Origin of the sequence: Ruminococcus sp. (genome assembly GCF_024691275.1) — a bacterium.
Lineage (GTDB): Bacteria > Bacillota > Clostridia > Oscillospirales > Ruminococcaceae > Ruminococcus.
The window spans coordinates 1-107,891 of sequence record NZ_JAILNU010000030.1 but is presented as its reverse complement, the minus strand read 5'-3'; the positions used below and the strand labels follow the sequence as shown (position 1 = coordinate 107,891).

At 46.5% G+C, this 107,891-nt stretch carries 93 protein-coding genes and 1 other RNA gene; 59 read left to right on the top strand and 35 right to left on the bottom strand.

Features of this window, described 5'->3' with window-relative positions:
• From K6G33_RS03860 to K6G33_RS03820, 9 genes are all read left to right on the top strand, one after another.
• On the top strand, positions 1-199 hold a 199-nt coding region (locus K6G33_RS03860; RefSeq protein ID WP_296776480.1), incomplete at its 5' end, for a DUF4368 domain-containing protein.
• Between the two features lie 355 nt (positions 200-554).
• Positions 555-689 (top strand): hypothetical protein, encoded by a 135-nt coding sequence (locus K6G33_RS03855; RefSeq protein WP_296776477.1) that lies wholly within the window; start codon positions 555-557, stop codon positions 687-689.
• Positions 670-891, top strand: coding sequence for a hypothetical protein (locus K6G33_RS03850; RefSeq protein ID WP_296776474.1), 222 nt, complete (start codon positions 670-672; stop codon positions 889-891). Before K6G33_RS03855 ends, K6G33_RS03850 begins: the two co-directional genes overlap by 20 nt.
• A 335-nt stretch (positions 892-1,226) precedes the next feature.
• Positions 1,227-1,769, top strand: coding sequence for a flavodoxin family protein (locus K6G33_RS03845; RefSeq protein WP_296776472.1), 543 nt, complete (start codon positions 1,227-1,229; stop codon positions 1,767-1,769).
• Positions 1,770-1,781: 12 nt separating this feature from the next.
• A complete protein-coding gene (locus tag K6G33_RS03840) occupies positions 1,782-2,345 on the top strand; it encodes a hypothetical protein (protein WP_296776471.1) in 564 nt (187 codons plus the stop codon).
• Positions 2,342-3,001 carry an alpha/beta hydrolase-fold protein gene (locus tag K6G33_RS03835; RefSeq protein WP_296776469.1) on the top strand — a complete coding sequence of 220 codons (660 nt, stop codon included), beginning with the start codon at positions 2,342-2,344 and terminating at the stop codon, positions 2,999-3,001. Before K6G33_RS03840 ends, K6G33_RS03835 begins: the two co-directional genes overlap by 4 nt.
• 10 nt (positions 3,002-3,011) lie before the next feature.
• Entirely contained in the window at positions 3,012-3,599 is a 588-nt protein-coding gene (locus K6G33_RS03830) for a hypothetical protein (RefSeq protein ID WP_296776466.1), read from the top strand.
• A gap of 7 nt (positions 3,600-3,606) precedes the next feature.
• On the top strand, positions 3,607-4,308 hold the full coding sequence (locus tag K6G33_RS03825) for an SDR family oxidoreductase (protein ID WP_296776485.1): 702 nt from the start codon (positions 3,607-3,609) through the stop codon (positions 4,306-4,308).
• Positions 4,309-4,435: 127 nt separating this feature from the next.
• Complete coding sequence (locus tag K6G33_RS03820) at positions 4,436-5,440, top strand: serine hydrolase (protein WP_296776465.1); 1,005 nt, start codon at positions 4,436-4,438, stop codon at positions 5,438-5,440.
• A 58-nt stretch (positions 5,441-5,498) separates the two neighbouring features.
• On the opposite strand, the gene K6G33_RS03815 is transcribed toward K6G33_RS03820, so the two are convergent.
• Entirely contained in the window at positions 5,499-5,669 is a 171-nt protein-coding gene (locus tag K6G33_RS03815; protein WP_296776463.1) for a hypothetical protein, read from the bottom strand.
• A 651-nt stretch (positions 5,670-6,320) separates the two neighbouring features.
• Between K6G33_RS03815 and K6G33_RS03810 the strand changes: the two genes are divergently transcribed.
• On the top strand, positions 6,321-7,619 hold the full coding sequence (locus tag K6G33_RS03810; RefSeq protein ID WP_296776461.1) for a dockerin type I repeat-containing protein: 1,299 nt from the start codon (positions 6,321-6,323) through the stop codon (positions 7,617-7,619).
• A gap of 146 nt (positions 7,620-7,765) precedes the next feature.
• Positions 7,766-8,011 carry a hypothetical protein gene (locus K6G33_RS03805; protein ID WP_296776459.1) on the top strand — a complete coding sequence of 82 codons (246 nt, stop codon included), beginning with the start codon at positions 7,766-7,768 and terminating at the stop codon, positions 8,009-8,011.
• 64 nt (positions 8,012-8,075) lie between these two features.
• Here K6G33_RS03805 and K6G33_RS03800 read toward each other — a convergent pair whose 3' ends face one another.
• On the bottom strand, positions 8,076-8,528 hold the full coding sequence (locus K6G33_RS03800) for a helix-turn-helix domain-containing protein (RefSeq protein ID WP_367270461.1): 453 nt from the start codon (positions 8,526-8,528) through the stop codon (positions 8,076-8,078).
• A 251-nt stretch (positions 8,529-8,779) separates the two neighbouring features.
• Positions 8,780-12,226, bottom strand: a complete 3,447-nt coding sequence (locus tag K6G33_RS03795) for a glycoside hydrolase N-terminal domain-containing protein (RefSeq protein ID WP_296776457.1) — start codon at positions 12,224-12,226, stop codon at positions 8,780-8,782.
• Positions 12,227-12,494: 268 nt separating this feature from the next.
• Between K6G33_RS03795 and K6G33_RS03790 the strand changes: the two genes are divergently transcribed.
• On the top strand, positions 12,495-15,518 hold the full coding sequence (locus tag K6G33_RS03790; protein ID WP_296776455.1) for a dockerin type I repeat-containing protein: 3,024 nt from the start codon (positions 12,495-12,497) through the stop codon (positions 15,516-15,518).
• Between the two features lie 204 nt (positions 15,519-15,722).
• On the opposite strand, the gene K6G33_RS03785 is transcribed toward K6G33_RS03790, so the two are convergent.
• The 5 genes from K6G33_RS03785 to K6G33_RS03765 form a co-directional block, all read right to left on the bottom strand.
• Positions 15,723-16,547 (bottom strand): hypothetical protein, encoded by an 825-nt coding sequence (locus K6G33_RS03785; protein ID WP_296776453.1) that lies wholly within the window; start codon positions 16,545-16,547, stop codon positions 15,723-15,725.
• A gap of 260 nt (positions 16,548-16,807) precedes the next feature.
• Positions 16,808-17,440, bottom strand: a complete 633-nt coding sequence (locus K6G33_RS03780) for a sortase (RefSeq protein ID WP_296776451.1) — start codon at positions 17,438-17,440, stop codon at positions 16,808-16,810.
• Between the two features lie 56 nt (positions 17,441-17,496).
• A complete protein-coding gene (locus tag K6G33_RS03775; protein ID WP_296776449.1) occupies positions 17,497-18,156 on the bottom strand; it encodes a hypothetical protein in 660 nt (219 codons plus the stop codon).
• Positions 18,157-18,243: 87 nt separating this feature from the next.
• Entirely contained in the window at positions 18,244-20,292 is a 2,049-nt protein-coding gene (locus K6G33_RS03770; protein ID WP_296776448.1) for a CotH kinase family protein, read from the bottom strand.
• 110 nt (positions 20,293-20,402) lie between these two features.
• A complete protein-coding gene (locus tag K6G33_RS03765) occupies positions 20,403-22,193 on the bottom strand; it encodes an ABC-F family ATP-binding cassette domain-containing protein (protein ID WP_296776446.1) in 1,791 nt (596 codons plus the stop codon).
• Positions 22,194-22,526: 333 nt separating this feature from the next.
• Here K6G33_RS03765 and K6G33_RS03760 point away from each other — a divergent pair, with 333 nt between their 5' ends.
• Positions 22,527-23,663, top strand: coding sequence for a sugar-binding protein (locus tag K6G33_RS03760; protein ID WP_296776445.1), 1,137 nt, complete (start codon positions 22,527-22,529; stop codon positions 23,661-23,663).
• Between the two features lie 81 nt (positions 23,664-23,744).
• On the opposite strand, the gene K6G33_RS03755 is transcribed toward K6G33_RS03760, so the two are convergent.
• Positions 23,745-24,665 carry a LysR family transcriptional regulator gene (locus K6G33_RS03755; RefSeq protein WP_296776443.1) on the bottom strand — a complete coding sequence of 307 codons (921 nt, stop codon included), beginning with the start codon at positions 24,663-24,665 and terminating at the stop codon, positions 23,745-23,747.
• A gap of 379 nt (positions 24,666-25,044) precedes the next feature.
• The gene (locus K6G33_RS03750) at positions 25,045-25,803 is read right to left on the bottom strand and encodes a tRNA threonylcarbamoyladenosine dehydratase (RefSeq protein WP_296776442.1); all 759 of its coding nucleotides are present in this window, start codon (positions 25,801-25,803) and stop codon (positions 25,045-25,047) included.
• Positions 25,804-26,110: 307 nt separating this feature from the next.
• Between K6G33_RS03750 and K6G33_RS03745 the strand changes: the two genes are divergently transcribed.
• Together K6G33_RS03745 and K6G33_RS03740 are read left to right on the top strand one after the other, a co-directional pair.
• Positions 26,111-26,356, top strand: coding sequence for an ACT domain-containing protein (locus K6G33_RS03745; RefSeq protein ID WP_173449540.1), 246 nt, complete (start codon positions 26,111-26,113; stop codon positions 26,354-26,356).
• Between the two features lie 42 nt (positions 26,357-26,398).
• Complete coding sequence (locus K6G33_RS03740) at positions 26,399-26,629, top strand: hypothetical protein (RefSeq protein ID WP_296776440.1); 231 nt, start codon at positions 26,399-26,401, stop codon at positions 26,627-26,629.
• Between the two features lie 508 nt (positions 26,630-27,137).
• Here the strand turns inward: K6G33_RS03740 and K6G33_RS03735 are convergent.
• The 5 genes from K6G33_RS03735 to K6G33_RS03715 all read right to left on the bottom strand — a co-directional run bounded on the left by K6G33_RS03735 (position 27,138) and on the right by K6G33_RS03715 (position 32,584).
• Positions 27,138-27,359 (bottom strand): DUF1858 domain-containing protein, encoded by a 222-nt coding sequence (locus K6G33_RS03735; protein WP_296776438.1) that lies wholly within the window; start codon positions 27,357-27,359, stop codon positions 27,138-27,140.
• Between the two features lie 8 nt (positions 27,360-27,367).
• On the bottom strand, positions 27,368-28,222 hold the full coding sequence (nifH, locus tag K6G33_RS03730; RefSeq protein ID WP_296776437.1) for a nitrogenase iron protein: 855 nt from the start codon (positions 28,220-28,222) through the stop codon (positions 27,368-27,370).
• 168 nt (positions 28,223-28,390) lie between these two features.
• Positions 28,391-29,266, bottom strand: coding sequence for a radical SAM protein (locus tag K6G33_RS03725; protein WP_296776435.1), 876 nt, complete (start codon positions 29,264-29,266; stop codon positions 28,391-28,393).
• Complete coding sequence (locus K6G33_RS03720) at positions 29,242-29,613, bottom strand: NifB/NifX family molybdenum-iron cluster-binding protein (protein ID WP_296776434.1); 372 nt, start codon at positions 29,611-29,613, stop codon at positions 29,242-29,244. Before K6G33_RS03720 ends, K6G33_RS03725 begins: the two co-directional genes overlap by 25 nt.
• A 169-nt stretch (positions 29,614-29,782) precedes the next feature.
• A complete protein-coding gene (locus K6G33_RS03715; protein ID WP_296776432.1) occupies positions 29,783-32,584 on the bottom strand; it encodes a leucine-rich repeat protein in 2,802 nt (933 codons plus the stop codon).
• 226 nt (positions 32,585-32,810) lie between these two features.
• Here K6G33_RS03715 and K6G33_RS03710 point away from each other — a divergent pair, with 226 nt between their 5' ends.
• The 7 genes from K6G33_RS03710 to K6G33_RS03680 all read left to right on the top strand — a co-directional run bounded on the left by K6G33_RS03710 (position 32,811) and on the right by K6G33_RS03680 (position 40,376).
• Positions 32,811-33,395, top strand: coding sequence for an accessory gene regulator ArgB-like protein (locus tag K6G33_RS03710; protein ID WP_296776430.1), 585 nt, complete (start codon positions 32,811-32,813; stop codon positions 33,393-33,395).
• Entirely contained in the window at positions 33,392-34,117 is a 726-nt protein-coding gene (locus K6G33_RS03705) for a LytTR family DNA-binding domain-containing protein (RefSeq protein WP_296776429.1), read from the top strand. Before K6G33_RS03710 ends, K6G33_RS03705 begins: the two co-directional genes overlap by 4 nt.
• A gap of 3 nt (positions 34,118-34,120) precedes the next feature.
• Positions 34,121-35,431, top strand: a complete 1,311-nt coding sequence (locus K6G33_RS03700; protein WP_296776427.1) for a sensor histidine kinase — start codon at positions 34,121-34,123, stop codon at positions 35,429-35,431.
• Between the two features lie 251 nt (positions 35,432-35,682).
• The gene (locus tag K6G33_RS03695; RefSeq protein ID WP_296776426.1) at positions 35,683-35,838 is read left to right on the top strand and encodes a cyclic lactone autoinducer peptide; all 156 of its coding nucleotides are present in this window, start codon (positions 35,683-35,685) and stop codon (positions 35,836-35,838) included.
• An 833-nt stretch (positions 35,839-36,671) separates the two neighbouring features.
• Positions 36,672-39,311: a cation-translocating P-type ATPase gene (locus K6G33_RS03690; RefSeq protein ID WP_296776424.1), complete on the top strand. Its 2,640-nt coding sequence runs from the start codon at positions 36,672-36,674 to the stop codon at positions 39,309-39,311.
• Between the two features lie 75 nt (positions 39,312-39,386).
• Positions 39,387-39,746 carry a hypothetical protein gene (locus K6G33_RS03685; protein ID WP_296776422.1) on the top strand — a complete coding sequence of 120 codons (360 nt, stop codon included), beginning with the start codon at positions 39,387-39,389 and terminating at the stop codon, positions 39,744-39,746.
• A 129-nt stretch (positions 39,747-39,875) separates the two neighbouring features.
• Positions 39,876-40,376 (top strand): GNAT family protein, encoded by a 501-nt coding sequence (locus K6G33_RS03680; protein WP_296776420.1) that lies wholly within the window; start codon positions 39,876-39,878, stop codon positions 40,374-40,376.
• 110 nt (positions 40,377-40,486) lie between these two features.
• Here the strand turns inward: K6G33_RS03680 and K6G33_RS03675 are convergent, their stop codons facing one another.
• Both K6G33_RS03675 and K6G33_RS03670 read right to left on the bottom strand, forming a co-directional pair.
• Positions 40,487-43,204: a hypothetical protein gene (locus tag K6G33_RS03675; protein WP_296776419.1), complete on the bottom strand. Its 2,718-nt coding sequence runs from the start codon at positions 43,202-43,204 to the stop codon at positions 40,487-40,489.
• 36 nt (positions 43,205-43,240) lie between these two features.
• Positions 43,241-45,349: an MMPL family transporter gene (locus tag K6G33_RS03670; protein WP_296776417.1), complete on the bottom strand. Its 2,109-nt coding sequence runs from the start codon at positions 45,347-45,349 to the stop codon at positions 43,241-43,243.
• 356 nt (positions 45,350-45,705) lie between these two features.
• On the opposite strand from K6G33_RS03670, the gene K6G33_RS03665 reads away from it, so the two are divergent.
• On the top strand, positions 45,706-46,320 hold the full coding sequence (locus K6G33_RS03665; protein ID WP_296776415.1) for a TetR/AcrR family transcriptional regulator: 615 nt from the start codon (positions 45,706-45,708) through the stop codon (positions 46,318-46,320).
• 49 nt (positions 46,321-46,369) lie between these two features.
• Here the strand turns inward: K6G33_RS03665 and K6G33_RS03660 are convergent, their stop codons facing one another.
• From K6G33_RS03660 to K6G33_RS03645, 4 genes are all read right to left on the bottom strand, one after another.
• The gene (locus K6G33_RS03660; RefSeq protein ID WP_296776413.1) at positions 46,370-47,713 is read right to left on the bottom strand and encodes an MATE family efflux transporter; all 1,344 of its coding nucleotides are present in this window, start codon (positions 47,711-47,713) and stop codon (positions 46,370-46,372) included.
• A 286-nt stretch (positions 47,714-47,999) separates the two neighbouring features.
• On the bottom strand, positions 48,000-49,304 hold the full coding sequence (locus K6G33_RS03655) for a UDP-N-acetylglucosamine 1-carboxyvinyltransferase (protein ID WP_296776411.1): 1,305 nt from the start codon (positions 49,302-49,304) through the stop codon (positions 48,000-48,002).
• Positions 49,305-49,418: 114 nt separating this feature from the next.
• Positions 49,419-50,912 carry a peptidylprolyl isomerase gene (locus K6G33_RS03650; protein ID WP_296776409.1) on the bottom strand — a complete coding sequence of 498 codons (1,494 nt, stop codon included), beginning with the start codon at positions 50,910-50,912 and terminating at the stop codon, positions 49,419-49,421.
• Positions 50,913-51,096: 184 nt separating this feature from the next.
• Entirely contained in the window at positions 51,097-51,912 is an 816-nt protein-coding gene (locus tag K6G33_RS03645; RefSeq protein WP_296776407.1) for a peptidylprolyl isomerase, read from the bottom strand.
• A gap of 262 nt (positions 51,913-52,174) precedes the next feature.
• On the opposite strand from K6G33_RS03645, the gene K6G33_RS03640 reads away from it, so the two are divergent.
• The 7 genes from K6G33_RS03640 (at position 52,175) to K6G33_RS03610 (ending at position 57,727) form a co-directional block, all read left to right on the top strand.
• Complete coding sequence (locus K6G33_RS03640; RefSeq protein WP_296776406.1) at positions 52,175-52,969, top strand: hypothetical protein; 795 nt, start codon at positions 52,175-52,177, stop codon at positions 52,967-52,969.
• A 253-nt stretch (positions 52,970-53,222) separates the two neighbouring features.
• Positions 53,223-53,321: signal recognition particle sRNA small type (gene ffs, locus K6G33_RS03635), an RNA gene on the top strand.
• A 37-nt stretch (positions 53,322-53,358) separates the two neighbouring features.
• Positions 53,359-54,246, top strand: coding sequence for a lipopolysaccharide assembly protein LapB (locus tag K6G33_RS03630; protein ID WP_296776404.1), 888 nt, complete (start codon positions 53,359-53,361; stop codon positions 54,244-54,246).
• 17 nt (positions 54,247-54,263) lie between these two features.
• Entirely contained in the window at positions 54,264-55,871 is a 1,608-nt protein-coding gene (dnaX, locus tag K6G33_RS03625) for a DNA polymerase III subunit gamma/tau (protein ID WP_296776401.1), read from the top strand.
• 206 nt (positions 55,872-56,077) lie between these two features.
• Positions 56,078-56,428 (top strand): YbaB/EbfC family nucleoid-associated protein, encoded by a 351-nt coding sequence (locus K6G33_RS03620; protein WP_173450657.1) that lies wholly within the window; start codon positions 56,078-56,080, stop codon positions 56,426-56,428.
• A gap of 6 nt (positions 56,429-56,434) precedes the next feature.
• Positions 56,435-57,037 (top strand): recombination mediator RecR, encoded by a 603-nt coding sequence (gene recR / locus K6G33_RS03615; protein WP_296776398.1) that lies wholly within the window; start codon positions 56,435-56,437, stop codon positions 57,035-57,037.
• Between the two features lie 204 nt (positions 57,038-57,241).
• Entirely contained in the window at positions 57,242-57,727 is a 486-nt protein-coding gene (locus K6G33_RS03610) for a hypothetical protein (RefSeq protein WP_296776396.1), read from the top strand.
• A 77-nt stretch (positions 57,728-57,804) separates the two neighbouring features.
• On the opposite strand, the gene K6G33_RS03605 is transcribed toward K6G33_RS03610, so the two are convergent.
• Positions 57,805-58,695, bottom strand: a complete 891-nt coding sequence (locus tag K6G33_RS03605) for a YitT family protein (protein WP_296776393.1) — start codon at positions 58,693-58,695, stop codon at positions 57,805-57,807.
• Positions 58,696-58,758: 63 nt separating this feature from the next.
• A complete protein-coding gene (locus K6G33_RS03600; RefSeq protein ID WP_296776392.1) occupies positions 58,759-58,953 on the bottom strand; it encodes a hypothetical protein in 195 nt (64 codons plus the stop codon).
• 226 nt (positions 58,954-59,179) lie between these two features.
• On the opposite strand from K6G33_RS03600, the gene K6G33_RS03595 reads away from it, so the two are divergent.
• From K6G33_RS03595 to K6G33_RS03585, 3 genes are all read left to right on the top strand, one after another.
• Positions 59,180-60,169 carry a helix-turn-helix transcriptional regulator gene (locus K6G33_RS03595; protein ID WP_296776389.1) on the top strand — a complete coding sequence of 330 codons (990 nt, stop codon included), beginning with the start codon at positions 59,180-59,182 and terminating at the stop codon, positions 60,167-60,169.
• A gap of 46 nt (positions 60,170-60,215) precedes the next feature.
• On the top strand, positions 60,216-60,830 hold the full coding sequence (locus K6G33_RS03590; RefSeq protein WP_296776387.1) for a hypothetical protein: 615 nt from the start codon (positions 60,216-60,218) through the stop codon (positions 60,828-60,830).
• 62 nt (positions 60,831-60,892) lie between these two features.
• A complete protein-coding gene (locus K6G33_RS03585; RefSeq protein WP_296776383.1) occupies positions 60,893-61,672 on the top strand; it encodes a hypothetical protein in 780 nt (259 codons plus the stop codon).
• Between the two features lie 44 nt (positions 61,673-61,716).
• Here the strand turns inward: K6G33_RS03585 and K6G33_RS03580 are convergent, their stop codons facing one another.
• Positions 61,717-62,931 carry a hypothetical protein gene (locus tag K6G33_RS03580; protein ID WP_296776379.1) on the bottom strand — a complete coding sequence of 405 codons (1,215 nt, stop codon included), beginning with the start codon at positions 62,929-62,931 and terminating at the stop codon, positions 61,717-61,719.
• A 471-nt stretch (positions 62,932-63,402) separates the two neighbouring features.
• Between K6G33_RS03580 and K6G33_RS03575 the strand changes: the two genes are divergently transcribed.
• From K6G33_RS03575 to K6G33_RS03565, 3 genes are all read left to right on the top strand, one after another.
• Positions 63,403-65,811, top strand: coding sequence for a glycogen/starch/alpha-glucan phosphorylase (locus tag K6G33_RS03575; RefSeq protein ID WP_296776376.1), 2,409 nt, complete (start codon positions 63,403-63,405; stop codon positions 65,809-65,811).
• A 97-nt stretch (positions 65,812-65,908) separates the two neighbouring features.
• Complete coding sequence (locus tag K6G33_RS03570; RefSeq protein WP_296776374.1) at positions 65,909-67,795, top strand: glycoside hydrolase family 13 protein; 1,887 nt, start codon at positions 65,909-65,911, stop codon at positions 67,793-67,795.
• A 209-nt stretch (positions 67,796-68,004) separates the two neighbouring features.
• Positions 68,005-69,282 carry an MFS transporter gene (locus K6G33_RS03565; RefSeq protein WP_296776372.1) on the top strand — a complete coding sequence of 426 codons (1,278 nt, stop codon included), beginning with the start codon at positions 68,005-68,007 and terminating at the stop codon, positions 69,280-69,282.
• A 47-nt stretch (positions 69,283-69,329) separates the two neighbouring features.
• Here the strand turns inward: K6G33_RS03565 and K6G33_RS03560 are convergent, their stop codons facing one another.
• The gene (locus tag K6G33_RS03560; protein ID WP_296776369.1) at positions 69,330-69,740 is read right to left on the bottom strand and encodes a hypothetical protein; all 411 of its coding nucleotides are present in this window, start codon (positions 69,738-69,740) and stop codon (positions 69,330-69,332) included.
• 332 nt (positions 69,741-70,072) lie between these two features.
• Here K6G33_RS03560 and K6G33_RS03555 point away from each other — a divergent pair, with 332 nt between their 5' ends.
• The 4 genes from K6G33_RS03555 (at position 70,073) to K6G33_RS03540 (ending at position 74,433) form a co-directional block, all read left to right on the top strand.
• Positions 70,073-71,410 (top strand): aspartate kinase, encoded by a 1,338-nt coding sequence (locus K6G33_RS03555; protein ID WP_296776366.1) that lies wholly within the window; start codon positions 70,073-70,075, stop codon positions 71,408-71,410.
• Positions 71,411-71,602: 192 nt separating this feature from the next.
• Entirely contained in the window at positions 71,603-72,580 is a 978-nt protein-coding gene (locus K6G33_RS03550; RefSeq protein WP_296776364.1) for a glycosyltransferase family 2 protein, read from the top strand.
• A 17-nt stretch (positions 72,581-72,597) separates the two neighbouring features.
• A complete protein-coding gene (locus K6G33_RS03545; RefSeq protein ID WP_296776363.1) occupies positions 72,598-72,780 on the top strand; it encodes a hypothetical protein in 183 nt (60 codons plus the stop codon).
• Between the two features lie 246 nt (positions 72,781-73,026).
• Entirely contained in the window at positions 73,027-74,433 is a 1,407-nt protein-coding gene (locus K6G33_RS03540; protein WP_296776361.1) for a glycine--tRNA ligase, read from the top strand.
• 471 nt (positions 74,434-74,904) lie between these two features.
• Here the strand turns inward: K6G33_RS03540 and K6G33_RS03535 are convergent, their stop codons facing one another.
• The 4 genes from K6G33_RS03535 to K6G33_RS03520 all read right to left on the bottom strand — a co-directional run bounded on the left by K6G33_RS03535 (position 74,905) and on the right by K6G33_RS03520 (position 79,933).
• Entirely contained in the window at positions 74,905-75,549 is a 645-nt protein-coding gene (locus tag K6G33_RS03535) for a CDP-alcohol phosphatidyltransferase family protein (RefSeq protein ID WP_296776359.1), read from the bottom strand.
• A gap of 116 nt (positions 75,550-75,665) precedes the next feature.
• Positions 75,666-77,864 (bottom strand): polyphosphate kinase 1, encoded by a 2,199-nt coding sequence (gene ppk1, locus K6G33_RS03530; protein WP_296776358.1) that lies wholly within the window; start codon positions 77,862-77,864, stop codon positions 75,666-75,668.
• 35 nt (positions 77,865-77,899) lie between these two features.
• Positions 77,900-78,820 (bottom strand): adenylyl-sulfate kinase, encoded by a 921-nt coding sequence (locus K6G33_RS03525; protein ID WP_296776356.1) that lies wholly within the window; start codon positions 78,818-78,820, stop codon positions 77,900-77,902.
• A gap of 15 nt (positions 78,821-78,835) precedes the next feature.
• Positions 78,836-79,933 carry a radical SAM protein gene (locus K6G33_RS03520; protein ID WP_296776354.1) on the bottom strand — a complete coding sequence of 366 codons (1,098 nt, stop codon included), beginning with the start codon at positions 79,931-79,933 and terminating at the stop codon, positions 78,836-78,838.
• Positions 79,934-80,378: 445 nt separating this feature from the next.
• Between K6G33_RS03520 and K6G33_RS03515 the strand changes: the two genes are divergently transcribed.
• The 12 genes from K6G33_RS03515 (at position 80,379) to K6G33_RS03465 (ending at position 91,382) form a co-directional block, all read left to right on the top strand.
• Positions 80,379-80,690 carry a hypothetical protein gene (locus tag K6G33_RS03515; protein ID WP_296776352.1) on the top strand — a complete coding sequence of 104 codons (312 nt, stop codon included), beginning with the start codon at positions 80,379-80,381 and terminating at the stop codon, positions 80,688-80,690.
• A gap of 35 nt (positions 80,691-80,725) precedes the next feature.
• Entirely contained in the window at positions 80,726-81,106 is a 381-nt protein-coding gene (locus K6G33_RS03510) for a hypothetical protein (RefSeq protein ID WP_296776351.1), read from the top strand.
• Positions 81,106-81,630: a transposase gene (locus K6G33_RS15235; RefSeq protein ID WP_367270459.1), complete on the top strand. Its 525-nt coding sequence runs from the start codon at positions 81,106-81,108 to the stop codon at positions 81,628-81,630. Before K6G33_RS03510 ends, K6G33_RS15235 begins: the two co-directional genes overlap by 1 nt.
• 77 nt (positions 81,631-81,707) lie before the next feature.
• Positions 81,708-83,654, top strand: coding sequence for a threonine--tRNA ligase (thrS, locus tag K6G33_RS03505; RefSeq protein WP_296776349.1), 1,947 nt, complete (start codon positions 81,708-81,710; stop codon positions 83,652-83,654).
• Positions 83,655-83,887: 233 nt separating this feature from the next.
• The gene (locus K6G33_RS03500; RefSeq protein WP_296776348.1) at positions 83,888-84,328 is read left to right on the top strand and encodes a hypothetical protein; all 441 of its coding nucleotides are present in this window, start codon (positions 83,888-83,890) and stop codon (positions 84,326-84,328) included.
• 15 nt (positions 84,329-84,343) lie between these two features.
• Positions 84,344-84,826 (top strand): hypothetical protein, encoded by a 483-nt coding sequence (locus K6G33_RS03495; protein ID WP_296776347.1) that lies wholly within the window; start codon positions 84,344-84,346, stop codon positions 84,824-84,826.
• Between the two features lie 13 nt (positions 84,827-84,839).
• Positions 84,840-85,763 carry a hypothetical protein gene (locus K6G33_RS03490; protein ID WP_296776346.1) on the top strand — a complete coding sequence of 308 codons (924 nt, stop codon included), beginning with the start codon at positions 84,840-84,842 and terminating at the stop codon, positions 85,761-85,763.
• A gap of 259 nt (positions 85,764-86,022) precedes the next feature.
• Positions 86,023-87,840, top strand: a complete 1,818-nt coding sequence (gene iorA, locus K6G33_RS03485; RefSeq protein WP_296776337.1) for an indolepyruvate ferredoxin oxidoreductase subunit alpha — start codon at positions 86,023-86,025, stop codon at positions 87,838-87,840.
• Positions 87,830-88,402, top strand: coding sequence for an indolepyruvate oxidoreductase subunit beta (locus K6G33_RS03480; RefSeq protein WP_296776334.1), 573 nt, complete (start codon positions 87,830-87,832; stop codon positions 88,400-88,402). Before iorA ends, K6G33_RS03480 begins: the two co-directional genes overlap by 11 nt.
• A gap of 115 nt (positions 88,403-88,517) precedes the next feature.
• A complete protein-coding gene (locus K6G33_RS03475) occupies positions 88,518-89,753 on the top strand; it encodes a phenylacetate--CoA ligase family protein (protein ID WP_296776333.1) in 1,236 nt (411 codons plus the stop codon).
• Complete coding sequence (locus K6G33_RS03470; RefSeq protein ID WP_296776330.1) at positions 89,753-90,880, top strand: DUF5050 domain-containing protein; 1,128 nt, start codon at positions 89,753-89,755, stop codon at positions 90,878-90,880. The genes K6G33_RS03475 and K6G33_RS03470 overlap by 1 nt, the downstream gene beginning before the upstream one ends.
• Positions 90,881-90,908: 28 nt before the next feature.
• Positions 90,909-91,382, top strand: coding sequence for a DUF2726 domain-containing protein (locus tag K6G33_RS03465; RefSeq protein ID WP_296776328.1), 474 nt, complete (start codon positions 90,909-90,911; stop codon positions 91,380-91,382).
• Between the two features lie 100 nt (positions 91,383-91,482).
• On the opposite strand, the gene K6G33_RS03460 is transcribed toward K6G33_RS03465, so the two are convergent.
• Together K6G33_RS03460 and K6G33_RS03455 are read right to left on the bottom strand one after the other, a co-directional pair.
• Positions 91,483-92,871: a hypothetical protein gene (locus tag K6G33_RS03460; RefSeq protein ID WP_296776326.1), complete on the bottom strand. Its 1,389-nt coding sequence runs from the start codon at positions 92,869-92,871 to the stop codon at positions 91,483-91,485.
• 1 nt (position 92,872) lies between these two features.
• On the bottom strand, positions 92,873-94,339 hold the full coding sequence (locus K6G33_RS03455; RefSeq protein WP_296776324.1) for a hypothetical protein: 1,467 nt from the start codon (positions 94,337-94,339) through the stop codon (positions 92,873-92,875).
• 412 nt (positions 94,340-94,751) lie between these two features.
• Here K6G33_RS03455 and K6G33_RS03450 point away from each other — a divergent pair, with 412 nt between their 5' ends.
• The 5 genes from K6G33_RS03450 (at position 94,752) to K6G33_RS03430 (ending at position 101,632) form a co-directional block, all read left to right on the top strand.
• Positions 94,752-97,070, top strand: coding sequence for a glycoside hydrolase family 95 protein (locus K6G33_RS03450; RefSeq protein ID WP_296776321.1), 2,319 nt, complete (start codon positions 94,752-94,754; stop codon positions 97,068-97,070).
• 28 nt (positions 97,071-97,098) lie between these two features.
• Positions 97,099-98,778, top strand: a complete 1,680-nt coding sequence (locus tag K6G33_RS03445; RefSeq protein ID WP_296776319.1) for a glycosyl hydrolase — start codon at positions 97,099-97,101, stop codon at positions 98,776-98,778.
• Between the two features lie 18 nt (positions 98,779-98,796).
• Positions 98,797-100,107 carry a hypothetical protein gene (locus tag K6G33_RS03440; RefSeq protein WP_296776317.1) on the top strand — a complete coding sequence of 437 codons (1,311 nt, stop codon included), beginning with the start codon at positions 98,797-98,799 and terminating at the stop codon, positions 100,105-100,107.
• 187 nt (positions 100,108-100,294) lie between these two features.
• Positions 100,295-101,050, top strand: coding sequence for a sporulation transcription factor Spo0A (gene spo0A, locus K6G33_RS03435; RefSeq protein WP_296776315.1), 756 nt, complete (start codon positions 100,295-100,297; stop codon positions 101,048-101,050).
• Between the two features lie 72 nt (positions 101,051-101,122).
• Positions 101,123-101,632 carry a flavin reductase gene (locus K6G33_RS03430; RefSeq protein WP_296776312.1) on the top strand — a complete coding sequence of 170 codons (510 nt, stop codon included), beginning with the start codon at positions 101,123-101,125 and terminating at the stop codon, positions 101,630-101,632.
• 489 nt (positions 101,633-102,121) lie between these two features.
• On the opposite strand, the gene rpsT is transcribed toward K6G33_RS03430, so the two are convergent.
• Complete coding sequence (rpsT, locus tag K6G33_RS03425) at positions 102,122-102,382, bottom strand: 30S ribosomal protein S20 (RefSeq protein ID WP_173449332.1); 261 nt, start codon at positions 102,380-102,382, stop codon at positions 102,122-102,124.
• 226 nt (positions 102,383-102,608) lie between these two features.
• On the opposite strand from rpsT, the gene gpr reads away from it, so the two are divergent.
• Entirely contained in the window at positions 102,609-103,457 is an 849-nt protein-coding gene (gene gpr, locus K6G33_RS03420) for a GPR endopeptidase (RefSeq protein WP_296776309.1), read from the top strand.
• Between the two features lie 187 nt (positions 103,458-103,644).
• Here gpr and K6G33_RS03415 read toward each other — a convergent pair whose 3' ends face one another.
• A complete protein-coding gene (locus K6G33_RS03415) occupies positions 103,645-104,397 on the bottom strand; it encodes a DUF2461 family protein (protein ID WP_296776307.1) in 753 nt (250 codons plus the stop codon).
• Between the two features lie 366 nt (positions 104,398-104,763).
• Between K6G33_RS03415 and K6G33_RS03410 the strand changes: the two genes are divergently transcribed.
• A complete protein-coding gene (locus tag K6G33_RS03410; protein ID WP_296776305.1) occupies positions 104,764-105,111 on the top strand; it encodes a hypothetical protein in 348 nt (115 codons plus the stop codon).
• Between the two features lie 132 nt (positions 105,112-105,243).
• On the opposite strand, the gene K6G33_RS03405 is transcribed toward K6G33_RS03410, so the two are convergent.
• Together K6G33_RS03405 and K6G33_RS03400 are read right to left on the bottom strand one after the other, a co-directional pair.
• Positions 105,244-106,539 carry a Sapep family Mn(2+)-dependent dipeptidase gene (locus K6G33_RS03405; RefSeq protein WP_296776302.1) on the bottom strand — a complete coding sequence of 432 codons (1,296 nt, stop codon included), beginning with the start codon at positions 106,537-106,539 and terminating at the stop codon, positions 105,244-105,246.
• Between the two features lie 295 nt (positions 106,540-106,834).
• Positions 106,835-107,891, bottom strand: a 1,057-nt coding sequence (locus K6G33_RS03400; RefSeq protein ID WP_296776299.1) for an ABC transporter ATP-binding protein, incomplete at its 5' end; no start/stop codon positions are given.

Genomic DNA, 107,891 nt, shown 5'->3' with positions numbered 1-107,891 from the left:
CGATGCCGCCGATAAATTTACAAAAGTAATTGACAGTTATACGGATATAAAGGAACTCAATGCTGATATACTCAATGAGCTTATCGACAAAATAGTTGTCCACCACAAGGAAAAGCTCTATGGAAAGACATATCAGCAGGTAGAGATATATTACAGATTCGTAGGCGAACTGAAGGAAACTGTGGCAAAAGCAGCGTAACAATCAAAACTAGAAATTATGTTCGCTTTAAAAACAGTCCTCGGTCGCAGGTTCGAGTCCCGTCACAAGCTCCAATAAAACAGCGATAAATTGGCGTTTCTTCTAAGTGAGGGAACGCTTATTTATTTGACTAAATAGTAAAGTGTCATATTTCTGTCATAGTCGGAATTTGCCTTCATGGAATATCTTTTTTATTATTCACTATGACTTTATCAAGCTGAAACGAACATATCCCGAAAACAGTACCGAATTATAAATTGCTGTAAGCAACGTAAAACAGCCAAATTGGAGAAGGCTTTTTGTAGCTATATATCGTTAATACAGCTACAAAGTTCTATTTATAGGCATCTTGCCGATGCAAAGAAAACATTTAATTAAGAACTCTATCACTATTGACTGCACAAATGGGGAGCTTGATCCTATGACAAAAGCCTTCCTGCAAATGGCTGGTGTATTCGGTGAACTTGAACATGATATGCAGCCGCGTTAAATCTGGCGTTGCAAATGCAAAGGCAAAAGGCAAACAGATCGGAAGAAAACCTGTAACGCTCGCTCAGATTCCGCAAAAGGTAATTGACAAGTACAATCTTTACAAGGGCGGCGAAATTACAAAATGTGAGTATGCGGCAATGTGTGGAATAAGCCGCCCGACATTGGACAAATATATCAATCTTATAACAGAGACATTATAAAACAACAAAGGACAGTCACCAATTGCGGCGGCTGTCCTCTTTTTTTGCAAAGGCATACGGGGGTACATTACATTTACGGCGGCGGTTCTCATGACTGGCAATTGAAAAGGTTATGGAAATATTTCATCGTAAATTTTTGAGAACTCTTGATTATGCGATAATGCAATTATAATAACTGCAAGGAGAAAGAAGCCTAAACGAATAATAATACAATCCCCCCCGAAGCGATTGGCAAATCGTCTCGGGGTAATCATTTATGCAGTTGTCTGTTCACAAATCGACCTTGAAAAACTGCATTTTTTCAGTTATAATAATTAAAAAGAGAGGTGTTGGAGTTGAGCAATATAGTAATTCTTGTTGGCAGTGTGAGAAAAAACGGCAATACTGCGCGGCTGGCGCAGAGCTTTGCAGAAGGCGCTGCAAAGAATAATAACGTGAAGATAGTATCTGTTGCCGATTATAATGTGAATCCCTGCATTGGCTGCAACAGCTGTTTTACACGCGAAGGAAATCAATGCTTTCAGGACGATGACATGGTTCAGATATATGAAAAGCTGAGGAATGCGGACATTGTTGTTATTGCCTCACCTGTATATTTCTACGGTATCAGTGCACAGCTGAAAGCAATCGTGGACAGGCTTCACACGCCTATGAGAAACACATTTCACATTAAAAAACTCGGACTACTTCTTGTGGGAGCAGCAGAGCTTCCGAATCTGTTTGAGCCCATAATCATGCAGTATCAAATGGTGCCGGACTTCTTCAAGCTTGAAAGTATCGGTACGATACTGGTGCGCGGAGTCAAGGACATAGGCGACATAGATAAAAGCCCCACGTTAAAAGAGGCGTATGAGCTCGGAATATCCATAGGTACGTAAAGGAGGTCAAAAATGAACGAAATTGAAAAACTAAAACGTGCAAAGCTGTATATGGACAAGCTTGCTGTTGGGGTGGATCCTAATTCGGGTTTACGAGTTAATGAAGGTGACATTGTACGCGACAGGCGTGTTATAGCCTGTTTTGAATATATTTCGCGCATACTTGAATGGGAGATAGAAGTGTTTGAGAATAAAAGAACCGTTCCTCGCAAAAATAAAAAGGTACAGACTTTCATAACTGATGAACAATTTGCAGAACTGAAACTTAATCTTTTTGATTGCAGAGTAAGTGATATTGCCAACGAAATTAATAGAGTAATTGAACCGAATGGTTCAAAAAAAATACAGGCAGCATGGATAAATGACTGGCTTGAAAGCATTGGTTTGATATGCAAAAATGCAGATGGCTGCCGTGTTGCAACAACAGCAGGCGGTGATATAGGTATTACATCACATATGAAAACAAGAGCTAACGGTGAGGAATACTATCTTAATCTATATTCAATACAAGCACAGACATTTATTTTTGACAATCTGAAAGCAATAATAGCATTTCATTATGAGGACAAACAATGAAAACAGAGACCATCGGTGGCAGAACCTGCCATATCATAATAAACAGTGCTGACCTGCCTACGATATACTTGGGCGAGATGAAAAACAGCTCCGAGACTATTGAAAAAGTCCTTGCGCTGTGCGAGGACATAAAGTGCAACTATATCATTTACGAGGTCGAGGACTGGAACGCCGATTTCTCGCCGTGGGAGTTCACGCTCAACAAGAAAATGTCTTTTTCGGGCGGCGGACGCTCAACGCTGGACTGGCTTGTGAACGAGTGTGTTCCATACTGTGAAAAGGAGTACGGTCTCACGGGAAAGCGTGCCCTCTGCGGATACTCTCTCGCAGGACTTTTCAGCCTGTGGGTGTTCTATGAAAGTCAGGCGTTCAGCGGAGTTATCAGCTGCTCGGGCTCACTGTGGTTCGGGAACTGGATAAGCTACGCCGAGAGCCATACCGCACCGCAGAATAGCTCCGTTTATCTCAGTCTCGGCGACCGCGAAGAAAAGGCTCGCGACCGTATTATGGCGACTGTCGGGGACTGTACTCGCAGGCAGTATGAGCTTGTGTGCTGCGATAAAAACGTGTCCTGTCATATCCTTGAATGGAACGATGGCGGACACTTCAATGAGCCTGAGAACCGTATTGTTAAAGGAATAAACTGGATAGTTTGAGGTGATAACAATGACGATGCAATCAAGAGATTATTTTTATTTCAAAGGGCAAAAATTCACATTGATCGACGTTGAAAAAGGAAAGCAAATCATTGATTTCGGACGTTTTAATATTCCCAAAATAAAACAGGGGTATTGTTCAAGTTGTTGGCGTGGATATACAGCTGTTTATAGTGTGGAAAAGAAACAACTTTGGGGAATAAAATATAATCGCGAGTCAGGAGATATCGAAGATGTTTCAAGAAAAACACCTGTATTTTTCACAGGTAGTTGCATAATTGCTTTAGATAATAATCGTGATTTAAAGAATTCTGATCAGTTGGCTGACTTCTTGAGTTTTGAATATGCTTTTGAATTGCACTTTACAAGGGGAATACTGACTGAAATCAATGATATATCGAAAGCGATTCAAGAAGCAAAAGAACTTGAAAATGATAATCGAGATGAATACTTCAAGGAGCGCGAGTTACTTGCTCGCAAATACCTGAAATACAATTATGATGAGCATAAAACATATAAATGGCGTTATCCAGCAGCAGTAAAATGGGAGAAGGAATTTATAAGGTTTTGGGAATCGAGGCGAAAAAAGAATGAATAGCGATAGTATGTTCAAAAACAAAGTAGCCGTAGTAACAGGCGGCGCAAACGGGATAGGCAAGTGCATAGCCGAAGAATTCCGGAGAAACGGCGCGGCGGTGTGCATTATTGACAAAGCCGAGGGAGACCACTTCGTCGGCGACATTTCCGACAAGACCGTGCTCGAAAAATTCGCACAGCAGGTCATAGCTCAGCACGGACACATCGACTTCCTCGTGAACAATGCTCTGCCACTGATGAGAGGCATTGACGAGTGCAGCTATGAGGAGTTCCAGTATGCGCTGTCAGTGGGTGTGACTGCGCCGTTTTATCTGTCGAAGCTGTTCGCTCCTCATTTCAACAAGGACGGCAGTATCATCAATATTTCGTCCTCACGCGACCGTATGAGCCAGCCTCAGACCGAGAGCTACACGGCGGCGAAGGGCGGAATAGCAGCCCTCACTCACGCTCTTGCAGTAAGCCTTGCAGGAAAGGTGCGCGTGAACTCTATCTCCCCAGGTTGGATCGATACTTCCTACAAAGTCTATGACGGTCCTGACGCATATCAGCAGCCCTGCGGACGTGTGGGAAATCCAATGGATATCGCAAATATGGTGATGTTCCTCTGCTCCGACAAGGCAGGCTTCATCACAGGCGAGAATATCTGCATCGACGGCGGTATGACCAAACTAATGATATATCACGGCGATAATGGCTGGGAGCTGAAATAAACACTTTGCACTCTTTATAAAGTTTTTAGAAAAAAGTATTGACAATTAAAAATGATATTGCTACAATAAAGATACTGTATGAAACTTCGATCGAATGTACAGAACTCTATCTATTCGGAGGTATATTATGACAAAAGACGAACTTCATAGGTATATTGAGGAAAGCAAAGGCAGCAAGAGCAACATCTGCCAGATCTGCGCTTACAAAGACGGGAAAAAGGTGTACAGTGATACATGGCATGATTATAAGAAAGACGACTGCGTACACATAATGTCCGCTACAAAAAGCGTAATGGCGTTGCTGATCGGCATAGCTCTTGATAAGGGACAGATAGGCAGTATCAATGATAAAGTCCTTGACTATTTCCCTGATTATACGGTAAAACGCGGAGAAAAGACCATATACGATGTAACTATCAAGCACCTGCTGACAATGAGAGCACCGTATAAGGGTAAGGGAGATCCGTGGAGCAAGGTTTGTTCAAGCGATAACTGGACATACACTTCTCTTGATTTTCTTGGCGGAAAGAAAGGACTCACCGACGAATTCAACTATAAAACCGTGTGCCTTCATATCCTCTCGGGAATACTGTACAAGGCAACAAATACGAAAACTGTGGATTATGCAAACAAGTACCTTTTTGAACCGTTGGGTATCAAGCCATACAAGATTTTCATAGCCAGATCAGCAGAAGAACACAAGCAGTTTACCATAGAGAAAACTCCCAAAGAGAATGTATGGTTCTGCGATACAGAGGACTTAGGAACTCCCGGCTACGGACTTTGTATGTCAGCCGAGGATATGGCTAAGATCGGGCAGCTTTGTCTGAACAAAGGCGTTTATAACGGAAAGCGTATTATTTCTTCAAGCTGGATAAAAGAAATGACGCACCCAAGAATCATTGAAAATCAGAACTGGCAGGGTATGGAATATGGCTATCTGTGGTGGATATTGGATCGTAAGAAGAATATTTACGCAGCTCTCGGAAACAGCGGAAATGTTATTTACATCAATCCTGATAAGAATATCGTTATATCTGTAGCTTCATATTTCAAACCAACTGTAATGAACAGAGCAGATTTTATCAGGGAATATATTGAGCCATTTGTGTGTGATATATCACGGAGATAACCGCTGGAAGCTGAAATGATAATAAAACCGCAGGAGTTAGTCTCCTGCGGCTATTTTTTTACCAATCATCTTCGTCGTCATACAAGCAGCGGCGTTCTTCCTCCTCTTCTTCACGGCGGTATTCGCTGTCGTCCCAGTTATAGACGTATTCGCCTCTGTCCCAACTGTATCCGTTTTCGTCTATGTATTCGTAATCGCCTGAGTCGTAATTATAACAGTATTTCGGCATATTTTTCACCTCCCAGTGAAACTGTCTTGTTATATCATTCATTAAGTTCTATTATAAGCTTTTTTATTTCGGGTGAGCCTTTTTTGCTTTTTACGGAGAAAATATTGGTGGCAATGCCATTTTTGGAATCTGTAAAAAATGAAATAACGTGATTTTTTCATTATATTTAAAACAACTGACAACATCCTTTTTCACATCGGCTTCTGTTTTGAATTATACATTTAGATCATCAAGTGTAACGCCGTTTTGATAAGCTTCCTTCATTATCGTTTTTTTCTTAGTCTCTGCAAAAATCTGCCGTTGTTTCATAACCCTTTTCATCTACCAGTTTTTTCAGATATTCACCTGTTTTTATATCGTCCAGTTCATACATATCCGTACCCTCCTTTGAATTTCTACCACCATTATACAGCATTAATATGAAGTTTTCAACGCCTCGGTCAGAGGAACCTTTCCTCAGAAAGGTTTCCCCCGATAATTTCGTGTAAAGTTTCTATATGAGTACTCCGCTTTAGGGGGACACGATTTTTTTATTTTAACTTGAAATATACTTAGTGATCTTTCGATTATTTTACGTCTAATAAGTAAAGAACGCAAGGCCTTGTGTTACAAAAAAACTAAAAGCAATTATATTGCGAAAGGATGAGAATTATGAAAAAGACCGGAAGATATATTGCAGTTTTTATGGCAGCAGTTATGACAGCGGCTTCATCTGCTGCGACATTTGCGAATGCCGACGGACTGACAAGCGATAATTCGTCAGTTATCGCTGCTTCTGCCACACAGACCTATGCACTGAGGGACCTGCTCTCGGAGTACATTTCAAGGAATGATATCGACGCATGGATAGTCAACGATGAATCTATGCCAAGGGATATCGTCTTCGTGGGCTATTACCGTGAGGACACTGATATCCCCATTGACATCGTAACCTACGCTCAAAGCAAGGGTTATGAACCGCAGCTGATAAATTTTCTTCAGGAGGACCACAAAAAAGGCGGTCTGATAGAGAACACCGAGGTCATAAGCCGACTTATCGCGTATTTTATTTCCCAAAACAAGCTTAACGCAAGAATAGTTCCCGAAGCTGAGCTTCTCGAAGATGCGGACAGAAGCTGTGTTTACGTGGAGTACAAAGCGGACAAGGCAGATATTCCCGATATGCTGTCAGCTTATATCAATGAGCGCAGTATAGCTCCCGAGCTTGTCATGACAGGCGTTGAGGGAAGCTTGTCGAAGCAGTCTGAAAGCGATGCAGACTATTCCTTTGAGGAGTTCAGACAGCTTTCAGAAGCCAAAGTTTCGGCGCTGTTTGCCGAAAAAGGTCTGACAGAAGCCAATGGCAATATCCTCTGGACTGCGGAGAAAGCTGCTCAGGAACAGCGCCTCGGAAGGATAAACGTACTTTTACAGCCGAACCCATTCCCCGTATCCGAGCCCGAAATTGCTGATTATTACGCAGTTTGCTGGGAACAGGACAGGTTTTCATCGGCACTCGGACTGTCCGAGATACAGTTCGGATTCAAGCAGAATGAGCCTGTAACATGGGGAATACTCGACGGTGAGGGCAGAGCTGCATATAATAAGTATTGTTCATGCAGTATCAGCGCAAAGACCGCAGATGCCCGTGAAGCGGCTGAGCTTATGGCTGCGGCACTGAACTACGTTCAGCTGAATCCGTATTTTGCAGCTTTCCATTTCGATTATCTGGGATATAACTGCAACCCGACAGAAACTGTAAAGGGCGACGCCAACTGCGATACTTCGGCAGATATGTCAGACGTTGTGCTCGTTATGCAGGCTCTCTCGAATCCCGACAAGTACGGCGATAACGGCACAGCCGAGGTGCATCTTACAGCACAGGGCAGGAAAAATGCCGATATGAACGGCGACGGACTGACAATAGGCGACGCGCAGGCAATACAGGAAATGCTCCTTCACATGAATTGAACTTATCTGAACGCTACCCTGCTTAAAAAGAATTTTATTTTGCTTTTTGTGTAAATTCTGTTGACATATTTAAAATCATAATGTATTATATATATAAGGTTTGAAATATTAACCTTAGAATTTATTTGTAAAGGAAGTAATAACAAATGAAAAAACTTTTCAAAAAAATCTCAGCAGTTATAATGGCGTTTACTATCTTAGGTGTAGGAACAACTATTTCAAAAACTATTCTCCCAGAAAAAACTAAAATAATGACAGCACAAGCAAGCAAATGGTTCAGAGTGGATTATGTTGGTAATTACCGCTACATATATTACTATAGCTCTCATCTTGTAGAAGTATACAAGGGAAGCAGAGGCAACTGGACATTAATCGGCACTTATTATGCTTAAAAAATTGTCATTATCCAAATTAATAAGAAAACAGCTCCTGAGATTTTTCTCAGGAGCTTATCTTTTACTTTGGAAAACCATGCAGACTGAAATAAACTATCATAGATATAATATCGACCAGCACGAATGCGCCGAAAACTATTGCGGCTATTTTCAAGCCCTTTTTTGCTTTTTTCTTATTATCGTCCGTGAGGAGCTTCTCCTTGATGTCGGTGTAAAGATCAGCTTTTGCAGGAGCTTCCGCAGACTGCTCAGGAGCTTTGTCCAGAACCAGCTCGTCAAGAGATATCCCGAAAAGGTCACTGATAGCAATGAGCTTCTCCATATCGGGTGTGGAGTCTCCCACCTCCCATTTTGAAATAGTCTGTCTTGAAACGTTCAGACGATTGGCAAGCTCCTCCTGCGAAAAACCCTTTTGCCTGCGAAGCTCATACAGCCTGTTATTGAATCCCATTAATATCGTACCGCCTTTCAGTTCTTTTGTCATGTCTTCCCTTGATAAAATAATGCTATTCATAAATGATGCCTCCTTGTATCATTTGATGAATACATCATATCATTTTGTCCCCGAAAAGTCTACCAATTACAGCGAACAATCTGTCAACGAGAGTTAACAATCATGTAAATTCTCGTTGCATTGCCGATTTTCAGGCAAAATCAGCGTCGGAGCAGTATCCTTTGCTAAACTGATTATAGCAAAGAAAAATTAAAAAGTCAATGGTACAAAAGGGAACGCCTTACAAACGAAGGCGTTCCCGAATAGTAATATCATGCAGTTTTGCCCAGCAGATACTTCTGGAGAAGAAGTGCGTCTGCGATGCCTGTTTCCTTGTCCGCGTTCATATCCGCATTTGAAAGACCCAGACCCGTTAGCTTTATCTCCTCGGTAAGAGCCTTCCTGTAGCGTACCATATCGAACACGTCCACTTTCCTGTCGCCGTTGATGTCTCCCTTGATGCCGTAGAACGAGAAGTCGTTGACATTGAACAGGTAGCCGTCCTCGCCCGTGAATACGAGATAAACGTCGTGAGTGCCTGTGCAGAGCTTGGTCTTGCAGGTAGTCTCAACGTATTCGTCCCAGCCGTCTGTGCCCGATATCGGACACTTGGCAATTAGCTCGCCGTCCGAGGAATCGAGCCTTACCTCTATATATCCGCCTTCTGTAGCGCTTGCAGCATTTACGCGGAAGCCCTCTGCGCCGCTCTCAAAATCGAGACTGCGGAAAACTATGTAAGAGCCGTCCGTGATGTAGCCGATAGCAGTCTTGCCGCTGTCGTCCTTTTGGATACCGCCGTACATGAAGTTGTAGCCGCTGCCGCCGTAGGTCTTGAAAGCTGTCTTAGGAACAGGCGGCTTATCGTCCTTTCCCCATATTTCGAGCTCGTAAACTCTTGCGCCGCCGTCGCTGTTCTGAGTTGAGGTGCGCATTTCCAGTCTTACGTATCTTGCGGAGATACCGCTGATATTTCTTCCGCATGAGCTCTTGGTATTGCCGTAGACTGCGGCTATATCCGTCCAGCTCTCGCCGTCCGTACTTGCCTGTATTTTGAAATCGCGGGGATTATACTTGATATCCTCCTGAAGGCCTGCAAATTTAGCGTTCCAGCGTCGGATATCGTAATTCTCGCCCAGATCTACCTGTATCCACTCGCCGCTGAGACCGTCAACATGACACCACTTTGTAGTGTCGTCGCCGTCAACTGCCAGTGCAGCTCCCTCGCCGCTTTCAGCGCCCGAAGCTGTTACGTCCTTGCCCAGAGCAAGGTTCTGGAGAGTATCTGCGGAGCTGTCAAGCTGTAATTCGCCGCTGAGCTTGTACTCCTTGCCTGCTTCTGTCTCGAAGCTTATCATAGTGCCGCCGTACTTTACCGTGCAGGTGCCGCCCGATCTCGACAGGATAGAAGCCTTTTCCAGTCTGCCGTTTGACCAGCTCATTTCCGTAACTTCAAAGTTTCCTCGTGCGCAGAGTCCGTTTGCGTGACCTGTTGACCACTGCTTCGGGAGCGCAGGGAGAAGGCTTATAACGTCGTTCTGGCTCTGGAGGAGCATTTCCGCAATGCCCGATGTGAAGCCGAAGTTGCCGTCTATCTGGAAAGGCGGGTGAGCGTCCCAGAGGTTGTCGTAGAGCCTTCCGTAATTATTTACGGGAGTTATGAGGAGCTTTACGAGGTTGTATGCGTGAGCACCGTCCTCAAGCCTTGCCCAGCAGTTGAGCTTCCACGCTTCCGACCAGCCTGTACCGTCGTCGCCGCGGGCGTTCAGGGATACAGACGCAGCCTTTGCGGTGGCAGGATTATCTGACGGAGTTATCTCAAAGCCGGGGTAAAGGGCATACATATGAGAGATATGGCGGTGCTTTTCGTTCCGGTTGTCCCAATCCTGAGCCCATTCCTGTATCTGTCCCCATTTGCCTATAGTTTCGGGGCGGATATTGGTGAGCTTGCTGTTGAGCATACTGCGGAGGTCGGGGTCTTTGCCGAGTATTGAGGAAGCTTCGGCAACGTCCTTGAAAAGCTCTCTTGCGATGCCGTTATCCATAGTGATGCTCTGGTCGATGCAGTCATCTGGATAAGCGGGGAGATTGATCTCGGGAGAGGTACTCGGACTTATCACCATGTATTGCTGACCGTTTATGGTCGCAGGTGTCATGAGGGCGTTAAGGAACTGAGCACTGCCCTTGATAACGGGATATATCTCCTCAAGGTAGCTCTCGTCCTGATTGAAGCGGTAAGCGTCATAGAGCATATTCGATACCCATGCGCCGCCTGTCGGCCACTGTCCCCAAGCGCCGTCGATAGCGCCTGTTCTGTTCCAGAGGTCGGTATTGTGGTGGAGTACCCAGCCGTTATTTATGCCGTAATTAGTTTTTGCAGTTTCGCTGCCTGCTTCTGCAAGTCCCTTAGCCTTCTCCACGAAAGGTGTGAAGCACTCGGCGAGATTGGTGGTGAATGCAGGCCAGTAATTCATTTCGTAGTTGATGTTCGTAGTCATCTTGCAGCCCCATGCAGGAGCTGAGTATTTATTCCATATGCCCTGTAAGTTCATTGGTTGAGCGTCGCGTGAAGCGCTTATCATAAGGTATCTGCCGTACTGAAAGAGGGTCTTGACCATTTTCGGGTCGTTAGTTTTGCCGAATTCGGCTATACGCTGAGGGATAGTTTTATTAATGATATCGTTGGTATTGCCGCCGAGTTCAACGTCCACGCGCTTGAAGAGGTTCTGATAGTCCTCGATATGATGTTTATAGAGGGTGTCATACGAGAGCTTCTGTGCTTTGGTTATATCAGCCGCAGCGTCGCCTTTTTCGTCGCCATTGCAGGTCTTGTAGTCGATGAAGTTCGTGCGTACTGAGGTGAGGATAACGAGGGAATCCGCATCGGAAACAGTTACCTTGCCGTTTCCTGCGCTGACTTTGCCGCCTTCGGGGATAAATTTGCTGCGAGAGGAGAAATATACAGCCCCCCTTGTCCAGAGGTCTTCGTCGCCGTGACCGTTGGCAACGAGAGTATCATTGCCGTCGGTAGTTACTCCGCCGTTGAGTACGCCGTCATAGCCTGCCGAGAGAGAGACAGATGAAGGGCTGTCGCAGGTTATGCGAGTTACCATTACCTGATCGGGATAGCTTACGAAGGTCTCGCGGGTGTACTTCTTACCGTTATAGGTGTATACCGTCCTTGCAACAGCGTCGTTCATGTCGAGCTCGCGGGAATAGTCCGAAACGTCCTTGTGGCCGAAGCTGAGCTTGAGAGCGCCTACCTTCTGATACTTAGCTTCGCCGCCGCCTATGAGGTAACGTCCCACAAGACCGTTTGCGTCGTTGTACTTGCCGTTTTTGATGAGATCCTGTATCTCTTTGATATGGTCTGCACCGCCGTCACGGTTATTGCTGCCAGGACCCGAGCTCCACACCGTACACTCGTTGAGGTCGATGAGCTCATCGGGGTAGTTTCCGTAAGCCATCGCGCCGATCCTTCCGTTTCCGAGAGGGAGTGCCTTGTAGAACGACTCGTCGTTGTTGAAGGCGTTGTCGGTATTGACATAGCCTGCCATGCTGTTGTAGCGCAGCACAAGATCGTCGTCGCGGTCATTTGCAGCGGAAGCCGTAAGCCCTGTTACTTTGAGCTGCGGAACGGTTTTTCCGCCCGAGGCAAGCGGTATCGCCATACACGCTGCGAGGAAAACTGAAATGAACTTCTTTGTTTTTCCTGATTTCATTTTTCACCAACTCCTTTGTATTTAATTACAGTTCCTCCTATATTTATAAATGTATATCTGTATATTCAATTTTACTCTCACAGTAATAAAAAGTCAATAATTTATATACAATTTCTACAAGGCTCACACATTTAAGGTGATGATTTTGTGATAAACATATTAAAAACATCATGATTTTTGTTGCCTTTTTTCACAAAAGAGTATTGACAACTGTTAATAATAAATGATATATTATTATTACAATATATTATTTGGGGAGGGAAATAATATGAATTTCAAGCAAATTACCGCAGCACTCTTGTCCGCTGTTATTGCAGCGGCAAACACAGGTGTTATTGCACCTGCTATTTCAACAGCAGCCGAAAACATCGGAGCTGAAAATGTATCTCTTCATAATTACGACTGTACCGCACGTATATCCGTTATCAACGGCTTGACAGGCGAATATCTGGAGGACCACGAAATAAGGCTCATGTCAAATCCATACGGTTCAAGCTGGTGCGTGGCAAAATGGAACACTTCCGAGGAGGTCATCAAGACCGTTCCCGACCTCTACGCAGAGGATACCTTTGCCGTAGACGTTCAGCCGCTGTCAAAAAGCGAAACTATATTTGGCGAGCATACATTTACTTTCGACAGATTTGGTCAGACCAAAAATATAGTGCTGAAAGTATATCCGTGGAAACCAACGTATGACTGTAATATTTGTGTTTCAGTCTGTGACTGGACAAATTTTAAAGATGATGCCGTTTTTTTCACAAGCAATGAATTGAATAACGAATATATCTCAGCAGGCATATACGATGAGAACGGAAATTATTTCACCTCGTGCAATCTGCAAGAAAAAGAAAACTATCTGTATCTTCCTGACGGAAAATATACGCTGAAAGCTTCCAACTCACATAATTTTCACCTTGTAAGTGCAAATTCGGAGAAAGCTAAGTACGGAAAGAAGCTTTTTGACATTGATGTGCCTGAAAAATATGAGATAGATTTTGAAGTAAAAGACGGCAAGTCTGACAAAACTATCGAGCTTTTCTATGAGAAATACGGCGAAATGCGCCCCGCAAATGATATTACGCTCCGCGCTGTTGACAGCGTTACGGGTGAAAATATCGAGGGTATCAAGTTAGGCATATATTCTAAGGACTTCAGGACTGTATGGAACTGGGACACCTCCGAAAATCCTGATAAGTTTGCCAAGACCTTTATGCAGGGCGGATATAACATAATAGCCAATGATGTGCCGCCTTCGTATATGCAGGACTTCGCCTTTGAGACAGAGCAAAGTGACAGCTTCAGCGAAATATACTACAAACCAGGTGAAGCAGATATCTATTATGAAGCGGATAAGCCTGCGGAAGTCACACTGAAATTCAGACCCATAAATGAACAGGTGGGCAACTGCTCCGCGAATATCTCCTTTGTGGATATGTCCACAGGAAAAAATATCGAGGGCGCGGAGCTCACTCTCTCTAAAAACCCAACTGCATCAAGTGAAATAATAGAAACCTGGAATTCTTCCGACGAGGCTGTAAAACACTTCAACAATCTCTTCCGTAATGCGTATTACGGCATATATGTAAGTAAAGTCGCAAAAGACTATTGTCCGATACACGGCACTTTCTTCAATTTCAACAATAACTATGAGGAACAGGACATCGTTATAAGAGCCGTTCCAAAGAACGCAAAACCGAATGTAGGTATCAGCATCAACGATTATACCGATGCAAAGCTCGGTGAATCAGGTACTTTCTTTGAGGGCGAAAAAATCTTTCAAGGCAATGCTTATATCACTGTCTATGACAGGAACGGCAACTTCTTCTGCACGACTTCCTGCACAGGCTATGATAAAATATATCTTCCTGACGGCGAGTACACCGCAACTCTCGGCGTTATAGACAGCGAGTACAATATTATTTCCCGTGACTGGGATCTTGCAAAGAAAATTATAGAGTGCTACCCTGATATGAAAATACCGTACAAAGAGGGTATTCACTTTAAGGTCGCTGACGGAAAATCCGACAGATACCTCAATTTCTATGTCACCAAAAATAAGAACGATCCGGGAGACCCTGCCGTAAATGGCAGCCTCAGACTGAAAGTAGTTGACGGACGTACTTTCGAGCCTGTTGAGGGGGCTAAGGTAAGGATCATCACAAATGAGTATCACTCAAAGCTTATTGCGGATTGGGTATCTTCAAGTGACGGAGAGCTGTTTGTGGACGGTCTTGAAGAAAATTGGTACTACATACGTCTGGATAATGTGCCCGAAAAATATAATTATGAGCGTTCATTCTCCGCCTACGACAATACCTTCTTTATTACAAAGGAGAACCCGAATAAGGAGTCTCAGATAGTATTATGGCCTGATGATTATAAATATTATTCTCCGTACCTGAACGTCCACGATATCACGGAAGTCGAAAAAGACCAGAACGGCGACCCTATTCATCGTGATCCGCAGTACGGCGGCATAATGGAGCTGAGCAAATACAACGATATCGCAAATGAATATATGGAAATAAAGGGCGCTGATGACGGAAAGGTATATTATCCTAAAATACGTACTACGTCTTCTATAGTCCTTCCTGACGGCGATTACACAGCAACTCTTCTTGATGTTGAAGGTCACTACGTAACACTGGGATCCTATTCGGAAAAGGCTAAGATATTAATGGAGACAAAGGGCTATAATGACGGCGTTTACGGCTTCACTACAAACTTCTCCGTAGTTGACGGAAAGCCCGTCGGCAAGACCGACTTTTACCTTTACAGAAGCAACGCATACGACAAGATGCACATGGGCAATTGCAGGATCAATGTCAGGGCAGTCGATATCACCGACGAAAACAATGACCCCGATCTCAGGATAATTGCAGAATTCGACCCTGAAAGACAAATGGCGATAGTTGATAACTGGAATACACAGGTCGAACCAAAAAAGTCCATAACAGGCTTGTTTACAATGGGTGACTACAGAGTTACCGCTTATTCGGAGTCAGGAGATTATGTCCTTATTGTCCCGACAAAAACAGTTAATTTCAACGAACAGACTTCGACTGATATTATTTTCCGCGCTGTGCCTGCAAGCAGGGTGAAGAAGGGCGACTCCAACGACGACGGCGGCGTTGATATGGCTGACGTTGTAATGATAATGCAGTCTCTTGCAAATCCCAACAAGTACAGACTTTCAGAACTCGGTGCATTCAATGCCGATATGGACGGCAACGGCGTTACAGTCGGCGATGCACAGAAGATTCAGATGATCCTTCTCGGACTGGAAAAGTGATTTTCAGATATTTCAAACAATGACTATTTATAGTCAAAAAGCTCCTGTGTATAAAAACGGTGCTTATACAGAAATTTTTACATGAGATATGGGTGAGAACCTTTCCTCAGAAAGGTTCTCACCCGATAATTTCGTGTAAAGTTTCTATATGAGCAGCCCGTTTAAATTGCACAGGAGCTTTTTTTATCAGATCATTATTCATGTTCAGAAATTCTTTGAAGCGTAATTGACCCACCTGCTATCCTTTGAGAGCTTTCCGCCGTTGAGGAAAACAGACTTTGCTGTATCATCATGTTTAAGAAATGCGTCGAACCAATCCAGAGCATATTCTGCATAAACAGCAGGAGAATCGCAGCAAGTAAGGTGGAAACCATTCTTCAGGCTCGCGTATACAGCCGGAGCTTTGCACTTATTGTAAGCAGGCTTCACCCATATAACAGAAGGAACGATCAGATCATTTGTACCTGCTGTGAAGAAAGTAGGGACAGTAAGTTTGCTCGCTTCGCGCTGAGTGGAGATACCTGCAACATTGAAAACGCAATCAATATTTGAATTGCGAAGAGCTGCGTTTACCGCACTTTTTCCTCCCTGTGAATGTCCGCCTGCACCTATATTATCAACATCTACTTTTTTATAGAAAATGCTGCTTGTTTTTTTGTTTTCAGCGATGATAAAATCAACTGATGCTGATTCTGACGCACCGCTTCCGCAGAAACGATCGTTATTTGCCACTACAATATAGCCGCCCGCTGATATCTTACTAAGCAGCTCATTATATATTGAAGATGTAGCGCCTGTACCGTTTCCCCATACAACTACAGGATATTTTTTGTTGGAACTGAGCATAGCTTCGGGGAAAAATACAGTCTGTTCAAATGACTTGCCCTTAAAAGAAGCTGTGCAGACCTTGCTGTTGACATTTGTTACAGTGCTTGATACAGATACTGCGTCAGCTGTTACCGAACAGACCGATGCAGATGCAGTGAAGATGAGAGCTGCTGCCATTATAGATACGATTTTTCTTTTCATTTTACGACCTCCGAGATATATTTTCACCAACAATTATATGTTAATATATTATATTTTATCATATCAGAGGCTCATTTGTCAATAGTTTTACATTCTTTTGTGAATAATGATTACGATAAAATTTGAGGGCGGATATTATCCGCCCCTGCGTTTGAACCATGTTACATTTTGTGTACTGTACTATACCAACTATCCCGTACAGAGTGGGCGAGCGGAACAAGCAGCAACGCAGTCCCGTTGCGAACCGACTCAGCTCGGCATCACGCTGCTCTGATAGTAACGCGGCTCTTGCCGTCAAGGGTGCAGGTGAACAGGGTGAGACTCCACTGCTGAGCCTCGCCGCGGAACATCTCGCTGATATCCATGCCGCTGATTATCTCGGCAGATATGACGTTATATCGGTATTGACAGCCGTTCACGTCCGTGAATATGATCTCATCGTCCTGCGAGAGCGAACGTATCCTGCCGAAGTGACTGTTGAAGTTATGGGCAGCTATTATCAGGTCGTGCCCCTCAGCAGTGCCGCTGTAACGGCAGGGAGAGCTCTTCAGCTTTTCAAGGCTCCATTCGCTTGTGACAGGCAGCTCCAGCCCGAGAGCAGGCAGCGTGATATATCCGCAGTATCCGCAGTTATCTATGCTTACCGTCGGCATTTCCGCGGGAGCTGTTCCTGCTTCTTCATACGGAGCAAACAGGTCTTCCGAGACAGGCTGCGGAACAGATGATGCTGCGGCTGAGGTTCGGGGAATGACGTTTTTCAGCTCTGTCATTACTTCCTGAGATCTTTCAAAAGCAGCGCGGTTTTCGAGGATATTGTACAAGCACAGACCGCCTGCTGTGAGAACGAACAGAATACCGACAAAAAACGGTATCTTCCATAGCTTTTTCTTCATTTTACACCTGTCTTTATCAAAAGCCCCGTTTGATGTTCATCAGACGGGGCGTGTTGTTATTTCTTGGATATTTTGTGGTAGTATCTTCTTGCCGCGTAGTAGCAGCCTGTGAACATATCCTTGCCGAAGAAAAGGAAAAGATTTGCGAGTGACAACAGTATGAATATCCTTGTATTCGTGCTGCCTCTGACAAAATCCGCACCGATAACCACGGCATCGACCAAGCCTACCCACTTTACCTTTATCGGAAGCACAAAGAACAGCAGTATCTCCTCATCAGGAAAGAGTATCGCAAATGCGAGGAAAAGGCTGAGGTTCAGGTAGGTGTTGGTGGCAAAGCCTATTATGAAGCCTGCTATTATGCAGCCGATAATGCCTGTGAAGTAGAAGATATTGAATTTGAAGCTTCCCCACCGTCTTTCAAGGGCCTCGCCCATCCACCAGTAGAAATACAGGACAAGTATGGACAGCAGAATGAAAGACGAATTGACAGGCAGCAGCACAAATGAAAGTATCCTCCATACCTCACCTTGCATAATATGGTATTTGCTGAAGATCAGCATACTGTAAAGATTGATGGTATTGTTCGGATTGGCGGAAAGGATAAGTTCAGCGGCGTAGATAACGCCCATTCCCAGTACGATATAGAGCATCAGGTTCGATATCGCAAACTTTCCGAATTTGCGTTCGAGCTTGTTAAGATGATTGTTCAGCATATTATGACCTCATTTCGCAATGTTAAGATTGTTTCGGGATTTATAGTATACCACGTTATGAGGCGGTCTGTCAAGCGATATCCTGTCCTATTCTGTCATCAGAAGTCTGTGTCTCAGCTCGCAGAGATCGTATACATCTATCCTGTTGTCGGCGCAGAGATCGCCTGCTGTCCAGTCCTTCATATCGCCGCCGCTGAGCAGCCATTTCTTCATTATCGTGAGGTCGGCAACGCTGAGTACACCGTCGGAATTCACATCGCCTTTGATGTAAGATTCGGGCTTCCACAGCTCTGTGAGCCAGTTTTTGCGCTTCTGTGCGAAATCGCGCAGTATCTCCACCGAGCCGAAGAAGTCGTCGCCGCTTCCCATGCCGAATACAGCGTAATCGGAGCCGCCGTAGGTATGCCAGCGGGCATTGTTCATATTTGCGGACCTCTGCATATCCTCAGCCATTTTCGTAAGCAGCGGAGAATCGCCGTCGGTATACTTTGTCAGGAACGGCTCGAAATCGTTCATATACGTGGTAGCTATACGGCGCAGGAATTCGGGCTGCTTGTAGAGCTGTCCCTCCCAGCTTATGCCGCAGACGGGCCTTGTGCTTCCGGTATCAGGACCGAAATCATAGCCGTGTATAGGGAAATAGGCTGTAAACAGGTTATTGTACACTGTGGAGAAGCCGCCGTTGCCGTCAGAATTGGTGCGTCCTGTAGGGAAGTCGCCGTAGCTGAGGTCGAAATCCCACGAAGGTCCGAAGTGCAGCTTTCCGTCGCCTGTGAGGTCGGAATCCTTCCACATGAAGTAGCTCGAGAACGTTCCGTCGATGTTCATAGTTATCTCCTGAACGAGATAAGCCTTGATGAACGAGTCGATATCAATATAGTCGCTGTAGTGCTTTCCCTTGGAGTTATAGCCGTTTTCGGAGTATATAGCGTCCTCTGCGTCCTGTACGAAGTTCCTGATATATTCCATTTGCGCTTTTGAAGCGTACTCGGGAGTTTCCAGAGATATAGCCTGTCCCCGTGAAGTGACGAAGCCGCTTTCTGCTTTGTAGCCGTAACGGTTGAACTGCTGTCTTTGCAGCAGGTATCCGCCTGTGATATCGGCAGGGTCATTGGGGATATCATGGTATTTATAGCTGTTCTCCATGTATTCCATAACGTCTTCGGCACCGACCACAACTCGCGGAGTTTCTTTGAGATTGACTCCTTCGTTGACCTTTTCGGTCTCTTCTTCAAGATCTGAGATGTTTACGCGGTTTTTCTTTACCTCCACCTTTTCGCTGAGCTGATAAGTTCCGCGGTATGAGCCGTCTGCATAGAGGTCAACGAATACCGAATCAACAGCATATTCCATATCTGCCGCATGGCACATCTCCTCGGTGAGCTTGTTCCTGAGCATGGAGTGGTCGAGGTAATTGGCTAAGAGCACCCATTTTTTAGCCTTTCCCATACCGTAGAGGTCGGCTTTTTTCGCCAGCTTGAAGTGATAGGGCTTTTTCTTGCTGTAATCCCATGTGGAATTGCCGTGAGCCTCGAATTTCTCGATATCTCCGCTGTAGACCGTGCTTCCGTCAGAGTTGAGCATAAGGGCAGTTCCCTTTTCCTGAAGCCACCTGTTGCCGTCAAGAGCGTTAAGTCCGTTGTGGGTCGTAAAGAGGTAGAAGCAGCCCAGCTCGGATTGCATTATCCTCAGCTTTCCGCAGTCGGTATCGCCTGCTTTTACGGTAAATTCGTCGCCGCTTGCGAGAATATCCACAGTCTCGCCCGATGTCAGCTTCTTGTCGTTGAGATATATCGGCTCTTTTGAATCGTACTCGATGACCAGTTTTTTGCGGTCGGCAGTAGCGGGCAGGAAGATGAAGCGGCAGTCCTCCCATTCGCTGTACCACCAGTCGGTGTAGTCAAGGTCGGTGTCGGACTTTGGCGAAAGGTTCGATACGCGGAATTTTTCCACAGGAACGGATTCGTATTTAAGGTCTGTCCTCTTTGGCATTTCGCCTACATTATGCGGTGTAACGCCGTTGAACTTAGGCAGGGTGGGAGTCCGAACTGCAAAAGCCGTGCTAACGCTTGTATTCAGGCACATTATTGCTGCCAGAGCTGTGACAGCGGTTTTCAGAAAGTGTTTTTTGCTCATCATAACCCCTCCGTAAAATAGAATCTTCACTTATTTGACGTAAAAAAGAGCCAAAACGCTTTATAAATTTTGAAAATATTATAAATTTTGCAGAATATGTATACTAAGACTTATTTCATTTCTCCTTTAGCGATACGTTCGGCAAGATCGTTGAGGTATACCCAGCGATCCATTTTGTCCGAGAGCTGCTGTTCGAGCTCGTCCTTTTTGTCGGAAAGCTCCTGTAATTTCACATAGTCGGACGTATTTGCGGATATTTCCTTTTCGGTATCGGCGATCGCCTGTTCAAGAGCGGCGATATCGTCGTCGATAGTCTCATATTCGCGCTGCTCCTTGAACGAGAAACGGAGCTTTGTTTTGCCCGTATATACGCGCTCTTTTTTCTCCGTTTTTTTCCTGACTTTGGCGGTATCGGGTGCGGACCCGGCAGCTTTTTCCGCATAATCGCTGTAATTGCCGTTGAAGCGCGTACACACACCGTCCCTGAACTCGAATATCTCGTCCGCCATTTTGTCGAGGAAGTAGCGGTCGTGAGAGACTGCTATGACTGCACCGCTGAAATTTTCGAGGTAGTCCTCAAGTATGGTGAGGGTCGCAATGTCGAGGTCGTTGGTGGGCTCGTCAAGAAGCAGTATATTCGGCGCGGTCATGAGTATTTTCAGCAGATACAGCCTTTTCCGCTCACCGCCCGAGAGCTTTTCGATCCTGTTCCATTGCAGCTCGGGCGTAAAAAGGAAGCGTTCCAGCATCTGCGACGCGGTAACAGTTCCGTCGGGAGTCTGCACTCTGTCGGCTGTTTCGCGGATATACTCGATGACGCGCTGCGACGGATCCATACTCTCACATTCCTGCGAAAAATAGCCTATATTCACAGTATCTCCCAGCACTATCCTGCCTGAATCGGGCTGTATCTGTCCGATGAGCATTTTCAGGAAGGTGCTTTTTCCTGCGCCGTTATGACCGACTATGCCGATACGTGCGTCACGGGAGATGATATACGAAAAGTCGGTGATAAGCGGCTTTCCGTCGATAGATTTGCTGATATTTTCGATCTCTATGGTTTTCTTGCCGAGGCGTGAGGATACGGACTGAAGCTTCAGCTTTTCTGCTTCAACAGGGATATCGCGGTTTTTGAGAGCTTCAAAGCGCTCGATCCTGTCCTTGGACTTGGTACCTCTTGCACGGGCACCGCGGCTTATCCATTCAAGCTCGCGCCTGTACAGTGACTTGTTCTTGCGCTCGGCAGCCTCTGCATCGGCTTCACGCTGAGCCTTCTGCGCGAGGTAATCGCTGTAGCTGCCGTCGCAGACATACAGGCTGCCCCTGTCTATCTCGGCTATTTTTCGGCATATCTTGTTGAGGAAATATCTGTCGTGGGTGACCATGACGATAGCGCCGCGGTATTTCAGCAGCAGGTCTTCGAGGAGCTGCGCCGTCTCATTGTCGATATGGTTGGTGGGCTCGTCAAGAAGGAGCACGTCGCTGGGCTGGATAAGTGCGGCAGCAATGCCTGCACGACGCTTTTCACCGCCCGAAAGAGTGCTTATGTCCCTTTCACAGTCCGTGATGCCCATTTTGTCAAGCACCGACTTGGCTTCGTATTCCTTGGAATGTTTCAGGTCATCGGGAAGATGCGCGAGCACCTGTGACAGCACCGAGCCGCTTTCCCCGAATTCGGGTATCTGCGGCAGATAGGAAACTCTTATGCCGTTAGTCCTTATGACTTCGCCGCTGTCGGATTCCTCAGCTCCTGCAAGTATCCTGAGCAGGGTGGACTTGCCTGTGCCGTTTATGCCTACGATGCCGACTTTGTCGCCTTCGTTGAGGAAGAACGATACGTCATTGAGCACCTTTCTTTCCATATATGTCTTTGAAATGTTCTGAGCAGTTAGAAGGATCACCGATCTCTCTCCTTATGTAAAATAATGATATCGCAAAGCTGCACCCTTTCGATATAACGCCAAATACATTATAACACAATAAAGACATAAAATCAATATATATCTGTTTTGAACCGAATGGTGATCTATGCTATATTTTGCAGCTTTTTGTTTATATTTCGGTTGAGCGATATTGGTGTTTTGCACATATTTGGTAGCACATTATACATACTTCATACAATTGTACTCTTTATGTATTGACACATCGGGAAATACAGAGTAAAATATAGTAAAGCATACTTTATTGAACTGGGTTAAAATGCTTTAATAGGTAATAAATAAGGAGGAATCATTATGAAAAAGATTGTTGCATCGGTTATGGCAGTTACAATGGGTCTCTCTCTCGTTTCATGCGGCTCAGAAAAAACCGATACTAATAATGCGCCGACAAGCATCCAGAAAAAAACAGTTGGTATATCTATGCCAGCGCAGGAGCTCGAGCGCTGGAATAATGACGGTGAGTACCTTAAATCACAGTTCGAGGCAGCCGGATATGATGTAGAACTTGTATATGCCGGAAATGATTCTGCAAGGCAGAATAATGATATAATGGGAATGATCTCAGATAAGGTAGATCTGCTTCTTATCGCAGCTGTTGACGGAACCTCTCTCTCCACAACTCTGGAAGATGCAAAGAACAATAATATATCAATAGTTTCGTATGACCGTCTTATCATGAACACAGATGCGATAACATATTATGTTTCGTACGATAATTTTTTGGTAGGAAAACTTCAGGCACAGTTCCTCCGCGATCAGCTCAGCCTTGATACAACAGCAGGTCCTTACAATATTGAGTTCGTTGCAGGCGATGCAGGTGATAACAACGCTAAATACTTCTTCAACGGTGCATATGAGACATTAAAGGACGATATCGAAGCAGGAAAGTTAATCGTTCCGTCAGGAATGACAACTTTTGAAAGAGTTGCAACTCCGGAATGGTCTGTTGATGAGGCAGAGAAGAACATGAAAACTACTTTAAAGAGCTGTTATGCTGACGGTGAAACACTCGATGCAGTAGTATGTGCAAACGATTCAACCGCGCTCGGTGTTACAAAGGCTATCGCCTCCAACTATACAGGAGAAAAATATCCTATTATCATAGGTCAGGACGGCGATATCGAAAACCTTAAAAACATCGTTGACGGCAAGCAGGCTATGACCGTTTACAAGAACGTTCACGACGAAGCTACCGTTGCTTTTGAGGTCTGCAAGAGAGTGCTTCAGGGCGAAGTACCGACAGGCAAGCTCACATCTGAACTTTCTGTTCCCGTAAACTTTGATTCCGAGACATATGAGAACGGCGTAAAGCACGTTCAGTCTTATCTCCTCGTTCCTGAGGTTGTCACAAAGGATAATTTACAGCTTATGGTAAATACAGGTCTCTATAAATGGGACGATGACAATAAATACCTTGAACTGGTAAAATAAATTACGCATTTACGAAAAAAGGACTTCATTAGGGAAGTCCTTTTTTGCGTCGGAGCAAAAGCTCCGCTGCTCTAATGCCGTTTATTCTCTTATTTCGAGTTCTCTCCTCACTTCGTCAAGGAATCTCTTTCCCATACTGCTCAGCTCGTTGTTCTTCTTTGTGATATATCCTATATTCATGGTGCTCTGAGCACTGTCCTCAGTCCTGAATGGTATCACAAGGAACTGATCTCCGCTGAGCTTTTCCGAGTATATGCTCGAACAGAGAGTGTAGCCGTTCAGTCCTTCCATAAGATTCATCATGGTAGCTCTGTCAGTAGCCTTTACGGTCTTCTGATAAGCGTGTTCAATGAGTATTTCTTCGGCGAAATATATCTCGGTCTCGTTTTGCTGTTCAAAGGACAGACATGGGTATGGATCAAGTTGTTCAAAGGTAAGCTCCTTTTCTTTGGCAAGAGGATGGGAACGTGCAAGATAGACGCTGGCGGGGCATTCGATAAGCGATGTGAAATCAAGCTCGTTCTCGCGGAGCAGCCTGTTTATCACACGCTGATTGGCTTCGCAGGTATAGATTATGCCGATCTCGCTTTTCATCGAGCTTACGTCCTTGATAACGTTCGCTGTAGCAGTTTCTCTCAGCGCAAGATCGAACTTGTTGGAATCATAATGCTTTGCCATTTCTATGAACGCCTTGACAGCAAAGGAATAGTGCTGCATGGACACAGCAAATCTTCGGCGGAAATTCATTTCCTCTCCGTATTCTTCCATGATCTCTTCATACTGCTGGTAGACACGCTTTATTTTGGCAAGGAAGTTGTCTCCCTCGACCGTCGGCGTAACGCCTTTATGGGTACGGTGAAAGATCTGTATGCCCAGCTCGTTTTCAGCATCTCTTACAGCACCCGTCAATGTCGGCTGTGCAATGAAAAGCTTTTCCGCAGCCTTGTTCATTGATCGGGATTCCGAGATCGTAAGAAGATAATTTATCTGTTGTAAAGTCATAGGACACCTCGTAAAAAAACAGCCTCTTCACTACAGAAGAAGCTGCCTTTATTATCTCATTTAAATGTATTATTTTAGGAGGTTATACACTTAATGGTTTCAGCTAAATAATGGATCATATATTACATCGTGCCTTGCTGCACATTCGGTCTGTTCCCCTGACGACAGAGCGGAGCATACCAAGCATACAGGATATTCTGTTTTTCATTTTTACCGCTCCTTTCGTTTGGTATGGTTATATTATACCCTGAAAACAGCGGTTTGTCCAATGCTAAAAATCCATTACAGATTATAGGATAATGCTATATCAGTGACAGCCGAAAAGCTATAATGCCTGCGAAGAGTTTATCGGATAAACTGATATCCCCAAAGCAGCATATCAGCTGAATGAAGTGAGTTCCTTTACTATTTCTCCCGCTATGAGCAGTCCCGCAACAGCAGGCACAAAAGCGGTACTGCCCGGGATATCGCGGCGTTCCGTGCATTTGTGCTGCGCTCCCGGAGGACAGATGCAGTGAGTTCGGCAGCTGATGGACATATCCTCTATCGGTCGGATAGGCTGCTCGTCAGAGTATACCACCTTCAGTTTCCTTACGCCGCGCTTTCTGAGTTCATGCCTCATGACACGAGCAAGGGGACAGACCTGTGTATCATATATATCCGCGATCTTCAGCCGTCCCGCGTCGATCTTGTTGCCTGCACCCATTGCGCTGATTATGGGCACGTTAAGGCTCTGTGAACGCATTATCAGTTCAAGCTTTGCGGTCACCGTGTCAACTGCGTCAACGACGTAATCATATTCTCCGAACTGAAAATCATCGGCATTTTCGGGCAGAAAAAAGCACTTGTGTATCCGTATATCGACATCAGGATTTATCTCCTTCATACGCTCAGCCATGACCTCCGCCTTGTATTTGCCGACAGTTTTTCTCGTGGCGAGTATCTGGCGATTAAGATTGGTAAGGCATACCTTGTCGTCGTCAATAAGGTCGAAATGTCCTACGCCGCTGCGGACAAGAGCTTCACAGACATATCCGCCGACACCGCCTATCCCGAATACCGCAACTCTCGATGCCGAGAGCTTTTCTATTGCTTCTTCACCGTAAAGAAGCTGTGTTCTTGAAAACTGATTCAACATTTTCTTCACCCGTTATAATAGTATTTTTATAGTTATAATATGATTATATAGTTGCCGAGAGGATTTGTCAATAACAAATTCACAGAAAACCTATTGACAAAGTATATAAATTATAGTATAATATCAACATACTTATTTTGTGTTTGTGTTTACGGAGGTGTTTGTTATGCAGGTATATATGTGCGGCATCAATAATTGTATAATAAACTGCTCTGCGTCTGCTGAATCGTAGGCTTTTTCTGCCTGTAAATGAACAGTTCGGCGCAGAGACTGAAATGTCTCTATTTTTATTTACAGGAGTGATAATATGAAAAGGATCGAAGTCATATCCCTCGACAGGATAGGTCTTGTCGGCGAGATATCCAACGTTATCAGACGTTTGAACGGCAACATAATCACGCATACGGCAAATGTTGTGACTGATGAAAAGAATACCTTTGTTTCGCATTTCACTGCGGATATCGACTTTGGAACGGTGTCCGAGAACGAAGCGGTAATGAGAAGACTTCGCAGGATAAAGAATGTGCAGCAGGTAAGGATCACAGACTTGTGAGATATGAATGTCACGCATAAAAAATAAAGGATTTTACAGAGAATGGATATAAGCGTTAATGAACTCAGGAAAGCCATTATTTCAGACAATGAGCTGTCTTTCTCGAATAACGGCAGAGATTATATTTTATACGGCTGGGATCAGTGCGACGGCTATGTGCTCAGCTTTGAATGTTACGGCGAGCTCATATGGCAGTCCGCACCAATGCCAAGATCTGCCTGTGCAGATGAATTTATAAAGTATTATATCGGCTCACAGGGTGCTGTGATATGAACAGTGTATCCATATGCTCGTATCGAAGCTTTACGCGAAATTATCGGGGAAACCTTTCTGAAGAAAGGTTTCCCCATTTTGTTTAATGCGACATAACAAAAGATCCGCCTGAGCCTAATGAAAGCAGGGCGGATCAATTCATCTTACGGTATCAGTTCTGATAATTTCATGAGATACTGCGGTCATGGCTCATGTACTGATGGAATACATACTGCCGCCGAATATTTTCCGAAAAAGCAAATGATACTTTCTGTTATCAAAACCTACTTTTTTATTGCACATATTACTTGGAAGGCGGTTGAAAGGCTGATCGGGTCAACATCGTCCTGCTTTCCACATCCGCTCTGTACAAATGAGCACTGAGCGGAAAATGTGCTGTATGGAGTTTTTGTTATTTACCATTTGTACAGCTCCTTTCCTGTTGGATATGTATATATTATAACCTGAATCCTGACACTTGTCCAATCCCGAAGTTTTATCGCAAGCTATAAAATCAGGCTATATGCTGTCATTTCCTGATAATTTCATTAAGCTGAGCCACAAGCTTTTCCGTTTCAAATCCGTGTGTGCTCGCTGCGTCGCTTACAGTTTCAACTCCTGATGACGGACAGCCGAGACAGTGCATACCGATACTGAAAAGCAGCTCTGCTGTCTCAGGGTGAAACAGCACAAGATCGCCGATAAGCGTATTCGGAGTTACAACATCAACTCTGTCGATATCTATTTTCATGCTGCACCTCAGATGTGATAGTTGTCCTCGATAGCGTCAAGAAGACCGTATTCAAGGAGTATCTCTTCAAGTCTTTCCTGAGTAAGAGGCTTTGGAATAACAAACTGTGTATTTTCCTCGATCTTTTTTGCAAGCTCGCGGTACTCGTCAGCCTGATGAGCATCGGGCTTGTGGTCGATAACAGTCTTTTTGTGTATCTCTGCTCGCTGTACTTCGTTGTCACGGGGAACAAAGTGTATGAGCTGAGTTCCCAGTTCCTTTGCAAACGCAGCAACAAGCTCACGCTCACGGTCAACGTTACGGCTGTTGCAGATGATGCCGCCAAGACGTACACCGCCCTGTTTTGCGTATCTTGCAATACCCTTTGAGATGTTGTTGGCAGCATAGAGTGCCATCATCTCGCCGCTGGCAACAATGTATATTTCCTTTGCCTTGCCCTCACGGATAGGCATTGCAAATCCGCCGCATACAACGTCGCCGAGTACGTCATAGAATACATAATCGAGGTCGTCTGTGTATGCTCCGAGTCTTTCGAGAAGTCCGATAGAAGTAATGATACCGCGTCCCGCACAGCCTACACCAGGCTCAGGGCCGCCTGATTCTACGCAGCGTGTTCCGCCGTAGCCCTCTTTGAGGATATCTTCAAGCTCGATATCTTCGCCGTTCTCGCGGAGAGTATCAAGAACAGTTCTCTGTGCAAGTCCGCCGAGAAGAAGTCTTGTTGAGTCTGCCTTTGGGTCGCAGCCGACTACCATTACTTTATTGCCGCGTTCAACAAGTCCTGCTGTGAGGTTCTGTGTAGTGGTAGATTTACCGATGCCGCCCTTTCCGTAAATTGCGATCTGTCTTATTTCCTTAGCCATTTTTATTTACACCTTTCATTCTTATATTTTCATAATTTTTCGTCAGCCGCAGCCAAAAGCTGATATCTTATGGCTTGCGGCTTTAAATATTGAGGATAACTGTACCGCTGCAAGCAGAGAAAACGCAGCGGCACAGTACAGGATAAAGCTCCTGTGGGCATGAAGCCGTCAACCGTGTGAGAATGTATCCTTATGCGCGATACGCTTTAAGTATATCTGGTCGCCGTAGTCCTTTTCGCCCGGAACTCCGATAGCGTCCGCACGGCATCGCTGACAATGCCTGAATACATCTATATATTTTGCAGCCTTCGCCCTGACGCTCTCTATCTGAGCGCAGGTGGGTTCGGGATAATCTTTAAGCTCATTCTGAGGGATAAGCGGGATAATATTGTATATGGAAGCACCTGCTTCCGTTACAGTTTTCGCTATCTCCTCGATGTGCTCGTCGTTTATGCCGATAACAAGCACTGTATTGACCTTTATGGTAATGCCTGCCGCGCTGACTTTGCGTATGCCTTCAAGCTGATTTTTTATGAGTATCTCGGCAGCTTCAACGCCCGTATAATGCTTTCCGTGCCAGAGTATGCCCCTGTTGAGTTTGGCTTCGATCTCGGGATCGACCGCGTTGACTGTGACAGTAAGGGAGTCGATATCCGTTGAGATTATTTCGTCAGCCTTTTCAGCAAGAAGAAGTCCGTTTGTGCTCATACACTTCACAAGGTCGGGGAAGTTCTTCTTTATGAGCCTGAACGTTTCCAGCGCGAAGTCCGAAGCAAGAGTGTCTCCCGGACCTGCTATTCCTGCAACTTTGATAGCAGGACATAGTTCAAGTGACTTCTTTATTACATCAATTGCTTCTTCGGGCTTTATGACCGTCGAAGCAACTCCTGGACGCTTTTCGTAATCGTTGATGCGTCTGTCGCAGAAGCGGCACTCGATGTTGCAGGTAGGACTTATGGGAAGATGTATCCTTCCTGTTGTTCCTTTCTTTCCCCTTGCATAGCAGGGGTGCTTATCGGTCAGTTCTTCGTAGGATATCGCCATTTATCCACCTCCCATAATTTGTCGCTCTTTATCTTTTCTATCAGCGGTTCGATGGGAAACGGAGCTTCGTACACCGTAAGTCCACGGCATTCAAGCTGCTGTGAAGCGCCCTGTCCGATCTTTGCAACAAGAACTGCGTGAACGTCACTTAATACTTCTATGATCTTATCGAATGAAGAATCATTGTGATAGTGTCCCTGACAGACACGTTCCACCTCTCTTGTACCTGTAAAGCTGTAATTTCCTGTTTCAGCATCAAGTTCTATAATGTGAAATCTCTCTGCGTGACCGAAATGCTGATTTACGACGATACCGTCGGTTGAAGCGATAGCTATTCTATACGCCATATTTTACCTCCTTTGCTAACGGGTATGCTTATATTATACATAGGCTTAGTATGTTTGTCCAATACTTGTTACCGAGATTTGGTTCTCAAAAAAACTGATAGCGCGATCAATATTAATAACAATGCCCCGAAGCGTTAAAACGCTTCGGGGCAAAATTTATATATGCATCTTATTTAAGAAGCTCCTTGCGGAACTCTACCACGTCAAATACATCAACGCTGTTGTCGCCGTTCATGTCGGCAGCCTCAAACTGCTCCTTAGTGAACTTATATGTGCCGTGGATATATCTGTTCATGAGTATCAGGTCGCCTACATTGAACGAGCCGTTGCCGTTGATATCGCCCTTTTCGTAGGTCTCTGCACCTATCTCAACAAACTTTATGCCGTACATCTTAGCGTAAGCCTCTGCTGTAGAGCCCTTATAGCCGTGGATAACGGTATCAGCCAACTTATAGGTATTAGTTTCTTCAAGTCTGTCGGCTAATGTTCTTGCTGAAGAATATACCATAGGAGGCATTTGCAGACCTTCAATTCCGCTATCATATTTATATTCAAGGTGCTTTGCAGGTATAGTCTGATCGCCTGCACATATCTCGCACTCAGGGTCATAAATGTAGATATCCTTCATATATATCGCGTTCTTGAATGCATCGAAGTCGATAACATGAGAGTAAACATCTGCTCTTGACAGTATATCTTCATGACTGTAAACCATTTCCCAGCTCATTTTAGTAACGCTCTTCGGTACGACCAACTGACCTGATACTCTTATTCTTGCGATACCTACTGTGCCCTCACGCGGAGCTACATCAATATAATGATCGTATTTTATATCTACGAGCCAGTTATCAAGATAACCCAAACCGCCATCGAACTTCACAGCAGGAACTTCATAGAACGCCTGATAGCCGATATGTTTTACGCTGTCAGGTATTTTTACATCTTCAAGAGCAGTACAGCTTAAAAACGCTCCATCACATATAATGTCGAGTTTCTCAGGCATTTCGATCTTTTTGAGCTTCTGTGAGCCGACAAAAGCATTCCTGCCGATGACCTCAACACTGTCGGGAAGCTTTACTGTCTTGACGTATTTCAGGCTGTGGAAAGCTCCGCTGCGGATAGTCTTAACGCCGTCAGGAACGACTATTTCATCTGCCTCATAATTGGACGGAACTTTTACAAGCTCGGTCATATCCTTTGTGTATATTATTCCGTCAACGGAAGTAAAGTACTGATTGTCCTTGCTGACCTCATAATATGAAGTGTTATCCATCATGAGATCGGGACTTACTTTGAATGTTGTGATAGTTGAAGGAAGTGTGACCTTGCCCGCTTTCATGTTGCAGTTCACAACAAAAGTCGTTACGGGAACTCCCTTGACAGTCTCAGGGATAACAACGTCCTTGACATCAGCGTTGGCAGTGCCTTTAAGTCTTACACTTGCATGGCTTTTGCCGTATATCCAGTACAAAGCGCCCGATTCTTCATCGTCGTATATATCAGGACCTACTAATGTGTTCAAAGGCTCGAACTCCTCGAATATTCTCCTGTATTTAAGTGCGTAAGCCTCTGCTGTAGAGCCCTTTACTCCGCGGATAACAGTGTCGTATCTGGCAGGATTGCCCTTCTTTATAGGAGCGTGATAAACCTTTGGTAAATTATCACTGCTGCCACTGATAGTGTTATCTCCGACTACCCATACACTGCTGCTTTCGTTCTTATCGGGCTTTGTCTCGTCAAGGTCTATCAGAGATGTATTTGCAGATACAAAAATAGTTTTTGAACCTGAACCTGAACTGCTTACTTTAGATACACTATGGCTGAGGGTATAATCGAGAGGTTCTTCCACTTCGTCCTCAACATCGGTATAGGTATATTCTCTCCAGTAAGACGGGATAGACATATTATCATCATCTATTTTGCAGTCAGGGTCGAAAACGTGTACTTCCTTGACATTCAAGCAGCCGATACATCTTGCAGGGATAACGTTATTATAGAACTCTACCAGCTCCAACGGCATTTTCAGACCAAAAGCAAGATACATTCCTACGTGCTTTACGGAAGCAGGTACAGTTATTACTCTCAGGTGGTTTCTGCTGACGCACATTCCTGCTGCTGTTCCGACAGTGCCCTCTCTGATATCAGCGCGTTGTATATCAGGGTCAGAAGCTACAGCCCAGTTGTCTACATAGTGTATGCCGCCATCTTTGACTACGCAGCCTGCGTCCGTGAAGGCAGGATTCTCGATAGTATCGACACTTTCGGGGATAGTAAGCTCTTTCAGCGCGAAGCAGCCTGCGAATGTATAAGGATAGATATGTGTGAGACTATTTGACAGGTTTATGCTTTCAAGAGCTTCACAGCCAAAGAAAACGCACTGCTCGATAGTCTTGACATTATCCGTCATTTCTACCTTTTTGAGAGTCTTGCAGCAGACAAATGCACCGCTTGCTATCTTTTCGGTCTCAGCAGGCAGTTTCACCTCTGTTATGCCGCTTTCGGGCGGACAAGCCACCAGAGTTTTCTTATCCTTTGTGTACAGGATACCGTCAATGACCGTGAAATTCTCATTGTCCTCGGTCACAGCTATCTCATTCATAGCGGCTTCAGCGATTTCAAGCCAGTTCAAAACGGCGATATTCTTGGAAAGCGTCAGTTTTTTCAGCTTTTCGCAGTCTCTGAATGCGCCGAACTCAAAGCCCACTACAGGCAAGCCGCTGATAGTCTCGGGAACTGTGAATTCTTCGATATCCTTATCGGAAACATACTTCAATGAAGCATATCCGTCATATATTTCAAATTGCAGACCGTCCTTGCTTTCAGTTCTTTTTGCGGATTCAAAAGTGTATTCCTTGCTGCCCGTTTCCTCGGCAGCAGCAACAGTATTGCCAATATTTGCAACAGGTATTATGCCCGTAACGGAACTGCTTATCAAAGCGAGTGCAGCAAGTGTAGAAATTAAACCTTTCATTCAAAAAAGCCTCCCATATCCATATTAATGACTATATTACATAGTTTTTGTGAATTATATTATATCATTTTATAATAATTATGTCAATATAAAAGCCCGATATCTCTTGATTTTTGCTTAGATTTAGTATATAATTAATCTGATAAGTAAAATCATAGATTAAATTATGGGCTGCGTATAAAATTATTAAACTCTGTGCGTCGTCCAAGGGACAGGGATATGAAAAATGAATCAGATACTTGATAAGATCATGAGTAAGCTCATCAGCGGAGGCTTCGTCAAATCCGAAGACACTGAGATCGTCCGCTTCGGGCTTGAGCTTACTATCATGAAAACCATCATCTCGGCAGCTATGCTTATAGTTGCTTTTGCACTTCACAGTGCTCCTGCCGTCATATTCTTTATGGCGGTATATCAACCGCTCCGCAGCTGCTGCGGCGGCTACCACGCCAGAACACGGTGCTTATGCTTCTTTTCTTCAATGATGATACTTTTATCGGTCATCGCCGCAGAAAAGCTCCTCACCGATACGTTGGGGCTTATATCATCGCTTTTCTTTATCATATCAGGACTTGTTCTGATATTCATTTTCGCACCTACAGATACTCCGACAAAGCCTTTCGACAATATAGAACGCATCGTATTCCGCAAACGTTCGCTTATTGCAGCGTTCTTTTCCGTGATCGCTGCCGATGTATTCATGTTTTTCGGCTTTTGTTCGCTGCTTATTTCAGCTTCAATGGCGATCTTCTATACAGGTCTGCTGCTGATAATAGGACGATCACTTAACAAGAAAGGAGCGATAGCATGATAAATATAGCTATATGCGATGATGACAACGATATCATCAAAACACTGAAAGAAGCCATCTCTGAATACAGCACCTCCAATTCCCTCGAATTCAAGGTGCAGAGCTTCGGCTGCGGCGAAAAGCTGCTCGAAAGCAAGATCAACTTCGATCTGGTATTCCTCGACATTGAAATGAGCGGCATCGACGGTCTGAAAACAGCACAGCTGTTCAGACAGATGGATCGCCGCGCAAAGATCGTTTACGTCACAAACCACTCCGAGTGTGCTCTGCGCAGCTATGCTGTCCACCCATTCGATTTCGTGGTCAAGCCATTCAAAAAGGAACGCATCTACAGCGTCCTGAACGAGCTGTCGCATTACCTTTCGGAAGATACCGAGAACGAAGCCGTTATCCAGCTCAAAGGCGAGGACGGGCCTCTGCTCCTCAGCCTGCGTAATATTTACGTATTTGAATATACCGGCAACCGCAGGATAACAGTTTACACTAAATCCGAAAAATACCGCATAAAAGGCAGTCTTTCCGATATATTCTCCCTGATAAACTCAGAAAGCTTCGTTTCTCCTCATAAAAGCTTTATTATCAATATGGAGCATATCGACAAGCTAAACAGCTTCACACTTTATACCACAAACGGTATAGAAGTACCCGTCGCCCAGAAAAAGCTGAAGGAATTCCACAACGAATTCAGCCGCTTCATAAAGAACTACATAAGACAGGGGTAAGATATGAACTACTTAATACATTTTGCATCATCTATCGCATTCTATATCTATTCTTTTGTTATGTTCGAGAAGATATACACCTCAAAAAGACACCATATCGCTACTCAGCTCCTGTGCCTTCTGCTGGCTTCCGTGGGAATGACTCTGGTACAAAAGGTCGATATCCCCGTTGTCAGACTGGTGTACAGCTTTTCATCAATGATAATACTCAACATAGTATTCTATAAGTATCAGAGCCGAAGTTTTATCATATATGACGCGATAATCCTCACGATAATGATGATAGTCGAGATGCTGACGATACTCCTGCTGGCATTCACAACGGGCGTGACTACTGAGTTCGTCTTTCGCTCAAATCCTCTGTTTGCCGCAGCGGTCGTAATGGACTGGATAGTCATGCTGGCAATATCAAAAGGCTTCGTCGTCATGGCTTCGGGAAAGGGTCTTAACGATATCAGGACACAGGAGTTCCTCATGTTCTTCGTGCTCATAATCGGCGAGATAGTACTCTTTAACTTCCTCAACGACATGATCGTTACTTCCACAGGAAGATACGAGATAGTTGTTATCCTGCTGATATTTCTCCTGCTCGACCTCTACCTCACCTACCTCCTGCAAAGGATATCAAAAGCCTACCGCACGGAGAAAGAGCTCGAACTCGTTACACAGCAGTCCATGCTCCAGCTGAATGCGTACAAGGCGCTGAACGAAAAATACAACGCCTCAAGACGTATCATTCACGACGTAAAAAAGCATATCAGCTCCCTCGAAGGGCTCATCAACGCAAATAAAGCCGATGAAGCAGAACGCTACAAGGATCTGCTCAACGCCGAGCTCAACAAGCTCATGCCGCGCTTTGAGTGCGACAGCCCTATCCTTACAGTTGTTATCAACAATAAGCTCGAATCCGCCGACAACCTGAAGATCGACTTCAAGGTCGATGCGGAATTCACACTCGTTGACTTCATATCAAACCTTGATATAACCGCTATCTTCTCAAACCTGCTCGACAATGCCTTTGAAGCCTGTTCGGAGCTTCCCGAAGGCAAGCGCCATGTGTGGCTCTCAATAACGCGAAGGAACTATTTCGTGTTCATCTACCTCGAAAACACATTCAGCAGGGTAGAGCCCGACGCTGTTAAGGGCTTCAAGAGCACCAAAAAGTATCATCAGGGCATAGGCCTTTCTAATATCCGAAGCGCCTGCGAAAAATATCACGGAAGCTTCAATGCACACACCGAAGATGACCTTTTTATCACCGAAGTTCTTATACCTATCCCCGATGATGAAAACTCAGTACCGCCTCAGGAGTAAAGTCGGTATATGAATTTATACATACGAACACCCACCCGCAGCAGACACAATTGCAATATGAGAAAAGCGCGTTTTCAGCCCATTTACGTGCATTTATCAATGTTATTTGATTGAATCAAAGTGTAAAAATGCAAATAAACGGCGTTTAGTGCAAACATATTGACTTTTTCGGTTTCGCAAATATAATAATACTTAGGCGTCGTCCTAAAGGTGTCCGCTCAATCATTTATTCAGGAGGTATTTTCTAAATAATGAAAAATAACCTAAACACTGTCAAAGCCACTATTATGAAAGCCATCGTATCAAGATCAGTGAAGGCAGCAGAGCAGAACGCGAATTCCGCTTGCGCATGGTGGATCAACCAGCCTGAACCCCCCAAGGATCTCAAAAAACTCAGAAAATTTTAATCACTACTCTCTTTACCACAATCTATCACACACCCACATAACATTCTCTTTTAATGCCGCACTACATACCTACTCAAAGAAGCGTTTTTATCAATTACGCCGAACAGTAATTATCGCACCAATGCTGTTATCAGCAACAAGCACCAACAGTCTTATCACCAGCCGCAGCATTATCATCTAACAGACCTGACACACGGTCAACGGACAGGCAGATGATCGCGCAGTCACTTTTCGGACGACGAACCTAAATAAACGGACATTCCGGTCATTTATTTACATCGTGACTGCATCATTTGCGATAAAAGTGCCTGTACCTTTGATTACAGCCAACAGCTTTTATAATACATCATATCCCTTTAACGGAAGAAAAGGTCCTGCCGATAAAAATCGGCAGGCTGCCTTCTCCGTCATATAAGATCTTCGGTGATGATCATTAGTATGTCATTACTTCTTCGGAACAAACAGTGAACCCTTTTACGCTTTCAGATCTCTCTAAAAAACCATCTCTATAAATCTAATAACAACGCTTGAAAGTACAATAGCAAATCAGAATTTCCATTCATTTGCTTGTTTCGCAGTAAATCATACAGTGATTTTTCATAGAGGGAGTTCCGCTTCAACTCCTAAACAAAAAGTCCGTTCATGCAGAGAACGGGCTTTTTTTGTACCCACTCTACATTTCACCGTTTGTACACGATTCGGTCATGATTTGCACACACAAATATCTTGACTTTTTAGCCTGTAAATGATAAAATATTATCTGTTTAGTATTGTAATAATGCGGAATACGCCGTGTTAAATCAAGCATTACTAACGGATATCGGAGGAAAAACATGAAACATTATCTTGAATCCACTGAAGCTGTCCTGAAAGAGGTCGAAAGTACCGCTTCGGGACTTACCGCAGACGAAGCTGCAAAGCGACTCGAAAAAGTCGGTCAGAACAAGCTCGACGAACCGCCGAAGCCTACTCTTCTGGCAAGATTCATCGAACAATTCAAGAACCCGATGATAATCGTCCTTATCGCTGCCGCTGTGATATCCGCCATTACAGGTATCATCTCTGAGGGCAAGCTCGATGCAGACGTATTCATTATCCTTTTCGTTGTCATAGCAAATGCAGTTCTCGGCGTATATCAGGAAAATAAAGCTGAATCCGCTATCGAAGCTTTACAGGCTATGAGTGCCGCACAGAGCAAGGTATACCGCTCGGGCGAGCTCGTAGTTATACCAAGTGCGGAACTCGTACCCGGTGATGTCATCACACTCGAAGCAGGCGACAACGTTCCCGCAGACTGCCGTATCATCGAAGCAGCTGCTCTCAAAGCAGAAGAATCCGCCCTCACGGGTGAAAGCGTTCCGTCAGAAAAGGACAGCGCCGTTCTCAGCGGCGAGGAAGTACCTCTCGGCGACAGAAAAAATATGCTCTACATGGGCAGCAGTATCGCTTACGGACGTGCAGAGGCTGTAGTAGTCGCTACAGGTATGAAAACCGAAATGGGTAAGATCGCAGGCGCTATCGCTGACGCGGACGATGATGAGACTCCTCTCCAGAAGAGCCTCGACCAGCTCAGTAAGATACTCTCTATCGCAGTTCTCGTTATCTGCGTTATAATCCTCGGTCTTAATATAGTTCAGATGCTCGTAAAGAACGGTGCAATAACTCTCCCCGGCTTCCTTGAATCATTCATGATCGCTGTAAGCCTTGCAGTTGCTGCTATCCCTGAGGGTCTTGCAGCCGTTGTTACAGTCGTTCTTTCCATCGGCGTTACCAATATGTCAAAGCGCGGCGCTATCATACGCAGACTTACTGCTGTTGAGGCTCTCGGCTGTGCTCAGGTAATATGCTCCGATAAGACAGGTACTCTCACACAGAACAAGATGACAGTCGTTCAGGAGAACACAGACGACAAGGAGCTCCTTGCAACAGCTATGGCTCTTTGCTGTGACGCTGTTCTCAATTCCGACGATACGGTTGCGGGCGAGCCTACTGAGGCTGCTCTCGTAGCTTACGCACATAAGTGCGGTCTTAAAAAGTACGAGCTTGAAGCTGCTGCTCCAAGAGTTGCAGAAGCTCCTTTCGATTCGCTCAGAAAGATGATGTCCACAGTCCACAAGACCAACAAGGGCTATATCCAGTACACAAAGGGCGCTCCCGACGAAGTGCTGAAAAATTGTACTCATATGTTCAAAGAAGGCGGCGTTCGCATAATGACCGAGTCTGACAGACTTGAGATACTCCGCCGCAATAAGGAAATGGCAGATCAGGCTCTCAGAGTTCTTCTTGCAGCTTACCGCGAATACGATGAGCTTCCGAGCGATATCTCACCAGAGGGACTTGAGCACGATCTTATATACATCGGTATGACAGGTATGATCGACCCTGTCCGTCCCGAAGTAAAGGACGCTATCGGTCTTTGCCGCACAGCAGGCATACGTCCCGTTATGATAACAGGCGACCACAGAGATACTGCCGTTGCTATCGCTAAGGAGCTGGGTATCCTCGGCGAGGGTCAGCAGGCTCTCACAGGCGCAGAGCTCTCAAAGATACCTGATGACGAGTTCAACGCAACTGTTGAGAATTACAGCGTTTATGCGCGTGTTCAGCCTGAACACAAGGTTCGTATAGTAAACGCATGGCGCAAGAAGAATATGACCACTGCTATGACAGGCGACGGCGTTAACGACGCTCCGTCTATCAAGAGCGCTGATATCGGCGTTGGCATGGGCATCACAGGTACAGACGTTACTAAGAACGTTGCCGATATGGTCCTCACAGATGACAACTTCGCAACTATCGTAGGCGCTGTCGAGGAAGGCAGACGTATCTACGACAATATCCGCAAGGCTATACAGTTCCTGCTCTCCAGCAACCTCAGCGAGGTGCTCTGCATACTCATCGCTACACTGGGTCTGGGAAGCCTTACAGGCGGTTCATTCGTTATATTCAATCCTGTACACCTGCTCTGGATAAACCTTATCTCAGACTGCTTCCCTGCAATAGCTCTCGGCATGGAGCCTGCCGAAAACGGCATCATGTCGCGTAAGCCAAGAAGCAGCAATTCTCACATCTTCTCAGACGGTCTCGGCATCAATCTGCTGTGGCAGGGTACTGTTATCGCTGCTCTCACACTTGTTTCCTACGTTATCGGATACAACAGCGAGGGTCACGGCGCAGGCATGACAATGGCATTCATTACCCTCTGCGTTTGCGAAATGCTCCACGCATGGAACATGAGAAGCCTTAAAGAGTCCATATTCACTATGAAAAAACACAACATCGTACTCCTCGGTTCTATCGCACTTTCAGCAATACTCACAGTACCTGTACTCTTTATACCAAAGCTGAGAGAGATCTTCTCACTTTCAGCACTCACAGGCACAAATTACCTCTGGGCATTCCTCGCAGGAGCTTGCATAGTTCCTATCGTCGAGATAGTAAAGTGCTTCCAGCGCACAGCTTCTAAAAAGTGAGTAGAGAGTAGAAATTAGAGAGTAGTAAGGGCGCCCTTTGTGCGCCCTTGCTTATACCTATGAAAGGCTATTAAAATGAAAAAAGACGATTTAGACTACGTTATCGAAGCATTACAAAAACGAGATGAAATACTCATCAAGGATAAGTCCATAAGGCAGTACAATAAATACTTTGATATTATGCGAAAATACGCGAGGAAATTGATAGACGACGGTCGTCAGGCGGAATTGCTGCCCTTATTAGACAGTGACAATATATCATACCGCTCTGACGCAGCAGGTTTGCTTTTTCACTGTTATCCTGAGAAATGTCAGAAAGTATTAAAGGATATTTCAGAAATGTCTGTAGAAACAGGGCTTCCAAAATATTATATAAATCTAAGCATATCAGCAATAATGGCTTTGGAGCACGGTATCCCAAAAGATTTTCCATAAACCATATTGTATAGGACAGTGACTCCGATGTCCCATGATTTCAGTGAAACTATCGGGCTGTCGGTGACGTCATCTCCTACATTTTTATTCGTCTGCAAAAATAATGAATTATATAAAAGAGGTGTTACCATGAGACTAAGACCATACATTCCAAGCCACGACTTCGACGCTATAAAAGACTGGGTGACAGATGAACGCACAAACGCTCTGTGGAGCGCTAAACACGCACCGTATCCGCTCGAAAAAAACGCCTTTGACCAGTTCCTTGCAGATATGTACATCGAACACGGCGACTGCCCTTTCGTTGCAGCTGCCGACGACGGAACAGTCGTGGGATTTATATGCACTTCCATAAACAACGAAAGTAACGAAGCTATGCTCGCTTTTGTAGTTGTAGACCCTGCACAGCGCGGCAAGGGCTGCGGCAGGGAAATGGTACAGCTCGCCGCAAAGTACTGCTTCGAGATACTGAAAGCCGATGCGGTGCAGCTCAATGTGTTTACGGTCAACGAAAAAGCTCGCAAGTGCTACGAGAGTGCAGGCTTCACTGAGAGACATACAACTCCCGACGCATTTGAGTTTGGCAGCGAAAAATGGGGCAGATGCAATATGGTTTGTACAAGACGTTAGCCGTCAGCTATCAGCTTGTAGGGCGCACAACTGTGCGCCCGTTTTTTTTCATGATACATACAAACAGGGGCGGATAAATCCGCCCCTGTTACTTTCTGATGTCTGCTCGCTTACTTAGTTCCGTCAACAACATAGATGAACTTTACGCTGCCGTCCATGCTGTCGGAAATGCCTGAGTAGCTGTTATATTCACGCGATGCATCACGCAGAGCCTTCAGCTCGTCAACGATCTCAGGGAGATCCTTGTTTACAGCTCCTGTGATAACTGAGATGCCCTCGTCGTTGAACTTCTTCATACCGTCCCTGAGCTCCTTTGCGCCGCTCTCAAGCTGTCCTACGCCGCTTACAAGAGCACCGCTGCCGTTCTTGAGAGTACCGATACCGTCATAGAGCGCACCGCTGCCGCTTGAAAGCTTGCCTGCTCCGCTGCTGAGGAGCTTTATGGAGTCGTACAGTGTCTTAGCGCCGCCGCTGAGCTGAGTGCTGCCGCCGTAGAGCTGTGCAAGACCGCCGTCAAGGGATACTGCACCGTCTGAGAGCTGTCCAAGGCCGCCGTTAAGTGTAAGCGAACCCTGTGAGAGCTGTGCAAGACCGCTGTCAAGAGCTGCTGCGCCGTTTGAAAGCTGTCCTATGCCGCCGCTGAGGTCAACCGCGCCTACCGAGAGCCTGCCCAGACCGTCATTGAGTGAAGTATTGCCGCTGCTGAGCTTTGATATTCCGTTGAGGAGGGAATCAAGTCCGCCGATAAGCTGGCTGCTGCCGTTTGCAAGAGTACCTATGCCGGTGTCAAGAGCTGACGCACCAACGCTGAGTTCGATAGCGCCCTGTGAGAGCTGCTCTGTCGAACCTGAAAGCTGTGAAGCTCCTGCTGCAAGTGCCTTGCCGCCTTCGTTGAGCTGTCCCAGACCGCTCTGCAATGCTGCCGAGCCGTTCTTTGCAGCTTCAAGACCTGTGCTGAGCTGTCCCAGACCGCCGCTGAGCTGTGCTGCGCCTGATTCAAGCTGTGCTGCGCCTGCGCTGAGAGCACCGCCCTCGCTCATGGAAGCTGATATCTGCTTCTGACCGTCTATTGTCTGCTGTAATGTGCCTATTGCTACAGCGAGCTCCTGTGACGGAGACTGCTGGTATAATGCCTGTAATGCTGCGAGAGCCTGCTCATTTGCAGCGATAGTGGTATCAAGTGATGTACCTGCCTGTGTGATTCCTGCGCTGAGCTGTGAAGCTCCTTCGCTGAGCTGTAAAGCTCCGCCTGAGAGCTGGTCTGCGCCTGCCTTTGCGTTTCCGATACCCTCTGTAAGAGAATCCGCGCCGCTCTTAACTGTGCCGATACCGTCGGATACCTTGCCTGCGGACTCGCTGAGCTGTGCTGCGCCTGCACTGAGAGCTTCCGCACCCTCTGAGAGCTTTAATGTGCCTTCCTTGACCTGTGAGCTGCCTTCTTTAAGTGAGCCTACGCCGCTTGTGAGACTGCCTGCACCATTTTTGAGAGCTGCTGCTCCTTCGTCTACCTGTGCAAAGCCTGCCTTCAGAGCATCTGAGCCTGCTTTTGCGTCTTTAAGACCGCTGCTGAGAGCGTCTGCGCCTGCGCTTACCTTATCGAAACCGCCAACGAACTGTGAAGAGCCGTTCTTAGCGCTGCTGAGACCGTCGCTGAGCTGTGAAGCTCCGCTGCTGACCTGTCCGAGACCGTCAACGAGCTTTGCAGAGCCGTCCTTAGCACTGCCAAGTCCTGATGTGAACTTTCCTGTTGAATCCGAAAGGGTCTTTGCTCCGTCTGCAAGCTTCTTTGCGCCGTTATCAAGCTCCGCAGCACCGTTTTTCAGCTCCAGAGAGCCTGAAAGGAGCTTATCTATACCTGATGTGAGATCTCCTGTGCCGTCAGAGAGCTTCTTGATGCCGTCATAGAGAGCTGCTGTACCGTCAGTAAGCTTATCTGCGCCGTCGCTGAGCTCCTTTATCTTTGACTTCAGTGATTCGATATCAAATGTATTGTCAACATCGAGCTGTGAGAATATCTCGTTTGATACTACTGTTACGGAGGTATTCATCTCGAAATTGGTAACATCTGCGGAAAGCTCAAAGCTGTCGGGGATATCTATGTCAAGTCCGTCTATCCTGCCAAGATCGAGGCTGTCGCCAAGACCCGGGAAGCCTATGCCCACAACGATAAGTCTCTCGCCGTCTGAGATGATCTTGCCGTTTGTAACTTCAACATTGACGAATTTGTCTGTATTGAGCACTGCTGCGCTTGCTGCCATGAACGGAACGTATATCTCCTTGTTTGTGCCGTTCACCAGCTTTGTTACCTTCTGATTGTTCTTGTATGTCCAGCGGATAACAAGATGTCCGCTCTTACCCTTGATGCTCTCGGGAGTTACCTTCTCGCCGTCGAGGAAATACTCGATATTAACATCTACAGGGAGCTTCTTTGTTGATTTGCCCTTGTAGTAGATATCGCTGCCGTTTGCCTTCCAGTCGAGGTTCTGGTCGTTCATCACGCAGGTCTCGTCGCCCTTAACATTTACGATATCAGTAAGGGTCGAAAAATCGGATATGCTGCTGAGTGCGGGAGCATTTTTCAGCCAGTCGCTGACTACCACATTCTTTACGGAAGCATCGTTGTTGCAGAGGACGTATACTGTCTCGTCCTTGTAAGCCTTTTCGCCGTTGTCGCTTCTATCCGTATCTGAACTGCCTGCCTCGGGAGCACCTGTACTGCCTGTGCTCTCCTTCTTTTCAGTGTTGTTTGCGTATGCTATAGAACCTGTTGCTCCTGCGGAAACTACCATTGCAACGAGGGCTGCCATTACCTTATTGAGCTTTTTCATATCTGTCTCTCCTTTTACAAAGCTATTGGTCGCGGTTTATACTGTTCCGAAAATGTGTTTTTGTTTTTCTGAGGTGTCATTCTTTGGGAGGAAGCCTGCACTGGTCTTGCAGATGATCTTATCGAAGATCATGAACATTGACGGCAGTACAGTTACAACGACTACCATTGAGATGAGAGCACCTCTTGCAAGGAGCATACACAGCTCCGAGATAAGACCGATATCAGAGTAAAGTGCAACGCCGACTGTTGCAGCAAAGAATCCGAGTGCCGATGTGATTATGGACTTTATCGACGTACCCAGTGCAATGCCTACGGACTCTGCCTTGTCCTTGCCGCTGCTGCGCTCTGTACGGTAACGTGTGGTCATGAGTATCGCATAGTCAACTGTCGCACCGAGCTGTATTGTTCCGATAACGATAGGAGCTATGAATGAGAGCTTTGAGCCTGTAAAGTATGCTGTGCCAAGATTTATCATGATGGCAAGCTCGATGACCGATACAAGTATTATCGGAAGTGATATCGAACGGAAGGTGAATGCGATGATGAGGAAGATAGCTCCTATTGAAAGGAAGTTTACTATCTTGAAGTCCCTGTCGGTGATAGTGATGAGGTCCTTTGTCGCAGGAGCTTCACCGATGAGCATTCCGTTTCTGTCGTATTTCAGCGCGATCTTGTTGATCTTCTCTACCTGTGCGTTTACCGCATCGGAAGCTACTTCATATTCAGAGCCTATCAGCATGAGCTGCCACTTGTCGCTCTTGAGTATGCTCTTTAATTCCTGTGGAACGACTTCCTCCGGTATAGCCGAGCCTACCAGTGAATTGAAGCCCATCGTGAACTGAACGCCGTCAACATTGTTTATCTCGTTGAGCATCTTGTTTGCGTCCTTTGCGGTCATATCCGACTTTACCATGAGGATATGCGTGCTGTTCATATTGTAATCCTCAGCCAGCTTTGTGTTGGCGATAACGCTGTCGAGATGAGCGGGGAGCGTGCTGTCCAGCTTGTAGTACACACCGTAGTTGTTATTGCCGTAGAGTGCAGGGATAAGAACTACGATCGCAGCTGTAAGGAATATCCATGAGTTTCTTACGATGAATGATGATGTACGTGAGAAGCTCGGGAGGAAATCCTTGTGTGAGGTCTTTGCGATAGCCGCATCAAATATGAGTATCATTGCAGGGAGAACTGTTACGCAGGAGATAACGCCGCATACAACGCCCTTTGCCATTACGATGCCGAGGTCAAGACCAAGTGTGAATGTCATGAAGCACATTGCAAGGAAGCCTGCAACTGTTGTGAACGAGCTTCCTACAACTGATGTTATGGTAGCTGCTATAGCGTGTGCCATAGCCTCCTGTCTGTCTTCGGGGTAGTAGTTCTGCTGCTCTTTGTAGCTGTGCCATAGGAATATGGAGTAGTCCATCGTAACGCCCAGCTGCAATACCATTGCAAGAGCCTGTGTGATAAAGGATATCTCGCCAAGTACGATGTTTGAACCAAGGTTCCAGACTACTGCAAATCCTATGCTCAGCATAAAGAATACAGGGATAAGGAAGGAATCCATGGTGAGCATAAGAACTATGCTCGTGAGTATGACTGCAATAACTGCGTATATGAGAGTCTCGCTCTGTGTGAGCTTCTTCATATCAAGAGTTATTGCTGACATTCCGCTTATGAAGCACTCTTTTGAGGTAATGTTCCTCATTTCCTCAACTGCATCAAGAGTGCCGTCTGCGGAAGTCGTATCGTCAAAGAATACCGCTATCATAGTGGTATCGCCCTTATTGAAGAAATCGTGGATATTGTCGGGAAGTATCTCCATAGGTATCTTGCAGTCTGTAAGCGACTGGTAGCAGACTACACTTGAAACATGGTCGATGTTCCCGATCTTATCGGCAGTCGCCGCAACGTCCTTGTCGCTCATGCCTTCGAGCATCACAAGGGAGAAGCCGCCCTGTCCGAATTCATCTTTCAGAATATCCTGACCTATCATTGTATTTATATCCTTCGGCAGATAAGAAAGAATATCATAGTTTACACGGGTATTCACGAACCCGATCGCCGAAGGGATCAGCATAAGCACACCAAAAACGAGGATAAGACCTCTGTGCTTTGCTATCCATTCACCGAATTTCAGCATATTATCGTTCCTTTCCTGATAAATTCCGAGCGTATATTGAAAGTCCGCGAGCCAAGGATACCTTTAGGAGAAATATGCGATCCTGCCTGGGAAAACAGAAAGCTTAACACAGACTTCACGGACTTACAATATACGCCCGTTTCTCTTGTTATTTCATAGTATATTACAAAAATGACTGATAGTCAACACTTGAAACGTTAAAAAATGACTTTCGGTCATATTTTTGTATGGTTGCACAAACAGCGGCAGGATTTACCTTGACCATTGGTCAATTTTACGCCCTTGACAGGCTCTGTTTTTCGGGCTATAATAAATACAAGCAAATCAGTTGTTAGCCAGCGGAAAGGTGTGTAAAAATGGGAAAGGTCGATACAAATAAAAAGCTTAAAGAAAGCTCACTGCTGAAAACTGCCTTTGAGTTCTTTACGACAAAGGGCTTCAGTAAGACTTCCATAACCGACATCGTAAGCAAAGCGGGTGTTGCAAAAGGAACTTTTTATCTGTATTTCAAGGATAAATACGATATCCGCAATAAACTTGTGTCTCATAAATCAAGTCTGCTGTTCAAGACCGCGCTGAACGAGCTCGGAAGTGAACTCGATGACATTCCTTTTGAAGATAAGATCATAAAAATCGTCGATAATATCGTAAATCAGCTCAATAACAACCAGTCACTCCTGACTTTTATTTCCAAGAACCTGAGCTGGGGCATATTCAAGAACGCAATAACCTCTCCTGTATCGGAAGATGATATTAATTTCGCAGAGGTATACTACAATATGCTCGAAGAATCACCGAACGGCTTCCGCGACCCCGAGATAATGCTGTTTATGATAATCGAGCTCGTCAGCTCTACCTGCTATTCGGCTATCCTGTATAAGGAACCGTGCTCGTTGGACAAGCTCAAACCATACCTGTATGATTCTATCAGGCTCATTATTTCCCAGCATGAACTGAAAGGCGAAAAGTAAAACAAAAGGCAGTCCATACGGACTGCCTTTATTGTTTTATACGGACTGCCTATCGGGTGATGTTCTTCAGCCATTTATACTTCATGTAATGCTTATATACAACAGGTATTTTCACGAACTCGTCCAGCGTGAGTATAAACGCCACTGCAAGCACAGGGAGCTTCAGCCAGAAGGCTGCTATCATACCCATTGGCACTACCACGCACCAGAGCGTTACAATGTCGCATATCATGCCGAATCTCGTGTCTCCGCCCGCAGGGAAGATCCCTCCTATCACAGTGGAATTCAGAGAATTTCCAATGATATAGTAAGCCGCCATGAACATCATGAACTTCAGATAATACTGCGCTTTGCCGTTAAGTGTTATTACATTCAGGATAAGCGGCGTTACTGCAAGTATAACTATTCCCGAACCAATGCCTATCCATATGGACAGCCGCACGAACTTGCCGCCTGCCTTTTTCGCCTCCTCGATCTCGTTCCTGCCCAGCATACCGCCGAGGATTATGCCTACACCTGCCGCAATGCCCCAGCAAAGGCTCGCTATCATGCTGCGGACTATGCTCGCTATGGAGTTGGCTGCGACCGCACTGCTTCCGAGATGTCCCATTATTACCGAGTACATGGTTACTCCGCCGCCCCAGCCAAGCTGATTGAACAGCAGCGGCAGGGTATACTTCCCGTAGTCCTTGTGCAGCGAGCGGTCATTGGTGCGGAACATCAGCTTTACTCGCAGCGGTATGCACTTTCCGCGCATGATGACCGCAAGAATGAACAGGCACTCAAATGCCCTCGCTATGACTGTTGCCACAGCTGCACCTGCTATGCCCATCTTGAAAAACGGTCCGATACCGAATATCAGCAGCCAGTTCATGAGTATGTTCAGTACGACCGCCAGACTGCCTATCAGCGAGCTCATACCTGCAAGGTCACAGACCTTCATTATGCCAAAATACGCCTGCGAAAAACCTGCAAGAAAATACGACAGCGCCACTGTACGAAGGTATACTCCGCCAAGATGTATGAGCTGGGGGTCGTTTGTGAATATATGCATTATCTGCTCGGGAACAATAAGCGCCGCCAGAGTAAATACAGCTCCCACGAGCAGCGAATACCGCATAGTCATCGCAAGTATCTCCTCGACGGTGTTCTTGTCTTTTTTGCCCCAGTACTGAGCCGCAAGGACGTTGCAGCCCGACATGAATGCGTTGACGAACAGGCTGTAGACAAAGCCTATCTGCGCTGCCAGCGACGAAGCCGACAGCGAATCCTGATCGAGAAAACCCAGCATAAAAGCGTCCGAAGCCGATACCAACGACATCATCAGGTACTGGAAGGCTATGGGCGCTACAATGGTGAACAATTTTTTGTATATACTTTTATTTTCCTGCATATTTCTCCTTTATTCTGTAGGGACGACCTTTGGTCGTCCGCTGATGAAACAACGTCCAACGATAAACTTTGTAGGGAACGCCGAGGGCGGCGTTCCCTACAAGATGACAAAAAACTGCCGCACATAAGCACGGTACTTATACAGAAGTTTTTACGTGAGGCACGGGGGTGACTCCCCGCACTGCTGGGAGATGTCACGCAGTGACAGAGGGGAACGCCGAAGAAGGCGTTCCCTGCAAGATGACGAAAAAGCTGCCGCACATATGTGCAGCAGCAATTATTCTTATTTAAACAGCAGCCTTGTCGCTGTTGTGCTTTGTTTCTTCAGCCTTATCGGGTATGCTTACCTTTTCGATATCAGCACCCAGCGCACGGAGCTTTCCTTCCATGCAGTCGTAACCTCTTTCGATATGGTAGATATCCTCTATCTCAGTAACTCCGCTTGCAGCAAGTCCTGCAATGATAAGCGCAGCTCCTGCTCTCAGGTCACAAGCCTTGACAGGTGCGCCCATGAGTTTACCTGTGCCCTCGATAAGAGCGACCTTGCCGTTTACAGTGATATCCGCGCCCATTCTTCTCAGCTCGTCAACATAGCGGAAACGCTGTTCCCAGATATTCTCGGTAATGATACTTGTACCCTGTGCAAAACAGAGCAGAGTTGCTATCTGTGACTGCATATCCGTAGGGAATCCCGGGTGAGGAGCGGTCTTTACATTGGTCTTGACCAGCGGACCGTCTACCCATACTCTTATGCTGTCGTCGAACTGCTCGATGTTTACGCCGATCTTTTCAAGCTTCTTTGTGATGGACTCAAGATGCTTTGGGATAACGTTCTTTATAAGAACATCGCCCTTTGTTGCCGCAACAGCTACCATGAAAGTACCTGCTTCGATCTGATCGGGTATAACTGCGTAAGTAGTGCCGTGGAGGTGCTCCACGCCTCTGATCTTGATAACATCTGTACCTGCTCCCATGATATTAGCGCCCATGGAGTTGAGGAAGTTGGCAAGATCCACGATATGCGGCTCTTTAGCTGCATTTTCGATTATTGTGAGACCCTCTGCCTTGACAGCTGCGAGCATAGCGTTCATAGTAGCTCCGACGGTAACAACGTCAAAGAATATCTGGCTGCCCATGAGCTTGTCTGATGTAAGGTCGATCATGCCCTGACTGAGGGTATACTTCGCACCGAGAGCTGTGAAAGCCTTCAGATGCTGGTCTATAGGACGATCACCGAGGGGACATCCGCCCGGCATCGACACTCTTGCTTTATTGAATTTACCGAGAAGCGCACCGAGGAAATAGTAAGAAGCACGCATTTTTCTTGCATATTCATAAGGAACACAGAATTTATTTATAGTGGTAGGATCAATTCTGTATGCGTCCTTGCCGATGTTTGTTACTTCTGCACCCATTTCTTCGAGAATACGGATACAGATCCTGACATCGCTGATATACGGAACATTTTCGATAACGCATGGTTCGTCTGAAAGTATGACTGCCGGAAGAATTGCTACAGCTGCATTTTTAGCGCCGCTTATAGTAACTTCACCCTCAAGGCGTCTGCCGCCTTTAATAACAAACTTATCCAAATATTTTCTCTCCTTATTTTTCGGGGGTTATATTTTTCTGTTCCCGAATTTCTTTCTCTTGTTCCTCGGCATAAAACGCCGACAATATAAATTATTGAGCATGATGCTCAAAAATTATCCATTATAATCGGAAATATTCCAGCGAACCTCTCCGCCGTCGTACTTCTCGACTGTTACAGACTCGATAATGACATCTTCCTTTGGCTTGTCTGTAGCATCATCGACCTCAACGTTCTGAACGTCGAAAACTACGTCAAGACCGTCAAAGACCTGTCCGAAGACAGTATAGCTGCCGTCGAGCCACGGGCTTCCGCCGTATGTGGAATACACTTTCTTCTCGTTATCCGTGAAAGCATAACCGCCGTCTTCAAGCTGCTGTATGGTACTTTCGTCGTATTTTTCGCCTGTAACTATATAGAACTGGCTGCCGTTCGTAGCTGTATTGCCGCTGTTCGCATAGGCAACAGCTCCTGCGGCGTGGATAAGATGCGGGTCAGTACCTCCGTCGAAGCCTCTTTCGTATATGGATTCTCCGCCTGTACCGTCACCGTTTGGATCTCCGCCCTGTATCATGAAGTCCTTTATCACTCTGTGGAAGGTAAGACCGTTGTAATAGCCCCTATTAGCAAGCTCGACAAAGTTTTCAACGCCCTGATCTGCGTACTCGGGGAAAAGCTTTATCCTGACAGGGTGGTCATAGCCCTTGAGCTTCATGCTGACGATAGTTTCGCCTTCTACAGGTGCGGTAAAGTTTGATACCGTAACATTCTCCTTGCCTGTGGACGCTTTGATCTCATCTGCATCGAACTCGTCGTAGTCGGTGATATACCAGCGTATCTCCTCACCGTCGTACTCGCCGACAGTTACCGACTCCATTATAACGTCCTTCAGAGGCATTGAGGAGCTCTGGTTGACGCTTACGCACTGTATCTTGAAGATGATATCAAGGCCGTCTATGACCTGTCCGAATACCGTATAGTTTCCGTCGAGCCACGGAGCTCCGCCGATCGTCTTGTACATAGCCTTTGAATTATCGGAGAAAGCGTAGCCTTTCTGCTCAAGTGAGGTGAGATCCTCGTCTGTATATTTAGTTCCCGTTACCACGTAGAACTGGCTTCCGTCAGAGGAAGTACCGCCGCTGTTTGCATATGCAAGAGCGCCTGCTACGTGAATGAGGTGCGGGTCTGTGCCGCCGTCGAACTTACCGCCCCAGATACTTTCGCCGCCCGTACCGTTTCCGAGAGGGTCGCCGCCCTGTATCATAAAGTCCTGGATAACTCTGTGGAACTTCAGACCGTCATAATAGCCTTTTTTAGCCAGCTCCACGAAGTTCTGCACACCCTTGTCCGCGTATTCGGGGAAGAGCCTGAACTTTACAGTGCCGTAGTCCTTTATCTTCATTTCTATGATCGTATCGCCTTTCTGAGGCTCAGTAAAGTTTGCGATATCAACATTTTCGGCTGTTGGAGGAACATATGCCTCTGTAGAGCCTGTTGTTGCAGTATTATCCGCATCTGTTGTGCCTGTGCCTTCATCTTTGCCGCACGAAGCGAATGAAGAAGCCGTAAGAGCCGCGCAGAAAATTGCTGCAAGAACCTTTTTGTACATAAAAATTTCACTCCTCATATCGAGAGAACAATTATTATTTTTATTTTATTATGAGTATTTACACTTCAACTTATATATTATACATCATAAAAATCAATTTGTAAATACTTTCCTAACAAATTTGTTGTTTTAAGGCAAAAAACCGCTCCGAAAACGTCTTATTTCAATTGAAATGCAACTACTTTCATTTATTTTTTGCTTTTGCAGCAGTTTCTTTTTCGTCCTTGGACGAATATGTGCCGATCTTTATGGAATTTATCATAACATCGTCCACGGGATACTTGTAATTGCCTGTATTCTGCGTTTCAAGGGAAGCGAGCTTTTCAACAACGTCCATGCCGCTGTAGGTCTGACCGATAACGGTCATCTGCTGCGAAAAGTTCGGTATACCGCCGTTTTTGATGAATGCGTCCGCCAGCACCTCGCTCTCGGAGACTTCTTTCAGCTCCTCCTTGAACTCGTCGTTGAACTCGACTGTGTTCAAAACCATGAAGCGGCTCCCATTATAATAAGTACCGCCGCCGAAGAGCTTCTCCTTCCAGTTCTGGTCGATAGTGGTATTCATCGAGAGGACTGCGCCCTTGAACGGCCACAGATTCTGATGCAGCTCGCGCTCTACCAGCTCATGCGACTTATCATTGGCAGTTCCGTCCTTGTTGGGCGCACCTGCTGCGGAGTAAGCTCCGCTCTCTGAATGGAACACATAAGTATTATCATAGTACCCCTGTTTCGCCAGCTCTGTAAAGTTTGCCACGGCATTTGGAGAATATTCGGGATACAGCACAAATCTGTACTCGCCTATGGAAGTCTCCACAATAGCGATGGGATCGCCCTCCTTGGGACCGTCGAGCTGTACCAGCTTCATAGTCGCGGCATCAATGGTTATATAGTTCGTCTGACGCGCCGAAAGGGTATTGGTCAGCATCATCACAAACGCCGAAACGCCCATTATAAGTGTAAATATCAGGATCGCCCTGACAACATTGTTCCTTTTTATCATTGCTATTTCCTTTCAAATGCATACTGCTTTTATTATACATTCCACGCCTGATTTTGTCAATAGCGGCAAATGCCCACAGCTTATGCAGAATTTTTGCGTGGGATTATCGTTGAAAGGTTTTCTTGGTAGTTTATGTAAAAAATTCTACACCAGTGTGCGGTTATCAGCAAAAATTTTGAAGCAAGTGTTGATTTTTTATCAATTAAGTGCTATAATTATGCTATTATTAAAATTAAAACGATAATATGGAGGATTTAAAACTATGAAAAAATCAGCTTTAAAGCTCACACTGGCTTTTCTCCTTGCAGTATGCACACTTACAGGCTGCGGAGACTCTTCTTCTTCTGACAAGGATTCAGGCAAGGAAAGCAAGGTCGAAACCACAACTGCTGCGGAAAAGACAACCGAAGAATCTACAACAGAAGAAGCTGCAACCGAGGGTTCTACGGAAGAAAAAACAACAACTTCCAAAGACACAGACGCATCTCCTGCTGCTGAAGGCACAGACTTCAAGAGAGGCGTTGTGGAAAATAATGTCTACACAAACGAATTCGCAGGCATCAAGCTTACAGCTCCTGACGGCTGGAAATTTGCAGATGACGAAACAATTCTCAAGATGATGAATCTGGGTGCTGAAACTGCCTACAGCGACAACGCTGACTTAGTAAAGAAGATCGTCGAGCAGGCTACTATCAGCGACGCACTTTGCATGAATTCAACTTCAACACAGAATATTACTATCACATACGAAAATCTCAATAAAAACATTGTTCTCAACACCGATACTACTGCTGATGACTACTACGCAATACTCGAAGCTCAGCTTTCTGCTGTCCCAACTATCAAATACACAAAGACATCAGGCCCCGAAACTATCCAGATGGCAGGCAAGGACTTCTTAAAGGCTGTTTTCAAGGCAGAAATGAACAATATTGAGCTTGAACAGGCATATTATTTAAGACGTGAAGGCGATTTCATACTTCTTATCTCATGCACAGCTTACAATATGGACGACGATATCTCAACATTTGAAAATTATTTCTCTGCTGCTGAATAATCATAACGAGGGTACGTCCTAAACGTAATACTTATACGGGATTCTTTACGCGGGATCATCGGGGAAGCCTTTCTGAGGAAAGGTTTCCCTCAATAATTCATGTAAACTTCCGTATAAGTACCCTCTTTTCATTGATATACCGTGTGTTTGATACAAGTGAAAAAAATTCTTGACAAACTGCTCGGTTTATGATATCATATTAGAAGAGCATTATCTGCTCGTATGATCCGTTATTGAATTCCGGAATATAGATGTGTGGGCCCTGTGCAACAAGACCCCGTGAACCATGTCAGGCGGGAGACCGAGCAGCATTAAGCGGTGCGTGTTGTGTGCCGCAGCAAGCCTGCACATCTATGTTTCGGAATTTTTCTTTGATAGGGAGGATAAGAATGTTCCGTTCCATTCTTGCAGCACGTACAAAACGCGTCCTGCTGTGTTTCTGGCGCAGTATTCCGAAGGCTTTTTCAGCTTCCTTCGTGTTCTCAGTGTTTGTTTTGATAACGCTTATGGCATCAGGTGACGAAGAGACCACTGCTTCAAAGGAGATCACCTCCATGCTCACGACCTTCATGCTCATCTGGGTCATCATATCATTCTATGAAATATCACGGCTAAAGAAAACCATCTTCCACCAGTTCGACGACGACCTCATCGGCAATGCCTTTACAGGCATCAACCACAGGTCAAGGTGCTTTGAGAAGGGGCTGAACCTATTTCACAGAGGCGATTTCAGAAACGCTCTCGAAGTCTTTACCGACCTCAGCAAGGAAGAAAAAGATATGTCCGTCAAGGAAAAAAGCGTGAACGAATTCTACCGCGGACGCTGCTATCATATCCTTGAAGCCTTCCCCAATGCTATAATATGCTACGAAAATGCAGTGGAAAACGGCTTCAGTATCCCTGAACTGCCCATATTTATCGCCCGCTGCTACGCAGAGAACGGCAGCATCAAAAAAGCTGAGGAGCTTTTTATCGGACTGATGCGCGAGGACTATAAATACTACAGCAGAGTACGCTGCGAGCTGGGAAATATGTACCTAAAGCTCAATGACGGCGAAACTGCCCTGAAATGGTTCAATGAAGCCATCGAACGCCGCGAACAGTTCGCAAACGCTCTCGGCGGAGCTGCCATCGCCCAGATACTTCTCCACAATCCCGAGAAGAGCGAAGCCCTGTACACACAGGCGATCCTTAACCATATTGAAGATTCCGTTGGATTTACACGCTACTATAAAGAGATACAGGCAGCAGTCGCGCTTGAAAGCCACAACAAATAACGAAAGGAGAAAAGGCTGTGTATAAGGCTCTTTACCGCAAATGGCGTCCGATGACCTTTGACGACGTTATCTCTCAGCAGTACACTACTGAAGCGCTGAAAAATCAGATAATCAGCGGTAAGACCGCCCATGCCTACCTTTTCACAGGCTCACGCGGCACGGGTAAGACCACCTGCGCACGTATACTCGCAAAAGCCGTGAACTGCCGCAATATGAAGGACGGCAATCCCTGTCTCGAATGCGACATATGCCGCGATGCAGACAGCGGTGCGCTCACAGATATCGTCGAGATAGACGCTGCTTCCAACAACGGCGTTGACAATATCCGCGACCTCCGCGACGCTGCCGTTTATACTCCAGAACGCGGAGCTTATAAAATTTACATCATCGACGAGGTGCATATGCTCTCCGCAGGCGCTTTCAACGCCCTGCTCAAAATAATGGAAGAGCCGCCCCCGTATGTGAAATTCATTCTCGCTACCACCGAGATACACAAAGTCCCTGCGACCATCGTTTCCCGCTGTCAGCGCTACGACTTCCGCAGGATAAAGGCTGAGGACATCGCAAAGCGCATAAGCTATATCGCTCAGCAGGAAGAACTCAACCTCACCGACGACGGCGCTGCCATGATAGCAAAGCTCGCCGACGGAGGTATGCGTGACGCAGTATCCCTCCTCGACCAGTGCTCGGTCTGCGCAGATATCATCAACGCGGAAACTGTCTCAAATGCCGCAGGCATCGCAGGCAGAGACTACCTGTACGATATGCTCGACGCTGTTTCCGACTCCGATACCCCAAAGGCTCTGGCTATAACCGCCAACCTTTACGATATGTCAAAGGATCTGTCAAGACTCTGTGAGGAGCTCATAACTCAGCTCCGCAATATCATGCTCATAAAGGCTTCTCCCGATACCGCCGAGAGCCTTATCGTATGTATGCCCGATGAGCTGGAAAGGCTCAAAGCTATCGCCGAAAAAAGCGATCTTTCCACTGTTATGGACAGGCTCTCCGCTTTGCAGGAGTGCCGCGAGCGTATGCAAAAGGCTATGAACAAGCGCGTCGAGTTCGAGATGTCGCTCATAAAGCTTTGCGGAAATATCAGGAATACAACCGAAAGTATTGACAATTCTGAAATTTATGATAAAATAAAACAGTTGGAGAACAAGATCAACTCAGTTCCGAGAGCCGCTGCTGCGGCTTCACAAGCTCCCGAAGAACCGGAAGTTATGGAAGCAAGCGCCGCTCCTGCGGACGAGAAGATCGTTCCTTCCATAGATATCAAAAAGCTGAAGCCCGAAGATATCGTCCCCTGCGACCGCTGGGAGGACGTACTCGAGGAGTTCAGGAAGATCAATCCTGCCGTTGCGGGAAGTCTCGACGGCTCTTTCGCAGGCACAGCAGGCAATTATATCTTCATCACCGCTCAGAACCGCTTCTTCATGGAGCTGTTCAAGGTCAAGGAGAACGCAAATTCACTGGGTATGGCTATCGCCAATGTGCTCGGTCAGCGATTCATAATCAAGGCAAGATGCTCAACTACTGTCACCGAACAGAAGAATCTCGCCGAGAACCTCATTAAAAAGGCTATGGAAAGCCAGATAGAGACTGCAGTGGATAAGCAGTGATCTTGTAGCGGCGAACTGTTTTCGCCCGTCATGAGAAAATTAATATTCGACCCTTGCGGACGACCAATGACCGTCCCTGCAAAATATAACATGAAACTCATATGTAGTAACGCCGTCCTCGGCGTTCAGCGTAATCAAGTTCAAAAGCAATTAACTTTGCTTGATATAAAAATTAAGAAATCATATTTTCAAAGGAGAATTTTAAAATGAAAGCAAGAATACCAAAGAACGTAAACGGCGGCGGCGCTCAGAACATGAACCAGATGATAAAGCAGGCTCAGAAAATGCAGGATCAGATCACTGAGCTCCAGGAAGATATCGAAGCAAGAGAGTTCTCCGCTACAGCAGGCGGCGGAGCTGTTGAAGTTACTATAACAGGCAAGAAAACTATCAAGTCCCTTACTCTCAAGCCTGAGGTCGTTGATCCCGAGGATATCGATATGCTCCAGGATCTCATCATCAGCGCTGTAAACGAAGCTATCAACAATGTTGAGACTACTACAGAAGCTGAAATGAGCAAAATCACAGGCGGCGTTTCTCTCCCCGGTCTTTTCTGATAGATAATGGCTGACCATAACGCGCTCCCACTGGTAATACTGGCGGAGAAGTTCGCTTCGCTCCCGGGTATCGGCATGAAATCGGCTCAGCGTCTTGCTTACCATGTAATGTCTATGGATACGGAGGCTGTCGAGGACTTCGCAAAGGCGCTGATCGACGCAAAGAAAAACGTTCACTGCTGTAAGTGCTGCCAGAATCTCACGGAAAGGGATATCTGCCCTATCTGCGACGACCCCGAGCGCGACAAGAGCGTCATCTGCGTTGTCGAGAACCCCAAGGACGTTACAGCCTTTGAACGTACAAGAGAATACGGCGGCGTTTACCATGTGCTTCACGGTCTGCTCTCACCTATGGACGGCATTACTCCCGATAAGCTCCGCGTCAAGGAGCTCCTTGCGAGAATTGCCGAGGGCGGTGTTCGGGAAGTCATAATGGCTACCAATCCCACTGTCGAGGGCGACGCTACTGCTATGTATATCGCAGGTCTGCTCAAACCAATGGGCATCAAGGTAACTCGTCTTGCATTTGGTCTGCCTGTAGGAGGTATACTGGAATACGCCGACGAGGTAACGCTGTTCAAAGCGCTTGAAAACAGAAACGATATGTAAAAAACGGGCGTTATGCCCGTTTTTTTGCAGCGTGACGCTGCACCCTAACCACGTTGCCGCTTGTTCCACGGACTTACGGTTCATCAAGTCACGGCACTGTTATTCGCGGACTGCCAAAGGCAGCCCCTACATATCGGGTCAGGTCACATTTTATGCAAGGTGTTGGCGGGGAATATCCGCCCTGCAAGATCAGGAGGACTTTATATGCTGAAAAAAATTCTCAGCGGCGAGAGCTGCGCTAAATGCAGACTTTGCTGCATCTTCGACCGCTATGACGTTTGGGAGACCCCCGTGTTTACGGCGGAGCTTTGCGAAAAAATAAAAGCCGTCCGCCCTGAGACCGAGTTCATCTCAAAGGACGGCGGCTATATATTCAAAGTTCATGAGCTTCGCGGCGACGAACTCTTCTCGTGTCCTGCACTTACGGAAAACGGCTGTATGTTAGGCGACGAGAAGCCCTTCGACTGCCGCATATGGCCTTACAGAATAATGGAAGTCGGCGGCAGACGCGCCATAACCTTCGCTTCTATCTGCGACGAGCTCTACCACCGCCCGCTTTCTCAGCTTGTGGACTTCCTCAAAGAAGGACTGGCAGACACTATCTTCGCCTACGCAGACCTGCACCCCGAGATCGTCAAGCCATACTACGAAGGCTACCCTGTGCTCATGTTCGAGCGCAAGCCATTGTAATATTTTTGTTGGAAACGGCGTTCTCGACAGCCCATTAGGGGACGACTTGGGAATCCGTTCATGGGCGCGGCAAGTTATTAAGTCCTGTCCTGATTTACGGAGAAAATATCCGCCACCTCGGTAAGGGTGATATAGGCAAGGGGGTCTATTTTCTGGACAATGTCCTTCATCTTCATGACCTGAAAGCGGTTCACCACGAAGTACAGCAGTGTGCGTTCCTCGCCCGAATATCCGCCCATTGCCTTTATAAGTGTCATTCCGCAGCCGAACTCCTCCATGAGCTGCTTTTTTATATCATCGGGCTTTGCCGTTATTATCATGGCTGCCTTTTCGCGCTGCAAGCCGTCCACGATGTAGTCCACGGTCTTGAGAGCTGCTCCGTATGTGACTATTGAGTACAGCGGCAGTATCCAGCTGTGTATGACAGTTCCGCACACGATATACAGCACCACGTTATAAGCCATTACAAACGAACCCACGGACAGTCCTATGCGCTTTGCGAATATTACCGCCATGACTTCGATGCCGTCCATCGCTCCGCCGAAGCGTATGGCAAGACCGCTGCCTATTCCCGATATCACGCCGCCGAACAGCGCACACAGCAGCAGGTCCGTACCTGCCAGCGGCGAGGCTATGCTCACATCTATGGGCAGAACATCCGTTATCAGCCACGACATCACGGAATACACGGCTACGGTGTATATGGCAGATACGGTGAAGCTCCCGCCCTGCTTCTTCAGTCCGTACATGAACAGCGGTATATTGAGCAGTATCAGGAACAGCGACAGCGATAATGCGTCGGGCGTTACCTGAGCCAGCAGCATGGAAGTTCCCGAAATGCCGCTGTCATAGAGCTTCACAGGCATGAGGAACAGCGTGATGCCAAATGCGTTCACAACTCCTGCTATTGTAAGCATGAAAAATCGGAACAATCCGATATTTTTAACGCTCTCTATTATTTTATTCATTAATGCCCCCATCTCGAAATAAGTATAAAAGGGACATTTCATAACTGAAATGCCCCTTTGCGATCATTTCTTGATCTTATCCACGATATCGCCGACCTTGTCCTTGACCTTAGCGATATTTTCCTTGGTAGCCACCTTGCCTATCATGTCTTTTGCCTTTTCGAGGTTCTCTTTTGTAGCAAGCTTTTCGATCTTCTCATCGGGAAGGTCGATGCCTGTTTTTTTCTCAACGGTTTCTATTGCTTTTTTGATCTCCATGATGGGATACCTTCTTTCGTAAAAATTTGTACTTTTATTATATCACATCATTCATAAAAAATCAATATTTTTTTGGATCTGCACCCATGTAATCTCAAATTTGCCAAAATACAGGCAATTGCAACCGCCGATTGACAAATTGTAAAGCGCGGTTGCTTGTATGTAACTGCCGAAAATGTTAGAATATGACCATAGACCGAGGGACGTTCCCGAGGAAATAAATGATATGGAGGATACGTATATGATACTCGCAGACAAGATAATCGAACTAAGAAAAAAATCAGGGATGTCACAGGAAGAACTCGCCGAGAAGCTCGGAGTGAGCCGCCAGTCTGTTTCAAAATGGGAGGGCGCACAGTCTACTCCCGACCTTAACCGTATATTACAGCTATCACAGATATTCAATGTAAGCACCGACACTTTACTTAAAGATGAAGCTGTTCTCCCTGACGACACCGCTCCTGCTGTTGAGGCAGCTGTTGATACAGAACCGCCTCTGCACAAAGTTTCTATGGAAGAGGCTAATAATTTCCTTGCAGAAAACCGTAATAGAGCTGTCCGCACTTCTATCGGAGTTGTGCTCTGCATAATTTGCGCCGTTCCCACTATACTTCTTGATGGAACTGTAAAATCAAAACATCTGGCAGATGTTATAGGTATACCATTTATGTTCATACTTATAGCTATTGCAGTAACTCTTTTCATTATCTCAGGATCAAAAATGAAAAAATACGAGTACCTTGGAAAAGAGGGCATTGATACGGAATACGGCATCTCCGGCATGGTAAAGGAGAAAAAAACGAACTTTGAGCCTAAATTCATCATAAGCATCATTGCAGGCGTTGTTATGTTCATACTTTCGTTCATACCTGCCATACTCTTCGATGAGCTGTTTCCTGATACCGTTTTGTCAGACGTATTCCCGGGTGCGATATTTTTCGTTATAGTTGCTGCCGGAGTATTTCTGATAGTCCGTGCAAGCATTATAATGGGCGGCTACAAGAAGCTTCTTGAAGAAGATAACTTCGCAAGGGATAAGAAAGCAAGGGAGAAGTATGCTTCCGGTGCAATGTCGATTTACTGGTGTATAGTGACCGCCGGCTATCTCGGCTGGAGCTTCCTCACGTTCGATTGGGGAAGAACATGGATAGTATGGCCTGTTGCAGCTGTTCTTTCACCTGTCGTTAATATCATCTTCTCGCAAAAGAAAAATTGACAATCTCCCCCTTTTGTGGTATAATCTGTGAAAAAGGGGTGAGCATATGTCTGATTTTGATGATAATGATTATTCGTTCTACTTTCAGGAAGACAGCTATAAATATGATGACATTTCAGATAACAAAAAGATAAAAAAACATATCAGGCTGGATATTTTACTCTATTCTATTGTTATTATTGGCGTAATACCTTTTAATATGCTGCTTGGATCAATATCTGATGCTTTCACAAAAAAAGTTATAATATATGTTTATGTACTGATATTCGCTGCAATAGCCTTCTATGATTCCTATAAGAAAATACACACTCATCTTACACTCGTAACTAAATGCACACAGCTTGTAAATGCTCAGTGTTTCTCCGTTTCGCCTGTAACATACATATCAGATAACAGATTCACATACCATCCTGCATATAAGTATATCTGGAACGGTGTCAAATACGCAGCTTCTATCGGCAAAACCGAAACAAAACGCAAAAAAGGCGAGGTTTATCCTATAATGATAAATCCGTCTGATCCGCTGATGATATACGATCCCTTTGCGCAGCGCAGAAAAACATCGGTTGTAATAGCCGAAGCTGTTATTCAGACAATAGTACTACTTGCAATTATGGTATTTACATTGGTGGCTTTCCAATATAAAACGCTATTTAATTAATAAACGAATAATTGACAACGCCCCCTTTTTGTGGTATAATTTCCGCAAAAGGGGGCGTTTTTATGAAAAGACACGAAGACGACATGATGAACTACGACGAAAACGGCTACTATACCGACGAAAAGCCGCAGACTGACAACAATAGTTCATCTTTGATCAAAAAAATAATCGGAATACTGGTGGTACTGTACTTTTTTGCAACCATTTTCTATATGTTCAGACTTTCACAAACCGAAGGCAATGACTACAAGATAATAATATCGTTTGTGCAGCTGTTCGCTGTGTTCGGCATATTGGGACTTATTTCCAGTGCTGTCAAAAAGCATAAGCTCGATATCGCGTGTCTGGTGATGACAGTTATCAGTATATCGGCAATTTTAGCTATATTTGCGTACCGTAACGGCTCCGATGACATTAAAAAAGTTCTTATAAAGATCGGTTTATGCCTGTTCTTCATGATATTCATTGTTATCGGTATCGTTGTAATTATAGCGGATTTTCGCGGTTCAAAGGGCAATGCCGAAAGGTGCACGATATTCGTCACGGCGACCTGTGTCGATGTCAGCACCTCAACGACCCGTGTAAACGGCAGGATCACAAAAATATACTACAATCCAACATATGAATACACCTACGAGGGAGAGACATACAAGAGCTACATAAATAACATCAATGAAATACGCGAAAAGAATATGAACTATGATATCATGATAGACCCTGACGACCCAAAGGTCATCTATGAGCCTGCCAGAGTCAACAGCCACTTTTTTGCAATAATTTTCGGCTTGATGTTCGTTGCTATGCCGCTTGCTATGATGATAACGATGTTAATAATTATTTAATGGCAATAATAAAAGGCAGTCCGAATGGACTGCCTTACGTTTTATCAGAGCTTTTTCTTTTCTTCCTCGATGAGCTTCAGGAGGTCGTCAACGGACATATCCGCAGCCTTCTTCTTGCGCTCATTGCGCTCGGTCTTATTGATTATATCCGAGATATCAGGAGTGCTGCTCTTCTTTGGCGGCTTTGGAGCTGCTGTGGAAGGTGCTGACTGACTTCTCAGAGGAGTTGTCTTAGGAACATCGTTTCTTGACATTTCAGCAAGCTGGCTCTTGGAAAGGATACCTGTATTATCGGGTATCGGCTCGGCAGGAGCTGCGGGCTGCTGAGGAGTGCTTGTTGTCTTGATGTTGAATGTGCCTGTACGCTCAGCCTCAGCGGTCTTGCGGAGCATTTCCTCTCTGAGGGCATCGGCTGTAGGAGCTGTTGAAGAAGAACTTCCCACATTCTTTGCAGCAAAGGTGCTCTCAGCACTGCGCTGTGCCTTGAACTGCATTGTACGCTCCTTTTCCTTCTGGTAAGGAGAATCGGGATTTACCTTCTTCTGGCTGAAATTCTCGGCAATAGACATCTTCTTGCGCTCAAGCTCGTTGCTTGGCTGTATCTCCTGTGAAGGTTCAAACAGCGGATTGCCTGTCTTGTCGTGAGCATTTTTCCTGTTTTCCGAAAGCTCCTTCTGCTTCTCCTTTTCGTCGTACTGGTAGAAGCCAAAGTCGTCCTCGTCGTCGTCCTTTGAGGAAGCGATCTTAGCGATGAGGAATATTACAAGAAGCACACACGGAAGAACGAGCAGAACAAGTATGCCCTTTACACTTGAAGCGAACGAGATGAGTGTTCCCAGCTCTGCACTTTCCATATGACCTGTACAGAGAGCAGCTATCTTCTCCTTCGGAATGGACTCCTCACTTCCGATATTGGAAGCATCGGAGGTTATATACTTTTCTGTGCCGTCCTCAGCGGTAACGATATCGAATATGCTGAGCACATGGAGCTTATCGGGATCGTTTGCAGGATATGCAAGAACTATATCGCCCTTCGCTATCGAGAGATCCTTTGCGTCGGGAGCTACGAGAGCTGCGCCGTTAGTGACATTGCTGCCCATATTGTCGGACTCCTTGACGATATAAACGTAATTGCCCAGTATCTTCGGAGTTTTGCCGCCTGAAAAAGCTATATTAACCACGATCGACAGTACGATCAGTATCACACATATCAGAATGAGAACGAATTTAAGTATTGAAAAACCTTTTTTCTTTTCCATAGATATCACCTTTTCATATTTTTTGTTGTCTTATATTTGATCTACACTTTCCCATGCGGCTCTGTTTTTCGCAAACCGCTTTATCTATTATATCACATAATATAGCAAATTTCAAACATTTTCTAAGTTTTATATTTTAAAAATATATTTTTCGTTTTTCTGCCATTTTTCTATAGTGTTTGTGCACAATTTTTAAAGATGTTTTCTGACGTTTTGGGCATAATGTATACTGAGCTCACGCTGTTCCGCGATTATTTTTTCTGTTTTTTGGCGATTTTCCGTAATACGTATATTTAGTGGATAAATATTTGTTGAAATAACCACTTGAAATATTTATTAAATCATAGTATAATTTGTTTGTATACTTCTTGTAAAGTGGCTTTTGGCTTTTCGCAAAAGGGCTACTGTATACAGCAGGGGAGATTATACAACAGGTAATATAGCCGCTCGTGCGGCAGAAGGAGATCAGTTATGACTACAAGAAAAGCAAACCCTCTTATGGACAGAATCAAAGAAGAGTTTCCCAAAAAACTCCAGCTTTTATACAGCGTTTCTCCCGAGGAAGCTTCCGACAAGCAGGTCTATCATGTACTCTCTGCTATTATTGTCGAGCTGCTTGGCTCAAAGAGGCAGAGCTTCATTAATCATACACACTCAGTGGGCGGCAAGCAGATCTACTACCTTTCCATGGAATTCCTCATGGGACGCTCCCTCAAAACAAGCATCTATAACTTAGAGCTTGCTGACGGCATAAAGGATATGCTGAAGCAGTATGATATAAACCTCGACAAGATCTATGAGTACGAGCCTGATGCAGGTCTCGGAAACGGCGGTCTCGGCAGACTTGCTGCCTGCTATCTGGACGCGCTCGCAACCATGAACTTCCCTGCTATGGGCTATTCCATATGCTATGAGTACGGTATCTTCCAGCAGAAGCTTGAGGACGGCTGGCAGACAGAGCTTCCCGACAACTGGCTCCCGGGCGGTTCGGTATGGCTCGTTCCGAAGCCCGAGCTCTCCATTGATATCCATTTCGAGGGCGATCTTCAGGAGTACTGGGACAATCAGTACCACTACATCTCCCATGTGAACTACAGCACCGTTGTGGCTACACCTTACGATATGTATGTTTCGGGCTACGGCTCTGACGGCGTATCCGTTCTCCGTCTGTGGACCGCAAAAGCTCCTAACTTCGACATGGAGATGTTCAATAAGGGCAACTACGATAAGGCTCTTGCTCAGAACTCTATCGCAAATGCTATATCAAAGGTTCTCTATCCTAACGATAACCACCACGAAGGAAAGAGCCTCCGTCTGCGTCAGCAGTACTTCCTCTGCGCAGCTTCGATAGGCGATATCGTAAACACTCATATGAACGTTTACGGCACTCTTGAAAACCTTGCAGACAAGGTAGCTATCCACATAAATGATACTCACCCGACCCTCGCTATCCCCGAACTCATGAGAATACTCCTTGACGACTGCGGATACGGCTGGGATCAGGCATGGGACATCGTTACAAGAACTTTCGCTTACACAAACCACACAGTTATGGCAGAAGCTCTCGAAAAATGGGACGTTAACCTCGTAAAGACAGTTATCCCGAGAATATTCTCCATAATCGTTGAGATAAATAACCGCTACTGCCAGTCTCTCATGGAGAGAAACGGCGGCGACAGCGCTAAAACTACACGTATGTCCATAATCAAGGACAATCAGATACACATGGCAACTCTCTGCGTTGCTGCTTCTCACAGCGTAAACGGTGTATCAAAGCTCCATTCGGAGATAATCAAGCAGTCTGTATTCCACGAGGAATATGAGAATACTCCCGAAAAGTTCAAGAACGTTACCAACGGTATCGCTTACAGAAGATGGCTCTATCAGTCCAACCCGGGACTCACAGACCTCCTCAGCGAGACTATCGGCAAGAAGTTCATCAAGGACGGCGCTGAGCTGGAAAACTTCCGCAAGTTCCAGGACGACAAGGAAGTTCTCGCAAAGCTCATGGACGTAAAGAAGGCAAACAAGGAAGCCTTCGCAAAGTACGTCAAGAACGAATCAGGCATTATCCTCAATACCGACAGCATCTTCGACGTTCAGGTAAAGCGTCTCCACGAATATAAGAGACAGCACCTCAACGTTATGAATATACTTGCAGATTACGCATATCTGCTCAATGACCCCGACGCTCCTTTCACTCCAAAGACCTATATCTTTGCTGCAAAGGCTGCTCCGGGATACTACCTTGCAAAGCAGATCATCAAGATGATCTGGGCTATCTCCGAGGAGATCAGAAAGAACCCCAAGATCAGCCAGAAGCTCTCTGTTGTATTCCTTGAGAACTACTGCGTAACTCTCTCCGAGCACCTCATGCCTGCATCTGATGTATCAGAACAGATATCTCTCGCAGGTACGGAAGCTTCGGGAACAGGCAATATGAAGCTCATGCTCAACGGCGCTGTGACCCTCGGTACTCTCGACGGTGCTAACATCGAGATCAAGGAAGCCTGCGGCGACGATAATATCGTTATCTTCGGCATGACGACTCCCGAGGTAAACGATCTCAAGGCAAGAGGCTACAGACCTATCGAATTCTACAACAGCGACGCGCGTATACGTGAGGGCATCGACCGTATGTACCACGGCATCAACGGCTGTACATTCAACGATGTGGCAAATTCACTGAAGGACAGAGATCCGTATATGGTCCTCGCAGACTTCGACAGCTACAGAAAGGCTCAGCAGTACATCACCGAATGTTACAACGACAAGTTCAAGTGGGCTAAGATGTCACTCAATAATATCGCAGGTGCGGGTATCTTCTCCGCAGACCGCGCTGTTACCGAGTACGCTGAAAATATCTGGCATTTAAGATAAGCAATATCCAAAATAGGGGGCGGGTCAACTTCGTCCCCTTTTTAAACTATTCTGAGGTATGCAGTCTATAAAATAAGAAAACGGAGTGTTTTTCTATATGAGACCTTTATATGATACATGGAATCTGGGCTATAAATCAATTTTCGGAGCTGTAAGGCAATTCGAGACCTGCCGCTTCACTATACGTCTGCCAAAGGACGTTAATCCCGACTTTTCGCCTGTTCTCGTTCTCTTCCGAACAGGCTTCAAGGAGCGTTTCATCAACATGAACGAAGTTACCGAGGAGGACGACTGCTTTGCATACTCCGCGGTGTATAACGCAAGATATACCGACGTTCATTTCTATTACTTCTCGTATACCGAGGGTGGAATCCGCCACTATATCAAGAAGATCAATATCCATGAGGGCGGTCTCGACCACGGCGAAATGTTCCAGCTCACTGTCTACAAGAACCGCTACGAGACTCCCGACTTCCTCAAGGGCGGCATAATGTACCAGATTTTCCCCGACCGCTTCTGCAACAGCGGCAAGCCAAAGGAAAATATCCCCGACGGACGTATTCTCCGCAAAGATTGGGGCGGAACTCCTCTTTATAAGCCCGACAAGAACGGTCACGTATGGAACAACGACTATTTCGGCGGAGATTTCGCGGGAATACAGTCAAAGCTCCCGTATCTCCACGACCTCGGCGTTACCTGCATCTACCTCAACCCGATATTCGAGTCTCACGAGAACCACCGCTACAATACCGCTAATTATATGAAAGCCGACCCCCTCCTCGGTACGAACGATGAGTTCGAGGAGCTGTGTCAGGTCGCCGAAAATTACGGTATATCAATAATTCTCGACGGTGTATTCTCTCACACAGGTGCGGACAGCGTTTACTTCAATAAATTCGGACGATATGATACTGTCGGCGCTTTCCAGTCCAAGGACAGCCCTTATTATGACTGGTATACCTTCATCGACTACCCGAATACCTACGAAGCATGGTGGGGTATTGATACCCTCCCTAACGTATGTGAAAACAACGAGGACTACACCGAGTTCATCTGCGGCGAGGAAGGTGTTCTCCGCTACTGGCTCGACAAGGGCGCAGCAGGCTTCAGACTTGACGTTGCCGACGAGCTTCCCGAGGAGTTCCTCTGCAACCTCAGAAAATGCGTAAAGGGCTACGATAAGGAAAAGGTGATTATCGGCGAAGTCTGGGAGGACGCTACCACTAAGGAAAGCTACGGAATCAAGCGCCGCTACCTCCTCGGAGATCAGCTCGACTCGGTTATGAATTACCCCTTCCGTGAGGCTATAATCTCCTTCATGAAGGGCTGCAAGCCTATAGAATTCATAACCGCTGTCATGAATATCGTCGAGAACTACCCCAAGCCTACTATAGATGTGCTCATGAACTTTGTCTCCACCCACGACATCGAACGCGCTATAAACCGCCTCGGCGGCGACAACTGCGACGACAAGAGCAAGGACTGGATGGCAGAACGCTACCTCTCGGACGAACAGTACAACCACGGAAAAGAAATGCTCAAGGCTGCTATGGCTCTGCTCTTCTTCCTTCCGGGTATACCATGTATCTACTACGGCGACGAGGCAGGTCTTCAGGGCTACAAGGACCCGTTCAACCGCCGCTGCTACCCGTGGGGACACGAGGATAAGGAGCTTATCTCCTATGTTTCGGCTCTCAGCCGTATCAGAAAGTCTATCCCGAATATGAAGGACGGAAGAATATACTTCGTCATCAACGAGAAGGAAGTCCACGACAGCCGTCTTATCGGCTTCACCCGTCAGGGACAGAAAATGGACTATATCTTCTTCATCAACAGAAGCGGCGATACAGTTCAGCTCAGCAATATGAGCTCTATCCTCGATCGCTTTGAAGGCTTGCAGGCGTTCTACGGTACGTTCATGGACGACACCTTAACTGTAAAGCCTTACGGATATACCATTATCAAGGCTAAATTCATCAAGTAAAACGTATACGTATATAAGAAAAGTTGAGAGTCTGCGTACATACAAACTCTCAACTTTTCACTCTGTCAAGGTGATAATTTTATGAGAATGTGCATTGTAAATGCTCCATGCAAGGTCTGAGGGAATCTGCATGGAGATCAAAAGCTGAAACTTCGCTCTCTCTGACTTTGCATTTCCGACGATAATACTATCCAAAGGAGCAAAGTCATATGAAATATTCAATAAAACATCTTAAATACTACCTTTTACTCTGGAGCACACAGTCCGCATCTGCCCTCGGCAGCTCTATGACCAGCTATGCGCTGGTGCTGTGGCTCTACATGAACAGCGGTTCTGCACTGAAAACCGCTATGCTCACTATATGCTCATACACTCCGTATGTGCTCATGAGCATATTCGCAGGAGCTCTCAGCGACAAATGGAACAAAAAACGCACCATGCTGGTGTGTGACCTCTTCGCGGCAATGACTACCGCTGCGGCTTTCATACTCATAAAGTCAGACTCGCTTCAGCCGTGGCATCTGTACGTCATAAACGCTCTGAACGGTCTTATGAATACCGTTCAGCAGCCTGCAAGCGAGGTCGCTTCAACACAGCTAATACCAAAGGAGTACTACCAGAAGACCAGCGGTCTGCGCTCATTTTCGCAGTCGCTCAATTCGCTGCTAACTCCCGTACTGGCAACAATTCTCTTTACATTCGGCGGTATATCGGCAGTTATGAGCATCGACCTCATAACGTTCGCGGCTGCGTTCACTGTACTGCTGCTGTTTATACACATACCCGAACCCCAAAGCGTTGAAAAGTCAAAAGAAACGCTTCTTGCTTCGGCAAAAGCAGGTCTTGCATGGCTCAGAAAGAATACTCTCGTTCTGAAGCTGATATTCTTTCTGGCAGGCATAAACCTCATCGCTTCGGCTCATACAGCGGCTCTGCCCGCAATGCTGCTCTCAAAGGCATCGGGCGGCAAAAACGTCCTCGGTGCGGTAAATTTCTTCGCAGGAGCGGCTTCTCTCGCAGGAAGCATGATAGCTTCTTTCGCACCTGCTCCGAAAAACCGCGTCCGTGCAATATGCCTTTCGCTGTTCTTCGCCATGAGCACGGAGAACTTCCTGCTGGCATTCGCCGATACCCCTGCTGTATGGTACATCGGCGCGTCAATGGGCTGGCTCCTCATACCGTATATGGGAGCTAATCTGGACGTTATCTTCCGCAGCACCATTCCTGCTGATATGCAGGGACGTGTCTATTCATGCAGGAATACCCTGCAATTCTTCACTATCCCCATCGGCTACCTGTCAAGCGGTTTCCTTATCGACAACATTTCAGAGCCGTTTATGTCACAGCAGTCCGCAGACAGTATATTTGTCTCGCTGTTCGGCATGGGAAAAGGCTCGGGAGCTGCTATGCTATTCGCCGTTCTCGGCGCGGCAGGTGTAGCGGTATGCACTGTATTCAGCGCGATACTCAGAAAAGAGAAAGCTTGATCGTAACAAAAGACCCGAAAGTGAGATATCACTTTCGGGTCTGTCTTTTATTTTATCTTGAACTCAAACTTTCCGTCTGAACACTTCTCATTTGTTTCGACTATTACATATACTGTTCCTTCTTTAAGATCAGGTATCTCGCCTTTCTGGCTGCTGCCTGCCTCAACAGAAAACAGTTCCTTTTTAGTTCCGTCAGCATCATAGTAAACTTTTGCGCTTCCCTTGCCGAGTTCTCCAGAATATGTAAGCTTTCCGGCATCTTCCTTCGCTTTCAGCTCAAATGACATAACACCGCTGAATGATGAGAACTTCAACGAGCCCGATTTAGGCAAATTAGAATGCACACATCCAACAGCATTATAGCTTGATTTGTACTTGCTGTTGCTGTCACAGCTTGTGAAAGCCATTACACTGATGAGCATTAATACAGTTAAAAATATTGATAGTTTCTTTTTCACGTTTAAAACTTCCTTTCTTAGCAGATCTTATCAGTATTGCGTATCGAATTTTATGACATTAATATGTCAATATTCGTTTTTTTAATTATACATCAACTGTGTGTTCTTGTCAATATAAAAATATATATTTCAAAAAATATTTGTCTAATATTCGACATTAGTTCTCATTTTATCCGAGCCTGAATTGTCCACGAGTGGCGTACAAGCGTATTCACCAAAAACACAGTTGTGAAAGTGTATAAATTCGACTTTCTGTCAATTGATTTCGGACAGAAAAAGGGATATAATAATTATTGCTATAAACTTATCAATGTAATAAAGGAATGATATATATGAGTAATAAAGTCGTAAAGTTCGGCGGAAGCTCCCTCGCAGACGCTAACCAGTTCAAAAAGGTCGCTGCTATCATCAAGAGCGATGACAAGCGCAGATACGTTGTACCGTCAGCTCCCGGAAAGCGCTTCTCTGACGATATCAAGATAACCGATATGCTCTATAAGTGCTGCGAGCTCGCAGGAAGCGGTATGGACTTCTCAAAGGATTTCCAGATCATAAAGGACCGTTATAACGGCATCATCTCAGAGCTGGGAATAGATATGTCCCTCGACGCTGAGTTCGATTCTATCGTCAAGGAGCTCAAAGCCCGCCCTGCTAAGGATTTTGCTGCAAGCCGCGGCGAATTCCTCAACGGCAAGGTCCTCGCAAACTACCTCGGCTTCAACTTTGTTGACGCTGCTGACGTTATCATCTTCGATACAAACGGCGTTCTTCTCCTCGACGAGACTGTAAAGGCTGTACGCGAGAAGCTCAGCGGTCTGGACAACGCTGTTATCCCCGGATTCTACGGAAGAACTACCGAGGGCTGCATCAAGACCTTCTCCAGAGGCGGCTCAGATGTTACAGGCTCTATCATCGCAAACGCTGTAAAGGCTGATATCTACGAGAACTGGACCGACGTTTCGGGCTTCCTCGTTGCTGACCCGAGAATAGTCGAAAAGCCCGACGTTATCGAGGTCATCACTTACCGCGAGCTTCGTGAGCTCGCTTACATGGGCGCTTCTGTTCTCCATGAGGACGCTATTTTCCCTGTACGTTCAGCAGGTATCCCGATAAATATCAGAAATACCAACGCTCCCGAGGACGCAGGCACTATGATCGTGGGCAACGACTTCGATTTCAGCAGGGAAAGTCTTAACCATACTATCACAGGCATCGCAGGCAAAAAGGGCTTCAGCACTATCAATATCGAAAAGGCTATGATGAACAACGAGACAGGCTTCGGTATGAAGGTACTCAAAGTCCTCTACGACAACGGGCTCTCATTCGAGCATATGCCTTCGGGTATCGACACTATGAGCATCACTGTCAGCACAGAGAAGCTCTCTCCTGTACGCGACAAGGTGCTTGCAGAACTTCGCAAGGCTGTTAATCCCGATCACCTTGAGATCGAGGACGGCATCGCTCTCCTCGCTGTAGTCGGCAGAAGAATGAAGAACACAAGAGGTACTGTTGCTCGTATCTTCGCTTCTATGGCTCATGCGCGTATCAACGTAAAGATGATAGATCAGGGTTCAAGCGAGCTCAACGTTATCATCGGCGTGAGCGAGAACGACCTCCCTGAGGCTATCAGAAGAATATACGATATGTTCATCGACTCAGAAAAGCAGTGATCTCAAAAACTGCACTTATTTATGGAACGCCCTCTCTTGCAGGGCGTTTTTTATTCACACCTGCGGAGCGCCCGACACGCAGGAGCTGTCAGCCGCTCCCCCTAACTACGCCAATACCTGCAAAAATGCTTTTGTTGACTTTTTTCCACCCCTGTGATATACTAAAGAAAAAACGTATCGAAAGGAATAGCTATGAATCCCCCCGAAATACTTTATATGGTAGTTCCGTGCTATAACGAGCAGGAAGTTCTCAGAGAGACTGCACAGCAGTTAAAAGCAAAATATTCCTCACTGATATCCCAGGGGCTTATCTCTCCCGAAAGCCGCATCGTATTCGTAAACGACGGTTCAGCTGACCAGACATGGGGGATCATAAGCGAACTTCATGCCAAAGAACCCAATTACTTCTCGGGCATCGACCTCGCTCATAACAGCGGTCACCAGAACGCAGTCCTTGCGGGGCTTATGACAGTCAAAGACATCTGCGATATGTGCATAACTATGGACGCCGACCTTCAGGACGATATCAACACCATCGACGAGATGGTAAAAAAGTACTACGAGGGAAATCAGGTCGTATACGGCGTGAGAAGCGCCCGCGACACCGACACCTTCTTCAAAAAGACAACCGCTGAGGGCTTCTACAAGTTCATGAAGATCATGGGCGCTGATGTGGTATACAACCACGCGGACTTCCGCCTTATGAGCAAAAGAGTTTTGCAGGAGCTTTCAGGCTTCAAGGAGGTCAACCTGTTTCTTCGCGGAATGGTACCCCTTATAGGCTTCCAGAACTGCAAGGTGTACTACGAACGCCACGAAAGAGCCGCAGGCGAGAGCAAATACCCCCTGAAACGTATGCTTTCCTTTGCCGTCAACGGCATAACCTCGTTCAGCACAAAACCCCTGAAACTCATCACGGCTCTGGGTCTTATCATGTCGGTAGTCAGCTTTTTTGCCTTTATATGGGCGTTTATTACAAAAATAACAGGCTTTACCGAGCACGGCTGGTCGAGTACCATATGTTCAATATGGCTAATAGGCGGCTTGCAGCTTTTCTGTCTCGGCATAATCGGCGAGTACATAGGCAAGATATACGCCGAAGTCAAACAGCGTCCGCGGTACATAATCGCGGAATTTCTCAGCGATACCAATAAAAAAGAAGAAAAATAACTTTCAAGGAGATCAAAATGGACTCTATTACAAACTCAATATCTGCATTTTTCACTCAATACTGGGCTATCATCTTATTCGCTGTCGTACTCGTACTGCTTATAAAGATAAAGCATAAGATAAAAAAGACAATTTTTATGGCAGTTCTTATAGGCGCAGGTCTGTTCGCTTCGGGCGTTACCTTCTTCAATTTCAAATAGATCATTTCGGACTGCCTTTGACAGTCCGTTGATTTTTGTGCTGTAAGCAAGCAAGTCGGAACGGGCTCGGCTCGCCCCTGCACTTTGATTCATGCTCATCTTTACATAAGGGCTTCGTTATCGCGTTATTTAAGGGCGGATAATATCCGCCCTTACATGGTTAACGGCTAAAAAGTCTTGACTTTTTAGCGCATTTGCGGTAAAATATAAGTTGACTATTAAAAAATAAAAGCGAGGTTGCTTGTTATGCTTAAAAACAATGAAAAAGTTATGGACAAAATAGTTGACCTTTGTAAATCAAAGGGCTTTGTATACCCGGGCTCTGAGATCTACGGCGGTCTTGCTAATACATGGGACTACGGCCCGCTGGGCGTTGAGCTCAAAAACAACATCAAGAGAGCTTGGATGAAGAAGTTCGTTCAGGAGAACAAGTACAACGTCGGTCTTGACTCCGCTATCCTCATGAATCCACAGACTTGGGTCGCTTCAGGTCATATCGGCGGCTTCTCAGACCCTCTCATGGACTGTAAGGAGTGTAAGACTCGTCACCGTGCCGACAACCTCATCGAAGACTTCGACGGCACTAACGTTGCAGGCTGGTCAAACGAGCAGATGATGAACTACATCAAGGAAAAAGGCATCGTATGCCCTAACTGCGGCAAGCAGAACTTCACCGATATCCGTCAGTTCAACCTTATGTTCAAGACATTCCAGGGCGTTACAGAGGACAGCAAGTCCGAGCTTTATCTCCGCCCCGAGACTGCACAGGGTATCTTCGTAAACTTTGCTAATATCCAGAGAACTACACGTAAAAAGGTTCCTTTCGGCGTTGCTCAGGTTGGTAAGTCCTTCCGTAACGAGATCACTCCCGGTAACTTCATCTTCCGTGTACGTGAGTTCGAGCAGATGGAGCTTGAATTCTTCTGCAAGCCGGGTACTGACCTTGAGTGGTTCGACTACTGGAGAAGCTACTGCAAGAACTTCCTTCTCTCTCTCGGTCTCAAGGAGGAGAATATCCGCCTCCGTGACCACGATAAGGAGGAGCTCTGCTTCTATTCAAAGGCTACTACAGACTTCGAGTACCTCTTCCCGTTCGGCTGGGGCGAGCTCTGGGGCGTTGCTGACAGAACTGACTACGACCTCACTCAGCACATCAATACCAGCGGCAAGTCTCTCGAATACTTCGATCCTGAGACAAACGAGAAGTATATCCCTTACGTTATCGAGCCTTCTCTCGGCGTAGAGAGACTCTTCCTCTCTGTCGTTACCGAGGCTTACGACGAGGAGGAACTCGTTTCCACTGACAAGAACGGCAACGAGAAGAAGGAAACAAGAACAGTTATGCACTTCCACCCTGCTCTTGCTCCTTTCAAGGCTGCTGTACTCCCGCTCGTTAAAAAGCTCTCACCAAAGGCTGAGGAAGTATACGAGATGCTCTCCAAGAAGTTCATGGTAGACTTCGACGAGGCAGGTACTATCGGTAAGAGATACCGCCGTCAGGACGAGATCGGTACTCCGTTCTGCATCACATACGACTTCGATACACTCGAAAAGGACAACTGCGTAACAGTTCGTGACCGCGATACAATGCAGCAGGAGCGTGTAGCTATCGACGACCTCGTTGCTTACCTCGAAGCTAAAATGGAATTCTGATCGTAGGGAACGCCTTCCTCGGCGTTCCGCAATCCACAAAAAGGACGCACAGTGTGCGCCCTTTTTATATGTCTGTGCAGGGGCGGAGATATCCGCCCTTTTTTCGTAACCTGTACCTTGCGGTATCTTCCGAAGAATATGCCGTCATCGACGTATTTATCAGCCTGCGACACACACATGGATAATTTCTGACCGTTGAGGATTCCCGTGTCCGAACTGTCTAAGCGAGGTACTTAGACAGAAGTTTTTACGTGAGATATTGAGGAAAACCCTTTGGAAAAAGGTTTCCCCCGATAATTTCGTGTAAAGTTACTATATGAGCACCCCGCTTATATGTTAAAAGGCACGGGCGGCTGCGGACAAGCTGCTCGGCTCACGTTCGGAGAAAACTAAAAGCCCTTCATCAGAAGGGCTTTTTCAACAATATAAAGCTGTTATATGGGCACTAACTGTATGCAGCAGCCCATTATTTTACCTTGTTTTTGTCTTATAGAGCATCCATATAAGCTCAGCGATGCCAACTCCGATAAAGCAGAGCATGGTCTTCATGCTTGGCTTCTTGACCTTGAAACGTGTTATAAAGGCAAGAGCGATAAGGAAGAGAGCTCCGCCGTAAACCTCGGGGAACCATTCTCTGCCAATATCCTTATGGAAGCTGTATAAAAGCGGAAGTATCAGCGCGACGCTTGTAACAGGCAGACCTTCGTAGACCTTGCGGTTCTCGGTGGTCTTTTTCTGCCTTTCCTCTTCGGCGACGTTGAAATAGGCAAGTCTGATGACCGCACAGAGCGGGAACATCACAAGAATGGGCAGATCGCACCAGTCTCTCATGCCTACGGAATAGCCGATAACTGCGGGAAGAACGCCGAAGCAGATAGCATCGCAGAGCGAATCTATCTGTATGCCGAATTTTTTCTCGCTTTCGGTACGGTCTTTTTTGGTACGGGCGACCTTACCGTCAAACATATCACAAAGGCCCGATACCATAAGACATATTATGGCATATTCGGGGTGAGGTCTCAGTCCGCCGTAGCCTGCTGCAAAGAACATACCGATAACAGAGGAGATAAGACTCATATATGTGAGAATAACCGTATAGTTATAATATCCAATCATTATTTAAACCTCAATGAACAATATTATCAAGTAAAAGTGTTTTTAATATCAGTACCATACATTATAACATAAATATTGCAACTTTTCAAGTATATTTTTTCATTTGCCCCTATATATCATTCCGAGGTCTTTTTCTTACGTCCTCTTTTTGCAGCAGGTGCAGCTTTTTTAGCGGCTGAGGACTTAGTTGCAGCAGGTTTACGTGCAGTTTTCGCAGCTGTTTTTTTTGCTGCGCCCTTTTCGCGGTTTATACGGAGCTGCTCCTGACGATTCTTCTTGTCATCGAGGCGCTTGTATGCTTCTTCGTAGAAGTATTCCTGCGAATTCAGCGGAATATCGGGATTTCTGCGCTCATGGATATAGCTTCCGTCGCTGAGCATGATGCGAGCCTTCACGTTGTCGCGCATGATTATGCGGAACATATCGCGGATACGCTTTCTGAGCCTTTCGTCCTCAACGGGAGCAGCGACCTCTACACGGCGTATAGTGTTCCTGCTCATATAGTCAGCAGAACCAATGTATATCTTCTGGTCAGCGCCGTCCTCACCGAAGATGAAGATGCGGCTATGTTCGAGGAAGCGTCCGACGATGCTGCGGACGGTGATATTCTCGGTATACCCCTGAACTCCTGCGATAAGACAGCATAGTCCGCGGATAACGAGCTCGATCTTAACGCCTGCCTGAGAAGCTTCTATAAGCTTCCCGATGATAACTCTGTCGTTGAGCGAGTTGACCTTTGCCGCAATATAGCCGTTTCCGCCGTTTCTTGCAATTTCTATCTGCTGATCCATCATGGCGAGCACCTGCGGTCTGAGTGCAAGGGGAGACACAAGGAGCTTGTTGGTCTTTTCCACGAAAGTTCCGTTGAGAAGTCCGCTGAATACCGCTTCTGCGTCGGCAGCAATGTCCTTGTCGGCAGTGAGCAGCATGAGGTCGGTGTAGAGCGCTGATGTCTTTTCGTTGTAGTTACCCGTACCTATCTGGGTAACGTAGTCGAAATTGCCGCCCTGAGCCTTTCTCGTTATGAGCAGCAGCTTTGAGTGTGCCTTGTAGTCTTTGGGACCGTATATGACCTTAACGCCTGCTTCTTGCAGCTGCTTCGACCATTCTATGTTGTTTTCCTCGTCAAAACGTGCGCGGAGCTCTATCATAACAAGGACTTCCTTGCCCTGCTCGGCAGCCGTGCAAAGTGCGTCTATGACCTTGCTGTTTCGTGCAAGGCGGTAAAGGGTTATCTTTATGGAGGTTACCTTCGGATCGTTGGCAGACTCCTGCAAAAGTCTTATGAACGAGAGATTTATGGATTCAAAGGGGTAGCTCAGGAGTATATCCTTCGCCTTGACCTGCGCAAAAACAGGGCGTGTATCCGAAAGAGCCGCCGGCTTTCGCGGTGTACGCTGAGCATAGTGCAGTTTCGGGTCGCTGTCGTATTCCTGCAATGTATACAGATAGGACAGGTCAAGAGGTATGCGCGATGTGAATACCCGGACATTCTTCAGCTTCAGCTTCTTGCAGAGGTAGTCCAGAGCGTCGCGGCTGAAAACGTCGGATATCTCAAGGCGTACAGGTGCAAGGCGCTTGCGCTTGTCAACGAGCTCCTCCATGCGCTGACGGAATTCGGGGCCTCTGCCCGATACCATGATATCGGCACTTCTTGTTACTCTTATAAGTGCGCGGTCCATGACCTTGTAGTTCTTGAACATATGGTGAGCGTAGTGCAGCACCACTTCTTCTTCGAGTATGAAGCGCTTGCCGTCGCGTCCCAGACTGATTATCCTGTCGGCGCTGTTGGTATTCGCAGGGATAATGCCTATAGACACGCCCTTTTTCGATGCGAGCTGCACCACTGCGTATATCTCCTTGTTCTTGAGGAAGGGGAAAGGCAGAGCGTCGTTCACCACCATGCCTGAGATAAACGGCTTCAATTCGCGCTTAAAGTACATTTCGAGGAAGGACTGCTCCTCTTTTGTGGCTTTGTCGAAGCTTACGTGCTCGAAGCCGTAGGGCTGGAGCTCCTTCATTGTGGCAAGGAGAGTATCCTCCACAGAGGGCTGCAATCTGCGCACAGCCGTAAAGATAGCGTCGAGCTGCTGTGAGGGGGTCATGCCAGAGAATTTGTCCTTCTTGGAGTTATTTTCCTTGGCTTTATCTGTAACAGAGCCCACTCTGACCATGAAGAATTCATCGAGGTTGCTCTGATATATCGCTGAGAAAGAGAGCCTTTCCAGCAGGGGATTTTCGGGGGCTGAGGCTTCTTCAAGCACACGCTTGTTGAACTTTATCCATGAAAGCTCCCGATTTTCGAGGTGTTCCATATATTATCTCCTAACGATTTATTTTAAATGAGAAATCAGTACTTGAATTGTCCGTTGCCGATAAATTCGCATATGAGCGAATCGGGCGAAATATCCTTCTTGTCTATAGGTGTAAGTTTTTCCAGCACACTGATGCATTCCCGTACTTCGGGAACGTCTTTCAGTTCCTGAAGTCTTTCAAGGAGGTCGCCGCGGTATGCGGAGAGCTCATACGCCATAAATGTATCCACATCATAATCTGAACGGTACTTATACGGCATAATGTACTTGTTTTCGCCTGCTTCCACACTGTGGAACATATTCATAGTCTCGCGCAGTGAGCGCTTGCGGAAGTTCTTGTCTCTTATCATACGGCGCATAAGACGCACCTTTGAGGGGTGAAGGAGGATACCTTCCCCTGATATTCTTGTGCGGACGCTGACGTATATCTTGTTTATCATGCTGTCGGGAACTGTGATGACAGAGGGATTGAGAGCGTGTATGCCCTCGAATATGACTATCTCGCCCTTGTTGCGCTTGAATTTCTTGCCCGAGCCTGTACGTGTGGAGGTCTTGAAGTTGTACTTCGGAAGCTCTATCTCACGGCAGGCGCTGATATCCTCTATCTGCCTGTTGAGGAGGTCGCTGTCAACGCGCATGGGCGATTCCAGATCCATTTTTCCTTCGGAAGCCAGCTTCTTTTCGGCTTCTGTCAGCGGGCAGAACCAGTTGTCCATAGACAGGGTATGTGTCTCGAGACCGCGCTCGTCAAGGAGCTTCTCGATCATAAGAGCAGTAGTGGTCTTGCCCGAACCCGAAGGTCCTGAGAGAAGTATTACGGGCTTGTCATTGCGGTTTTTGATTATTTCGTCAACGATTTTTGAAAGCTTGTACTGATAATCCTCATTTACAAGCCTGACGTATTCTTTCGGGTCTTTTTCTATTCCCTGATTTATTCTTGCTATCTCAATATTCATTAAATTTCACCTGTTTTACGTATTTTTATTCAGCAGAGCTTCTACTTCTGCGCGTTTTTCGTACAGAACGCAGCCGCCTGCATGGTCGTCCGAGAGGATATCACCGCTGCGGAGAGCTGTGAAAAGCTTTGAACCGAGGGCTTCCCTCAGAGATGTATCGCGTACATTTATGTCGGAATACGGCGAAAACGGACACGGTTCTGCACCGCCGCGGGAATTTATATGGAAAAATCCCCTGCCTGCCGCAATACAGCCGCCCGATGTCTTTTCGTCCCCCGGAAACGACAGAAAGACAGTTTCCGTAAAGGCAGCTCTCAGCGAAGCTATGCGCTCTGCAAGCATTTCCCGTTCTTTGTCGGTGGGAGCAAGATGCGCACTGTTTTCGCTCATCGGGACGTACTCCACGAATATTACCAGCTTGCAGTTCTTTTCGGCGAGTCCGCCTATGAAGCTGTCAGAGGCAACTTCTGCTATATTCTCGGTGGTAACAGTTACGGAAGCGCCGAAAATAAGGTGTTTGTCATGGAATTTGTCCATATTCCCGCACAGCAGGTCGTATACGCCCTTGCCGCGTCTTGTGTCTGTGATATCGCGTCCGCCCTCTATGCTCATTACGGGTATAAGGTTGCGGTTTTTATCGAAAAGCTGAAAATATTGCTCATTTATGAAAGTTCCGTTGGTAAATATAGGAAAGATGACGTTTTTAACAGCGGCAGCCGCCGTGATGACATCGCGGCGCATAAGAGGCTCTCCGCCTGCAAGTAATATGTAGCTTATGCCCATATCATCGGCTTCGCGGAATATCCTCAGCCATTCGTCTGCCGAGAGCTGATCCTGCGGAGGTGCGTCTGTAGTTGCACTGCTGCATCTTGAATAGCAGCCTGCACAGTGGAGATTGCAGCTTGAAGTAATGCTCGCAATGAGAAAGGGCGGTATGTGTTCGCCGTTTTCGGAGCTTTTTCTGCGCTTTTTTGAAGCCTTTCGGCTGGCAGCAGCGAATTTCAGCATGAAAGCTGTCTCCTTCGGGTCTTTCATTACAGCCCGCAAAGTTCCTTCGACTATGTTCTCAACGCCTTTTGTCAGGTATTCCTGAAGGTCAAAATTATTGTTCATAGCTGTTAGTTCCTCTCTATATTTATAACATTATATCACATTTTTAAATAGATTTCAACCCGTCAAATTGTGGTTTTTCACGTTTATTAAACAAACTGTTGATTTTCACAGCGGCAAAAGGAATTTTTTGTCTTTTATGTCATACCCCCTTGACAAACCGCTGAATATGTGTTAAGATAATTGTACAATATTCCAAAAACGTCGATGAGGAAGGCTTTTTCCCGACAGTAACGTTCACAGAGAGCTGCCATTCGGTGCGAGGCAGCAGCGTTCAGGGTTCTGGCATACCGCCTCTGAGTGCGCCCAATAAGCGTCGGGAGCTCCCGTTACAGAGCACTTGAGATACGGAGAAAACTCCGTGTGAATCAGGGTGGAACCACGGTAGTCTATCGTCCCTTGTGTCTAATTATAGGCATAAGGGTTTTTTTGTTTTCAGGAGGAAATCATGGCTTACACATTGCATATTTTCAGAGGTACAGAATGGACTGACGGCGCAGACGATCCGATAACTCCCGAAGAACTGCTCGCAGTTGACGGCGTTTCGGAATTCAGTCAGCCGCCGATAACAGATCCCCGAACAGGTCTTACGCTCAGTACGGATATGGATAATATGTATTCCTATGGTGATGCAATATTTATGCTCGATGACGGTATGATAGATGTTGCCTGCCGCAACGATGATGTTGACGAAATATTACGTCCTCTCGCCGAAGCTCTCGGAGCTGTCATGCAGGGCGACGAAGGCGAATTCTATTGATAGATATGACTTTTTAAAAGCAGGGAGGTGAGTGTTTGAGCAATATAAAGTACAACGAGCGTGAAGAAGCCTATGAGCTGCCGTATAAAATATGGAACGAGGAGCTTACCGTTCGGTTTTATACCGAGAGCGAGGATACTATCATGAAGAACCTCTCCGTTATTGCAAAGAAGCTCGCTAAACTCGACAGCAGCAAGAGTACCGTTGCAGGTATACTTATCGACGACGGTTTTTATGAGGGCAGCGATGCAGAGGCTCTCGCTAAGATATTGAAGCTGTCAAATGTATACGTGGATATGGACGGCGAGGATATCGTTGTCTGCTTCGATACAGGTACTTCGGACGGATTTATGAAAGGAGATGCCCATATCGAGCTTTTTGCGGATATATTTGAAATAACCGGCTGGGTCGAATAATGGACAGACCAATAAGAAAAGAACACAGATTGTCGGGATACGATTATTCTCGTAACGGCGCGTATTTCGTAACGATATGTACACATAATAAACAGCATTATTTTTGGGATTACAGTAAACCTGTAGGGGGCGATGCCCACATCGCCCCGCCAATAAATGATATTTCAACATCATTACCGTACGAATTATCGGAAATCGGGCAAATTGTTCGGAAATATATTGTAAGTATAAATGGAATAATAAAATATGTGATAATGCCGGATCACATTCATATTATTTTGAGAATCGAAAATAATTATGTACCCAATAACGGGGCGATGTGGGCATCGCCCCCTACACGATCGTTACCTAAACTGATACGTTCGTTTAAAATCCTTGTAACCAAAGAATCGGGATTTTCACCTTGGCAGCGAAATTATTACGATCATATAATACGCAATGACAAGGAATTAGCCGCGATTTGGGATTACATTGAAAACAATCCTTTAAATTGGGAAAACGATGAATTATTCTGCAAGGAATAGTATATCATCGCATATGCAAAACAATAATTATGCATTAAGCATTATGAATTATGAATCAATAAAAAGGAGAGATCATTATGATTAAATTAACATTACCTGACGGCAGCGTTCGTGAGATCGAGTCTGCTCAGTCAGCCGCAGAGATCATCAAGGGTATTGGTATGGGACTTTACAAGGCTGCCTGCTGCGTAAAAGTCAACGGAGAGGTAAAAGACCTCCGCACTGTTATCGACAGCGACTGTCAGTTCGAGGTATGCACTTTCGATTCTATCGACGGTAAGAAGACCTTCTGGCACACAGCTTCACATATCCTTGCACAGGCTGTAAAGAGACTTTACCCTGCTGCTAAACTTGCTATCGGCCCTGCTATCGACAATGGCTTCTACTACGACTTTGACCTCGAAAAGCCTTTCACTCCCGAGGAGCTCGAAAAGATCGAGGCTGAAATGAAGAAGATCGTCAAGGAAGGCATCGAGCTTGAAAAGTTCGAGCTCTCTCCTGCTGACGCTATCGCTAAGCTCAAGGAAATGGACGAACCTTACAAGGTAGAGCTCTGCGAGGAACACGCTGACAAGGGCGAGCCTATCTCGTTCTACAAGCAGGGCGAGTTCATCGACCTCTGCGCAGGCCCTCACCTTATGACAACTGCTCCCGTAAAGGCATTCAAGCTCATCTCATGTACAGGTGCTTACTGGCGCGGCAGCGAGAAGAACAAGATGCTCAGCCGTGTTTACGCTACAGCTTATCCGAAGGCTGCTGACCTCGAAGCTGACCTCAAACAGCGTGAGGAAGCTAAGCTCCGCGACCACAACAAGCTCGGACGTGAGCTGGAGTACTTCACAACTGTTGACGTTATCGGTCAGGGTCTCCCTGTACTTCTTCCAAAGGGCGCAAGAGTCGTTCAGCTCCTCCAGCGCTGGGTTGAGGACGTTGAGCAGAAGCGCGGCTATCTCCTCACAAAGACACCTTTATTCGCTAAGAGAGAATTCTTCAAGATATCAGGTCACTGGGATCACTACCTCGACGGTATGTTCGTTATGGGCGATCCATACGACGAGGAGAAGGAATGTTTCGCTCTCCGTCCTATGACTTGTCCTTTCCAGTATCAGGTATTCCTCAACAGACAGCGTTCTTACCGTGATCTTCCTATGCGTCTGGGCGAGACTTCAACTCTGTTCCGTAAGGAGGATTCAGGCGAGATGCACGGTCTTATCCGTGTTCGTCAGTTCACTATCTCCGAAGGACACCTTATTCTCCGCCCCGAGCAGCTCGAAGAAGAGTTCAAGGGCTGTCTGGAGCTTGCTAAGTATATGCTCGAAACAGTCGGTATGCTCGAGGACTGCACTTTCCGCTTCTCACAGTGGGATCCCGCAAACCCGAAGAACAAGTACGAGGGCACTAAGGAACAGTGGGACGAAGCTCAGGCAGTAATGGGCAAGATCCTCGATCACCTTGGAGTAAAGTACACTATCGGTATCGACGAGGCTGCATTCTACGGTCCTAAGCTGGATATCCAGTACAAGAACGTTTACGGCAAGGAAGATACTATCGTTACTATCCAGATAGATATGCTCCTCGCACAGCGTTTCGGTATGGAGTACGTTGACGTTGACGGTTCAAAGAAAACTCCTTACATCATTCACAGAACATCACTGGGCTGCTACGAGAGAACTCTCGCATACCTCATCGAGAAGTATGCAGGCGCACTTCCTCTCTGGATCGCTCCCGAGCAGGTACGTATCGTTCCTGTTGCAGACCGTCACCTTGACTACTGCAACGAGCTTCTTGCTAAGCTTGACGCAGCAGGTATCCGTGCAGCTATCGACGACAGAGCTGAAAAGGTGGGCAAGAAGGTTCGTGACGCACGACTTGAAAAGCTCCCTGTATGGGTAACTGTCGGTGATAAGGAAGTCGAGAGCGGTACTGTTTCAGTATCTTCAAGACGTGAAGGCGATCTTGGTTCTATGAGCCAGAACGACCTCATCGGCAAGCTTCTTGACGATATCGCAAAGAAAGTAAAATAATCGGTTCCAGCCCGATCAAGTCATCAGCCGTCAGCCCTTAGCCTATAGCCTGAGGGCGGCGGCTGTTTTGATTGGGAATAAGAGAGCGTATGAGCTGCCGTCCCTGCATACAGCATTGCTTTTTGATAAAATATTACGGAACACTTACTGTTACAGCCATTTTTCTCAAAAAATACTTTACATACAGCGTTTTATGCGGTATAATACCTTTATACCGAAGGGAGACAGACATTATGAAAAAGCTTATTTGCATCACCGCAGCAGCTGCTGCTCTGCTGTGCTGTTCCGCCTCATGCGGAAGCCACCCCGTTTCAAACAGCGGTGTAAAAGCCTCCGCCGAAGCATTCAGCAATAAATCCACCGACGAGATAATCGAGGAAGTCACAGGAAAATGGGAAACTTCCTACGAAATGCTCGACGGGAACGAGATCGAAAAAGTTTACAAAAGATACCTTTTCGACGAAAACGGAACGGGTCTTTATTACGATGCCAACGGTAATAAACAGACCATAAGATGGACGATCACCCCACTCGGCGGCGTTAAGATACTGTACGAGGATATGGGAGAACTCACCGAAAGCTACGATTTCATCGGCTGTGATCTGGTATACGTGAACGGCAAGCGCGAGACCCATATCGTCAAAGTAGCTGCGTTTACCGAAAAAGCAGAATAAAAAGGAGATAACTAAATGAGAAGGATACTTTCACTTATGATCGCAGCTGTTATGCTGACTTTGTGCATCGTCGGCTGCGGCAAGCGCGATCCTAAGTATATCGGAAAATGGGAAGCCGACAGCATGAACCTGGGCGGCGAAAGCTCAACTGCGGTAATGGGCGTGCCGCTGTCTGCCCTTTTCAGATTTGAAGTAACGGACGACGGCAAAGTCAAATGGCGTTCGGCTGTCGATAACAATATCATTCAGAACGCAAAATCAAACATGGACATTACATGGAAAGAAACAGAGAAAAACAGGATAGAATTCAAAGTCACTGACATTTCAGGCAAGGAAGCTACCCAGACCATGAACCTCAATTACCGCGATGATATGCTGGTCATCGAGGAGGGCGGCTCTGCAATATACCTCAAAAAAGTCGATGAATTTACACAGATAGACCCTGCTTTGCTCAACAGTGCCGCAAGCGCTATACAAAACTTCGGCATCAATAACTGATTAAGGAGCGGTTATGAGAAAATTATTTACTTTTTGTACGGCGGCTGCTATCTTAACAAGCTGCCTGTCAGGCTGCAACACCAAGAAAAACACTAAAAAGCCCGAAAATACTACAGTCAATACAACTACTTCGGCTCCCCCCGAACCTACTACGCAAGCCGATAACTCAGGCAAGCATTTCCTTGGAAAGTGGGAGGCTTACAAAGCCATCGTCTTCGGCAAGGAGTACGAGACTGAATATGCAGGCTACCCGCTCAGTGCAGTTGCAAAGGTAGAAATATTCGATGACCATACCGCAACTATGATAGTTGCACTGAACCCCCACGGCAAGGAACATTCTTACGACTATACGTGGGATATCACCAACGAGGACGGCGTGGATACACTGCACCTGCGCAACCCCGATGACCCGTATGACTGCATTCTCGAACGCGGACAAATGGTAATGACATACGCCGATATCGACGAGGATACCCAGATATTCCTCACGCCGCAGTCAGAGTTCTCAACTCCGCAAAAAACTACAGAGGCAGGGCTCGATAAGGCTGATTTCAGCAAATTCATGGGCAAGTGGGAGTCCTATGAAGTGACCTCCGACGGCGTAACCTATACCGATACTCTGGGAGTTTACCCTGTAAATGTCTCGTTCTGCCTTGAGCTCAAAAACGACCGCACTTCAACTATGAACGTGTTCGGCGAACCTCAGGACTACGAATGGGAACCCGAGAAAAAGGAACAGCTCTATATGTGGAGCGACTACGAAGGATTCGTTATCAAGCACGACGGGGACTCACTCATTATCGACGACGAGGCAGGTCTTGTCATAAAGCTGAAAAAAGTGGATAAATTCACAGATTACGACTTCACTTCGGCTGCCGAGGATATTCCCGATGAGAATATTCTCCTCGATCCCACCGAAGAAGAACCTTCTACATGATACAAAGGACTGCTTTTGCAGTCCTTTTTTATTCATGCCCATATTTCCAAACAGCATCGTTGTATTTTTATTCGCGGACGCGCTCATGCGTCCCTGCATTACTAAAGGCTATGGGCTAAATTTTACGCATTTTGTTCATTTCCCTTTGACAATGCGTATCCGTGGTGATATAATTATTTTATGTATGGATCATATCAGCTCGTACCTGTATCAGAAAACTGATACCTTCCCGTAAGGTACGATAAAAAGGAGAGATATTATGCATAAGGAATTTTTAATGGGTAATGCCGCAATAGCAAGGGGAGCTGTGGCGGCAGGTCTGAATCTCGTTTCAGGCTATCCCGGAACACCATCGACAGAGGTGCTCGAAACTACTGCAAAAGTCAACGACGGCTCAATATACGTCGAGTGGTCGGTAAATGAAAAAGCCGCTCTCGAACTCGGCGCAGGTGCAGCATACAGCGGCGCACGTTCAATGGTCACCATGAAGCAGGTGGGTCTGAATGTGGCTTCCGACCCACTCATGAGCCTTGCCTATATCGGCGTAAAGGGCGGCATGGTAATACTCGTTGCCGACGATCCGGGTCCGATATCATCTCAGACCGAACAGGATACACGCCATTTTGCTTCATTCTCAAAGCTCCCGTGCTTCGACCCGTCATCGGTTCAGGAAGCCTATGACATGATACAGGAAGCCTTTGAGTATTCCGAGAAGTACCATACTCCCGTGCTTTTCAGACCTACCACAAGAGTCTGTCACGGCTACGCTTCCATCGAAGTCAAGGACGAGAACGAATACAAGATAAACAAGCCCGAGGGCTTTGTGAAGGACTCCTCAAAATGGGTAATATTCCCACGGCTTTCCTACAATGCGCATATCCACATCGAGGAGCGCAATGTGGAACTATCGCAGGTATTTTCGGACTACAAGCGCAATATCATCACAGATGCTGCCGATAAGAGCTGCCGCAAGGGTATCGCTACTCACGGTATAAGCTACACATACACTATGGAGGCTCTCCGCGGAAAGGACGCTCCTAAGCTGTTCAAAGTGTCAACACCATTCCCGTTCCCTGAACAGGCTGCACTGAAATTCCTCGAAGGACTGGACGAGGTGCTCTGTATCGAGGAGCTCGACCCCATAATCGAACGCGAACTCACTTACATCTGCGGAAAGTATCACCTCAATACAAAGATACTGGGCAAGCTCAGCCACAATGTAAAGACCGCAGGCGAGAACACCTGTGCTTCTGTGGCAGGAAATATTGCCGATTTCATGGGCTGGGAGAAGCCTTCCGCTCCTGAGACCGAAACTCCGCCGCCGCTCCCTGTAAGACCTCCCGTGCTTTGCGCAGGCTGTCCGCACAGAGCTTCATTCTATGCGGTAAAGGAAGCTATGAAGGGCAAGAAGTCCGTTTTCTGCGGAGATATCGGCTGTTACACTCTCGGTAACGCTATGCCTCTCGATATGGTAGACACCTGCCTCTGCATGGGCGCAGGCGTGAACATAACACAGGGCATCGGCAAGATAGAGCCTGATACAAACTGCTTCGCATTCGTGGGCGACTCCACATTCTTCGCTTCCGCTATCACAGGAGCTGTGAACGCCGTGTACAATCAGGCAGATATGACGCTGGTAGTTCTCGATAACTCCACAACTGCCATGACAGGTCATCAGCCGCACCCCGGTACAGGCCGTACCATGATGGGCGAGGTCGTTGAAAAGGTGAGCATACAGGAAGTCCTCAAGGGCGTGGGCGTAAAGACTGTTGAGACTGTGAACCCCCTCGACCTGAAAACTTCTGTTGAGACTGTCAAGCGCGTGGCTGCCGAAAAGGGCGTGAAGGCTATCGTATTCAAGTCGCCGTGTGCTGTCATTATCAAGAGCGGAAAGCCTGCTGTCATCGACAGCGCAAAGTGTACCTCATGCAAGAAGTGCATAAAGTCGCTGGGCTGTCCCGGAATAGTTCTCAGCAACGGCAAGGTAACTATAGAAAATTCCCTCTGTACAGGCTGCGGACTCTGTTCGCAGGTATGTCCTTTCGGAGCAATAGGAGGTGGCAAAGATGCAGAGTAATATCCTTATATGCGGCGTAGGTGGTCAGGGTATCGTCCTCACATCGAAGCTTATCGCTGCAACTGCTATGGAGCACGATATACCCGTTATGAGCGCCGAAACTATCGGTATGGCTCAGAAGGGCGGAAGCGTTTTCAGCTTCCTCAGACTTGGCGATGACCTCTACTGCCCGATGTTTCCCGAAAAGACTGCGGATATAATCATCGGCTTCGAGCCTGCCGAGGCAGTTCGTATGCTGCCTTACCTCAAAGACGGCGGTCAGGTGGTAGTCAATACCCACCCTATCATGCCTGTAACAGCTACTCTCAGCGGTTCCGACTACACGGGAAACGAAATGATAGAGTATTTGCAGCGCAATGTCAAGAACGTTCTTCTCGTTGACGGCACAAAAGCCTGCGAGGAGATAGGCTCGCCGAAGGTCCTCAACATGATAATGCTGGGAGCTTCCGTGCGCAATGACGTTCTGCCGTTCTCCGTGGACGACATCGAGGCAACCATGAAAAAGACCGTAAAACCGCAGTTCGTGGAGCTAAACAGCAAGGCTCTCAGATACACTTTATAATTGCGCTATCTTTTGCAGGGAACGGCACCCTCGCCGCTCCGCCTGCAAGATAAACGTTTATAACGGAACGCCGAGGACAGCGTTCCCTGCAAAAACAGTGAAAGGAAGAAAAAATATGCAGATATCACAGAAACAGCTCGACCTCGTCAACGACCGTATAAAGGCTCTCGTTGAGGCAGGCAGCTTTTACGGAAAAAAGCTTGCGGAGGCAGGCATCACTCACGTTGACTCTCCCGAGGACTTCACAAAGCTCCCGTTCTCGGAGAAAAAAGACCTCCGTGACGCTTACCCTCTCGGACTTATGACAGCTCCCGAGGAGGAGATAGTTCGTATACACTCATCATCGGGTACTACAGGTACTCCTGTTATTATCCCTTATACAGCCAAGGACGTTGACGACTGGGCTATCATGTTCAAGCGCTGCTACGAGACAGCAGGCATCACAAATATGGATCGTATACAGATAACTCCAGGATACGGTCTCTGGACAGCAGGTATCGGCTTCCAGAACGGTGCCGAGAAGCTGGGCGCTATGGTCATACCTATGGGTCCCGGAAATACCGACAAGCAGCTCCAGATGATGCAGGACATGAAGTCAACAGTTCTCTGTTCGACCTCCTCATACGCTCTCCTTCTTGCTGAGGAGATAGAGAAGCGCGGCATCAAGGACAAGATACACCTCAAGAAAGGCGTTATCGGCTCCGAGCGCTGGAGCGACAAGATGCGCGAGCGTATCCACAACGAGCTTGGCATCGAGCTTTTCGACATCTACGGTCTTACAGAGATATACGGTCCCGGTATCGGTATAAACTGCCCCGGTGAAAAGGCTATGCACTATTGGGACGACTTCCTCTACATCGAGATAATCGACCCTAAGACAGGCGAAAACGTTCCCGACGGCGAGCTGGGCGAAATAGTTATCACTACCCTCGTCAAGGAAGGCGCTCCGCTCATAAGATACAGAACCCACGACCTTTCAAGGATCGTTCCGGGCAAGTGCAAGTGCGGACGCTGCTACCCGAGAATCGACGTTATCATGGGTCGTACAGACGATATGATGAAGATCAAGGGCGTAAACGTGTTCCCGAGCCAGATCGAGGAAGTTCTCGCTAACTTCGAGGAGATCTCCAGCGAGTACCAGATCCGTATCTCTCACCTCGACGGCAAGGATACTATGCGTATCTACGTTGAATCCACAGGCGATGTGGACTTTGATTCACTCAGCAAGAGAATTTCCGAAAAGGTAAAGAGCAGAATAGGCTTTACTCCTATAGTCAAGGTCGTTGAGGTCGGAGTGCTCCCGAGAAGCATGAAGAAGACCGCTCGTGTTATCGACGAGAGATTTGACTGATGAAGTACCGTATTACTGCGGCTTTTATAGGGGCGCTCCTCGCAGCGCCCTCCATTACCGCCTGCTCAGATAACAACTCGAAGGACTTCGATGCCGAGAAAAGCACCGAATATACCACGGGATCTGAGGAAAAAACTGCCGAAACGACTACAAAGGCTGAAAAAACCGAAAAGAAGTCAGTGAAAAAGACTGTGACCTTCGCCGATCTCCCCGATCAGGAGGAAGTCAATCCGCAGAACCGCTCCCAGATACTCTTTGTCATGGACGACGGCGCTTATGTCTACCCCATGATAAGAAACGGCTCCGACGGCCCTGTTGAGACCTATGTCAGCGACGACGGCAAGGGCGAACCCACGGAGCTGAAGCTCCCTGAGAAAAGCCGCGTCTACTACTCGGACGGCAAGAAGCTCTATTTCTACGCTCCCGAGGACGGACTGTGCGAATACAGCGACGGCAAAACTTCCAAGCTCAATAAGGAGACTGTTACCTCTGACGGCGATATCCCCGAGCGCGAGGAGTTCCTTTTCACCAAGGACAAGATATACTTCGCTTCGTCGGACGATGAGAGCACCGAGATAAGGTCTATGGACTATTCGGGAAAGCTCACCGATGAAGTTTTCTCCGTCGATCATAAAAATGCCCGCATAATCGGTATTTCCGAGGTGAACGGCAGGTCATGCATGGTCTGCGGATACTATATCGGCACTTCCGAAAATATCATCGCTGTGGACAGCGACGGCTTCTCAGATGATGTCATATCAGGCAGCAATGCCTATATTTCGGGAGATGATATCTACTATACCCGTGTATCCGACCTCTACAAAAAACCACTCGGCGGCGGCGACGAGGAAAAGCTCACCGACGAAAGATGCTCGGACTTCTGCATATCGGACGAGAAAATATTCTTCGCAGACGCTACAAATGTCTATTCTCTTGATAAAAACGGAAAGGCTGAAAAAATATTCAGCGCGGATAAGCTCACTAAATGTGACTACATCTCCCGCGTCTGCTGTATTGGTGACAAGCTCTTTGTCAGCGGCGGTTCGGCTGCCTTCTGGAACTGCATCGCCGAAATAGACGAGGACGGCAAGCTCATCAAAGAATATAAGACGGGTATCGAAAGATGATCCCCTCTGTCAGGCACTGTACAAACATATGAATGTAAACGAACTTACTGCGCTTTTTGTCATCGCGCTTATCATTGCTTTCTGTATCAGGCTCTATTTCAAGCTAAGAAAGCCCGATATCACTAAGCTCTACAACGCCAAGACCATTCTCACTGACAGGGAGTATGCGTTCTATAAACGGCTCAAGCCCATCGCCGACGAGTACGGTCTGAGCATCTACACCAAGGTGCGCCTTGCCGACCTCATCGAGCCTAAACCCAAAGCCGAGAATCCCTGTTGGATGGAATGCTTCAACAAAATCAAGGCTAAGCATATCGACTTCGCTCTCGCCGATGACGAGACCTCTATCGTTGCTCTTATCGAGCTTGATGACAAGTCCCACGAACGTCAGGATCGCATCGAGCGCGATGAATTCGTAAACGCTGTGCTAAAAAATACGGGGTATACCCTCCTGCGTACCTACGGTAATACCGACAGCATCGAGGAATACCTCAGCAAATGAATAGCTGCAAACAAAAAAGGACTGCTCTTGCAGTCCTTTTTTGCGGGTGTGTTATCATGCAGGGCACGGTATATCGGGTAGACCGTCCCCTGCATAGGTACTATCGGCTGTTCACTATATATATTCTGTCTATGACATCAAAAGAATGCGACTGATAAGATTCGCTGTCATTGCTTCTTATCTCTATATTCTCCATATGTCCGCCGCTGAATATGACCTTGCCGTCTTTGCTGACGAAATCGTCATATAATCCGCTCTCTGTTATGGGATATGCCATTCCAAGCTGCGGTATTATGCAGTACACAGGCAGCTCAAAGCTGGCGTTCCTGCCCATGAAAAGCTTCCCGTCACACATTACCGCATTGTCACCGAAGCCTGTTGCGTCAAATATACAGTGCTCTTTCTTAGTCAGGTCGTAGTAATGCACCTTTTCTTTTGTCTTCAGTACAATGCAAGCGTCGTCCGCATATACTATATCGCCGCTTGTCTGACCTGTACCTACCCTGTAGCTGTCGCAGACTATATCGAGCTTGCGCTTGCCCTCGGGCTTCACAAGATAATACCTTTTTCCGCCGAAGTACGCCTGTGTCTTTACTTCATCGGAAACATACATCTCCGCTGACTTTTCAAACCTGTCGCTCTCATTATTATATACGAGAGTTTCACTCGATATGACCTCTCCCGAAGTATCGTCCACGATGCTGCGGCTCATTTTCAGTTCTCCGTATGTATCAATATAGACCGTCATTCTGTCATGGGTATCATCATCTTCAAGACTTGTCTGTGTCACTGTCGTTACCTCTCCTGTATCAAGATCAAGCCTTTTTACGGTCGTAAGTACCACATCGGAGTTGTCCTCAAACTTCTTACAGTATGTAAAAAATACCGAATCATAGGCGAATATGCACCTTCTGTCGGCATATTCATCAACATCGGACGATGACCAGCTGTATATTTCCTCGGCAACACCGCTGTCGGCATCATAGCGCAGTACAGCTTGGTCGTAAACAGTATAGTCCAGCATTACCTCATACACAACATTCAGGAAGCACTCCCTGCCGCGCACGTAAATACTCTTTATACAGCCTTTTACGGGCTTGTTTACAAAATCGTGCCAGTCGTAGAACGGAAAGTCAGCGTGTTCATTCCGATCATATACATATACCTGCTTTGCTCTTACGTATGCCTCGACATTCTGCTCATTAAAGCATACGGGAACTCTCTCCCCGAGCTCTATGCCGCTGAGATCTATACATTCTACTTCCACGGGAGCTTCGCTTTTAATGATATTGGTAGCTAAATTTATGTTTTTGAACTCGTTGTCGGCTATCTCTCTGTATTCTGCGGTATCCTCGGCATAGTCGCCGAACGAGTCCGAAGTCACGGGGATATCCTCGTCCTTCGGCTTCGGTTTTTCCTTGTCGTCACAGCCTGCGGTAACTGCCGACACCGCAAGCACCAGAGCTGCGCATAAAGCTTTTTTATCCATATTACTCCTCCAGTACGAACCAGTGGATAATGTTTTCGTAATCATTTACTGTGTATGTTTCGCCGTTAAACTCTTCTTCATAGTCACCCTTTTTCAGAACGGTATTTAATGCGACAGTATTTTCGTTTTCTATGAAGGTATTCCTATAGGGGACGAGGGTTTCATCGCCGTCATATTCCGCAAGTTTGAACATAAGTCCAAGCTCTGGTCTGAAATAGCAGCATCTGTCATCAGAGGAAACAATGAGCCCGTCTCCTAACACCGAATACAGCGTTCCAAAGCCTGATGTATCAATAATATAATGCTCAGCCTTCACGAAGTCATATACGTGCAGACGGGTATTGTTACCGCCGCCGCCGTTTATATTCACCTGCGATACCATTACCTTGCTGTCGTCAACATACACTATATCACAGCTTGTAAGACCTGTTGACACCCTGTAATTCTCGGTGACAACATCGTACTTTCGCTTACCCTCCGGCTTTTCAAGCCATGAGAAATACTTTCCTTTAAGATAGGGATATTCTGCCGTACCGCTTACAGGTTCATCATCTTCGTTTTCATATGCACTGTAAAGAGCCGTCCACTCATTTGTATTCGGATCGTACTCCTCAAGGGTATACTCTATGCCTTTTATCAGATAAGGCTGACCACCGCCGTCATCATACACATATTCAGCGTTTTGCGGCTTATAATCCTCAGTAACGAACTCCTTATCATATACTGTTGTCTCGATAATGAACCTGCCTGAACTATTAGGCAGAAATGTAACGTTCTGATCCGCGGCAAGCTCCTTTATAGGTACGAGCTCCTGCTTTTTCTCGTCAAGATAACAGATGCTTTTATTGTATAATACCACATAAAGCACCCCATTATAATAATACATAGAATCAATATTTATGCCGTTTTCGGGATCGGAATGTCTGAATATCTCATCTTTTTCGCCTGTATCACCGTTTACACGGAATATGGACAGTTCATGATAACCCTCAGTACCGATACAGTAATCATAGTTTACAGCAGCATAAAGATAGTTTTTATAAGCATTGTACGATACAACTACACCTTTCACAGGAACAGTCTTGCTGTTTTCCCACATATCCTCAGCCTGCTGTCTGTATTCTGCATCGACAATACTGCTGAAATCAGGCTTGTAGCGGTCGATATACTTCTCGTCCCTGCACGGCGATATACGTGTACCGAAATCGGGATCGTCAATGTTCATGGAATACTCGGTAAAAGGCGGCTTATTATCGGTTCTGTTGACATTGAGATTCACAGTGCGGAAATAGTCTGCGCTGTATTCCTTGAATTCCTGCTCTACAGGCTCGTCAAGCGCCTGTTCTCCCGAAGCATCGGAAACTATCTCTGTATTTTCGTTGTCGTTTTTCTTATTCTTGCTGTCATCGCATGAATAACAGCTCACGAGCATTGCAGCTGCTGCTAATATACCAAATATCTTTTTCATATTGTTTCTCCTTTCGGCAGTATACATATATAAGTGATTTTCAGCAGCCAAAAAGACGAAATTTTAATAGTTAAAATAAAAATATTTCAACAGCTCATTGTAGAAACACGCATTGCGCGTCCGCATTTGTCCTAAACGTAACATGAAACGATCTGTTGGAGCTGATTTGCTGTCCATTGCCCGATATTTCATGATTTTTTCCAAATCACTGCCTGTTACGTCATTAAGTTTTATGCTTTATCTGGAATTTTTGCGGAAATTACCTGCGGATTTGCAATATTGTACGTTTTGTGCTATAATATAATGATATATTATGGTTCTGCGTTGCAGGACCACAACTATTTACTATAATGTGCGTATCTTCGCACGTTTCACATGAATATAAACTTTTTTCCCATAGGAGTTGCATTATATGAGTACCGAAACTTTAATGAAATATGATTCCCCAGCTGAGAGCGTCTTTGAAGCTCTCCCTATCGGAAACGGACGAATTGGCGCTATGATCTACGGAAGCGCCGCTTCGGAGTCTATTGTCATAAATGAAGACTCCGTATGGTCAGGCGGTCTCCGCCATAGAATTAACCCCGACGCTGTAAACGGCTTCAATGAAGCAAGAGCTCTCCTCGCTGAGGGCAGACCCGATGAAGCAGAAGTTGCTGCTTTCAGCAAAATGCAGGGCGTTACACCGAATATGCGCAGATATATGCCACTCGGCGAGCTACATATCGACCTGCAATTAGGCGGCAAAGCCCGCGAATATTCGCGCAGTCTCGATCTGAGCAGTGCTGTTGCTGACGCTTCCTTTACCGTAAACGGCGTTGATTATACAAAGGAATACTTCGTTTCCGCTCCCGATGAGGTAATGGTGATCCGCATCCACGCCTCTGAACCCGCGTCTGTCTCCCTTTCCTGCTATATCGACGGCAGAGAGGACTACTACGACGACAACCGCCCGTGCGGTCAGAATATGATACTCTTCAACGGCGGCACAGGCAGCCGCGACGGTATTTTCTTCGCAGCCTGCCTCGGCGCTTCCGCTAAGGGCGGCAGCATACATACCGTCGGCAGCAAGATCTGCGCCGAAAATGCCGATGAGGTCATGATCGTATTGTCAGTCCGCACCAGCTTCTACAGTCAGAATTTCGAGGAATCCGCTCAGGTGGACACCGAAATGGCTTTGCAGTGCGAATTCGATGAGCTATATTACCGCCATGTCAATGACTACCGCGACCTCTTTGAGCGCGTTGAGCTGTCCCTCAACGACAACAGCGAGGAAGACCTCTCCCTTATGACCACTAACGAGCGTATCGACCGTATGAAGGGCGATGAGCTGGACAATAAGGAGTGCCGCAGACTTATCAACGATAATAAACTCTTTGAGCTTTACTTCAACTTCGGCAGATATCTCCTCATCTCGTGCAGCCGCACAGGCACTCAGCCTGCTAATCTTCAGGGTCTGTGGAATGACCAGATGTCTCCGCCTAACGGAAGCAGATACGACCTGAAAGTTAATACGGAAATGTGCTACTGGCTCGCTGAGAGCTGCAACCTCTCCGAATGCCACCTGCCGCTGTTCGATCTCCTTGAGCGCGTGTGCGGCAACGGCAGAGTCACCGCAAAGGAAATGTACGGCATAAACAAGGGCTTCGTTTGCCACAGCAATACCGATATATGGGGCGATACAGCTCCTCAGGGCGAGGAGCGGACAGCAAGCATCTGGCCTATGGGCGGCGCTTGGCTGGCTCTCCATATTTTTGAACACTACGAGTATACCCTCGACAAGGACTTCCTCGCCGAAAAATACCATATCCTCAAAGAGGCTGCCGAGTTCTTTACCGAGTACCTCACTAAGGACAGCAAAGGCAGACTTGTTACTGGCCCGTCAGTATCTCCCGAAAATACCTATATCAACGAAAACGGCGTTCAGGCAAGCCTTTGCATGGGCCCCGCCATTGATTCACAGATAATCACTGTGCTTTTCAGGGACGTTATCAAGGCTTCCGAGATACTGGGAAAGGATAAGGCTCTCGCCGACAAGCTCGCCGAGATGCTGGAATACCTCCCGCAGCCCGAAACAGGCAAGTACGGTCAGATCATGGAATGGGCTGAGGACTACGATGAGACCGACATCGGTCACAGCCATATCTCTCAGCTTTTCGCTCTGCACCCTGCCGATATCATTAATCCCTACAAGACACCTAAGCTGGCAGATGCCGCAAGAGCTACCCTCGTCCGCAGACTTATCAACGGCGGCGGCAGAACAGGCTGGAGCTGCGCATGGGTATCAAATATGTGGGCAAGACTTTTCGACAGCCGCATGGTATCGGAAAACCTCAAACGTCTGCTCTCTCACTACACCAACCCGAATATGACCGCTACAAAGCCGCCTTTCCAGACAGAAGGCAACTTCGGCGGTGCTGCCGCTATTGCAGAATCTCTCTTGCAGAGCTGCTGCGGTGAGATCAATCTTCTCCCTGCTCTCCCGGAGGAGTGGAGCAGCGGTCACGTATACGGTCTCAAAGCTAAGGGCGGATTTACCGTGGATATCAACTGGGTCGAGGGCAAGCTCACTACTGCGGATATACACTCCGAGCTGGGCGGCGAACTCAGACTGAGAGCAAACTGCGTCGTAAGCGTTGCCTGCGGCGGCGAATCCGTCGATTCATGCATTGATGACGGCGTTATCATAATCAATACCGAACAGGGAAAGACCTACAACATAAAGGCATAAGGGAGCTCGCTCCCCATAGGAGGAATAAATGGATATTCGCAAGATAACCGCTTTTATAACCGCTGTCATAGCTGCTGCGGCAGCTTTCACAGCCTGTGACAAAAAGTCAGAGATCACTGCTCCCGTGCCTATCGTTGAGGAAACTACCGATAAAAGTACGGAGGCAACTACCACTCTCCCTGTTGAGACCTTCCCTGACTATCCCGTGACCTACCCCGAGATCGAGAAAACTCAGTCAGGCAGCCTGTATGAAGCCGAAAAAGCTGAACTCAAAGGCGGTGCAAGAGCTGCCACGGATAAGCCCGAATTCAGCGGTGAGGGCTACGTTACAGGCTTCGGCGAGGAGGGCAAGGCTTCTGTCGTATTCGATATAGATGTGCCCACCAATCAGCACTACGACCTATCCTTCAATATCTTAGCGGAAAAGGCTGTGAACTGCCGCATCAAGCTCGGCGATGAGCAGATAACCACTTTCAGGACGACCAACAACGGTCAGTTCACCTATATAACGCTCTATGGAGTATTTCTCACAAAGGGCAGGCAAAAACTCGAATTTGTCCCCGAAAACGGCGATGTGTGCCTCGATTACCTGAAGATCGAGAACAATACTTCCCTCAGCGAGATAAGCTATGACGCTAAGGGCGAGCTCGTCAACAAAAATGCAGGGGAGTCCGCTAAGGAGCTCATGAGCTTCCTCTCCGACAACTACGGAAAATACATCATCACAGGTCAGTACGCTTACGGCGGAGACAACTCCGAGCTCGACCTCATTTACCGAACTACAGGAAAATATCCCGTTATCCGCTTCGCTAACTTTGAAGTGCCCGACCAGAACTTCGCCGACAGCTTCAAGGAAGTCGATGCAGCTGCCGACTGGTACCTGAACGGCGGTATCTCCTGCGTGAGCTGGTTCTGGAAAGCTCCTTCCGATAAAAAGAGCGGCGTTCGTACAGATGAAACTGATTTCGACCTTTCAAAGGCTGTTACCGATAAGAATATCGCCGAGCTGACCGAGGAAGAGCTCCGAGAGCTCTACAGCAAGGGCAATATTTCCAAGGAATGCTACGGTCTGATGCTGGATATAGATAATATGGCAGGTCAGCTCACCTCCCTCAGAAACAGGGGAGTACCCGTGCTGTGGAGACCTCTCCCCGAGGGCTGCGGCAGCTGGTACTGGTGGGGCGCTAAGGGCACGGACAGCTATAAATGGCTGTGGAACCTTATCTATGACCGCTTTACAAAGTACTTTGAACTGGACAACCTCATCTGGATATGGAACGGTCAGAGCGACAGCACCCTCGTTGACAGGCGTACCTTCGATATCGCCTCGGTAGATCTGTACTTCAGCGGCGAAAAGGACTGCGGAAGCAAGTACTACGAGGAATTCGCGGCTGTTCAGAAATTCGTGGGCAGCGATAAGCTCATCGCTATCAGCGAATGCGGCTGTGTACCCGATATGGATACGGCTTTCCGCGATAACGCGGTATGGTCGTTCTTCGGTATGTGGTACGGAAAGTATATCCAGAACGATAAAGGCAATTTCAGCGAAGAATTCAACAGCAAGGAAGCCCTCGTCAGAGCCTATAACTCCGACGGCGCTATGACCCTCGATGAATACCGCAAGCTGAGAGGATTTGAAGTAAAGGAAGATACAGAAGATGCTTCGGAAGAAGCTGTATCCGATACAACTGTTACAACTGAAAAATAATACGAAGGGAGGTATCATATGTACGACGAATTCAAGCCAAATCGTACAAACTCCGCCGCACAGGACGAGATACTCGTTAAGATGCTCCATGAAGTGGAAAGAAACGATCACAGGGTAACAAGCTTCAAGCTGTGGGACACCCTCGTAATCACGCCCTTTTCACAGCCTGAGGATATGTTCCTGTTCATGGAGGACGACTTCGCTATGGTGAGCACCTCGGACAAGAGCTTCACAGAGCTGCGTATAGCTGCACAGAAGGCTGCCGAGAAAAAATACGGTCTGAAAGGCAATGTCACCCTCGAAAAGATATACGATATCTTTACAAAAATGAGCGGCATCACCCAGACGGGCAGAGACAAGCTCATAAACCGTGAGTGCGACCTTATCCACCATTACACCTTTCCGCGCAGGATAGGCAAATTGCTGTTCGATAAGGCTAAGGACTGCAAAAACCATATCATCGTTACCTCTGTATCCTACTATCCCCGTGATGTCATCGTCAAGATACTCTGCGACTGCGGCTACGGCGGCTATGATACGCTCATTATCCCTGCGGAACTGAATATCCCCGATTCCGCTGATACAGCCTTCCTCGACGCTGTTATAAGAAAATCAAAGGTAGAATCAAACAATATACTCCACATAGGCGGAGATTACTTCATAGACGTGGAAGCTCCTATCGTAAAGGGTATGCGCTCGCTGATGCTCCAGCCCATACTGCCGCTCATGGTGAAATCAGGCAGACTCCGCGGCTATATCGAGGAAAAACACCTCTACGACATCGACGAGAAACAGTTCTTCCCTCTGCGCTGCGCTCTGGCTCTGTATGCAGTATACGGCTTCGATGTCCCTCAGACTAAAAAGCCTCAGAGCGACTTCTGCGGTGATGAGTATATGCTGGGCTTCATCGTGCTCGGCCCCCTGACTCTTATCAAAGACTTCCACAGCGATAACGAGACACAGGAAGCTCTCATAAAGGCTATGGAGAACAATAAAAAGATCGCCGACGGCAGAGATGACTTCAAGGAGATGATGTTCCACCATTTCGGAGATTTCATCGGGAAATACGGCAGCGAAGGCTGTCAGCTGCCGTTGGAATTCCTCGAACAGCACAGCTATATCGGCGACAGGAACAAGATCATGCCGTTTCTTAACGATTCGGAAAAGAAAAATTGGGGCAAGCCCGAAAGTGAACCGAAACTCGCTCCTGTCCACTCAAAAACTATCAAAAAGAACTCTCTTCAGAAGCTCGCCGACAGACTTTTCCCTGAAGGCACACGCGTAAGAGAGATGTCAGAGGCTGTCATTCACAGAAAAAAACGTAAATGATGTCCTTTTCCCCCGTATTCATGAATATGCAACAGCATTTTCCGACGGCTTTTTTCGCCCGCTCAATATGCGACATTTCCACACCAATTAATACGAAATAACCTAAAAAATATCGTTGCCGCTCCTTTTGTGATGTGATATTATTATTAAGCGGTCGAAAACCGCTGTACAAAAGGAGGTATAAATCATGAATAATAAGGTAAAAGTTCTCATTGGCGACGATACAGCAGAAACAGGTGTAAGTATCGCAAACAAACTCCGCGAAAAAGGTATGTATGCATATACAAGACGCAAGGACTGCGGCATCATACTGGAATCTATCAAAAAAGATCCGCCTGATGTGGCTGTACTCGATATATCTACCCAGAACGGCGACGTGATCTCTCTTATGAAAAATACAAAGGATTCCGGCATAAATCCACCTGTGTTCATCATAACTTCCGCTTACGACAACGAATTCATCGAAAGACAGGTCATGGAAAACGGCGCTTCTAAGTTCCTGCTGCGCCCATGCAGTGCAGACGACCTCTGTACAGCTATTAATTCTTCACTGGGCGAAAGAGTCAACAGCTTCAGCGACGATATGGAAGTCGTCGTAACGGATATGATACATCAGCTGGGAGTTCCTGCGCATATCAAGGGCTATCACTACCTGCGCACGGCTATACTCCATTCCATAAACGATAAGACCCTTCTTGACAGTGTTACTAAGCTGCTGTACCCTACAGTGGCAAGTATATATGACACCACCTCGTCCCGCGTCGAACGCGCTATAAGACACGCTATCGAAATAGCCTGGGACAGAGGCAACGTGGATACCCTCAATTCCTTCTTCGGATATACCGTCGATACGGGTAAGGGCAAACCCACAAATTCAGAATTCATCGCGCTTATCACAGATAAACTAAGACTGCGCTATAAATCAACTCTTAAAGCAAACTGATATGTGTCAGCCGCGATGATGATATGTTAAGCGGATATTCCGCACATTTCTTTAACGTAAAGGAGAATTACAATGGCTTTCAGAAAAATTGATATCAGCGAACTTTCTTTCAACCCATTCGAGAAAATAGGCAAGCAGTGGATGCTCCTCACAGCAGGAAATAAGGACAGCTACAACACCATGACCGCTTCATGGGGACAGCTCGGCGTTCTCTGGAACAAAAACGTCCTCACCTGCTATATCAGACCTAACCGCTATACATACGGCTTCGTTGAGGATAACGAATGCTTTACTGCTTCATTTCTCGGCGAGGAGTTCAGAAATGCTCTCTCATTCTGCGGCTCACATTCGGGCAGAGACTGCAACAAGGCTGAGGAAACAGGTCTTACTCCTGCTGAGATAGACGGCTCTATGACATTCGCAGAGGCTGAAATGGTCATCGTCTGCCGCAAGCTCTACAGCTATGACTTCAAAGGCGAGGGCTTCCTCACAGATGATGGGCTTAACGAGAAATTCTTCGGAAACGACCCCTACCACCGCGCATACATCTCTGAAATAGTCGGCGTATACGTCAAAGAATAATAAAATATTTTATCGAAATTCACAGACACTTCTCTAATATGAACAGCCATAAAGAAGCTTTCCCTTCTCTATGGCTGTTTTGCTTTTATATCACTTTTTTACGGGGTATTTCGCCTTTTCATCTGTAAGCCCAAGAATATAATCCGTACTCGTTCCGTAAAGCTTCGAAATTTTTATGAACTGGTTGAGATATGCTTATTGCATTATATTGATTATTGGTCTAATTACTTCAATTAGAAAAAACAATACTGCCAAGAATAAAAAAATAATTACAGCAATAATAATAATTATTACTGCTATCACTTTGGTTATTATTGCTATAACAACTTTTACAATTGTGACCAAAGATGCTAACCACAAATAAGTGTTACTATTAGCGCTTTTTCGTGATTACTATGAATAAAATATCATATGATAAAAACAATCCCCTTGCCGACCGTGAGTTGTCCGCAAGGGGATTTCCATTTCTTATATCGTTAAAGAGACCGATTACTCAGCAGAGTTGAGCTTCTTAGCGAGCTGTGACTTCTTTCTTGCAGCCTTATTCTTGTGCATAAGACCCTTAGCGCAAGCCTGATCAACTCTCTTGATAGCAACCTTGATTGCCTCTGCCTTATCAGCAGCGCCTGTTGCTACAGCAGCATCAGCCTTCTTGAGGGTAGTCTTAAGGTTAGACTTTCTTGCCTTGTTAGCAGCAGCCTTTGTAGCATTTACCTTTACTCTCTTCTTTGCAGACTTAATGTTTGGCATTTCGTTACACCTCCTCAAATTATGCAGACCGTATATATGCCCGCATTTTACAGATAATAGGAGCAAACACGGGTTCGTTCACTCCCGACAGCTGCAACGCACAGCTGCCATACTGAGACAAATACAATTATATCATTTTTCAACAATATTTTCAATAGCTAAAAGTGAAATTATAGTAAGAAAAATTTTCCACAATTAAAGCAATATGCACAATATGGAGGAAATCATGAATATTCGCACAGATCTCGCTCTCGAAAGCTTCTCCGCAGACGCTCTCCCTAAGAGCGTTCACATCTCCGAACGGGGCAGAGCTTTCAGCATCACAGAGATAACCATTGACGACGACAGCTGCCTTTCCACTATCGGAAAGGGCAAGGGTCGCTACATCACTCTTGAAGGCGACTGCCTGAGCCGTTTTTCCGACGATTATCAGTTCATGGCTGAGGAGCTCGCACAGGAGCTCTCTCTGCTCGTTCCCGACGGCGAGATAATGGTGGTCGGGCTTGGCAACAACGATATCACCCCCGATGCCATTGGGCCGCAAACGGCTGCAAAGATACTTGCCACAAGGCATCTCAGCGATAATTACGACAGCGAAGAGGAGAAGTTTTTAACATCGCTGCGTCGGGTATGTTCATTTGCAGGAGGCGTTATGGGACAGACAGGCATAGAAAGTGCAGAACTTGTCCGCGCAGTCGCTTCTGAGGTAAAACCCGACTGCATAATCGCCATTGATGCTCTCGCTTGCAGCGATATCAGCCGTCTGGGTACCGCCATACAGCTCACAGACAGCGGTATATCCCCCGGGAGCGGAGTTTCCAATCAGCGAATGGAGCTCTCGGAAAAAAGTCTCGGTATCCCTGTCATAGCCATTGGAGTTCCAACAGTCGTTGATATGCATACTATCGTCAAAAGCCTCACAGGGAGAAAAATAAACAGGGAGCTGCCAAATATGCTGGTAACTCCCCGTGATATAGACCGCCTGACAGAAAGAGCTTCACAGCTGCTTGCGTTCGGCATAAATCTCGCCTTGCATCCAACTCTGACATTTGAAGATGTCAGGGGACTGTTTTGAATCATAATTTCGGAATTGTAGGGGCGCTCAGTGTTCGCCCCTACAGTTGTTTCATGTTACATTTTGCATATAGTGCCGTAAGCGATTACAGATCAACGTTTTGTACAGAGCGAGCGAGTTTATGAGCGACAACGTGGCTGCGGTCGAGCTGGCTCAGCTCGCGTGGCAAGGGTGCAGCGTCACGCTGCTACCACATGAACTCTACATCGGGAGCTTTTACCATGTTTATTTCGGGTTCGGGCTGGGAGAGCTGCTGCTCCTTTTCTTCTCTGAGTATAGCTTTGGCAAGCTCCTCAATTTCAACAATTTCATGGAAGTAGTCGTTGAGCTGCTGCAAAGCCTTGAACACCTCGGCGGTATGCTCCGCTATTTTTCGGGAGAAAAGCTCCGCAGGATCACTGACCTTTGTATATACACTAAGTCCCTTTTTAACGAAATATTTCTCCAATTCGGGTTTTGGACAGGGCTTTTTCCGCTTATATTCGTCACCGCCGACCGTAAGCCCGTACTTTTCAACAAGTTCTGCTATCATGTTGAAAAACGGCGCTGAATCTTCAATAAGTCCGCTGCGGAAACGCTCCATAACTGCGGCTTCGGGCTTGGATATACGGAAGCCGAACTCAGCTCCCTCGGGAGATAGCTCGAAATACAGGGTAGGAGTCTTGTTCCAGTACCACGCGTCATAGCGGACATATATCCACAAGGTATCGCGGTAGTGCAGATACGGCGCGAAATTTTCGTCGCGGTATATCCTGCCCACCTTCGAGACCATTCCCTCGATATCTGCAAACGGCGCAAAAAGCTCCTCACCCAGCTCTTTCAAGGGCTTGTATATCTTCTCGGTATAGACCGCCTTGCGCGGCTCGAACCAGTCCTTATTGTTGTTATGCCTAATGCCGAGGAGGAACTCCAGCGCCTCCTGTGAAAAACCTTCAAACATATTTTTCTCCATTTCTGCTTCAAACTGAGCAGCGTAACGCTGCATCAAATTGCTCAAAATATTATATCACATACTCCGACATTATTCAAGCGAAACAACTTTTAACCATTATTTTACAGCAATATAGTCCTATTTTTATTTCACAATCGGGTGGAAAAGTTTTCCACAAGCTGTTGAAATGAGTGTGGATTCATATGTTCGATTGTTGATAACTCTGTGGAAAAGGTGGAAAACAACGCAGAATACACTTTCTGGAAGTGCTAAAAAGTTGAAAAAGGTGTGGATAATCAGGGAAAACGTGTAAACAATAAATTTGCGTTGTGGAAAACAAGTCCACAACAATACTTTATAAAGGATATGATTTGTATGAAAAAGCTTTTAGCAATATGCTCCATATTTGTTACCGTTTGTGCATCTCTGACATCATGCAGCAATAATAACGACGGTCATTATACAGATAACGGAAACGGAGCTGTTATCGAAGACGGTACTACTGACAAAAAATCAGAAAACAAGAGCGTCCGCGACCGAGTTGATGACGCTGCCGACGGTGTCGGTGACGCAGGAAAAGACATTATAGGCGGTGCAGGTGAAGCAGGAAAGGACATCATCGACGGCGCTAAGGACGCTGCCGACGACGTTATAGACGGCCTCGACGGCGATAAGGAAGACGACAGCAAGAAAACCACCACCACAAAAAAGAAAGACCGATAACAAAAGGCGGACTATATGTCCGCCTTTTCAGCTGCCTGAGTTTTTCAACATTCAGAAATAAAATGTTGAAAAGTTCGTGTTTCTGATCTAATTATAATAAAAAGGGCGGATAATATCCGCCCCTACAAATTGTCATTTACACAGCTCTGCCATAGCCTCCGCCATGATCTCGGCATTCTTCAGCAGATTCTCCACGGTTATGAACTCGTCGGGACAGTGCATACGACCGTCCTCGTTTGGAAACTCCGCACCGAAAGCAACTCCGCCCTCTATCTCATGGACATAAGTACCGCCGCCGATGGCGATACAGTGTCCCTTATCGCCTGTAACGCGCTCATACACACGGAGCAGTGCCTGCACGAACTCGCTGTTTTCGTCGGTGCAGTGAGGTTCTACGCCGTCGCAGCTGTCAACAGTGAATCCTGCCTCCTCAAGAGCCCTGCATATAATTTCGCTGATCTCAGCCTTTGTGCGGTCAAGCGGAAAGCGTATGTCGATACCGCCCCTGATGCGTCCGTTTTCAGTGTTCAGCATAGACAGCACACAGGTCATATCGCCCGAAATATCGTCACGTAAGCCAAGTCCGCAGCTCTTTCCGTTCAGCTCTCCGTGGGGGAAGAGCTCCGCAAGAGACATGAGCAGCAGATTCTCGCCGCAGTAGCTCTGCAAGAACTGAGTTATGGCATTGTCGCCCTTTTCGGGAGTTGAAGCGTGTGCAGAAACTCCCTCATAGACGGCTTCTTCCTTCTCGCCGTCGTCGTTATACATATTCACTGTGCAGAACTGCGGCACAGCATTTATCACTGTTCCTGCCTGTATTTCGGCTATTTCGTCGTCGTCGAAGTCCGACGAGAAGTACACTCTCAGCATACCCTTTTCAGCATTGATAAGTGGGTACTCGCCGTCGGGAGTGAACACCATTGGCGGTAAATCGCGCTTTTTGCGGTAGTACGCAAGGTCAGCCGAGCCGTTCTCCTCATTGGTGCCGAAGATAAGGCGTATGCCCTTTTTCAGCGGCAGTCCCAGCTCTTTGACTGCTCTTGCGGCGAACAGAGCTGCAACAGCAGGGCCTTTATCGTCGATAGCTCCGCGTCCGATGAGCTTGTCTGTATCGGGCTCATAGCGCAGTACAAATGGGTCTGTAGTCCAGCCCGAGCCCACGGGAACTACGTCAAGGTGGGTGAGCACGGCAAGCTGTGCAGGCATATCGTTCACGTCTGCCGAGCCTGCGTAGTTTTCCACATTCTCCACATGAAAACCGTACTCCTCACATTTTTTCAGCATAGTTTCCAGCGCTCTTGCAGGCATTTCGCCGAATGGAAAGCCTTCCTCAGTCTTTCCCTGTACACTTGGCACAGCCACGAGCTCAGTTAAAAAGTCGATCATTTCATCTTTATGTTCATTAATATACTTTTTTATTTCTGACATATTTTACCTCACTTTTCATGTGACATATTATTTTGAGTTCTGATATCTCGGATATTTTTTCCGATGTTTTTTTTCATCTCCGCTTTTATCATAAAACAGCAAGCAGAAAAAGTAAAGCAATACCCTCTTTTCATCGCTGTTTTCAGGGGCGAAAGAGTTACTTGACACCTGTATTTCGGCTTTTTCATGAGATCAAATATACAAAAAACCGCAGTAAAAATACTGCGGTAATTTGCGTGTACACAGTGCCGCTCGGCACTGTGTACAAAGAAAGGATAAATATGAAAAGAATTAATCAGTTTACAATTGCCTTCTCAGTTTCCTTGTCAAAGAGGTGGATTCTGTTAGGATCAATAGCAACCTTGATATCATCACCAGGTCTTGCTGTTGATCTTGGGCTTACTCTTGCTGTAAGCGGGATACCCTCGCAGAGGAGGTAGAGGTATGTCTCAGCACCCATCATTTCTGTAATTTCAACGTTTGCGTCGATAACGCCTGTTGAAGCATTTGAAAGGTACATTTCCTCATCGTGGATAGACTCAGGACGTACACCGAGGATTATCTCCTTGCCAACATAGTCACTGAGGCTCTCGTTTACCTTTGACTCAGGAACGATGATCTGATACTTCTGGTTTCTTCCGCCGAATTCTACAACGTACTGGTTATATTCTTCCTTGAGTACAGCGTCGATGAAGTTCATCTGAGGTGAGCCAAGGAAGCCTGCAACGAACTTGTTTACAGGGTTCTCATAGAGGTTCTGAGGTGTGTCGATCTGCTGAACGAAGCCGTCCTTCATACATACGATTCTGTCACCCATTGTCATAGCCTCTGTCTGGTCATGAGTAACGTAGATAAATGTTGTACCGAGCTTCTTGTGGATCTTAGCGATCTCGGTTCTCATCTGAGCACGGAGCTTTGCATCGAGGTTTGAGAGAGGCTCGTCGAGAAGGAATACCTTAGGTGAACGAACGATAGCACGGCCGAGGGCAACTCTCTGTCTCTGACCGCCTGACATTGCCTTAGGCTTTCTGTCAAGAAGGTGTGTAAGGTCGAGGATCTTTGCAGCCTCGTTTACCTTTCTCTCTATTTCATCCTTTGGTACCTTACGGAGCTTAAGTCCGAAAGCCATGTTATCAAAAACTGTCATGTGAGGGTAAAGAGCATAGTTCTGGAAAACCATTGCGATATCTCTGTCCTTTGGAGCGATATCATTTACGAGCTTATCGCCTATATAAAGCTCACCTTCCGAGATCTCTTCGAGTCCGGCGATCATACGGAGAGTTGTTGACTTACCGCAGCCGGAAGGTCCAACGAGAACGATGAACTCCTTATCTCTTATTTCCAAATTAACA

Coding starts and splice junctions, on each gene's coding strand:
- K6G33_RS03855 (WP_296776477.1), top strand. CDS start 555: ATGCAAAGAAAACATTTAATTAAGAACTCTATCACTATTGACTGCACA.
- K6G33_RS03850 (WP_296776474.1), top strand. CDS start 670: ATGATATGCAGCCGCGTTAAATCTGGCGTTGCAAATGCAAAGGCAAAA.
- K6G33_RS03840 (WP_296776471.1), top strand. CDS start 1,782: ATGAACGAAATTGAAAAACTAAAACGTGCAAAGCTGTATATGGACAAG.
- K6G33_RS03835 (WP_296776469.1), top strand. CDS start 2,342: ATGAAAACAGAGACCATCGGTGGCAGAACCTGCCATATCATAATAAAC.
- K6G33_RS03830 (WP_296776466.1), top strand. CDS start 3,012: ATGACGATGCAATCAAGAGATTATTTTTATTTCAAAGGGCAAAAATTC.
- K6G33_RS03825 (WP_296776485.1), top strand. CDS start 3,607: ATGTTCAAAAACAAAGTAGCCGTAGTAACAGGCGGCGCAAACGGGATA.
- K6G33_RS03820 (WP_296776465.1), top strand. CDS start 4,436: ATGACAAAAGACGAACTTCATAGGTATATTGAGGAAAGCAAAGGCAGC.
- K6G33_RS03815 (WP_296776463.1), bottom strand. CDS start 5,669: ATGCCGAAATACTGTTATAATTACGACTCAGGCGATTACGAATACATA.
- K6G33_RS03810 (WP_296776461.1), top strand. CDS start 6,321: ATGAAAAAGACCGGAAGATATATTGCAGTTTTTATGGCAGCAGTTATG.
- K6G33_RS03805 (WP_296776459.1), top strand. CDS start 7,766: ATGAAAAAACTTTTCAAAAAAATCTCAGCAGTTATAATGGCGTTTACT.
- K6G33_RS03800 (WP_367270461.1), bottom strand. CDS start 8,528: ATGAATAGCATTATTTTATCAAGGGAAGACATGACAAAAGAACTGAAA.
- K6G33_RS03795 (WP_296776457.1), bottom strand. CDS start 12,226: ATGAAATCAGGAAAAACAAAGAAGTTCATTTCAGTTTTCCTCGCAGCG.
- K6G33_RS03790 (WP_296776455.1), top strand. CDS start 12,495: ATGAATTTCAAGCAAATTACCGCAGCACTCTTGTCCGCTGTTATTGCA.
- K6G33_RS03785 (WP_296776453.1), bottom strand. CDS start 16,547: ATGAAAAGAAAAATCGTATCTATAATGGCAGCAGCTCTCATCTTCACT.
- K6G33_RS03780 (WP_296776451.1), bottom strand. CDS start 17,440: ATGAAGAAAAAGCTATGGAAGATACCGTTTTTTGTCGGTATTCTGTTC.
- K6G33_RS03775 (WP_296776449.1), bottom strand. CDS start 18,156: ATGCTGAACAATCATCTTAACAAGCTCGAACGCAAATTCGGAAAGTTT.
- K6G33_RS03770 (WP_296776448.1), bottom strand. CDS start 20,292: ATGAGCAAAAAACACTTTCTGAAAACCGCTGTCACAGCTCTGGCAGCA.
- K6G33_RS03760 (WP_296776445.1), top strand. CDS start 22,527: ATGAAAAAGATTGTTGCATCGGTTATGGCAGTTACAATGGGTCTCTCT.
- K6G33_RS03755 (WP_296776443.1), bottom strand. CDS start 24,665: ATGACTTTACAACAGATAAATTATCTTCTTACGATCTCGGAATCCCGA.
- K6G33_RS03750 (WP_296776442.1), bottom strand. CDS start 25,803: ATGTTGAATCAGTTTTCAAGAACACAGCTTCTTTACGGTGAAGAAGCA.
- K6G33_RS03745 (WP_173449540.1), top strand. CDS start 26,111: ATGAAAAGGATCGAAGTCATATCCCTCGACAGGATAGGTCTTGTCGGC.
- K6G33_RS03740 (WP_296776440.1), top strand. CDS start 26,399: ATGGATATAAGCGTTAATGAACTCAGGAAAGCCATTATTTCAGACAAT.
- K6G33_RS03735 (WP_296776438.1), bottom strand. CDS start 27,359: ATGAAAATAGATATCGACAGAGTTGATGTTGTAACTCCGAATACGCTT.
- nifH (WP_296776437.1), bottom strand. CDS start 28,222: ATGGCTAAGGAAATAAGACAGATCGCAATTTACGGAAAGGGCGGCATC.
- K6G33_RS03725 (WP_296776435.1), bottom strand. CDS start 29,266: ATGGCGATATCCTACGAAGAACTGACCGATAAGCACCCCTGCTATGCA.
- K6G33_RS03720 (WP_296776434.1), bottom strand. CDS start 29,613: ATGGCGTATAGAATAGCTATCGCTTCAACCGACGGTATCGTCGTAAAT.
- K6G33_RS03715 (WP_296776432.1), bottom strand. CDS start 32,584: ATGAAAGGTTTAATTTCTACACTTGCTGCACTCGCTTTGATAAGCAGT.
- K6G33_RS03710 (WP_296776430.1), top strand. CDS start 32,811: ATGAATCAGATACTTGATAAGATCATGAGTAAGCTCATCAGCGGAGGC.
- K6G33_RS03705 (WP_296776429.1), top strand. CDS start 33,392: ATGATAAATATAGCTATATGCGATGATGACAACGATATCATCAAAACA.
- K6G33_RS03700 (WP_296776427.1), top strand. CDS start 34,121: ATGAACTACTTAATACATTTTGCATCATCTATCGCATTCTATATCTAT.
- K6G33_RS03695 (WP_296776426.1), top strand. CDS start 35,683: ATGAAAAATAACCTAAACACTGTCAAAGCCACTATTATGAAAGCCATC.
- K6G33_RS03690 (WP_296776424.1), top strand. CDS start 36,672: ATGAAACATTATCTTGAATCCACTGAAGCTGTCCTGAAAGAGGTCGAA.
- K6G33_RS03685 (WP_296776422.1), top strand. CDS start 39,387: ATGAAAAAAGACGATTTAGACTACGTTATCGAAGCATTACAAAAACGA.
- K6G33_RS03680 (WP_296776420.1), top strand. CDS start 39,876: ATGAGACTAAGACCATACATTCCAAGCCACGACTTCGACGCTATAAAA.
- K6G33_RS03675 (WP_296776419.1), bottom strand. CDS start 43,204: ATGAAAAAGCTCAATAAGGTAATGGCAGCCCTCGTTGCAATGGTAGTT.
- K6G33_RS03670 (WP_296776417.1), bottom strand. CDS start 45,349: ATGCTGAAATTCGGTGAATGGATAGCAAAGCACAGAGGTCTTATCCTC.
- K6G33_RS03665 (WP_296776415.1), top strand. CDS start 45,706: ATGGGAAAGGTCGATACAAATAAAAAGCTTAAAGAAAGCTCACTGCTG.
- K6G33_RS03660 (WP_296776413.1), bottom strand. CDS start 47,713: ATGCAGGAAAATAAAAGTATATACAAAAAATTGTTCACCATTGTAGCG.
- K6G33_RS03650 (WP_296776409.1), bottom strand. CDS start 50,912: ATGTACAAAAAGGTTCTTGCAGCAATTTTCTGCGCGGCTCTTACGGCT.
- K6G33_RS03645 (WP_296776407.1), bottom strand. CDS start 51,912: ATGATAAAAAGGAACAATGTTGTCAGGGCGATCCTGATATTTACACTT.
- K6G33_RS03640 (WP_296776406.1), top strand. CDS start 52,175: ATGAAAAAATCAGCTTTAAAGCTCACACTGGCTTTTCTCCTTGCAGTA.
- K6G33_RS03630 (WP_296776404.1), top strand. CDS start 53,359: ATGTTCCGTTCCATTCTTGCAGCACGTACAAAACGCGTCCTGCTGTGT.
- K6G33_RS03620 (WP_173450657.1), top strand. CDS start 56,078: ATGAAAGCAAGAATACCAAAGAACGTAAACGGCGGCGGCGCTCAGAAC.
- recR (WP_296776398.1), top strand. CDS start 56,435: ATGGCTGACCATAACGCGCTCCCACTGGTAATACTGGCGGAGAAGTTC.
- K6G33_RS03610 (WP_296776396.1), top strand. CDS start 57,242: ATGCTGAAAAAAATTCTCAGCGGCGAGAGCTGCGCTAAATGCAGACTT.
- K6G33_RS03605 (WP_296776393.1), bottom strand. CDS start 58,695: ATGAATAAAATAATAGAGAGCGTTAAAAATATCGGATTGTTCCGATTT.
- K6G33_RS03600 (WP_296776392.1), bottom strand. CDS start 58,953: ATGGAGATCAAAAAAGCAATAGAAACCGTTGAGAAAAAAACAGGCATC.
- K6G33_RS03595 (WP_296776389.1), top strand. CDS start 59,180: ATGGAGGATACGTATATGATACTCGCAGACAAGATAATCGAACTAAGA.
- K6G33_RS03590 (WP_296776387.1), top strand. CDS start 60,216: ATGTCTGATTTTGATGATAATGATTATTCGTTCTACTTTCAGGAAGAC.
- K6G33_RS03585 (WP_296776383.1), top strand. CDS start 60,893: ATGAAAAGACACGAAGACGACATGATGAACTACGACGAAAACGGCTAC.
- K6G33_RS03580 (WP_296776379.1), bottom strand. CDS start 62,931: ATGGAAAAGAAAAAAGGTTTTTCAATACTTAAATTCGTTCTCATTCTG.
- K6G33_RS03575 (WP_296776376.1), top strand. CDS start 63,403: ATGACTACAAGAAAAGCAAACCCTCTTATGGACAGAATCAAAGAAGAG.
- K6G33_RS03570 (WP_296776374.1), top strand. CDS start 65,909: ATGAGACCTTTATATGATACATGGAATCTGGGCTATAAATCAATTTTC.
- K6G33_RS03565 (WP_296776372.1), top strand. CDS start 68,005: ATGAAATATTCAATAAAACATCTTAAATACTACCTTTTACTCTGGAGC.
- K6G33_RS03555 (WP_296776366.1), top strand. CDS start 70,073: ATGAGTAATAAAGTCGTAAAGTTCGGCGGAAGCTCCCTCGCAGACGCT.
- K6G33_RS03550 (WP_296776364.1), top strand. CDS start 71,603: ATGAATCCCCCCGAAATACTTTATATGGTAGTTCCGTGCTATAACGAG.
- K6G33_RS03545 (WP_296776363.1), top strand. CDS start 72,598: ATGGACTCTATTACAAACTCAATATCTGCATTTTTCACTCAATACTGG.
- K6G33_RS03540 (WP_296776361.1), top strand. CDS start 73,027: ATGCTTAAAAACAATGAAAAAGTTATGGACAAAATAGTTGACCTTTGT.
- K6G33_RS03535 (WP_296776359.1), bottom strand. CDS start 75,549: ATGATTGGATATTATAACTATACGGTTATTCTCACATATATGAGTCTT.
- ppk1 (WP_296776358.1), bottom strand. CDS start 77,864: ATGGAACACCTCGAAAATCGGGAGCTTTCATGGATAAAGTTCAACAAG.
- K6G33_RS03525 (WP_296776356.1), bottom strand. CDS start 78,820: ATGAATATTGAGATAGCAAGAATAAATCAGGGAATAGAAAAAGACCCG.
- K6G33_RS03520 (WP_296776354.1), bottom strand. CDS start 79,933: ATGAACAATAATTTTGACCTTCAGGAATACCTGACAAAAGGCGTTGAG.
- K6G33_RS03515 (WP_296776352.1), top strand. CDS start 80,379: ATGGCTTACACATTGCATATTTTCAGAGGTACAGAATGGACTGACGGC.
- K6G33_RS15235 (WP_367270459.1), top strand. CDS start 81,106: ATGGACAGACCAATAAGAAAAGAACACAGATTGTCGGGATACGATTAT.
- thrS (WP_296776349.1), top strand. CDS start 81,708: ATGATTAAATTAACATTACCTGACGGCAGCGTTCGTGAGATCGAGTCT.
- K6G33_RS03500 (WP_296776348.1), top strand. CDS start 83,888: ATGAAAAAGCTTATTTGCATCACCGCAGCAGCTGCTGCTCTGCTGTGC.
- K6G33_RS03495 (WP_296776347.1), top strand. CDS start 84,344: ATGAGAAGGATACTTTCACTTATGATCGCAGCTGTTATGCTGACTTTG.
- K6G33_RS03490 (WP_296776346.1), top strand. CDS start 84,840: ATGAGAAAATTATTTACTTTTTGTACGGCGGCTGCTATCTTAACAAGC.
- iorA (WP_296776337.1), top strand. CDS start 86,023: ATGCATAAGGAATTTTTAATGGGTAATGCCGCAATAGCAAGGGGAGCT.
- K6G33_RS03480 (WP_296776334.1), top strand. CDS start 87,830: ATGCAGAGTAATATCCTTATATGCGGCGTAGGTGGTCAGGGTATCGTC.
- K6G33_RS03475 (WP_296776333.1), top strand. CDS start 88,518: ATGCAGATATCACAGAAACAGCTCGACCTCGTCAACGACCGTATAAAG.
- K6G33_RS03470 (WP_296776330.1), top strand. CDS start 89,753: ATGAAGTACCGTATTACTGCGGCTTTTATAGGGGCGCTCCTCGCAGCG.
- K6G33_RS03465 (WP_296776328.1), top strand. CDS start 90,909: ATGAATGTAAACGAACTTACTGCGCTTTTTGTCATCGCGCTTATCATT.
- K6G33_RS03460 (WP_296776326.1), bottom strand. CDS start 92,871: ATGGATAAAAAAGCTTTATGCGCAGCTCTGGTGCTTGCGGTGTCGGCA.
- K6G33_RS03455 (WP_296776324.1), bottom strand. CDS start 94,339: ATGAAAAAGATATTTGGTATATTAGCAGCAGCTGCAATGCTCGTGAGC.
- K6G33_RS03450 (WP_296776321.1), top strand. CDS start 94,752: ATGAGTACCGAAACTTTAATGAAATATGATTCCCCAGCTGAGAGCGTC.
- K6G33_RS03445 (WP_296776319.1), top strand. CDS start 97,099: ATGGATATTCGCAAGATAACCGCTTTTATAACCGCTGTCATAGCTGCT.
- K6G33_RS03440 (WP_296776317.1), top strand. CDS start 98,797: ATGTACGACGAATTCAAGCCAAATCGTACAAACTCCGCCGCACAGGAC.
- spo0A (WP_296776315.1), top strand. CDS start 100,295: ATGAATAATAAGGTAAAAGTTCTCATTGGCGACGATACAGCAGAAACA.
- K6G33_RS03430 (WP_296776312.1), top strand. CDS start 101,123: ATGGCTTTCAGAAAAATTGATATCAGCGAACTTTCTTTCAACCCATTC.
- rpsT (WP_173449332.1), bottom strand. CDS start 102,382: ATGCCAAACATTAAGTCTGCAAAGAAGAGAGTAAAGGTAAATGCTACA.
- gpr (WP_296776309.1), top strand. CDS start 102,609: ATGAATATTCGCACAGATCTCGCTCTCGAAAGCTTCTCCGCAGACGCT.
- K6G33_RS03415 (WP_296776307.1), bottom strand. CDS start 104,397: ATGTTTGAAGGTTTTTCACAGGAGGCGCTGGAGTTCCTCCTCGGCATT.
- K6G33_RS03410 (WP_296776305.1), top strand. CDS start 104,764: ATGAAAAAGCTTTTAGCAATATGCTCCATATTTGTTACCGTTTGTGCA.
- K6G33_RS03405 (WP_296776302.1), bottom strand. CDS start 106,539: ATGTCAGAAATAAAAAAGTATATTAATGAACATAAAGATGAAATGATC.